The organism is Halorussus sp. AFM4 (genome assembly GCF_051194995.1).
Classification (GTDB): Archaea; Halobacteriota; Halobacteria; order Halobacteriales; family Haladaptataceae; genus Halorussus.
This window is the reverse complement of the sequence record NZ_JBNTJT010000002.1, coordinates 833,602-942,291: the sequence shown is the minus strand read 5'-3', so window position 1 is coordinate 942,291 and position 108,690 is coordinate 833,602. Positions and strand designations below refer to the sequence as shown.

The 108,690-nt window shown below is 67.9% G+C and carries 113 protein-coding genes and 3 tRNA genes (2 of these 116 cut by a window edge); 49 read left to right on the top strand and 67 right to left on the bottom strand.

The annotated features are described in order from the left end of the window. On the bottom strand, positions 1–676 hold the 5' portion of the coding sequence (gene mvaD / locus ACQUQF_RS12875; protein ID WP_435179425.1) for a phosphomevalonate decarboxylase MvaD. 308 nt of this gene lie to the left of the window's left edge; 676 of the gene's 984 nt are visible here — the first part of the coding sequence; the start codon lies at positions 674–676; its stop codon lies beyond the left edge, outside the window. Between the two features lie 165 nt (positions 677–841). Here mvaD and nth point away from each other — a divergent pair, with 165 nt between their 5' ends. Then, the gene (gene nth, locus ACQUQF_RS12870) at positions 842–1,531 is read left to right on the top strand and encodes an endonuclease III (protein ID WP_435179422.1); all 690 of its coding nucleotides are present in this window, start codon (positions 842–844) and stop codon (positions 1,529–1,531) included. Positions 1,532–1,580: 49 nt separating this feature from the next. Here nth and ACQUQF_RS12865 read toward each other — a convergent pair whose 3' ends face one another. After that, entirely contained in the window at positions 1,581–2,063 is a 483-nt protein-coding gene (locus tag ACQUQF_RS12865) for a DUF7321 family protein (protein ID WP_435179419.1), read from the bottom strand. A 129-nt stretch (positions 2,064–2,192) separates the two neighbouring features. Here ACQUQF_RS12865 and ACQUQF_RS12860 point away from each other — a divergent pair, with 129 nt between their 5' ends. From ACQUQF_RS12860 to ACQUQF_RS12825, 8 genes are all read left to right on the top strand, one after another. Further along, complete coding sequence (locus ACQUQF_RS12860; RefSeq protein ID WP_435179416.1) at positions 2,193–3,188, top strand: DUF7319 domain-containing protein; 996 nt, start codon at positions 2,193–2,195, stop codon at positions 3,186–3,188. A gap of 85 nt (positions 3,189–3,273) precedes the next feature. Further along, a complete protein-coding gene (locus ACQUQF_RS12855; protein ID WP_435179413.1) occupies positions 3,274–3,933 on the top strand; it encodes a plastocyanin/azurin family copper-binding protein in 660 nt (219 codons plus the stop codon). Between the two features lie 2 nt (positions 3,934–3,935). Next, complete coding sequence (locus ACQUQF_RS12850) at positions 3,936–4,322, top strand: DUF7318 family protein (protein WP_435179410.1); 387 nt, start codon at positions 3,936–3,938, stop codon at positions 4,320–4,322. Between the two features lie 2 nt (positions 4,323–4,324). Then, complete coding sequence (locus tag ACQUQF_RS12845) at positions 4,325–5,176, top strand: ubiquinol-cytochrome c reductase iron-sulfur subunit (protein WP_435179408.1); 852 nt, start codon at positions 4,325–4,327, stop codon at positions 5,174–5,176. Position 5,177: 1 nt separating this feature from the next. Beyond that, a complete protein-coding gene (locus ACQUQF_RS12840; RefSeq protein WP_435179405.1) occupies positions 5,178–5,981 on the top strand; it encodes a cytochrome b in 804 nt (267 codons plus the stop codon). Between the two features lie 3 nt (positions 5,982–5,984). Then, positions 5,985–6,764 (top strand): cytochrome bc complex cytochrome b subunit, encoded by a 780-nt coding sequence (locus ACQUQF_RS12835; protein WP_435179402.1) that lies wholly within the window; start codon positions 5,985–5,987, stop codon positions 6,762–6,764. Positions 6,765–6,787: 23 nt separating this feature from the next. Beyond that, complete coding sequence (locus ACQUQF_RS12830) at positions 6,788–7,102, top strand: DUF7315 family membrane protein (protein WP_435179400.1); 315 nt, start codon at positions 6,788–6,790, stop codon at positions 7,100–7,102. After that, positions 7,095–7,349 (top strand): DUF7314 family protein, encoded by a 255-nt coding sequence (locus ACQUQF_RS12825; RefSeq protein ID WP_435179397.1) that lies wholly within the window; start codon positions 7,095–7,097, stop codon positions 7,347–7,349. Before ACQUQF_RS12830 ends, ACQUQF_RS12825 begins: the two co-directional genes overlap by 8 nt. Positions 7,350–7,803: 454 nt before the next feature. On the opposite strand, the gene ACQUQF_RS12820 is transcribed toward ACQUQF_RS12825, so the two are convergent. From ACQUQF_RS12820 to ACQUQF_RS12805, 4 genes are all read right to left on the bottom strand, one after another. After that, positions 7,804–8,244 (bottom strand): DUF7313 family protein, encoded by a 441-nt coding sequence (locus ACQUQF_RS12820; RefSeq protein WP_435179394.1) that lies wholly within the window; start codon positions 8,242–8,244, stop codon positions 7,804–7,806. A gap of 132 nt (positions 8,245–8,376) precedes the next feature. Then, the gene (locus ACQUQF_RS12815; protein WP_435179392.1) at positions 8,377–9,132 is read right to left on the bottom strand and encodes an ATP-NAD kinase; all 756 of its coding nucleotides are present in this window, start codon (positions 9,130–9,132) and stop codon (positions 8,377–8,379) included. Between the two features lie 93 nt (positions 9,133–9,225). Further along, the gene (locus tag ACQUQF_RS12810) at positions 9,226–9,711 is read right to left on the bottom strand and encodes a hypothetical protein (RefSeq protein ID WP_435179390.1); all 486 of its coding nucleotides are present in this window, start codon (positions 9,709–9,711) and stop codon (positions 9,226–9,228) included. Between the two features lie 77 nt (positions 9,712–9,788). Further along, entirely contained in the window at positions 9,789–11,099 is a 1,311-nt protein-coding gene (locus ACQUQF_RS12805) for a M28 family peptidase (protein ID WP_435179388.1), read from the bottom strand. A gap of 209 nt (positions 11,100–11,308) precedes the next feature. On the opposite strand from ACQUQF_RS12805, the gene pdhA reads away from it, so the two are divergent. The 3 genes from pdhA (at position 11,309) to ACQUQF_RS12790 (ending at position 14,219) form a co-directional block, all read left to right on the top strand. After that, positions 11,309–12,379, top strand: a complete 1,071-nt coding sequence (gene pdhA / locus ACQUQF_RS12800) for a pyruvate dehydrogenase (acetyl-transferring) E1 component subunit alpha (RefSeq protein WP_435179386.1) — start codon at positions 11,309–11,311, stop codon at positions 12,377–12,379. A gap of 163 nt (positions 12,380–12,542) precedes the next feature. After that, on the top strand, positions 12,543–13,400 hold the full coding sequence (locus ACQUQF_RS12795) for a cytochrome c oxidase subunit 3 (protein ID WP_435179384.1): 858 nt from the start codon (positions 12,543–12,545) through the stop codon (positions 13,398–13,400). A gap of 60 nt (positions 13,401–13,460) precedes the next feature. Further along, entirely contained in the window at positions 13,461–14,219 is a 759-nt protein-coding gene (locus ACQUQF_RS12790) for a class I SAM-dependent methyltransferase (protein WP_435179382.1), read from the top strand. A gap of 238 nt (positions 14,220–14,457) precedes the next feature. Here ACQUQF_RS12790 and coxB read toward each other — a convergent pair whose 3' ends face one another. Further along, entirely contained in the window at positions 14,458–15,177 is a 720-nt protein-coding gene (gene coxB / locus ACQUQF_RS12785) for a cytochrome c oxidase subunit II (protein WP_435179380.1), read from the bottom strand. Positions 15,178–15,346: 169 nt separating this feature from the next. On the opposite strand from coxB, the gene cyoE reads away from it, so the two are divergent. The 5 genes from cyoE to ACQUQF_RS12760 all read left to right on the top strand — a co-directional run bounded on the left by cyoE (position 15,347) and on the right by ACQUQF_RS12760 (position 19,970). Then, the gene (cyoE, locus tag ACQUQF_RS12780) at positions 15,347–16,720 is read left to right on the top strand and encodes a heme o synthase (protein ID WP_435179530.1); all 1,374 of its coding nucleotides are present in this window, start codon (positions 15,347–15,349) and stop codon (positions 16,718–16,720) included. A gap of 35 nt (positions 16,721–16,755) precedes the next feature. After that, on the top strand, positions 16,756–17,427 hold the full coding sequence (locus tag ACQUQF_RS12775; protein ID WP_435179378.1) for a DUF7546 family protein: 672 nt from the start codon (positions 16,756–16,758) through the stop codon (positions 17,425–17,427). Between the two features lie 81 nt (positions 17,428–17,508). Further along, positions 17,509–18,138, top strand: coding sequence for an SHOCT domain-containing protein (locus ACQUQF_RS12770; protein WP_435179376.1), 630 nt, complete (start codon positions 17,509–17,511; stop codon positions 18,136–18,138). A 42-nt stretch (positions 18,139–18,180) separates the two neighbouring features. Further along, positions 18,181–19,173, top strand: coding sequence for an ABC transporter ATP-binding protein (locus ACQUQF_RS12765; protein ID WP_435179374.1), 993 nt, complete (start codon positions 18,181–18,183; stop codon positions 19,171–19,173). Next, positions 19,170–19,970, top strand: a complete 801-nt coding sequence (locus tag ACQUQF_RS12760) for an ABC transporter permease (protein ID WP_435179372.1) — start codon at positions 19,170–19,172, stop codon at positions 19,968–19,970. The genes ACQUQF_RS12765 and ACQUQF_RS12760 overlap by 4 nt, the downstream gene beginning before the upstream one ends. Before the next feature lie 315 nt (positions 19,971–20,285). Here the strand turns inward: ACQUQF_RS12760 and ACQUQF_RS12755 are convergent, their stop codons facing one another. Then, on the bottom strand, positions 20,286–20,906 hold the full coding sequence (locus ACQUQF_RS12755; protein ID WP_435179369.1) for a DUF420 domain-containing protein: 621 nt from the start codon (positions 20,904–20,906) through the stop codon (positions 20,286–20,288). A gap of 390 nt (positions 20,907–21,296) precedes the next feature. On the opposite strand from ACQUQF_RS12755, the gene ACQUQF_RS12750 reads away from it, so the two are divergent. Both ACQUQF_RS12750 and meaB read left to right on the top strand, forming a co-directional pair. Further along, positions 21,297–21,713 (top strand): cobalamin B12-binding domain-containing protein, encoded by a 417-nt coding sequence (locus ACQUQF_RS12750; RefSeq protein WP_435179366.1) that lies wholly within the window; start codon positions 21,297–21,299, stop codon positions 21,711–21,713. After that, positions 21,710–22,780, top strand: a complete 1,071-nt coding sequence (meaB, locus tag ACQUQF_RS12745) for a methylmalonyl Co-A mutase-associated GTPase MeaB (protein WP_435179364.1) — start codon at positions 21,710–21,712, stop codon at positions 22,778–22,780. The genes ACQUQF_RS12750 and meaB overlap by 4 nt, the downstream gene beginning before the upstream one ends. Before the next feature lie 143 nt (positions 22,781–22,923). Here meaB and ACQUQF_RS12740 read toward each other — a convergent pair whose 3' ends face one another. The 16 genes from ACQUQF_RS12740 to moaA form a co-directional block, all read right to left on the bottom strand. Further along, complete coding sequence (locus ACQUQF_RS12740) at positions 22,924–23,508, bottom strand: hypothetical protein (RefSeq protein ID WP_435179361.1); 585 nt, start codon at positions 23,506–23,508, stop codon at positions 22,924–22,926. Positions 23,509–23,702: 194 nt separating this feature from the next. Then, positions 23,703–24,527: a 30S ribosomal protein S2 gene (gene rpsB / locus ACQUQF_RS12735; RefSeq protein ID WP_435179358.1), complete on the bottom strand. Its 825-nt coding sequence runs from the start codon at positions 24,525–24,527 to the stop codon at positions 23,703–23,705. Continuing rightward, a complete protein-coding gene (gene eno / locus ACQUQF_RS12730) occupies positions 24,524–25,735 on the bottom strand; it encodes a phosphopyruvate hydratase (RefSeq protein WP_435179355.1) in 1,212 nt (403 codons plus the stop codon). The genes rpsB and eno overlap by 4 nt, the downstream gene beginning before the upstream one ends. Then, positions 25,732–25,911 carry a DNA-directed RNA polymerase subunit K gene (locus tag ACQUQF_RS12725; RefSeq protein WP_115795492.1) on the bottom strand — a complete coding sequence of 60 codons (180 nt, stop codon included), beginning with the start codon at positions 25,909–25,911 and terminating at the stop codon, positions 25,732–25,734. Before ACQUQF_RS12725 ends, eno begins: the two co-directional genes overlap by 4 nt. Then, positions 25,911–26,111 (bottom strand): DNA-directed RNA polymerase subunit N, encoded by a 201-nt coding sequence (locus tag ACQUQF_RS12720; protein WP_435179352.1) that lies wholly within the window; start codon positions 26,109–26,111, stop codon positions 25,911–25,913. The genes ACQUQF_RS12725 and ACQUQF_RS12720 overlap by 1 nt, the downstream gene beginning before the upstream one ends. 46 nt (positions 26,112–26,157) lie before the next feature. Continuing rightward, entirely contained in the window at positions 26,158–26,556 is a 399-nt protein-coding gene (locus tag ACQUQF_RS12715; protein WP_435179350.1) for a 30S ribosomal protein S9, read from the bottom strand. Then, positions 26,550–26,987 carry a 50S ribosomal protein L13 gene (locus ACQUQF_RS12710; protein WP_435179348.1) on the bottom strand — a complete coding sequence of 146 codons (438 nt, stop codon included), beginning with the start codon at positions 26,985–26,987 and terminating at the stop codon, positions 26,550–26,552. The genes ACQUQF_RS12715 and ACQUQF_RS12710 overlap by 7 nt, the downstream gene beginning before the upstream one ends. Then, a complete protein-coding gene (locus ACQUQF_RS12705) occupies positions 26,984–27,337 on the bottom strand; it encodes a 50S ribosomal protein L18e (protein WP_435179346.1) in 354 nt (117 codons plus the stop codon). The genes ACQUQF_RS12710 and ACQUQF_RS12705 overlap by 4 nt, the downstream gene beginning before the upstream one ends. A 33-nt stretch (positions 27,338–27,370) precedes the next feature. Then, positions 27,371–27,455: transfer RNA gene (locus tag ACQUQF_RS12700), tRNA-Leu, on the bottom strand. Positions 27,456–27,625: 170 nt separating this feature from the next. Next, a complete protein-coding gene (locus ACQUQF_RS12695) occupies positions 27,626–28,372 on the bottom strand; it encodes a DNA-directed RNA polymerase subunit D (RefSeq protein WP_435179344.1) in 747 nt (248 codons plus the stop codon). A gap of 3 nt (positions 28,373–28,375) precedes the next feature. Next, positions 28,376–28,768, bottom strand: coding sequence for a 30S ribosomal protein S11 (locus ACQUQF_RS12690; RefSeq protein WP_435179341.1), 393 nt, complete (start codon positions 28,766–28,768; stop codon positions 28,376–28,378). Continuing rightward, a complete protein-coding gene (locus ACQUQF_RS12685; RefSeq protein WP_435179338.1) occupies positions 28,765–29,289 on the bottom strand; it encodes a 30S ribosomal protein S4 in 525 nt (174 codons plus the stop codon). Before ACQUQF_RS12685 ends, ACQUQF_RS12690 begins: the two co-directional genes overlap by 4 nt. Continuing rightward, positions 29,289–29,804 carry a 30S ribosomal protein S13 gene (locus ACQUQF_RS12680; protein WP_435179336.1) on the bottom strand — a complete coding sequence of 172 codons (516 nt, stop codon included), beginning with the start codon at positions 29,802–29,804 and terminating at the stop codon, positions 29,289–29,291. Before ACQUQF_RS12680 ends, ACQUQF_RS12685 begins: the two co-directional genes overlap by 1 nt. 17 nt (positions 29,805–29,821) lie before the next feature. Continuing rightward, positions 29,822–29,906 (bottom strand) — tRNA-Ser (locus tag ACQUQF_RS12675). 155 nt (positions 29,907–30,061) lie between these two features. Then, positions 30,062–30,382 (bottom strand): hypothetical protein, encoded by a 321-nt coding sequence (locus ACQUQF_RS12670; RefSeq protein ID WP_435179333.1) that lies wholly within the window; start codon positions 30,380–30,382, stop codon positions 30,062–30,064. An 84-nt stretch (positions 30,383–30,466) separates the two neighbouring features. Then, the gene (gene moaA, locus ACQUQF_RS12665; protein ID WP_435179331.1) at positions 30,467–31,456 is read right to left on the bottom strand and encodes a GTP 3',8-cyclase MoaA; all 990 of its coding nucleotides are present in this window, start codon (positions 31,454–31,456) and stop codon (positions 30,467–30,469) included. Between the two features lie 170 nt (positions 31,457–31,626). Here moaA and ACQUQF_RS12660 point away from each other — a divergent pair, with 170 nt between their 5' ends. Together ACQUQF_RS12660 and ACQUQF_RS12655 are read left to right on the top strand one after the other, a co-directional pair. Continuing rightward, positions 31,627–32,661 carry an Mrp/NBP35 family ATP-binding protein gene (locus ACQUQF_RS12660; protein ID WP_435179329.1) on the top strand — a complete coding sequence of 345 codons (1,035 nt, stop codon included), beginning with the start codon at positions 31,627–31,629 and terminating at the stop codon, positions 32,659–32,661. 3 nt (positions 32,662–32,664) lie between these two features. Next, entirely contained in the window at positions 32,665–32,877 is a 213-nt protein-coding gene (locus tag ACQUQF_RS12655; protein ID WP_435179533.1) for a hypothetical protein, read from the top strand. Between the two features lie 6 nt (positions 32,878–32,883). Here ACQUQF_RS12655 and ACQUQF_RS12650 read toward each other — a convergent pair whose 3' ends face one another. Then, entirely contained in the window at positions 32,884–33,801 is a 918-nt protein-coding gene (locus ACQUQF_RS12650; protein ID WP_435179327.1) for a hypothetical protein, read from the bottom strand. 43 nt (positions 33,802–33,844) lie between these two features. After that, on the bottom strand, positions 33,845–37,264 hold the full coding sequence (locus tag ACQUQF_RS12645; RefSeq protein WP_435179324.1) for a PKD domain-containing protein: 3,420 nt from the start codon (positions 37,262–37,264) through the stop codon (positions 33,845–33,847). A gap of 237 nt (positions 37,265–37,501) precedes the next feature. On the opposite strand from ACQUQF_RS12645, the gene ACQUQF_RS12640 reads away from it, so the two are divergent. Both ACQUQF_RS12640 and ACQUQF_RS12635 read left to right on the top strand, forming a co-directional pair. Further along, a complete protein-coding gene (locus ACQUQF_RS12640) occupies positions 37,502–39,406 on the top strand; it encodes a 2-oxoacid:acceptor oxidoreductase subunit alpha (RefSeq protein ID WP_435179322.1) in 1,905 nt (634 codons plus the stop codon). Between the two features lies 1 nt (position 39,407). Then, the gene (locus tag ACQUQF_RS12635; RefSeq protein ID WP_435179320.1) at positions 39,408–40,343 is read left to right on the top strand and encodes a thiamine pyrophosphate-dependent enzyme; all 936 of its coding nucleotides are present in this window, start codon (positions 39,408–39,410) and stop codon (positions 40,341–40,343) included. Here ACQUQF_RS12635 and ACQUQF_RS12630 read toward each other — a convergent pair. Then, positions 40,316–40,696 carry a hypothetical protein gene (locus ACQUQF_RS12630; protein WP_435179318.1) on the bottom strand — a complete coding sequence of 127 codons (381 nt, stop codon included), beginning with the start codon at positions 40,694–40,696 and terminating at the stop codon, positions 40,316–40,318. The two genes, ACQUQF_RS12635 and ACQUQF_RS12630, sit on opposite strands and share 28 nt — an antisense overlap. A gap of 337 nt (positions 40,697–41,033) precedes the next feature. Between ACQUQF_RS12630 and lrpA1 the strand changes: the two genes are divergently transcribed. Beyond that, complete coding sequence (gene lrpA1 / locus ACQUQF_RS12625) at positions 41,034–41,462, top strand: HTH-type transcriptional regulator LrpA1 (RefSeq protein ID WP_435179316.1); 429 nt, start codon at positions 41,034–41,036, stop codon at positions 41,460–41,462. Between the two features lie 243 nt (positions 41,463–41,705). Here the strand turns inward: lrpA1 and ACQUQF_RS12620 are convergent, their stop codons facing one another. After that, complete coding sequence (locus ACQUQF_RS12620; protein ID WP_435179314.1) at positions 41,706–42,863, bottom strand: pyridoxal phosphate-dependent aminotransferase; 1,158 nt, start codon at positions 42,861–42,863, stop codon at positions 41,706–41,708. Positions 42,864–42,976: 113 nt separating this feature from the next. On the opposite strand from ACQUQF_RS12620, the gene ACQUQF_RS12615 reads away from it, so the two are divergent. Beyond that, the gene (locus ACQUQF_RS12615) at positions 42,977–43,522 is read left to right on the top strand and encodes an SRPBCC family protein (protein WP_435179312.1); all 546 of its coding nucleotides are present in this window, start codon (positions 42,977–42,979) and stop codon (positions 43,520–43,522) included. Here ACQUQF_RS12615 and ACQUQF_RS12610 read toward each other — a convergent pair. From ACQUQF_RS12610 to ACQUQF_RS12595, 4 genes are all read right to left on the bottom strand, one after another. Further along, positions 43,493–44,734: a tripartite tricarboxylate transporter permease gene (locus tag ACQUQF_RS12610; protein WP_435179310.1), complete on the bottom strand. Its 1,242-nt coding sequence runs from the start codon at positions 44,732–44,734 to the stop codon at positions 43,493–43,495. The two genes, ACQUQF_RS12615 and ACQUQF_RS12610, sit on opposite strands and share 30 nt — an antisense overlap. A gap of 136 nt (positions 44,735–44,870) precedes the next feature. Further along, positions 44,871–45,215 (bottom strand): 50S ribosomal protein P1, encoded by a 345-nt coding sequence (gene rpl12p / locus ACQUQF_RS12605; protein WP_435179308.1) that lies wholly within the window; start codon positions 45,213–45,215, stop codon positions 44,871–44,873. A 24-nt stretch (positions 45,216–45,239) separates the two neighbouring features. Continuing rightward, positions 45,240–46,286, bottom strand: a complete 1,047-nt coding sequence (locus ACQUQF_RS12600) for a 50S ribosomal protein L10 (RefSeq protein WP_435179306.1) — start codon at positions 46,284–46,286, stop codon at positions 45,240–45,242. Between the two features lies 1 nt (position 46,287). Next, positions 46,288–46,926, bottom strand: a complete 639-nt coding sequence (locus ACQUQF_RS12595; protein WP_435179304.1) for a 50S ribosomal protein L1 — start codon at positions 46,924–46,926, stop codon at positions 46,288–46,290. Positions 46,927–47,104: 178 nt separating this feature from the next. Between ACQUQF_RS12595 and ACQUQF_RS12590 the strand changes: the two genes are divergently transcribed. Continuing rightward, the gene (locus tag ACQUQF_RS12590; RefSeq protein ID WP_435179302.1) at positions 47,105–47,827 is read left to right on the top strand and encodes a hypothetical protein; all 723 of its coding nucleotides are present in this window, start codon (positions 47,105–47,107) and stop codon (positions 47,825–47,827) included. A 38-nt stretch (positions 47,828–47,865) separates the two neighbouring features. Here the strand turns inward: ACQUQF_RS12590 and ACQUQF_RS12585 are convergent, their stop codons facing one another. After that, a complete protein-coding gene (locus ACQUQF_RS12585) occupies positions 47,866–48,954 on the bottom strand; it encodes a pyridoxal-phosphate-dependent aminotransferase family protein (RefSeq protein WP_435179300.1) in 1,089 nt (362 codons plus the stop codon). A gap of 387 nt (positions 48,955–49,341) precedes the next feature. Between ACQUQF_RS12585 and ACQUQF_RS12580 the strand changes: the two genes are divergently transcribed. Further along, a complete protein-coding gene (locus ACQUQF_RS12580) occupies positions 49,342–51,957 on the top strand; it encodes a methyl-accepting chemotaxis protein (RefSeq protein WP_435179298.1) in 2,616 nt (871 codons plus the stop codon). A gap of 12 nt (positions 51,958–51,969) precedes the next feature. On the opposite strand, the gene ACQUQF_RS12575 is transcribed toward ACQUQF_RS12580, so the two are convergent. Beyond that, positions 51,970–52,905: a glycosyltransferase family 2 protein gene (locus tag ACQUQF_RS12575; protein ID WP_435179296.1), complete on the bottom strand. Its 936-nt coding sequence runs from the start codon at positions 52,903–52,905 to the stop codon at positions 51,970–51,972. A gap of 90 nt (positions 52,906–52,995) precedes the next feature. Here ACQUQF_RS12575 and ACQUQF_RS12570 point away from each other — a divergent pair, with 90 nt between their 5' ends. Continuing rightward, on the top strand, positions 52,996–54,480 hold the full coding sequence (locus ACQUQF_RS12570) for a sulfatase-like hydrolase/transferase (protein WP_435179294.1): 1,485 nt from the start codon (positions 52,996–52,998) through the stop codon (positions 54,478–54,480). 209 nt (positions 54,481–54,689) lie between these two features. Continuing rightward, complete coding sequence (locus ACQUQF_RS12565; RefSeq protein WP_435179292.1) at positions 54,690–55,820, top strand: glycosyltransferase family 4 protein; 1,131 nt, start codon at positions 54,690–54,692, stop codon at positions 55,818–55,820. A gap of 30 nt (positions 55,821–55,850) precedes the next feature. On the opposite strand, the gene ACQUQF_RS12560 is transcribed toward ACQUQF_RS12565, so the two are convergent. Further along, entirely contained in the window at positions 55,851–56,894 is a 1,044-nt protein-coding gene (locus tag ACQUQF_RS12560; protein WP_435179290.1) for a YihY/virulence factor BrkB family protein, read from the bottom strand. A gap of 140 nt (positions 56,895–57,034) precedes the next feature. After that, positions 57,035–57,385: a hypothetical protein gene (locus ACQUQF_RS12555; RefSeq protein ID WP_435179288.1), complete on the bottom strand. Its 351-nt coding sequence runs from the start codon at positions 57,383–57,385 to the stop codon at positions 57,035–57,037. A gap of 309 nt (positions 57,386–57,694) precedes the next feature. Between ACQUQF_RS12555 and ACQUQF_RS12550 the strand changes: the two genes are divergently transcribed. Together ACQUQF_RS12550 and ACQUQF_RS12545 are read left to right on the top strand one after the other, a co-directional pair. Then, on the top strand, positions 57,695–58,774 hold the full coding sequence (locus ACQUQF_RS12550; RefSeq protein ID WP_435179286.1) for a Gfo/Idh/MocA family protein: 1,080 nt from the start codon (positions 57,695–57,697) through the stop codon (positions 58,772–58,774). Positions 58,775–58,878: 104 nt separating this feature from the next. After that, positions 58,879–59,208 carry a HalOD1 output domain-containing protein gene (locus tag ACQUQF_RS12545; RefSeq protein ID WP_435179284.1) on the top strand — a complete coding sequence of 110 codons (330 nt, stop codon included), beginning with the start codon at positions 58,879–58,881 and terminating at the stop codon, positions 59,206–59,208. Between the two features lie 40 nt (positions 59,209–59,248). Here the strand turns inward: ACQUQF_RS12545 and ACQUQF_RS12540 are convergent, their stop codons facing one another. The 5 genes from ACQUQF_RS12540 to ACQUQF_RS12520 form a co-directional block, all read right to left on the bottom strand. Further along, positions 59,249–60,472 carry a glycosyltransferase family 4 protein gene (locus ACQUQF_RS12540; RefSeq protein ID WP_435179282.1) on the bottom strand — a complete coding sequence of 408 codons (1,224 nt, stop codon included), beginning with the start codon at positions 60,470–60,472 and terminating at the stop codon, positions 59,249–59,251. Position 60,473: 1 nt separating this feature from the next. Next, positions 60,474–61,817, bottom strand: coding sequence for a glycosyltransferase family 4 protein (locus ACQUQF_RS12535; protein ID WP_435179280.1), 1,344 nt, complete (start codon positions 61,815–61,817; stop codon positions 60,474–60,476). Positions 61,818–61,820: 3 nt separating this feature from the next. After that, positions 61,821–63,176 carry an inositol-3-phosphate synthase gene (locus tag ACQUQF_RS12530; protein ID WP_435179278.1) on the bottom strand — a complete coding sequence of 452 codons (1,356 nt, stop codon included), beginning with the start codon at positions 63,174–63,176 and terminating at the stop codon, positions 61,821–61,823. Positions 63,177–63,377: 201 nt separating this feature from the next. Continuing rightward, positions 63,378–64,337, bottom strand: coding sequence for a TIGR03885 family FMN-dependent LLM class oxidoreductase (locus ACQUQF_RS12525; RefSeq protein ID WP_435179276.1), 960 nt, complete (start codon positions 64,335–64,337; stop codon positions 63,378–63,380). A 3-nt stretch (positions 64,338–64,340) separates the two neighbouring features. Continuing rightward, positions 64,341–64,709, bottom strand: a complete 369-nt coding sequence (locus ACQUQF_RS12520; RefSeq protein WP_435179274.1) for a sensory rhodopsin transducer — start codon at positions 64,707–64,709, stop codon at positions 64,341–64,343. Between the two features lie 114 nt (positions 64,710–64,823). Between ACQUQF_RS12520 and ACQUQF_RS12515 the strand changes: the two genes are divergently transcribed. From ACQUQF_RS12515 to ACQUQF_RS12500, 4 genes are all read left to right on the top strand, one after another. After that, positions 64,824–66,497: an alpha-amylase family protein gene (locus ACQUQF_RS12515; protein WP_435179272.1), complete on the top strand. Its 1,674-nt coding sequence runs from the start codon at positions 64,824–64,826 to the stop codon at positions 66,495–66,497. Between the two features lie 129 nt (positions 66,498–66,626). Beyond that, positions 66,627–66,926, top strand: a complete 300-nt coding sequence (locus tag ACQUQF_RS12510) for a hypothetical protein (protein WP_435179270.1) — start codon at positions 66,627–66,629, stop codon at positions 66,924–66,926. Between the two features lie 49 nt (positions 66,927–66,975). Beyond that, positions 66,976–67,350 (top strand): hypothetical protein, encoded by a 375-nt coding sequence (locus ACQUQF_RS12505; RefSeq protein ID WP_435179268.1) that lies wholly within the window; start codon positions 66,976–66,978, stop codon positions 67,348–67,350. 169 nt (positions 67,351–67,519) lie between these two features. Then, a complete protein-coding gene (locus ACQUQF_RS12500; protein ID WP_435179267.1) occupies positions 67,520–68,146 on the top strand; it encodes a class I SAM-dependent methyltransferase in 627 nt (208 codons plus the stop codon). Between the two features lie 103 nt (positions 68,147–68,249). Here ACQUQF_RS12500 and ACQUQF_RS12495 read toward each other — a convergent pair whose 3' ends face one another. The 16 genes from ACQUQF_RS12495 to ACQUQF_RS12420 all read right to left on the bottom strand — a co-directional run bounded on the left by ACQUQF_RS12495 (position 68,250) and on the right by ACQUQF_RS12420 (position 85,374). Further along, on the bottom strand, positions 68,250–69,011 hold the full coding sequence (locus ACQUQF_RS12495) for a ZIP family metal transporter (protein WP_435179265.1): 762 nt from the start codon (positions 69,009–69,011) through the stop codon (positions 68,250–68,252). Between the two features lie 96 nt (positions 69,012–69,107). Then, complete coding sequence (locus tag ACQUQF_RS12490) at positions 69,108–70,181, bottom strand: hypothetical protein (protein ID WP_435179263.1); 1,074 nt, start codon at positions 70,179–70,181, stop codon at positions 69,108–69,110. Positions 70,182–70,283: 102 nt separating this feature from the next. After that, positions 70,284–71,267 carry a cation diffusion facilitator family transporter gene (locus ACQUQF_RS12485; RefSeq protein WP_435179261.1) on the bottom strand — a complete coding sequence of 328 codons (984 nt, stop codon included), beginning with the start codon at positions 71,265–71,267 and terminating at the stop codon, positions 70,284–70,286. A gap of 44 nt (positions 71,268–71,311) precedes the next feature. Beyond that, complete coding sequence (locus ACQUQF_RS12480; protein WP_435179259.1) at positions 71,312–72,619, bottom strand: glycosyltransferase family 4 protein; 1,308 nt, start codon at positions 72,617–72,619, stop codon at positions 71,312–71,314. Next, complete coding sequence (locus ACQUQF_RS12475; protein ID WP_435179257.1) at positions 72,616–74,127, bottom strand: sulfatase; 1,512 nt, start codon at positions 74,125–74,127, stop codon at positions 72,616–72,618. Before ACQUQF_RS12475 ends, ACQUQF_RS12480 begins: the two co-directional genes overlap by 4 nt. Positions 74,128–74,573: 446 nt before the next feature. Further along, positions 74,574–75,563 (bottom strand): glycosyltransferase family 2 protein, encoded by a 990-nt coding sequence (locus ACQUQF_RS12470; RefSeq protein ID WP_435179255.1) that lies wholly within the window; start codon positions 75,561–75,563, stop codon positions 74,574–74,576. A 4-nt stretch (positions 75,564–75,567) separates the two neighbouring features. After that, positions 75,568–76,875: an erythromycin esterase family protein gene (locus ACQUQF_RS12465; RefSeq protein ID WP_435179252.1), complete on the bottom strand. Its 1,308-nt coding sequence runs from the start codon at positions 76,873–76,875 to the stop codon at positions 75,568–75,570. Between the two features lie 6 nt (positions 76,876–76,881). After that, complete coding sequence (locus ACQUQF_RS12460; protein WP_435179250.1) at positions 76,882–77,166, bottom strand: hypothetical protein; 285 nt, start codon at positions 77,164–77,166, stop codon at positions 76,882–76,884. Between the two features lie 117 nt (positions 77,167–77,283). After that, positions 77,284–77,808, bottom strand: a complete 525-nt coding sequence (locus ACQUQF_RS12455) for a hypothetical protein (protein ID WP_435179248.1) — start codon at positions 77,806–77,808, stop codon at positions 77,284–77,286. Positions 77,809–77,911: 103 nt separating this feature from the next. Then, positions 77,912–78,988, bottom strand: coding sequence for a LeuA family protein (locus ACQUQF_RS12450; protein ID WP_435179246.1), 1,077 nt, complete (start codon positions 78,986–78,988; stop codon positions 77,912–77,914). Next, the gene (locus tag ACQUQF_RS12445; protein ID WP_435179244.1) at positions 78,985–80,286 is read right to left on the bottom strand and encodes a CaiB/BaiF CoA transferase family protein; all 1,302 of its coding nucleotides are present in this window, start codon (positions 80,284–80,286) and stop codon (positions 78,985–78,987) included. The genes ACQUQF_RS12450 and ACQUQF_RS12445 overlap by 4 nt, the downstream gene beginning before the upstream one ends. Positions 80,287–80,293: 7 nt before the next feature. Further along, positions 80,294–81,430: an ABC transporter ATP-binding protein gene (locus tag ACQUQF_RS12440; protein WP_435179242.1), complete on the bottom strand. Its 1,137-nt coding sequence runs from the start codon at positions 81,428–81,430 to the stop codon at positions 80,294–80,296. Then, entirely contained in the window at positions 81,430–82,332 is a 903-nt protein-coding gene (locus tag ACQUQF_RS12435; RefSeq protein ID WP_435179240.1) for a carbohydrate ABC transporter permease, read from the bottom strand. Before ACQUQF_RS12435 ends, ACQUQF_RS12440 begins: the two co-directional genes overlap by 1 nt. Beyond that, positions 82,332–83,243 (bottom strand): carbohydrate ABC transporter permease, encoded by a 912-nt coding sequence (locus tag ACQUQF_RS12430; RefSeq protein WP_435179238.1) that lies wholly within the window; start codon positions 83,241–83,243, stop codon positions 82,332–82,334. Before ACQUQF_RS12430 ends, ACQUQF_RS12435 begins: the two co-directional genes overlap by 1 nt. A 25-nt stretch (positions 83,244–83,268) precedes the next feature. Then, the gene (locus ACQUQF_RS12425; protein WP_435179236.1) at positions 83,269–84,621 is read right to left on the bottom strand and encodes an ABC transporter substrate-binding protein; all 1,353 of its coding nucleotides are present in this window, start codon (positions 84,619–84,621) and stop codon (positions 83,269–83,271) included. 72 nt (positions 84,622–84,693) lie between these two features. Further along, a complete protein-coding gene (locus ACQUQF_RS12420; protein WP_435179233.1) occupies positions 84,694–85,374 on the bottom strand; it encodes a helix-turn-helix domain-containing protein in 681 nt (226 codons plus the stop codon). A 191-nt stretch (positions 85,375–85,565) separates the two neighbouring features. On the opposite strand from ACQUQF_RS12420, the gene ACQUQF_RS12415 reads away from it, so the two are divergent. Further along, complete coding sequence (locus ACQUQF_RS12415; RefSeq protein WP_435179231.1) at positions 85,566–86,831, top strand: DUF7282 domain-containing protein; 1,266 nt, start codon at positions 85,566–85,568, stop codon at positions 86,829–86,831. Between the two features lie 66 nt (positions 86,832–86,897). On the opposite strand, the gene ACQUQF_RS12410 is transcribed toward ACQUQF_RS12415, so the two are convergent. The 3 genes from ACQUQF_RS12410 to ACQUQF_RS12400 form a co-directional block, all read right to left on the bottom strand. Next, positions 86,898–87,197 carry a hypothetical protein gene (locus ACQUQF_RS12410; protein WP_435179228.1) on the bottom strand — a complete coding sequence of 100 codons (300 nt, stop codon included), beginning with the start codon at positions 87,195–87,197 and terminating at the stop codon, positions 86,898–86,900. A 107-nt stretch (positions 87,198–87,304) separates the two neighbouring features. Beyond that, on the bottom strand, positions 87,305–89,407 hold the full coding sequence (locus tag ACQUQF_RS12405) for a heavy metal translocating P-type ATPase (RefSeq protein ID WP_435179226.1): 2,103 nt from the start codon (positions 89,405–89,407) through the stop codon (positions 87,305–87,307). 50 nt (positions 89,408–89,457) lie between these two features. Next, entirely contained in the window at positions 89,458–90,372 is a 915-nt protein-coding gene (locus ACQUQF_RS12400; RefSeq protein WP_435179224.1) for a diacylglycerol/lipid kinase family protein, read from the bottom strand. A 204-nt stretch (positions 90,373–90,576) separates the two neighbouring features. Between ACQUQF_RS12400 and ACQUQF_RS12395 the strand changes: the two genes are divergently transcribed. The 3 genes from ACQUQF_RS12395 to ACQUQF_RS12385 all read left to right on the top strand — a co-directional run bounded on the left by ACQUQF_RS12395 (position 90,577) and on the right by ACQUQF_RS12385 (position 93,162). Beyond that, entirely contained in the window at positions 90,577–91,629 is a 1,053-nt protein-coding gene (locus tag ACQUQF_RS12395; protein WP_435179222.1) for a pentapeptide repeat-containing protein, read from the top strand. 28 nt (positions 91,630–91,657) lie between these two features. Next, on the top strand, positions 91,658–92,410 hold the full coding sequence (locus tag ACQUQF_RS12390; RefSeq protein WP_435179529.1) for an SDR family NAD(P)-dependent oxidoreductase: 753 nt from the start codon (positions 91,658–91,660) through the stop codon (positions 92,408–92,410). A gap of 188 nt (positions 92,411–92,598) precedes the next feature. Next, positions 92,599–93,162 (top strand): dihydrofolate reductase family protein, encoded by a 564-nt coding sequence (locus ACQUQF_RS12385; protein ID WP_435179220.1) that lies wholly within the window; start codon positions 92,599–92,601, stop codon positions 93,160–93,162. 35 nt (positions 93,163–93,197) lie between these two features. On the opposite strand, the gene ACQUQF_RS12380 is transcribed toward ACQUQF_RS12385, so the two are convergent. Then, a tRNA-Arg gene (locus ACQUQF_RS12380) sits at positions 93,198–93,272 on the bottom strand. Positions 93,273–93,491: 219 nt separating this feature from the next. Continuing rightward, complete coding sequence (locus ACQUQF_RS12375; RefSeq protein ID WP_435179218.1) at positions 93,492–94,370, bottom strand: hypothetical protein; 879 nt, start codon at positions 94,368–94,370, stop codon at positions 93,492–93,494. 112 nt (positions 94,371–94,482) lie between these two features. Between ACQUQF_RS12375 and ACQUQF_RS12370 the strand changes: the two genes are divergently transcribed. The 4 genes from ACQUQF_RS12370 (at position 94,483) to ACQUQF_RS12355 (ending at position 98,440) form a co-directional block, all read left to right on the top strand. Then, positions 94,483–94,857 carry a hypothetical protein gene (locus ACQUQF_RS12370; RefSeq protein WP_435179216.1) on the top strand — a complete coding sequence of 125 codons (375 nt, stop codon included), beginning with the start codon at positions 94,483–94,485 and terminating at the stop codon, positions 94,855–94,857. A 1,024-nt stretch (positions 94,858–95,881) separates the two neighbouring features. Beyond that, positions 95,882–96,937 carry a hypothetical protein gene (locus ACQUQF_RS12365; protein ID WP_435179214.1) on the top strand — a complete coding sequence of 352 codons (1,056 nt, stop codon included), beginning with the start codon at positions 95,882–95,884 and terminating at the stop codon, positions 96,935–96,937. A gap of 189 nt (positions 96,938–97,126) precedes the next feature. Continuing rightward, positions 97,127–97,873 carry a hypothetical protein gene (locus ACQUQF_RS12360; protein WP_435179212.1) on the top strand — a complete coding sequence of 249 codons (747 nt, stop codon included), beginning with the start codon at positions 97,127–97,129 and terminating at the stop codon, positions 97,871–97,873. A gap of 183 nt (positions 97,874–98,056) precedes the next feature. After that, positions 98,057–98,440: a hypothetical protein gene (locus tag ACQUQF_RS12355; protein ID WP_435179211.1), complete on the top strand. Its 384-nt coding sequence runs from the start codon at positions 98,057–98,059 to the stop codon at positions 98,438–98,440. A 647-nt stretch (positions 98,441–99,087) separates the two neighbouring features. Here the strand turns inward: ACQUQF_RS12355 and ACQUQF_RS12350 are convergent. Continuing rightward, on the bottom strand, positions 99,088–99,312 hold the full coding sequence (locus ACQUQF_RS12350) for a sigma factor-like helix-turn-helix DNA-binding protein (protein WP_435179210.1): 225 nt from the start codon (positions 99,310–99,312) through the stop codon (positions 99,088–99,090). A gap of 167 nt (positions 99,313–99,479) precedes the next feature. Here ACQUQF_RS12350 and ACQUQF_RS12345 point away from each other — a divergent pair, with 167 nt between their 5' ends. After that, a complete protein-coding gene (locus ACQUQF_RS12345) occupies positions 99,480–99,923 on the top strand; it encodes a hypothetical protein (protein WP_435179207.1) in 444 nt (147 codons plus the stop codon). Positions 99,924–99,947: 24 nt separating this feature from the next. Here ACQUQF_RS12345 and ACQUQF_RS12340 read toward each other — a convergent pair whose 3' ends face one another. From ACQUQF_RS12340 to ACQUQF_RS12330, 3 genes are all read right to left on the bottom strand, one after another. Next, the gene (locus ACQUQF_RS12340; protein WP_435179205.1) at positions 99,948–101,069 is read right to left on the bottom strand and encodes a tyrosine-type recombinase/integrase; all 1,122 of its coding nucleotides are present in this window, start codon (positions 101,067–101,069) and stop codon (positions 99,948–99,950) included. Positions 101,070–101,358: 289 nt separating this feature from the next. Continuing rightward, positions 101,359–101,532 carry a hypothetical protein gene (locus ACQUQF_RS12335; RefSeq protein ID WP_435179203.1) on the bottom strand — a complete coding sequence of 58 codons (174 nt, stop codon included), beginning with the start codon at positions 101,530–101,532 and terminating at the stop codon, positions 101,359–101,361. Positions 101,533–101,676: 144 nt separating this feature from the next. Beyond that, positions 101,677–103,002 (bottom strand): heptaprenylglyceryl phosphate synthase, encoded by a 1,326-nt coding sequence (locus tag ACQUQF_RS12330; protein WP_435179201.1) that lies wholly within the window; start codon positions 103,000–103,002, stop codon positions 101,677–101,679. Between the two features lie 114 nt (positions 103,003–103,116). Here ACQUQF_RS12330 and ACQUQF_RS12325 point away from each other — a divergent pair, with 114 nt between their 5' ends. The 4 genes from ACQUQF_RS12325 to ACQUQF_RS12310 all read left to right on the top strand — a co-directional run bounded on the left by ACQUQF_RS12325 (position 103,117) and on the right by ACQUQF_RS12310 (position 107,003). Further along, on the top strand, positions 103,117–104,232 hold the full coding sequence (locus ACQUQF_RS12325) for a hypothetical protein (RefSeq protein ID WP_435179199.1): 1,116 nt from the start codon (positions 103,117–103,119) through the stop codon (positions 104,230–104,232). 144 nt (positions 104,233–104,376) lie between these two features. Beyond that, a complete protein-coding gene (locus tag ACQUQF_RS12320; RefSeq protein ID WP_435179197.1) occupies positions 104,377–105,033 on the top strand; it encodes an RAD55 family ATPase in 657 nt (218 codons plus the stop codon). A 76-nt stretch (positions 105,034–105,109) separates the two neighbouring features. After that, on the top strand, positions 105,110–106,378 hold the full coding sequence (locus tag ACQUQF_RS12315; protein ID WP_435179195.1) for an OFA family MFS transporter: 1,269 nt from the start codon (positions 105,110–105,112) through the stop codon (positions 106,376–106,378). A gap of 394 nt (positions 106,379–106,772) precedes the next feature. Then, complete coding sequence (locus ACQUQF_RS12310) at positions 106,773–107,003, top strand: hypothetical protein (protein ID WP_435179193.1); 231 nt, start codon at positions 106,773–106,775, stop codon at positions 107,001–107,003. Between the two features lie 194 nt (positions 107,004–107,197). Here ACQUQF_RS12310 and ACQUQF_RS12305 read toward each other — a convergent pair whose 3' ends face one another. After that, positions 107,198–107,587, bottom strand: coding sequence for a hypothetical protein (locus tag ACQUQF_RS12305; protein WP_435179191.1), 390 nt, complete (start codon positions 107,585–107,587; stop codon positions 107,198–107,200). 165 nt (positions 107,588–107,752) lie between these two features. Here ACQUQF_RS12305 and ACQUQF_RS12300 point away from each other — a divergent pair, with 165 nt between their 5' ends. Further along, positions 107,753–108,690 carry the 5' portion of a type II/IV secretion system ATPase subunit gene (locus ACQUQF_RS12300; RefSeq protein ID WP_435179189.1) on the top strand. The gene runs 721 nt beyond the window's last position, so 938 of the gene's 1,659 nt are visible here — the first part of the coding sequence; it begins with the start codon at positions 107,753–107,755; its stop codon lies beyond the right edge, outside the window.

The following is a 108,690-nucleotide window of genomic DNA, read 5'->3' as shown; positions in this document are numbered from 1 at the left end:
GGAAGTCGCCCTCGCGGAGCGCGTCGCGCACCTCCGCGAGCTGCTCGTGGATGTGGGCGAGCCGGGCCTCGAACATGTGGCTGTCGGCGGCCTCGCGGTGGGCGTGCTCGGTCTCCTTGTACGCGGGCACCAGCCCCGCTACGATGCGGAGGTCGTCTTCCAGCGGGCTGTCGAGGCGCTCGGAGCGGCAGTCCTCGTCGTTGAGGCCGGTGTGGAGGTCCGAGAACCCGCCGGTGACCGCGCGGGCCGCCGACGATGACCCCCGGCGCGCGACGGTCGAGATCTCGGGCCGGGAGAGCTCGAGGTCGGCGGCCTCGCAGAGCGCGGTCGCGGCCGCGGCGAACCCCGACGACGAGGAGCCCAGCCCCACGTTCGACGGGAAGGAGTTCTCGCTCTCCAGCCGGACGGGGTGCTCGGCGTGGTCGGCGTCGGCCAGTTCGCGCACGCGCGACACGACGTTCATAACTCGGTCGGCCTCGTGGTCCGCCAGCTCCTCGCCGTCCACGACGAACGTGTCCGAGTCGAGGTCGGGGTCGAACTCGACGGTGGTCCTCGTGTGGCTCGGCGCGGTGCAGACGCTGATGGAGTCGTGGTACGGGAGCCGCAGCTCCTCGTCGCGCATCCCGTGGTACTTGACCAGGCCCTGGATCGGGTGGGCCTTCGCGGTCGCCTTCATGCGTGGAACGCGGCGGTTCGGGCCGATAAAACTCCCGGTACCGCCCCACCGTCGCGGGACGGCGGGTGCGGGTCCCGTTCGCTGCGGCGCCGTCGGCCGCCACCGCCGACGACCGCGGCGACCGAAGCCGAATGGCTCAAACCCCTGCCACTCCACGGTTCGGGCATGGGAGACCCACTCGACACGCGGCAGGCGCAGGCCGAGACGGTCATCGACCGGCTCTCCGAGGAGTACCCCGACGCCACCATCTCGCTCAACTTCTCGAACCGGCTCGAACTCCTCGTCGCGGTGATGCTGTCGGCCCAGTGCACCGACGAGCGCGTGAACCAGGAGACCGAGCACCTCTTCGAGAAGTACGAGACGGTCGAGGACTACGCGAACGCCGACGTCGACGAACTCTCCGAGGACATCGGCTCCATCACCTACCACAACAGCAAGGCCGACTACATCAAGTCCTCGGCCCAGACGATGCTGGAGGAGCACGACGGCGAGGTGCCCGACACGATGGAGGGGCTGACCGACCTGAAGGGCGTCGGCCGCAAGACCGCCAACGTCGTCCTCCAGCACGGCCACGACATCGTCGAGGGAATCGTGGTCGACACCCACGTCCAGCGGCTCTCCCGACGGCTCGGCATCACCGAGGAGGAGCGCCCCGAGGCCATCGAGGAGGACCTGTTCGACGTGGTCCCGAAGGAGCACTGGCAGCAGTACACCCACCTCATGATCAGCCACGGCCGGGCGACCTGCACCGCGCGCAACCCCGACTGCGACGACTGCGTGGTCGAGGACCTCTGCCCGTCCTCGAAACTCGACCACGAGGTCGACCTCGCCAGCGGCGAGCCGTGGGACGCCTGACCGCCGGGCGACCCAGCAGATTCACGCGTCGGCCGGTGCGGGACGACACTCAGTACAGCACGTACCGCAGGAAGAACCGCACCATCCCGATGACCCACGCCAGCAGCCAGAACAGCACGTAGCCGGCGACCCCGACGCGGAGCCGGCCGCGCCACGCGCCCATGTTCTCGTGGAGGTCGTCGATCTCCACGTCGCGGTCGGCGTCGGCGTACAGGTCGTGGCGGTACTTGACCTGGAAGATCCGGACGATGCCCGTCAGCGCGACGATGAGCATCGCGTACGCCTGCAGGCCCAGGAAGGCGTGGAGGGCGGCGAACCCGCCGAGCTGGTCGAGGAACCGCGGCGCCATCCAGGTCACCACCGGGACCGTCGTGAGCAGCAGCCCCACCGTGATGAACTTGAGGTGGTGGAGCAGCACGGCCCAGGTCACCACCTCCTGGTCGAGGATGTACCACGCGCCGTAGAGGTAGAACGGCAGGCTGGCGGTGACGACCAGGGCGACCGCGGCCGCGACCAGGGTCTCGCTCGCCATGCGCGGCGGTTGGGAGCGCGGTGTGTTAAGGCGTCCGGAAGCGCCGCGGCCGCGATCCGGCCGGTGACGACCGCCGGTCGCGAACGAACGTCGGGGCGCTTATACCGCTACGACTCTGACTTTCGAGCCATGACCGACGCCTCGGACGACCGGGCGGGCGACTCGGCCGGGGACGGCGCGGCGGCCCCGGACGACGCCGAGACGCGAGACGGGGACGGCCCGGAACCGCGCGACCCGGCGGCGCCCGCCGGCGCAGACCGCGGCGAGCCCCCGGCCGACGCGGACCGCGAGCGACCCTCCCCCGAGGAGGTCGAGGAGAAGTACGACTTCGAGAACTTCGGCCCCCGCGACATGGCCGAGATGAGCTACGAGGAGTGGGAGGTCGCGTTCGACCACGACTCGTGGATCACCGGCGACGCCCTGCTCGACCGGGTGGAGGCCGACCTCAAGAGCCGGGTCGCCGACCGCGACGTGTTCGCGGTGGTCGAGCGCATCGAGCGGGACGGGGAGTCACAGCTGCTCGCGTACTCCGACGAGGGGTACGCCGTGGTCTACCCCGACGGCTCCGTCGAGGGAAGCGGCACCGTGCTCCGGGACGTAAAGCCCTCGGTCGCGCTGTCGTCGATGGAGAGCTACGAGGTGCCCGAGATGCCCGAGGGCGACGTGCTCCCCGACCCCGCCGAGGTGCCGGAGGGCTCGGGCAAGCTCGGCAACCAGCTGATGCAGGTGGTCGCCGGGGTCCACGTGCTCGCCGGAATCGCGCTGTTCGCGGCGTGGATCGCGATGGGGCTGCCCCTGGTGGCCGCGGTGGCCGCGTTCGGCTTCGCCATCTTCGGCGTGTTCGTCTTCCTGCTGGTGGCCAACGCCCGGCTCTCCGACCGGTTCCGGGCCGAGGAGTACCGCAACCGGCTCCGGGCGGTCGGCCTCGAGGACGACGAGCGCCCCGAGTTCCTGCCCGGCGAGGGCGGCGACGCCGCGCCGGGCGACGCGGTCGAGTCGTCGCCGGGCGAAGACGACGACGCGTTCCCGGACGAGGGCGGCGAATCGCTCTCCGGCGACGGGGGCGGCCGGTCGGGCGGGGCGGCCGGCACCGGGGTCTCGTCGGCGTCCGACGGCCGGAAGTAGGCCGATTATCGGCGCGTCGGCCGCCCAGACCCCGTTACGGCAGCATCGGTGGCTTTAAGCGATTCCTGTCCTGACTTTCATCCGTATGAAGAGGCGGGACTTTCTGACGGCAGCAACCGGTGTTGCGGGCGGCGCCGGGGCGGGCACAGCGGCCGCCGCGGCCCAGGAGACGACGACCACGTCGTCCGGCAACGCCACTGCCTCCGGAAACACGACCACGACCGCCGCCAACGGGACGACCACGAGCGGAGGCGCGTCCGGCGGCGGCGGTCCCACGAAAGAGGTGATAGTCGGTCCCGGCGGGAGCCTGGTGTTCGAGCCCGCCGAGATCACGATCGCGCCAGGGACGACGGTGAAGTGGGTCTGGGAGTCGGACAACCACAACGTGGTCCCCGAGAGCCAGCCCGAAGGGGCGAACTGGGAGGGGACGCCGGGTGCGCCCAGCAAGACGTACAACACGGGTTACGAGTACTCCCACACCTTCGAGACCACCGGGACCTACGAGTACTTCTGCCAGCCCCACAAGACCGCCGGCATGGTCGGCACCGTCGTCGTCCAGGAGGGCGGCGCCCAGACCGGCGGCGGTGGCGGCGGGGGCGAGGCGAACCCCGAGCACATGGGCGTCCCGTTCCAGGCCCACTTCGTCGGCCTGGCGACGCTGCTGATGATGGTGGTCTCGCTCATCTACACGTTCTTCCTCCTGAAGTACGGCGAATCACCCCACGCGAGCGGGAGTAACAGGTAACCATGTCATCGACAGGCTCAACCTACGGCGACATCCACCGCTACGAACCGGCCCGCGAGAGCACGGCAGCGGCCATCGCCATCGTCCTGCTGACGGTGGTGGAGGTCGTGTTCGTCGGACTGTTCACCTACGGACTGGTGAGCGGCTGGGGGTACAGCGAGATCGGCAACATGTACCTCGGGTTCGTGCTCGCGATCATCTTCATCGACCTCGCGTTCATCCTCCTGCTGTACCGCAAGGAGTTCCTCCCGGACGTGATGATCGTCAAAAAGCGCCGTCGCAAGTGGGAGGACCTCTACGTCCGCGAGGAGCAGCAGTACGGCACCGAGACCCTCGGTGACGCGTGGGACCAGGTCAAGCGCGCAGTCTACCCGTATTACAAGCGATAACCATGTCCGCAGAAGACGACAAGTACCCAGACAGCACAGGTCGACGCCGCTTCGTCAAGGGCGTCGTCGGCAGCGCATCGCTGGCAGGCGTCGGGACGGCAGCCGCGGCCGGCATCAACTCCGCCACCTCGCCCACGGGCGCCGGCGGCGGTATCCGGCAGTTCATGGCGATGGAGAACACCGCGGGGCCCGCCCCGCGCGGCATGCCCCAGATCCCGGTCGAGATCGACTCGGAGGGGTACCTCAAGGGCGTCTGGCCCGAGGTGAAGACGGTCACCCAGCAGGGCCGCGAGGTCAAGGTCGCCGAGATGGAGCTCGGCGGGGTGACCTACTCCAGCGAGTGGTTCCAGTACTGCGGCGTCCAGACCTACCCCGGCGTCCAGCCCGAGGCCGACCAGGACAACTACTTCCGCTACAGCGGGAACGCGAAGTTCGAGTGGCAGAACGAGGAGGTCGAGGAAGGCGCCAAGATCCACGTCGACGACTTCTCGGACTACGAGACCTGGGGCAACGGCATCGGCAAGGCGGGCCTCGGCAAGCCCGCACAAGGGACCTGGCGCTCCCAGGACGTCCCGCCCAGCGGCACGATGCCGGTCCAGGTCATCCGCAGCACGCGGATCGAGGAGATGGCCAAGGACAACGAGTGGCTCAAGGCGAGCACCCAGGAGGGGTTCATCGCCAACCTGAACAAATGCACGCACTTTTGTTGCGTGCCGTCGTTCAAGGGACTGGCGGGGTCGAAGGTGGCGAACGCACAGGACAAGATCTACTGCCAGTGCCACCAGTCGGTGTACGACCCGTTCAGCATCGTGAAGAAATCGTTCGTCGCGCTCCCGCGTCCGGAGGACGACTAACATGAGCATCGAACGCAAAGACGAGTACGACCACGGCGAGTGGATGCAGGAGAAGGAGCTCACGCCGGTAGAGACGACGTTCCTCACGACGCTCATCTGGCTGGACAAGCGCTTCCGCATCGTCGACTACCTCGAGATCCTCGAGACCCTGTACTACAGGGTCAACATGCAGATGCCGAAGAGCCACACCGAGCAGTACAACCTCGACAACAAGTTCTGGTACTGGTACCCGCTGTACGCGCTCGGTAGCTTCTCGACCATCGCCTACGTCGTCGCCGCGCTGAGCGGCGCGCTGCTCGGGTTCTACTACGCGCCCGGGACGGTGTCGGCGTCGGGCGAGGCGTCGCTGGCGTACAACCAGCTGGCGTTCATCATGACCGAGCTGAACTTCGGGTTCATGCTCCGGTCCATCCACCGGTGGGCCGCCCAGGTGATGGTCGCGGCGGTGTTCCTCCACATGCTCCGGGTGTACTTCACCGGGGCGTACAAGGAGCCCCGCGAGCTCAACTGGATCCTCGGCATCATCCTCATCAGCCTGACGATGGTGTTCGGGTACTCGGGCTACCTGCTGACCTGGGACCAGCTGGCGTTCTGGGCCAGCCAGATCGGCGTCGAGATGAGCCTCTCGATCCCGCTCATCGGCGAGTGGGTCGCCCAGCTGGTGTTCGGCGGGTTCAGTCCCGGCGCCGCGACGCTCCAGCGGATGTACATCATGCACGTGTTCCTGCTCCCGTTCGTGGTCACGACCCTCATCGCGGTCCACATCGCGATCGTCTGGATCCAGGGCATCGCGGAACCCCACTAAACCATGTCAGACGAACAAGCCAAAACCGACGGCAGCGGCGACGCACAGACGGATGGCGGCGGGACCGGCATCGTTCCGCCGGACGACGAGACCCCGACGTGGCGCGAGCGCAAGGAGCGCACCCAGGGGCTCTCGCGGCTCACCTACGAGTACTTCGAGCGCGCCCGGCGCGAGGACCAGGACCTCCGCCAGGAGTCCAGCTACGTCGAGCGCGACGTGCTGGCGTTCCCGGTGTGGCCCCACGAGATGATCCGCAACCTCTCGCTGACGAGCTTCTTCGTCGGCATGATCATCTTCCTGGCGGCGACGCTGCCGCCGCACCTCGGCGCGCCCGCCGACCCGAGCTCGACCCCGGCGGTCATCCTGCCGGACTGGTACCTCTACTGGTCGTTCGGCCTGCTGAAGCTCGGCCCGCTCAACCCCGAGCTGGCGATCCTGGGCGGCGAGAAGCTGATGTCCGACCGCGCGTACGGCGTCGTCGCCAACATCGTCGTGGTCGGGTTCATCGCCATCGTCCCGTTCCTGAACAAGGGCAGCGCCCGGCGGCCGGTCGAGCAGCCGTTCTGGGCCGCGGTCGGGATGGCCGGCTTCATCTTCGCGTGGACCATCAGCCTGGTGTCCATCAAGAACCTCGTCCCCATCAACGCCCACCTGCTGTTCGACCTGGCGTTCCTCCTGCCCGTCGTCGGGGCGACCATCACGTACGCGGTGCTCCGGTCGATGCGCGAGGGGTACATGTTCGACCTCAACCGGCGGTACTACCGGCTCCGGCCGCCGAAGTGACGCCGTAGCGACTCTCCCTTCTCATGGACTCGAGTACCGACGACACCGACGGGGAGTCCGGCGCCCGCGAGGTCGTGGTGCCGCTCCAGCTCTACAAGATCGTGACGGTGTTCTCGACCATGTTCGCCGTGGCGTTCGTCGTCGGCGGGTTCATCGTCCTCGACACCGCGACCCAGCGCGCGACGCTCTCGCTGTCGGAGATCGACCTGCCGCTGGCGATCCTCGGCGTGGCGATGATCGCCGCCGGCGCGACGGTGTACGCCTTCGCGACCCGGTTCCGCGCCGAGGGAATGGGAAAACCTAAAGACGGCTCCGACGAACCTTCGAACAATGGCTGACGAATTCATCAAGGGACTGGCGATCGCGACGGGCGGCGGCCTGCTCTGGATGGTGCTGTCGGGCTGGTACACCACGCCCGGCTTCGAGGAGGCCCAGCTCTGGGGCGAGATCCCCGGCAACCTCGACACCTACGGCCAGGTGTCCATCGCGCTCCGCGAGGTGCTCGCCTGGTTCATCATCCTCGGCGTCCTGGCGTTCTGGGTCGTCATCCCCGCGATCGAGCAGCTCCGCAGCGCCCGGTCGTAGACCGACGCCGCGTCGCGATTGCGGCCACAGCCGTTCCCTTCTGCGGTTCTCGTCCCGCGGCGATAGTCACCGATCCGTTCCCGGACCCCGAGCCGTCGGCTCGGGCCCATCGGGTCGTCGCGACGGTCCGGAGCTCTCCCGTCTCGTCCGCCGAGCCCGACTGCCGTTCGCCTCCGGTACGACGGCCGGCGACATCATCCCCGCGGAGCGGGCCTCCTGCCGGAAGTGCGTCCTTCGGCTACTGGCCGCCTGCGACAGCCCGCGACGCGTCGCGCCGTCGCGGTGACGCCGTCGAGACGCCGTGTGACGACCCCGGTTGGGCAGCGCGAACGGGGAGGCCCACCGTCGCGGGTCCCGCTGACGCGGCGTCAGAAGCAGCGACTGCTGTGGTAGTTTCGCTGTGAACGCGACCGCGAGCGGAATCGGAGAATCGAGAGCGGAGCGACGACCGGGTTCAGATGACCGCGTTCCACCACTGGTCGACGAGGAAGAACAGGCTGATGTAGCTCGCGTAGAGCAGCACCACGAACGACGCGGTTATCGACCCCTTGGGGCTGGTGAGCTCCTCGTCGCGCCGGAGCTCGACCTCCTTGGCCTCGAACTCGAAGAAGTCGGTGATGAACAGTCCGAGGACCAGCGTCGAGAGCACCATGCCGGCGTGGTGGTGGAGCGTCAGGAAGTAGAACGACCCGAGCACGAGGAGGACGTTCGACAGCTCGTGGAGCCAGTTGCGGTCGAGCTGTTCCTCGTGGTCCTCGCTCCGCGCCTGCTTGCGGTAGTCCCGGTACGCCCACCAGCGCGTGCCCATGTTGACCAACACGAGCGCGAACACCACGTACTCTATGGGGCCCGCGAGGATCGCGTCGACCGGACCGAACAGTGACAGCGGTTCCATACACGATAATCGGAAAGGCGACGTATTATATCCTTTCCATTGGCGCTCTCGCCACCGCCTCCGCGCCCTCTTGGCCGGGGGACCGCTCGGCCGAAAGCGACTCGCGAGAGGCCGCGTCGCGCCCGTCGACGGTTACCGCTCGAAGAACGGCGGGCTCTCGGCGACGCGAACGAGGTCGAGCCGGCCGTCCTCGCGGACCGCGACCGGCGTGTGCGGCGGCACCTCGCGGACCGCCTCGTCGTCGAGCAGCAGCGACACCGCGCCCTCGTCGCGCTCGACCGTGAGTTCGACCGGCCGGTCGGTCGACACCACCCAGTGGTCGACGTTCACCGCGAACGGCGCGACCGGGACGACCCCGACCACGCCCGACGCGGGTTCGAGCAGCGGGCCGCCGGCGCTCCGGCCGTAGCCGTGGCTGCCGGTCGGCGTCGAGACCACCACGCCGTCGGCGCGGAACCGCCCGACCCGCTCGTTCCTGGACCGGACGGCGTACTCCGAGATGCGGGCGGGTTCGGTCGTCACCAGCATCGCGTCGGCCAGCGCGCGCCCGGCGCGCTCCCCGCCGACCGAGACCCCCAGGACCGCCCGGGGCTCGGTCTCGAACTCGCCCGCGACCAGGGCGTCGATCGCTGGCCCGGGGTCGGCGCCGTCGGTCGCGGCGTCCGCGGCGATGCCGCCGTAGCCGGGCCCGGCGTCGACGGGCAGGACCGGCGCGTCGACGCCCGCCCGGACCAGCGCCAGCAGGGCCGACTCGCCGACCGCGACGACCGCGTCGGGGTCGGCCGCCGCCACCTCGGTCGCGGGACCCTCGGCGACCGCGGCGTCGGTCGCGACCGCCTCGCGGACGCGGTCGGCGAGCGCGCCCTCGCCAACGATTCCGAGCGTCATCCCGGTTCGGCCTCCTCGGCGTTCGCGCTACCCATTGGTACCACCTTGCGCCGCCACCCGTGAAAAGGATACGGAGTCGGCGCGGGCGGGGGCTCAGCAGGGCGAGACCTCGTCGCCGTCGACCCGCCGGACCGCGTCGGCGGTGACGACGTAGCGCGCGGTCGACGCGAGGTCGGCCTCCGTCCGGTCGGTCGAGTAGGAGTAGGGGTGGTGGACCTCGACGCGGACCCCGTCGGCGGTCCGGTCGGTGACCGTCGCGCGCTCGCTCGACGTCGTCGGGGTCGTCCCCCAATTTTGCAGGCAGGACGCCTCGCGGAGCCGGTCCTTCAGGTACCGCTCCTCGGCGGCGAGCGCACGTTTCTTCGCCTCGGCGTCGGAGACCACGCCGGCCGGAATCGGCGTCGGATCGGCGGTCGTCGCGTTCGGACCGGTGCCGCCCGACGCGACTTCGGTCGCGGTCGCCGGCCCCGAGTCGTCGGTCGGGTCCGCGGGGAGGCTTCCGAGACAGCCGGCCGCGCCGACGCCGAGACCGGTCGCGCAGCACGCGAGCACGGTCCTTCGGGAGTACGTGGAGGGCATCGGCCGCCGGTTCTCGGGTCGCCGGTAAGTGTCTTCTGTCGAGAGAACAGGGAGGGATGCGGTCCGGCGCGCCGCGACTACTCGTCGTAGGGCCAGTCGCCGATGATCTTCATCCCCTCGGCCTGGTCCTCGGCCTCGAGTGCGGCCGCGATCTCCTCGGGGTCCTTGTGGTCGACCGCGAACTCGTCGCTCGCGAGCCGGACCGTCAGCTCCGTGAGCAGGACGGCCTGCTCGCGGAGGTCCCGGACCTCGAGCTTGTCGAGCGTGTCGGCGTAGGTGTGGCCCCACCCGCGGCCCTCGTCGCCGGTCTCGCTCATGACGTGGTAGCCCGGCACGCCCCACTGGACGTAGGGCCAGTGGTCGCTGTGGGGCCCCTGCTCGGGGATGGTCGTCACCGGGTGACCGAGGTCGTCGGCGACCGCTTCGGCCGCCTCGTCGAGCGCGTCGAAGCCGTGGGTGTAGAACGAGAGCGTCCGGCCCCGGACCACGCCGTCGTTGTTCACGATGGCCTTGATTGCGTCCCTGTCGCGCTCCTCGGCGTCGCGGCCCGACCCGACCAGCCCGACCTCCTCGGCGCCGTACGCGATGAAGTGGACCCTCGTGTCGAGTTCGTCCTCGCGGGCGGCCAGCGCCTTCGCCATCTCGACGACCATCGCCGTGCCGGCCCCGTTGTCCATCGCGCCCTCGGCGATGTCGTGGGCGTCGACGTGGCTGGTCACCAGCACCTCCTCGTCGGTGTCCGGCCCGAGTTCGGCGTGGACGTTCTGGCTGGTCGCGTCGTGGACGTCCGCCTCGACCGCCACCTCGATCTCTTCGCCCTCCCAGCGGCGCGCGAGTCGGGCGCCGACCTCCTTGCTGACGCCCACCGCCGGGACGTCGCCGATGGGGTCCTCGTCGGTGCCGACGCTGCCCGTCGGCGGGAGACACCCCTCGACGTGGTTCCGGAAGACGAACCCGGCCGCGCCGGCCTCGACGGCGTGGTAGTACTTCTCCCGGCGGTGGACGAACCGGTCGTAGTAGTCGGGGACGTTCGAGGCGGCCATCACCACCTTCCCGTCGAGGTCCGCGTCCTCGAAGTCCTCGGGCAGGCCGTGGCCGAGGTCCACGAGTTCGCCCGCCGCCGCCTCGGCCGGACTCCGCGGGAGCGCGATGCAGTCCTGGACCGTGCCGCCGGCCCGGACCGCGCTGTCGCCGCGACTCCAGCCCTGCACGTCGAACTCCGCCAGCCGGACGTTCCGGGCGCCGACGCGGTCGAGCGCGTCGCGGACCAGTTCCGCGGCCTCGCGCTCGCCCTCGCTGCCGGCCATCCGGTCGCCGACGTCGACGAGCGATTCGAGGAGGTTCCACCCGGCGTCGCTCGTGAACGTCTCGCCGATCCACTGTGTCATACCACCGCATGAACTCGGCGACGGCGTAAGTTTTTCGAATCGAAAAGGTCCGGCGATTCGTCACTCGAACCGGGGTCCCGCCGACGAGTCGTAGAAGATTCCGGGAGCGTCTTTTAAAGACGGCGAACAGTCTACGACATTTTGGACCCCCAACAATACTTTATAACGATGGAGGCACATTTTGCCATAGACGGTCGGTGATCGACGACATGGCAATACAGGCACCCGACGTGACCCGCGTGGTCGAACCGGACGGTACCGTCGACGAGCGAACGGTCCCGGACCTCACAGAGTCGGCGGCGACCGACCTCTACCGGCTCCAGGTACTCGCTCGGACCTTCGACGAGAAGGCCGTAAAGCTCCACCGCCAGGGCCGCATCGGGACGTACGCGCCCCTCCAGGGCCAGGAGGCCGCCCAGGTCGGCGCGGCCTTCGCGCTCTCGGCGGACGACTACTGCTTCCCGACGTACCGGGACCACGCGATGTACCTCACGCGGGGCCTCGAACTCGAGGACGTGCTCGTCTACCTGCTCGGCGAGGGCAACTACGTGGACCGCGAGGACCCGGAGGGCCTCCGGACGTTCCCGCCGACCATCCCCATCGCGACCCAGCTCCCCCACGCGGTCGGCACAAGCATGGCGGCCGACTACCGGGGCGACGACTGCGCGAGCCTCGTCAGCTTCGGCGACGGCGCGACCAGCGAGGGCGACTTCCACGAGGGGATGAACGTCGCCGGCGTCTTCGACGCCCCCACGGTGTTCTTCTGTCAGAACAACCAGTGGGCCATCTCGGTCCCCCGCGAGCGCCAGACCGCCTCCGCGACCATCGCCCAGAAGGCCGACGCGTACGGCTTCGAGGGCGTCCGCGTCGACGGCAACGACGTGCTGGCGGTGTACGGCGCGGTCCGTGACGCCCTCGACGCCGCGAAGGCCGGCGAGGGGCCGCGGCTCATCGAGGCGGTCACCTACCGGCGGGGCGCCCACACCACCACCGACGACCCCTCGAAGTACCGCGACGACGACGAGGTCGAGGAGTGGCAGCGCAGGGATCCGCTCGAGCGCACCCGCGACTACCTCGAAGCGGCCCACGACTGGTCCGACGACGACGAGCGGGAGCTCCGGGAGTGGGCTGACGATCGGGTCGCCGAGGCGGTCGTGAACGTCGAGGACCGCACCGGCACGGACGTCGACGACATCTTCGAGCACGTCTACGCCCGGACACCCGAAACGCTGCGGCGCCAGCGCCGGCGGGTCGTCGACGAGCCGGAGGTCGACCGGTAGGAACGGTTGTCCGGTAGTCGGCGGAGAGCGAGCGGTCGGCGCTGGCGAGCGAGGAATCGGCACCGGCGGGCGAGCAGTCGATACCGGCGCCGCGTCGCGGGGTCGCGTCGCCACGCGGACGCGTTCAGGTGGCTTTTTACTATTCGACCCGCAAGGTCCGGGTATGACAGTAGCGGACGACTCAACGGAAGAGCACGGCCACCACCTGCCGGCCGTCGAGGACTGGCCGCGCGGGTTCGGCGAGGCGAGCTGGTGGCCCTTCGTCACCGCGCTGGGCGGCGCGGGCATCTACGTCGGGGCCGCCCTGTTCCTGCTCGGGCGGGGCCAGCAGCCCGTCGTGAACCCCATCTACGGGCCGGTGACGTTCGTCGGGGCCGTCACCCTGTTCCTGGTGGGACTGTACGGGTGGACCTACCACGCGTTCGTCAAGGCGTTCTGGTCGAGCGAGGGCCACGGCGGCAGCGCGCTCAAGTGGGGGATGGTACTGTTCCTCGGCTCCGAACTGGCGACGTTCGGCGCCGGGTTCGCCTACTACTTCTGGATCCGGCTCGAGGCGTGGCCGCCGTCGGGGGCCGAGCTCCCCCACCTGCTGGGGTCGCTGGTGCTCATCAACACCGCGCTGCTGGTGCTGTCCAGCATCACGCTCCACTGGGCCCACGTCGAGCTCCGGAAGAACAACCGCCGGAACTTCCTCGTCGGACTCGCGGCGACGCTGGTGCTGGGCATCGTCTTCATCGGCGGCCAGATCCTGGAGTACTACGAGTTCATCCAGCACGAGGGCTTCACGCTCGCGTCGGGCATCTTCGGCAGCGCCTTCTACGCGCTGACCGGCCTCCACGGCCTCCACGTCTCGATGGGCGCGGTGCTGCTCGGTATCGTGTTCGTCCGCGCGCTGTACGGGCAGTACACCGCCGACCGCGAGCTTTCGGTCACGACGGTCTCGATGTACTGGCACTTCGTCGACGCGGTCTGGATCTTCCTCGTCGTCGTGCTGTACGCCGGCGCCCAGATCACGGTCTGAACCGCCGAACCGCGGCCTCCACTCGGGGCTTTTTCTGCGCCCGGCCCGTCGGACCGACCGATGGGGCCGAACTACAACTTCGGTGCGTACCACTGGCGCCGCCGCTTCCGCCGCATCGCCGCGGCGCTCGCGCTCGCGGCGGCGAGCCTCCTCCTGTGGCGCCGCGGTCGCCGCGGTCGCCCGGTCGCCGCCCTTCTGGCACTCGCGGCCGCGATCCGTGGCTACGGCCCGGTGAAGCGACTCCTCTCGCCGCCGCCGTGGGCCCTGGAGCGGGATAAGTACGACGCGCTGGGCCGGGCGCTCCCCCTCGCCGACGCCGACCTCGTCGTCGACGTGGGCTGTGGCACCGGCCGCTCGCTGGTCGGACTCGCCCCGTGGCTCCCCGACGACTGCACCGTTGTCGGGCTCGACGTGTTCGACTCCCGGATCATCCTCGGCAACGGGCCCGCCCTCGCCCGCCGGAACGCGGCGCGGGCCGGCCTCGACGTCGCGGCCGTGGCGGGCGACGCGAGCGGGCTCCCCCTCGGCGACGACAGCGCGGACGCGGTCACGGCCTGCCGCGTCCTCCACGACCTCCCGCGGGCCGACGCCGAGCACGCGCTGGCCGAGGCCCGCCGCGCGTGTCGGCCCGACGGCCGGCTCGGCGTCCTGGAGCTCCCGCTGACCCACGGCGTCGACGCCGACCCGGTGAGCTACTGGACCCGGCTGGTCGGGGACGCGGGGTTCGACGTCCGGCGGGCCGAGCCCATCGCCCGCGACGGCGGCGAGACCGAGTACGTGGTCGTGGTCGCCGAACCCGACCCGACGGCCGACGGATAGCTCGCTCGCAGACTGTCGACGGAGGCGGCTCGCTCGACCGGAACCGAGAGTCCCGGTTGCGGAGCGAGGGACGCCGACCGAGTCGCGTTGCGGAGCGCGATTCGGGTGGAAGGGGAGACCGTCCTCGGAGGCCGCGGCGGGGAGCGGAGTTCGGACGGAAGAGCGGACTCCGAGCGAGTTCGCTGGGACCGACCGAGAGAAAAGGAAGCGGCGTCGAGCGGGACGGAGCGGACGTCCGTCAGCTCGAACTGTTGCCCTGCTGCTCGTCGAGCCAGTCCTGGTACTCCTCCTGGGTCACGACCTGGACCTCGCCGAGCATCTTCGAGTGGCCCACGCCGCAGTACTCCGCACAGTAGAGCTGGTAGGTGCCGAGGCTGGTGGGCTTGGTCTTGATGGTGTTGTGGGTGCCGGGGACGGCGTCCTGCTTCAGCCCGAGCTCGGGCACGTGGAGGGCGTGCAGCCAGTCCTTCGACGTCACGTGGAGGTAGACGTTCTTCCCCCGCGGCAGGACCAGCGTCCCGGTCGTCGAGACGTTGGCGTCCTCGTAGTTGTAGTTCCAGAGGTACTTCTGGCCGACGACCTCGACCTCGACGGCCTCCTCGCTCGGCGAGTAGGCCTCCTCGGGCTTCGCGACGTACTCGTTGGCCATCACGCCGTAGGAGGCGTACCCGACGACCAGCAGGACCAGCGCGGTGGCGATGGTCCACGAGATCTCGAGCCGTCGGTTCTCCTTGGTCGGCTTGGGATCGTCGTTCTTCCGGTACTTCCACACCGTGTAGACGAGGATGCCCTCGACCAGCACCGTGATGGGTATCGCCATGTACAGCAGCTGGGTGTTCAGCGACTGTATCAGCGCCTCCGTGGTGGAGTCGTACCCCTGCGCGAGCGCCGGGTCGGCGAACAGGGCGAGCCCCGCGATCCCCAGTAGCGTTGCGAACGCTGTCCGCTTTGAACTCATGCTGGTGGGAATTTGGGACGAGACTCATAAATACCTACTGACTTCCCGATTCGGGTGCCGGGGACGACGGGCCGCCCGCCCCGCGATTCGGTTCTTCTAAATACGACGAGTCCCCACAACTGACTAGGAGATTCGCGTGACCGGACACACGTCTCGGCGGTTCGTCACGATGCTCGCCGCCACGGCGCTGGGCGTCTACCTGCTGGTGGTGGTCGGCGCGACCACGGCGCTGACCGACGCCGCGGCCGCCTGCCCGACGTGGCCCGCGTGCAACGGTCGCTGGCTGGTCCCGCTCGACCGGCCCATGCTCGCGGTCGCGTGGGGCCACCGGGTCGCCGCGCTGGTCGTCGGGCTCGCGCTCGCGGTCACCACCGGGCTCGCGTGGACGACCGGCGCCGACCGCCGGGTCCGGGCCGCGCTCACGTCGTCGTCGGTGCTCTACCCGGCGCAGGTCGCGCTCGGCGCGTTCGCCGCGACCGCCGCCACGCCAGCGCTGCTGTCGGCCGTCCACCTCGTCGGCGGCATGGCCATCTTCGGCGGCATCGTCGTGGCGCTGGCGTGGACGCTCGAACCCGAGACGTTCGACGAGCCGGCCGGCATCGCCGACCCCGAGGAGGTCCCCGACGCCGCGGAACCGACCCCCGCGGCGACTGCCGACCGGCCCGACGGCCCGCTGGCCCGGGCGAAGCGGACCGCGTTCGCCTACTTCCGGCTGATGAAGCCCCGGCTGATGTGGCTGCTCTGCCTCGTCGCCTCCGCCGGGATGGCGCTGGCGGCCGGGCCGGCCCTGGAGGTCGAGACGGTGCTGGCCACCCTCACGGGCGGCGTGCTCTCGATCGGCGCCTCTGGGACGTTCAACCACGTCCTCGAACGCGACGTCGACAGGAAGATGAACCGGACCGCCGACCGGCCCGCCGCGACCGACCGGATCCCGGTCCGGAACGCGGTCGCCTTCGGCCTCGCGCTGGCCGCGCTCTCGCTGGTCGCGTTCCTGACGGTGAACGTGCTGGCGGCCGCGCTCGGGATGTTCGCCATCCTGTTCTACAGCGTCATCTACACGCTGGTGCTCAAGCCAAACACCGTCCAGAACACGGTCATCGGCGGGTTCGCCGGCGCGCTGCCCGCGCTCATCGGCGGGGCCGCGGTCACGGGCGAGATCGGCCTGCCGGCGGTCGTGCTGGCCGGGGTCATCTTCCTGTGGACGCCCGCCCACTTCTACAACCTCGCGCTGGCGTACAAGGACGACTACGCCCGCGGGGGCTTCCCGATGATGCCCGTGGTCCGGGGCGAGGCCGTCACCCGCAAGCACATCCTGCTGTACCTCGGCGCGACCCTGCTGGCGGCGGGCCTGCTGTCGGCGGTCACCTCGCTCGGCCTGCTGTACGCCGGGACGAGCGTCGCCTTCGGCGGCGTGTTCCTCTGGACGGTCGTCCGGCTCCACCGCGAGCGGACCGAGCGGGCCGCGTTCCGGTCGTTCCACGCCTCGAACGCCTACCTCGGCGCGCTGCTGCTGGCGATCGTCGCCGACGCGCTGGTGTTCTGACCCCCACAGGAGCCCTCCAACGCCCGATCCAGACCATGACACGAACGCTCGGCTTCGACGTCGGTCGACTCCGCCCGAGCCGCGGCGCCCTGCTGTGGGGCGGGCTGCTGATCAACACCGAGCTCATCCTGACGTTCGCGTACCTGCTGCTCGCGGACGTGACCGTGACCGAGTGGCGCTACCTCGTCTTCCCGTTCGTCTGGCTCAACGTCAGCGCGTGGGCGCTGGTCCGGACCGACCCCGACGCCCGGTCGCGGCGGGACCGCTACGTCGCGGCGGCCATCGCGGTCGGCTACTTCGCGCTGCTGACATACGTCGGCGGTCTGATCTCGCTCGGCGGCCACCACGCGCTGGGCTGGCGGGTCGCGTGGCTCCCGCCGGGCTGGGGCCCGGCGCTGCTGTACACCGGGTCGGCGGTCGAGCTCTCGCTGATGCCGTACAAGCTCGTGGGCTATCTGACCCTGGCGTACCTGGTCTACGACACGGTGCTCGAGACCGCGGGGTCGGCGGTGTCGGGGCTGCTCGGCCTGGTCTCGTGCGTCAGCTGCACCTGGCCGGTCGTCGCCTCGCTGGCGGCCGGCCTCGCCGGGAGCGGCACCGCGGTCGCGGCCGCGGCCAGCGAGTGGTCCTACACCCTCGGGACGGCCGCGTTCGTCCTCACGGTCGCGCTGCTGCGGTGGCGCCCCTCCTTCGGCCGGTGGTTCTGACCGCCGCCCGGCCGGGATTATTTTTCCTGATAACGTCGGACAACTATAATTGGCTCGGCGTCAGACGTTCGTCTGACGACCATGTCCTCGCCCGGCGACGACGCTAGACGGTTCGCCGCGATGCTGGCCGACCGCGCCGACCACCCGTCGGTCACGGCCGACCGGCTGGCGGGCGCGGCCGACGGCGTCGCGGACCTCGAATCGGCGCTCGTCACCCACCTCGCGGACGGCGAGCGCCCGAAGTTCTGCTTCGAGGCCGCCCCGGAGGGCGTCGGCCTCGGCGACCCCGAGGCCACAGTCGACCCCGAGCGCGGCGGCGTCTACCTGTTCACCGACCTGCGGGTGTACCTCCAGCTGGGCGTCGACGACGCCGGCGACAAGTCGCTGAGCCTCCCGTACGGTGACATCGACGGCGTCGATCACCGCGACGGGCCGCAGCGCCACCGCATCGACCTGTCGGTCGACGACGCGGCGTACCACCTCTGGATTCCCGGCCGGTTCGACGCCGACGGCGTGGCCCGGGCCGCCGAGTACGCGACCTACCGCCGGACGGCCGAGAATCCCGACACCGGCGGCGTCGACGGCCCGGAGGCCGACCACCAGACCGTCGGGGAGCGGCTCCGCCGGCTCGGCGACGCCCACTCGCGGGGGCTCATCTCCACCGAGGAGTTCGAGCGCCGGAAGCAGCGCCTCAAGGAGTACGACGAGTAGCGAATCGAACGGCTTACCAGCCGACCGCCACAATCTCCGCCCATGAGCGAGGTACTCGTCGCCGAGGACCTCCGGAAGACCTACGGCGACGCGACGGCGCTCGACGGCGTCTCGCTGTCGGTCGGCGAGGGCGAGGTGTTCGCGCTCATCGGGCCGAACGGTGCCGGCAAGACCACGCTGGTCCGGTCGCTGACCGGGACGACCGACCCGGACGCCGGGACGGTGTCGGTGTTCGGCACCGACCCGGCGTCGGTCGACCGCCAGCGGCTCGGCCTGCTCCCCCAGTCGTTCGACCCGCCCGAGCGGCTCACCGCGCGCGAACTGGTCGAGTACTACGCCGGCCTCTACGACGAGGCCCGCGACCCGGAGGCGGTGCTCGCGGAGGTCGGGATGGACGGCGACGACGGGACCTGGTACGAGAACCTCTCGGGCGGCCAGCGCCGCCGGACCTGCGTCGGCACCGCCCTGGTCAACGATCCGGACCTGCTCTTCCTCGACGAGCCCACCACCGGCATCGACCCCGCGGGCCGGCGGGCGCTCTGGACCCTGATCGAGGACCTGGCCGACCGCGGGACCACGGTGTTCCTCACCACCCACTACATGGAGGAGGCCCAGCGGCTCGCCGACCGGGTGGCGCTGCTGGCCGACGGCGAGGTCACGGCGGTCGGCACGCCCGCGAACCTCGTGGCCGAGCACGGCGGCCGGACCCGGGTCGAGGTCGAGACCGGGGGCGACGGAGCCGCCGCGGTCGAGGCGCTCGCCGGCACCGACTTCGAGGCCGAGGCGACCGACGAGGGGCTGGTCGTCGCGGGCGTCGCCCCCGAGGACATCGGCGGCGTGGTCGAGGCCCTGAACGAGGCGGGGGTCGCCTACGAGTCGCTGACCTGGACGGAGCCCGACCTCGAGGACGCGTTCCTCCGGCTGACCGGCCGGTCGGTCGCGGGCGGCACGGACGCCGCGGTCGGCCGGGAGAGCGACCTCGACGGCCGGCCCGAAAGCGAGGAGGACGCCGCCCTCGCGGGAGGTGAGCGATGACCGCCGCGGGACGGGTCCGGGCGGAGGCCAGCGCGGCGTGGCGGTCGTTCACCCGCCGCCGGACCGCGGTGTTCTTCACGTTCTTCTTTCCGGTCATCCTCATCCTCATCTTCGCGGTGCTGGTCCAGACCAACCCCGGCGGGGGCGGGCTGTTCGCCCAGCCGCCGGGCTACTACCTGCCGGGCTACCTCGCGGTCGTGGTGCTGTTCACGCCGCTGTCGCGGGTCGGCTCGGAGGTGGCGCGCCACCGCGAGGGCAACCGGTTCGAGAAGCTGGCGACCACGCCGCTGGGCCGGGCCGAGTGGCTGCTGGCCCACACGCTGGTCAACGTCGCCATCATCGGCATCGCGGGGCTGCTCATCCTCGGGCTGATGGCGCTGGTCACCGGCACCGCGAGCCTCGCGCTCGGCCCTGCGACCCTCGCGCTCGTCGCGGCGTTCGTCGCGTTCGCTGTCGCGCTGTTCTGCGGCTTCGGCGCGGTGCTCGGCGGGCTGGCCGACTCCCAGGACGGGGTCATCGCCGCGAGCAACACCGTCGCGCTCCCCCTGCTGTTCCTCTCGGACACCTTCGTCTCGCCGGGGCTGCTGCCGGCGTGGTTCCGGCCCGCGATGAACCTCTCGCCGCTGACCTACTTCGCCCGGGGCGTCCGGGACCTGACCTACCGGCCCGGCGCTGTCGGTGCCGACGCATCGAGCGTCGGGTCGCTCGCGGGCTGGGAGGCCAATCTCGCGGTGCTGGTGGTCCTCACGCTCGTCTTCTTCGCGGCCGGGGCGTACGCGATTCCGCGGACGGACTGAGCGGAGTCGGTCGACTGGGTGTCCTCGGTGTCGTCCTTGCGCGCCCGATCTGATTTCCTACCATCGGCGCGCGCTGGCGTCTCGGCGAGCGGAGCGAGCCGAGGCCCGTGGGAGCTTCGCTCTCACGGTGGACTCCTCGTGAGTCCGCCGAGATGCGCGAGGGACGGGCGAACGCAGTGAGCGAAGGGAGCGAGAAGCGCAGGCGGCTGGGGAGGTGTGAGGCCGTCGCGGTTGCGGTGCTGTGCGGGACAGATGTGACGGCAGTAGCTAGCTCCTTCGAATCAGTCGTTTTCTGAATCGCGTTGACCGCACTCTCTACCGACGCAGTCCGACCACGATGGGAGCCATCGCCGCCATGTACTCGTCGACCCCGTAGACGTGGTTGAGCATCAGGTACGTCACGATGCCGAGCGCGAGGCTCAGACTCCACGCGCCGGCCGCCCACCGGCCCACCTTCGCGTGGCCGGTGTCCCGGAGCTCGGCGGGCGTGTGGGTCAGCCCGAGCACGACGGCGTGGAGCACCACGGGGACCGCGACCACCGACAGCACGATGTGGATCGCCAGCATCACGAGGTAGGCGTAGTAGACCGGCCCGGTCACGGCGATCGACTTCTCGCCGCCCCCGCCGACCTTCACGAGGTACAGCACCAGGAACACCATGATGAGCGAGAACGCGGTCAGCATCGCGGCGCGGTGCTTGCGGACCTCGCCGGCGCGGATCCAGCGCCACCCGGCCAGCAGCGAGGCGAGCGCGACGGTGTTCACGACCGCGATGGCGTGGCTCAGCAGGTCCACGGTCGGGCGTTCGAGCTCCGGATAGATGGGGAGGAGCCCGGCGAACGTCCCGAGCACGAGCACGTACCCCAGGATCGAGAGGACCGCGGTCGCGGCGCGCGGGTTGTCCTTCACCCGGCGCTTCGCGGTTGTGGTCGCCATGTCCGGTCGTTGGGACTATCGACTCAAGTGTATTGCTGTCCGCCGTCGAACGTTTGAGGCGACGGACTGGTAAGCGTACCTTATCCCCTGATTCTCCGGTACAGTTGAGAAAAAGACGAGAACGCGAAGCTAGCTACTGCCGTCACCTGTGAGTTACCGCACTGCACCGCGACCGCATGCCTCACTCCTCCCCAACCGCCTGCGTGTCTCACTCGCGTCGTTCGCTCCGATGCTCGTCGCTCGCACGTGCCGAGGCGGAAGGGTCGTGGCGCGCGACCGAAGAGCGACCCGTCGCCGTCCCCGATTTCCCAACCAAGGTTTCACGAACCCAAACGAACTTTCACCACGGTTTCCGTAACTGTCAAAGTCGAACGTGTCGAACGCACGGGTATGAGCGCAGACCAGGAACAGCAGTCGATCCGCTGTCTCGTCGCCAAGGTCGGTCTCGACGGCCACGACCGGGGCGCCCACGTCATCGCCCGGGCGTTCCGGGACGCCGGGTTCGAGGTCATCTACTCGGGCCTGCACAACGCCCCCGACGAGATCGTGCAGGCGGCCGTCCAGGAGGACGTCAACGTCCTGGGCATCTCCATCCTCTCGGGCGCGCACAACACGCTGGTCCCCAAGATCATCGACGGCCTGAAGGAGTACGACGCGTTCGAGGACACCCTCGTGCTGGTCGGCGGGGTCGTCCCCGACGACGACAAGGCCGAGCTCAAGGAGATGGGGGTCGCCGAGGTGTTCGGCCCCGGCACGCCGATGGAGGAGACCATCGAGTTCGTCCGGGAGAACGCCCCGAAGCGATGAGTGCCGAGCACGAGCACGCCGGCCTCGTCGAGGAGCTGCTGGCGGGCAAGCACCGGGCGCTCGCCCGGGTCATCACCAAGATCGAGAACCGCGCGCCGGGCTACCGCGACCTGGTCGCCCAGCTCCACGACCACACCGGCGGCGCCGAGGTCATCGGCATCACGGGCAGCCCCGGCGCCGGCAAGTCCACCCTCGTGGACAAGATGGCCGACTACTACCGCGAGCGGGGCGAGACCGTCGGCGTCATCGCGGTCGACCCCTCCTCGCCGTTCACCGGCGGTGCGGTGCTGGGCGACCGCATCCGGATGGCGAGCAACGTCGGCGACATGGACGTGTTCTTCCGGTCGATGAGCGCGCGGGGGAGCCTCGGCGGGCTCTCGACCGCGACCACGGACGCGGTGAAGGCGCTGGACGCGTTCGGCAAGGACAAGATCATCATCGAGACGGTCGGCGCGGGCCAGAACGAGATCGACATCGTGAAGTCGGCCGACACGGTCGCGGTGCTGGTCCCGCCGGGCAGCGGCGACGACGTCCAGATGCTCAAGGCCGGCATCCTGGAGATCGGCGACGTGTTCGTCGTCAACAAGGCCGACCTCGACGGCGCCGACCGCACGGTCCAGGAGCTCCGGGAGATGGTCCACATGCAGAACGACCACACCGCCGGGCTCGCGACCGGCCACCACGGCACGAGCGAGCTCCCCGAGCGAGGCGACGACGACAACGGGGCCGACGCCGAGAGCGAGGACGAGGGCTGGGAACCCCGGATCGTCGAGACGATCGCCGAGACCGGCGAGGGCGTCGAGGAGCTGGTCGAGACGCTGGCCGACCACCGCGCCCACCTCGAATCGTCGGGGATGCTCGCCGAGAAGGAGCGGATGCGCTACGCGGAGGAGATCCGCAACCTGCTCCGCGAGGACGTGGGCGAACTGCTGGAGTCCGAGATCGAGCGCCACGGCGGGATGGACGACCTGGTCGAGCGCGTCAGGAAGCGCGAGACCGACCCCTACACCGTGGCCGACGAGATCGTCGCTCCCATCGAGGAGTGTCTCGACGAGGCCGACCGGTAGGTCCGCGATCCCGCCCGCCGCGACGCCGGGCCGTCGGTCCCGGCGGCGGACACGAACCGTGCCGGCGAAACGGGACGACGGACGCCGGGCCGGTCGGCTGACGCCGACTCAGGCAGACGGCGGGCGCGCTCCGGCGTCCGGTCTCAGAAGAGGAACTCCTGGAACTCCTCCTGGCTGTCGAGGCCCTCGCCCGAGAAGATGTGGTTCTCCGCGTCCTCCTCGAGCGGGCTCGCCAGCAGCGAGACGATGTTGTCGGTCTCCTCGTACAGCGAGTACTCGTTCTGGGTCTCGTACACCTGCGGCTGGCGGAAGCCGTCGTCGTCGGTGTCGTCCGGGTCGACGTAGTACCCGCGCTGGGAGTCGTACTCGGCGGTGAGTTCGGCCTGCTCGATGATGAACATCGGGACGCGCTCGCCCGTGTTCAGGTACGCCACCATGTGGGTGTTGTAGCCGTTGAGCGACGTGCCAAGGTTCGCGGGCACGTTGGGCGTCCACTCGATGACGTCCGAGACGATGACGAACTGCGCCCCCGGGTGGAAGTTCGTCTGGAACGTCGCGACCTTGAACAGCTCGTCGTCGACGTTGATGTTCTCGTCGTCCCCGTCCTGTCCGGCCGCGGTCCCGGCCGCGGCCAGCCCCGCGCCGACGGTCGCGACCGCCCCGCGCCGCAGGAACCGCCGCCTGGACCCGGCGTCGAGTAGTCGGCTGGCGATGCTGTCGTCGGTCATCGGTCCCCCCGCATGGTCGGACGGTGCGCCGCCGGACGCAAAAGTCGCGTGGCCGGCGACCGGACCGGGCGCGGCGACGCCTCGCGCGAACGGCCTGGGCGGGTCAGTCTCGCCAGTGCCGGTTCAGGTTCGGGGGAGAATGCGCCGCTACCTGCAATTCGGAACGACGGAAAACGAAAACTCGAAACCGGCGTCTAAATCTCGCTCTCGAAGTCGTCGAGCGAGTAGGTCGGCTCGGCGCCGCGGCGGTCGAGCGTCTCGTTGGCGAGCAGCCAGTAGACGACCGACAGCGCCTTGCGGCCCTTGTTGTTCGTGGGGACCACGAGGTCGACGTTGCTGGTGTTGTTGTTGGAGTCGCACATCGCGATGACCGGGATGCCCACCGTGATTGCCTCGGTGACCGCCTGGGCGTCGCCGATGGGGTCGGTCACGACCACGACGTCGGGCTCGATGTAGCCGTCGTACTTGGGGTTGGTGAGCGTCCCGGGGATGAACCGGCCGGTCCGGGCGCGCGCGCCGACCGCCTCCGCGAACTTCTCGGCGGGGAAGCGGCCGTACTGGCGCGAGCTGGTCACCAGGATCTGCTCGGGGTCGTAGTTGGCCAGGAAGTCGGCGGCCGTCCGGATGCGCTGGTCGGTCTTCGAGACGTCGAGGACGTACAGCCCGTCGGTCCGGACGCGGTGGATGAACCGCTCCATGTCCTGGGTCTTCTGCTGGGTCCCGATGTGGACGCCGGCGCCGAGGTAGTCCTCGACGGGGATGAGGAGGTCGGCCTCCTCCTGGTTCTCCATGACGTCCTCGTCGAGCGCCGGTCCGGCGTCGGCCTCGTCCTCGGTCTCCTCGTCGGCCTCCGCGGCCGCCTCGGTCGTCTGTTCGTCGTCGGCCTCCGCCGCCACGTCCTCGTCGGGCTGTTCGGCCGGCTCCGCGCCGCCCGCGCCCTCGGGTTCGGGGTCGATCTCCGATTCCGCGGCGTCGAGGCCTTCCTCGTCTTCTACCTGTTCGGGGTCGTTCTCGCTCATAATCTGGATACGTTCTGCTCGATGCGGATGAGTTCGTTCAGCTTGGCGGTTCGCTCGCCGCCGACCGCGCCCGTCTTGATGTACGGGGCACCGGTCGCCACGGCGAGGTGTGCGATGGTGGTGTCCTCGGTCTCCCCGCTCCGGTGGGAGATGACCGGCTCGTAGCCGTTCTCGACCGCGAGCTCCACGGCGTCGACCGCGTCCGACAGCGTGCCGATCTGGTTGGGCTTGACGAGGATGGAGTTGGCCGCACCCCGCTCGATGCCCGTCTCCAGCCGGTCGACGTTGGTAACGAACAGGTCGTCGCCGCAGATCAGCGTCCGGTCGCCGACCCTCTCGGTCAGCTCCGCGAAGCCCTCGTAGTCGTTCTCGTCGAGCGGGTCCTCGACGTACGCGAGGTCGTACTCGTCGACGAGGTCCGCGATGTACGCGATCTGCTCGTCGGTCGACCGGGTCGTCTCGCGGTAGACGTACTCCTCGTCGTCGGCGTCGTACAGCTCCGAGGCGGCCACGTCGAGCCCGAACTTCACGTCGAAGCCGAACCCGTCGGCCACGGTGTCGGTCGCCTCCGCGACGATCTCGAACGCCTCCTCGTCGTCGATGGAGGGCGCCCACGCGCCCTCGTCGCCCTTGCCGGCGGCGACGTCGCGCTCGGCGAGCAGGTCGTGGACAGCCTGGTGGACCGCCGCGTTGGCGAACACCGCGTCCTGGACGCTGGGCGCGCCGACGGGCACGGCCAGGAACTCCTGGATCGCGGTCGCGTCCGCGGCGTGCTCGCCGCCGCCGACCACGTTGCCCAGCGGCGTGGGGAACTCCTCGCCCCGGAAGGCGCCGCCGAGGTGCTGGTACAGCGGCGCGCCGAGCACGTCGGCCGCGGCCTTCGCGGCGGCCATGCTGACGGCGACCGCGCTGTTGGCGCCGATCTCCGAGAAGTCGTCGGTACCGTCGGCGGCCCGGAGGGTGCGGTCGACGTCGCGCTGGTCGCCGACGTAGACCTTGCCCTCGAGCCGGGGGACGGCGTGTTCGCGGGCGCTGGCGATGGCCTCGCTCGGGTCGAGTTCGATGGCCTCGTACTCGCCGGTCGAGGCGCCGCTCGGCGCGGCCGCCCGGCCGAAGCCGCCGCTCTCGGTGACGACGTCGGCCTCGACCGTGCGGTTGCCCCGGGAGTCGAGGATCTGGCGGAGCCGGACCTCGCTGACGAGCGTCATCGCTCACCCCGACGCACCGTGAACGGCAGGACGCCGGCGTCGTACTCGTCGGCCGCGATGAGGATCGGCTCGGTCTGGTCGGTGTCGGTCAGCACGGGCGCGCCGTACGACACCTGCAGGGCGCGGGCCCCGATGATGCGAGCCTTCTCGTAGCGGGAGTAGCGTTGCTGAGCCATTACTGGTAGGGAGCGACGATGTCGACGAGGTCCTTGTGCGACACGAGCATCCGGCGGCAGCACTGTCGCTCGACGCCGAGTTCGTCGAGGACCTTCTGGGGGTCCTCGTCGCCCTCCTTCGTCGCCGACCGTGCCTTGAACTCCTCCCAGTACTCCCCGACGACCATGCCGCACGTGAAGCAGCGGACGGGTACCATCATGGGTTAACGTGGCCTCCTTCGGACCGCGGGTTTCCTGTCATGGTGATCACCGGTAGGACTTCTGGTAGCGGGCGCGAGCGCCGGGGCCGCCCCACTTCTTGGGCTCGGAGCGCCGGGAGTCGTTGACCAGCAGCGACCGGTCGAACTCGATGAACGCGTCCCGGAGCTCGGCGTCGTTGGTGTACTGGACGAGCCCGCGCGCGATGGCGGTGCGGACCGCGTCGGCCTGGCCGCTGATGCCGCCGCCCTGGACGTCGACCTCGACGTCGACGTTCTCGCGCTCGTCCTCGCCGGCGACGCGGAACGGCTCGAGCATCTTGAGCCGGGCCATCTCCGGTTCGACCAGCTCGACTGGCTGGGAGTTGATGCGCACGCGGCCCTCGCCCTCCGTGACGGTGGCGCGGGCGATGGCCGTCTTCTTCTTGCCGCTCGTGTTGGTTACCATGTGACGTTAGCACCCAGGTTCTCGCTGACTTCGCCCAGCTGGACGAAGCGGATGTTCGACAGCCGGTCCAGCGACGTGCCCTCGAGGACCTCGCCGTCCTCGTCGAAGGGGTTGCCGACGTAGACGCGGACGTTCTCGAACGCCTCGCGGCCGCGGTCCTGCTTGTACGGGACCATGCCGCGGATGGAGCGCTTGAGGATCATGTCCGGCCGCTTGGGGTAGTACGGACCGCTGTCCGACCCCAGTTCGGCGCGCTTCTCGTAGGTCGACATGACGTCCTCCTCGCTGCCGGTGATGACCGCGCCCTCGGCGTTGATGACCGCCACGCGCTCGCCGTCGAGCGCGCGCTGTGCGACCTTGCTGGCCACGCGACCGAGGATGCAGTCGCGGGCGTCGACGACGACGTCGGCGTCGAATTCTGCGAGACTCATCGGATCACCCGCACGTTGGAACCGTCTGGATTCTGTTCGATAGCCTGTTCGAGCTCGAGCGCCTCACCGTCGGCCTGCTCGATCTTGGTCTCCGCGCTGGACGAGAAGTCCACGGCGGCGACCGTGACGTTCTTCTGCAGGACCCCGCTCCCGAGAACCTTGCCGGGCACGATGACGGTCTCGTCCTCCTCGGCGTACCGCTCGATGCGGCCGAGGTTGACTTCCGCGTGGGTGCTCCGGGGCTTCTCGAGGCGGTCCGCGACAGTGCTCCACACGTCGGCGTCCGAGTCGCGGGACACCGACTTGAGGTCGGCGATGAGACTGGTAAGCCTCGGATTCGTCTTGCTCATACTACTTCCTCCTGATGAAATCGAGAACTGGAGTGCAGGGAGCAGGATTTGAACCTGCGGACTCCTACGAGACAGCGCCCTGAACGCTGCGCCGTTGGCCTGACTTGGCTATCCCTGCACGTCTGAGAACACACGTGCAGCCCGTCGCGGGCATCAGTGTGTAGTGGGTGGCCCTTCAAACCAGTTTCGGTCTGACTCGGACCGGGACGCCCCGTCGTCGCCGCGGAGTCCTGCGACTTTCCGGGAGCGTCGAACGCCGAAACGCGGTCTGAAGTGCCCTGCATTGGTCTAAAGCTGTACTGCTTCCTCGAGCTCGGCCGCGCGGTCGCCGATGGAGGCGGCGGCCTCGGTCACGAGCTCGTCGATGGTCAGCGACCCGTCGGTCTCGACGTGGAAGACGAACGCGTTGTCCACGTCGTGGACCTCGACCTCCTTGCCGGGGTACCGGTTGGTGAGGTCGTGGTCGAACTCCGAGGTGGGGATCAGCTCCCCGTCCTCCTCGATGACGCCGCGGAGGATGTTGGCCTCCTCCTCGTCGTACTCGTCGCGGTCGCCGACGACCTCCACGCGCTGGAGGTGGCGGTAGCCGACCGCCACGCCGCCCTGGTGCTTGGCGTGGTCCTTCCCCGTCGAGAGGACGGCGTCGGCCTCGAGCTCGAGGCGCTGGTCGTCCTTGAGGTCGATGATGGGGACGTTGTCGTCTGCCGGCTGGACCATCCCGTCGGAGCTCACGAGGTCGCCCGAGTAGGCGGTCCCCGGACCCGACACGTCGAGGCTGAGGGTGACGGTGTCGCCCTCCTCGAACTCGCCCAGCGGCGTAGTGAGCGGGACCAGGCCCAGCCGCAGGGCGATCTGCTCGTCGAACATCACCGACGAGTTCTCCACCATCCGCACCGTGTCGATGGAGAGCGTCGGCACGTCGGCGACGATGGCCCGCCGGATGCCGTTGGCGAACGCCGGGGTCGCGCCGCGCACGAGGAACCGGGCCTCCCGGTCCCCGCGTTCGACGAACTCAACCTCGTATGCTTCCGTCATGGGTTAGAATCCGCTCTTGCCCTTGGGGGCGCGGGTGCCGTCGTGCGGGATGGGGGTCACGTCCTCGATGCGACCGATCTCGAGGCCGGCGCGGGCCAGCGCCCGGATGGTCGCCTGGGCGCCCGGTCCGGGGTTCTGCTGGAGGTTCCCGCCGGGGCCCCGCACGCGGACGTGGACGCCCTCGATGCCGGCGGCCTTGACCTCCTCGGCGACCGTCTCGGCCATCTGCATCGCGGCGTACGGCGAGGACTCGTCGCGGTTCTGCTTGACGACGGTCCCGCCGGACGACTTCGCGATGGTCTCGGCGCCGGTCAGGTCGGTGACCGTGATGATGGTGTTGTTGAACGATGCGTGCACGTGGGCGACGCCCCACTTGTCGTCCTGAGTTTCGCTCATTCGTTACCCTCCGCTCGCTCGGGGTGGAGTTCGTCCGCCAGCGGGCTGTTCTCGTCGAACTCGACGGTGCTCTCCTCGGCCACCTCGACCTTGTAGGACGGCGCCTGGACGCGCTGGCCGTCGACGGTGACGTGGCCGTGGACGACGAACTGGCGCGCCTGGTTGGGCGTGTTGCCCAGGCCCTTCCGGTAGGCGACGGTCTGGAGCCGGCGCTCCAGCACGTCGGTCACCTCGAGCAGCAGGACGTCGTCGAGCTCGTCGCCGTCGTCGAGGACGCCGATGCGCTGGAGGTGGGAGACGAACTCCTCGCCCTCCTCGGCCTCGGACTCGCCCTGCGCGCGCTGGGCGAGCAGGTTCCGGGCCTCGCGGCGGTAGCCCCGCAGCTGGGACTGTGCCCGCCAGAGCTCCTCCTTGTTCTGGAGGCCGTAGCGGTCGACCAGGCTGCGCTCCTCGGAGATGCGCTCGCCCTGGTAGGGGTGGTTGGGCGTCTCGTAGAACTTGGTGTTCTCGCCGAGCGCCATTACTCCTCACCACCCTCTTCTTCGCCTTCGGCGGCCTGCTCCTCCTTGATCTCCTCGACGTTGACGCCGATGGTGCCCTCGGTGCGGCCCGTCGATCGGGTCCGCTGGCCGCGGACCTTCTGGCCGCGCTTGTGGCGGACGCCCTTGTACGAGTCGATCATCTTCATCCGGTTGATGTCCTGCCGACGGGTCATGTTCAGGTCGTTGCCCGTCTGGTGGGTCGTCTCGCCGGAGAAGTACTCGTTGCGGTGGTTCGCGAGCCATTCCGGGACCTCGTCGCCGAAGCTCTCGACCGCCTCGACGACGGTCTCGATCTCGTCGTCGTCGAGTCGGCCGAACGTCGCCGTGCGGTCCACGCCGGTCTGCTCGGCGATGATGCGCGCCGCTCGGCGACCGATCCCGTTCAGCTCTGTCAGGGACCGCTCGACGGACTTCGTCCCATCGAGGTCTGTCTGCCCGATGCGGACGAAGTATCGGAGGTCCTCGTCTTCCTCCTGTGGTTCTTCCGTGCTCATGGTTGGATACTGGAAAGCGTCGAGGGAGGGATTTGAACCCTCGAGGCTTGACGCCACAGAGTTAGCAACCCTGCGCCGTGGGCCAGACTAGGCTACCTCGACACGCGTGCATTCACTGTCGCCCTTCCGGACTCGGGACCCGACGCCCCTACAGGTTTGCGAGTAAACGTACCGGTGGCGGGTATATAAATACAACGAATCGCCGCCTCCCTGCGGCCGCGTCTCAACCCCCGCGATGGGTGGCGGATTCGACAGCGTCAGGACGCGCCCCAGTCCCAGTCCTCCTCGTCGCCGACCCGGAGCCGTTCGACCGTGCCGCGGTCCTCCCAGTCCTCGTTCTCCGCGGCGTCGGCGTGCCGCACCGTCAGGTCGCTCCACCCGCCGTCGTACTCGGCCGAGAGCTCCCACCGCTCGGTGGTCCCGCCCTCGGGCCGGACCTCGACCCGGAGCGACTCCTCGGGCACGTAGTCGATGGGACTCGCGGGCCCTTCGAAGGTAGTGCCGTCCGAGAGTTCGACCCGAACGGTGTCGTTCTGCTCGGCATTGGCGAGTCGCTCGACCGCTTCGGTCCCGCTCATGGGTGGGGTTTCGCCGGAGTCGCGGTTAAGCGTGCGGGCCGGTTCCGTTGCGACCGAGCGGTGGCGGTCGTGACAGAAGCGAGGTCAGGCCTCGACACCGCCGACGTACTTGTCGTTGATCTCCCACTCGCCGTCCTCGCCCCGCACCATGTACTCGCCGTAGTAGGGCACCCGGTTCGCCACGGTCTCGCGGAACGTCTCCCTGATCTCGTCTCTGGTCATCTCGCCCATCGGTCGGAGGTCGTCGTTGCGGTTCAGACACCCCTTCAGGTATCCCTCGTGCGTGACGCGCACGCGATGGCAGTTCGCGCAGAACTGCGGGTTCTCGACGGGGTCGACGATCTCGACCATTCCGCTCGACTCGTCGTCGGCGGTGCCCCCGACCCAGTACCGGTTGCGGTTGTGCATGTCGCGGGTCTCGACCTCGTCGGCGATGTCGGCGAGCCAATCGTGGACGCGCTGGATGTCGATGTTCCACTCGGGCCTGCCGGTGAGTTCGGGCATGTACTGGATGAGCTGGAGCTGGAGCCCCTCGTTCTCGGCGACGTGCTCGACCATCTCCTCGACGTAGCCCGCGGTGTGCTCGAACACGACCATGTTGAGCTTCACGGGGTCGAGGCCGGCGTCGACCGCGGCGTGGACGCCCTCGATGACCTTGTCGTAGGCGCCGCTCTGGGTCACCTCCGCGAACGCCTGCGGGTCGAGGGCGTCCTGCGAGACGTTGACCCGCTCCAGGCCGGCGTCGACCAGGTCCTCGGCGCGACCCGGCAGGAAGGTGCCGTTGGTCGTGAGCGACACCTCCATCTCGTCGGGCGTTCGCCGGATGATCTCCTCCAGGTCGTCCCGGAGCATCGGCTCGCCGCCCGTGAACTTCACCTTCTCCACGTCGAACTCCCGGGCGACCTCGAGGAAGCGGACGACCTCGTCGGCGGTCATCTCGTCGTCCTGGGGGTCCATCGGCCCCCGGGTGTCTCCCAGCCCCTCGTTGTGGCAGTAGACGCAGTCGAAGTTGCACCGGTCGGTGAGCGAGACCCGCACGCCGGAGACCTCGCGCCCGAAGTCGTCCTCCAACATCACTCGTGAACGTTTCGCGCGGGAGTCCTTAAAATCGCTGTCGACACCGCCGGTCTCGTAACCGTTCTTGGTTACGCCTCCGCCGAAAACGCGGCTTTCTCGCGGCGCGAACCCTAGAGGCCACCCGAGAGTTGACAAGGCTTATCGACGCCTCGGCACGTACCTCCGGTATGGACGACTCAGAGGTACGCGAGCTGCTCCGCGAGGTCGAGGACCCCGACCTCGGGGACGACATCGTCTCGCTCGGACTCGTCAACGACGTGTCGGTCGAGGACGACACCGCCAGCATCTCGCTGGCGCTGGGCGCGCCCTACTCGCCCCACGAGACCCAGATCGCCGACCGCGTCCGGGAGGTCCTCTCGGACCACGGCCTGGAGGCCGACCTCTCGGCGCACGTGGACGACGGCATCAGCGCCGACGAGCAGGTGCTCCCGAACGTCGAGAACATCATCGCGGTCGCCTCCGGCAAGGGCGGCGTCGGCAAGTCCACAGTCGCGGTCAACATCGCGGCCGGCCTCTCGCAGCTCGGCGCCCGGGTCGGGCTGTTCGACGCCGACGTCTACGGCCCGAACGTCCCGCGGATGGTCGACGCCGACGACGTCCCGAGGGCCACCGAGGACGAGACGATGATTCCGCCCGAGCAGTTCGGCGTGAAGCTGATGAGCATGGCGTTCCTCGTCGGCGAGGACGACCCGGTCATCTGGCGCGGCCCGATGGTCCACAAGGTGCTAACCCAGCTCTGGGAGGACGTCGAGTGGGGCCACCTCGACTACATGGTCGTCGACCTCCCGCCAGGCACCGGCGACGCCCAGCTCACGCTCCTCCAGAGCGTCCCGGTCACCGGCGCGGTCATCGTCACGACGCCCCAGGAGGTGGCCATCGACGACGCTCGCAAGGGCCTCCGGATGTTCGGCAAGCACGACACGGCGGTCCTCGGCATCGCCGAGAACATGTCCACCTTCAAGTGTCCGGACTGCGGCTCGGAGCACGACATCTTCGGCCGGGGCGGCGGCGCGAGGTTCGCCGAGGAGAACGACATGCCGTTCCTCGGCTCCATCCCCATCGACCCGACGGTCCGGACCGGCGGCGACGAGGGCCGACCCATCGTGCTCGACGAGGACAGCGACACCGGCGACGCCTTCCGGGTGCTGACCGAGAACGTCGCCAACAACGTCGGGATTATCAAGCGCCGCCAGCAACGCTGAACCATGTCGCACGATCAGGGTTCCTACGGGCCGGACATGGAACGGGCCGAGACGCTGCGGGAGATCGCCGAGGACGTCCGCGGCGAAAGCTCCGAGAGCAAAATGGTCGCCGCGATGCTCTACCGCGTCAGCGACCTCTACGACCCCGACGAGGAGACCTCGCCGCGCGACATCTACGTCAACATGCGGGAGATCATCCGGACGAAGGAGTCGTAGGACGTTCTACCGGAGCTTCCTGAAGGCTGTGAACCCGACGACGAACGCGAGGCCGACGTACGCCAGCGGAACGTCACCGACCTCGTGTCCGCCGCTGATCTTCTCACCGAAGCTTCGGGCGTAGCTGTCGTTGTGGTACTGGTAGTTGTTGCTCATCCACGTCGGTCGGACGGGTTCGTACGACGTGTTCCACACCTGGGTATCCTCTCCGGCCTGCCCGGCGAACTCGACCTGATCCATGGCGCCCTCCTTCGTCGTCAGATTACCGGTGTACAGTCGCGCTTCGCCGGCTATCTTCGACCCGCGTTCGTCGAGGAGTTCGACGGTGATGGTCCGCGTGTCTCCGGGCCGGACCGACGCCGGGTACAGGCTCCCGTCGGTGTCGACCGTGTGGACGAAGAGTTTCGTACTGTATATCTGGTCGGAGGGATTGACGAGGGTCACCTTGGCGACCGCCGATGGTTCGCCCTTGACCCTGCCGTTCGTCACCTCGACGTTCGCGATGTGGGGTCTGGGTACGACATCGGGGTTGGTGGAGTTTATATGTCGCGTGAAGTTGAACTGCGTGGAGTTTCCGTACGTCGCGAAGGTGACGGTGTGGTTGACTTGGTTGACGTTGAGTCCAGAAGTTATAGATATTTTCTGGGTATGACTTTCGTTCTGGTCTAATCGGATATTAGAATTGTAGACTCGTCTATTGTCCACTACCACATTATATCCACTTCTTTTGTGTGATTGGTCCTTGTTAACTGCTTTCACAAGCAGTGTGTTATTGGTAGTTCTAAAATCAAGTGTATAAACGACTCCTGCCGGATCATTCACCGTTCTATTACCTTCACCTGTAGACGCACAACTATTCGTTGAGGTGATGGCCAAAACAGCACCAGTAACAATAAGCAATAAAACAACCTTTCTTCCGATCATGTCAATATGTTATATGCCACAAGAGAAACTTAAATTTTTGTTGTTAGATATCGCATGTAGAGTTGTGCTTGCAGGAGTTCTCTCCTTGGTTAATACCTTGTAGATTTAACTGTATCTCCTGACGATCCACTGCACCGTTATAGGTAAACACCTCAGTTTGTTCGGGAATACGTTTCATCGTCCACTCGCCGGTTCGCGGATTGAAATATCTTTCTACGAGAACACCACTAACTGTGCCGGAGGTTCTAACGACGTTTTCTGCGTTCTCGTAGTTCGGTGCTTCAAACTGATCAACCTCCGTCTTGTTGAGGACCCAGATGGTCTTGTTCCGCGCCCGTCCGAGCCGTACTCCGTCGTTGGAATTGGCCTTCCGAATCGCAGACATTCGATCGTCTGTCGTAGAGGCTACTTTCCACTCGTACTTTGCCGGACTCACTTGCTTTTGCCGTTCTGCTTCGTACAGCGTGACGAGGCTCGTATGTCTGTTCTTCTCGGCGATTTCATACTGCGTCTTTTGCGTTTCCTCCTCAACTTTTACACGTCTCGTCTTCCCCGTGAAGTGATGATGCGGGTCGGTCGGGAAGGGCGACCAGTACGTCTTCGTTTGTGTGACTGTGTAGGTGTACGTTTCCGTGGTCGGGTAGCGGTACGTTTCGTATGTTTCGTACGTGTACGTCTCCGTGACCTCAGTACACGCGAACGTTCCATGACACCGGGTCACGGTGTGCGTTCCGGTGTGAGTAACGGTCACCGTTCTCGTCTCCCAGTCGGTCCTCGTGTCCGTCTTCTCGACCTCTTGTTCGTACTCGTACTGCTTATCGGTTCGATATTTGGCGGGATCTACAACCTGACGGGTGTCCCCCGTGAACTCCCCGTTCCACAGGTTGGAATCGCGCCATTTCGATTGGACGCTATCGCGCCAATGCGTCTCGGTTTCTGTTCTGGTGACCTCTCGAAGGTTCGTCCCGGATGCAGTCCACTCTGAGGCGAGGAAGATGTCTCTAATACGCTTCGACGAGAAGTTTCTCGTCACAGTCTCGTACTTCGCGTCCTGTACTTGAACTCGTCTCTCGAGAACGAATTCGGGTTTGTATTCTCTCTCTTCTAGGTCGTATCCCTGAGAGATGTACCTATCGCGCTCCTCTCTAGACTCAACGGTGACTTTACGAGTTCGTTTCTTCTCGATGTGGTAGGTCAAGTCCGTCACGGTGGGGTCTGACCAGTAATGCCCATCCTTGACCAACACACTCACGGCAGGGAACGATACTTCGCTCTCTTTGCGCCGATTCTCCTTGTTGTACACGGTAACGGTAGGACGTTGCTCAACGAGTGCTGATGCCGGAATCTCGACGATTCCGACGTAGCGTCGAGCGTACTCCGTCGGTTCTGAATGCTCACTGTCGGGTGCCTTGACCGTCTCCCACTTCACCACGTCTGCCTTCGGCAGCGACGTCGAAATACCGATTTGGAGGTCGTCGTAGTAAGTTTGCTTTGAGAGATGGTATGCGTCTGTCTTGACTCGTAGGCGTACTTCATCACCGGGATAATACGGCCCTTCAGTCACAACCTCCTTTGACGATATTTCCGGAATAAAGTAATTCAGGAAGTCGAAGTTACGCTTCGTTTGTAAATCGTATCCGTCCTCGATGATACTTGCTGCTCTCTCGTATGCACGGAATTTTGCGGTCGTATTATCCGGTTTCGTCGGAGTTGCACCGTACTTCCAGATGTACTTGAGATCCGTCTTGTCGGGATCGAACGAACTGCTTGCATTTACGAGAATTCCGTGGTCTCTTGTGATGTATTCCTTTGTACCGTCGTTAATAACATCTAAACGGAGTTCCGGTTTACTAGGTGTTACTTGAAAACTACTGATATTAGAACCATCCCAGTCTACTTGTTCAAATTTTGTGTCAAATACCATCCTTGGATGATAGTGCTTTGGAATTTGTCCACCCCAGGAAGAGTAGACAATGAGTTGAGATTTCTGCTCAGAGAATTTCTTCTCTTGGCTTAATTTTATCAGATTTTTAGAACTATGTCGTAAATTAACGGTGGCATTCCCCTTGTCGACCCCATTCAGATCAATCTTCAGGACGTGATGCGCCTTGTACCGACTCGGGTCGATGCGCTCGTGATACGAATCGACAGGCCCGTTGACGAACTCCGACCGGACGATCTCCGGTTCTTTCACCGGCTCGATGTACCTGCTCGTTCGGGTCGTCTGTCCGCGTTCGTCGATTGCGACGACGGTCACGCGGTACCGCTTTCCGGGCGTGAAATCGTAGTGCCAGAACGACAGCAACTGCCTGGCTCCGGTCCGGGAGCGATACTGCTGGCGAGCCCTCGACTCGGTCGTCGCCACCGTCTCTCCAGCGACCTCGACGCGGACCAGTTCGAGGTTCTCGTAGCCGTCGGATCCGCCGACGGTCCCCGAAATCGAGCCGAACCGTTCGAGTGACTCGACGGACACGTTCGGCGCCGGGTCCGCGACGACGGTGGTACTGCCGTCGGCGAACGTCGCGACGTTCTGGGAGCCGTCGACGTACGTGACCACGGCGTAGAGTTCGTGTTCGCCCGGCTCCCAGCTCCGGCGAAGGGTGGTTCCCGTGCCGATTCGAGTCGAGGTGTTGCGCCACGTGACGGATCGGACGCTGGCCGACGACACGTCCAGGCGAACGTCGTACCGACCCTGAAGCGGTCTCGTTCCCGTCACAACCGTATCGCCGTCGACGACTGGCGCGGCGCGCTCGGCGATGGCAGTGGACGAGTTCGGGTCCCGCTCACGCCACGTCGGCGGCGTATCCGGTTCGGGGGTGACCGAGATGCCGAGCGATGCCGTGTCCGACTGACCGTCGACGTCGTAGACGGTCGCAGTGATCGTCCTCTCGCCTGCGGTGGGAAACCGCCTCGCCACCGTGTCGGACCGCTGATCTGCCGAGAGCGTGTGGTTGGCGAACGGCGTGCCGTCGACGGTCCAGACGACGTAGTCCAGCGCGGCGGCCCCGGCGTCGAGGTCCGCCGTGAGGTTCACCGTCGACCCGGCGGTCGGTCGGGTCGGTCCTGAGAGAGAAATTGAGGGGTCCGTCCCGGGGGATACCACGACGTAGAGCGTGTCTGAACTTTCCGCACCGTTGTCGTCCGTGACTGTGAGCGTGACGCGGTACCGGCCCGTCTCGGTCGGCGTGAACCGTGTGCGAGCGCAGTCGGGGCAGTCGGGCGTGATCTCGTTCCCGTCCGGCGTCCGTATCGACCACCTGTAGTGTCGGATGCGTCCGTCCGGGTCGCGTGAACCCGTACCGTCGAGGAGGACGGTCGCGCCCTTCGTCACGTCCTGGTCGAGTCCCGCGTCTGCGAGCGGTGCCTCGTTCGCGAACGCGGTGTCAGTTCGCGGCAACGCCGCGGTTCCAGTGGCTACCGAGACGAATACTACCAGCAGAGCCGCCGATATCCATTTCAGCATGCGAATACTTTCTACCCTCATGGCTTATAAAATACATGTTTGAAGTAAGATAATGTAAAGAGGAACCGAGACAGAATTCGGCCGACGAAGCGGGCGTCGCAAGAGGTGGAAAACCAGTAAGAAACCCGCCATTACCGCCGATTCCTCATGAACAATCCTTGCTAATCTATAGCAAAGGCTTTACTGATTCACTCACCTATCTTGACCTACTGGCCCAAACGGCCGTGAGCTACGAATATGACTGACGACGAACTTATCTGGCGAATCGCGGGCGGTTCCGGAGACGGGATCGACTCGACGAGCCAGAACTTCGCCAAGGCGCTGATGCGCTCTGGCCTGAACGTCTTCACGCACCGCCACTATCCGTCGCGCATCCGGGGCGGTCACACGTACGTGGAGATTCGGGCCAAGGACGAGCCGGTAAAGTCCCGAGGAGACAACTACAACTTCCTGCTCGCGCTGGGCGACAGCTTCGCCCGGAACCCCCAGGAGGAGGCCTACTACGGCAACGAGGAGATCAAGCCGCTGTCGGAGAACCTCGACGAGCTCCGCGAGGGCGGCGTCATCGTCTACGACGCCGGGCTGCTCGACACCGACGAGATCGAGAACTTCGACCAGCGCGTCGAGGAGAACGACTGGCACGTGTACGACCTCGACCTGCGCGGCCTCGCCAAGGAGCACGGCCGCGAGGTCATGCGTAACACCGCCGGCGTCGGCGCGACCGCGGCGCTGCTCGACATGGAGCTCGAGCACATCGAGGGCCTGATGGAGGACGCCATGAGCGGCGACGTGCTGGAGGCCAACCTCCAGATCCTCCGGGAGGCCTACGAGTCGGTGAACGAGGACTACGAGCACACCCACGACCTCCGCGCCCCGACCGGCAGCCACGACGAGGAGCCGGTGCTGGTCTCGGGCTCGCACGGCATCTCGTACGGCGCGCTCGACGAGGGCTGTCGGTTCATCTCGGGCTACCCGATGACCCCGTGGACCGACGTGTTCACTATCATGACCCAGCACCTGCCGGAGATGGGCGGCATCTCCGAGCAGGTCGAGGACGAGATCGCGGCGGCGTCGCTGGCGATCGGCGCGAGCCACGCCGGCGCGAAGGCGATGTCCGGCTCGTCGGGCGGCGGGTTCGCGCTGATGTCCGAACCGCTCGGCCTCGCCGAGATCACCGAGACGCCCATCGTGCTCGTCGAGGCGATGCGGGCCGGCCCCTCGACCGGGATGCCGACCAAGCCCGAGCAGGGCGACTTAGAGCACGTCCTGTACACGAGCCAGGGCGACTCGAACCGCGTCGTGTTCGCGCCGGGCGACCCGGCGGAGTGCTACGAGCAGACCCGCAAGGCGTTCGAGATCGCGTACAACTACCAGATCCCGGCCATCGTCCTCTACGACCAGAAGCTCTCGGGCGGCCACCAGACCGTCCCGGAGGGCGTCTTCGACGAGGAGCCCAACCCCGACCTCGGCAGCGTCGTGACCGAGCAGGACCTCGAGGACGCGGTCCAGGAGGCCGGCCGGTTCAAGCGGTACATGTACGACGACGAGGAGGGCAGCGGCTTCGGCGGCGTCAGCCGCCGGTCGCTCCCCGGCCAGAAGGGCGGGAACTTCCTCGCGTCGGGCAACGAGCACAACGAGGTCGGCCACATCAGCGAGGACCCCGACAACCGCACCATCCAGATGAACCGCCGGATGGCCAAGCTCGACGCCATCCGCGAGGAGCTCGACGAGAACTCGGACCACCAGCCGGTCTACGGCCCCGAGGACGCCGAGTACGGCATCCTCAGCTTCGGGTCGACCAAGGGCGTCGTCGAGGAAGCGGTCGACCAGCTCAACGAGTCGGGTCACTCGGTCAAGTCGATGAACGTCAGCGACATCATGCCGTTCCCCAAGGACGAGGTGACCGCGTTCCTCGAGGACGTCGACGAGGCGCTCGTCGTCGAGATGAACGCGTCGGCCCAGTTCCGCCGGCACGTCCAGGGCCAGCTCGGCCGCTTCGGCGAGAAGCTGTACAGCCTGCTCAAGTACGACGGCAACCCCTTCGAGCCCCGGGAGGTCGTCTCCGGCTTCGAGAGCCGGCTCGGCGGGGAGGCCGACCTGAGCCAGTACAACGTCCGCATCGAGTCCGCGACGGGTGATTAACATGAGTGCATTCAACGCAATCGGCGAGGAGCGCGAAATCGACAGAGACGAGTTCACCCCCGAGATCGAACCCCAGGCGACGTGGTGTCCGGGCTGCGGCGATTTCGGCGTCCTGAAGGCGCTGAAGCAGGCGATGCCCGAAGTCGGTCGCAACCCCGAGGAGACCCTGCTGGTCACGGGCATCGGCTGCTCCGGGAAGCTCTCGAGCTACTTCCGGAGCTACGGGTTCCACTCCATCCACGGCCGGGCCCTGCCGGTCGCCCGCGCCGCCAAGATGGCCAACCCCGACCTCGAGGTCATCGCGGCGGGCGGCGACGGCGACGGCTACGGCATCGGCGGGAACCACTTCATGCACACCGCCCGCGAGAACCACGACATGACCTACATCGTCTTCGACAACGAGATCTTCGGGCTGACGAAGGGCCAGACGTCCCCGACCAGCCCGAAGGGCCACAAGTCGAAGACCCAGCCCCACGGCAGCGCCAAGCAGCCCGTGCGACCGCTGTCGCTGGCGCTGACCTCCGGGGCCTCGTACGTCGCCCGGACCGCGGCGGTCAACCCCAACCAGGCCAAGGAGATCCTCGCGGAGGCGATGGAGCACGACGGGTTCGCCCACGTCGACTTCCTGACCCAGTGTCCGACCTGGAACAAGGACGCCAAGCAGTACGTCCCGTACATCGACGTGCAGGACAGCGACGACTACGACTTCGACATCACCGACCGCGGCGAGGCGTCGGAGATGATGCAGGAGGCCGAGAACGCCCTCTACGAGGGGACGGTCCTCACGGGTCGATTCTACCAGGACACCGACCGGCCGTCCTACCAGCAGGAGAAGCAGGCCACGGGCGACATGCCCGAGGAGCCGCTGGCCGAGCGGTACTTCGACGAGGACTACGAGTGGGAGCGCAGCTACGACCTGCTCGACCGCCACAAGTAAGCCGCGTTCGGCGGCCCGGCCGTTTCATCGCTTTTTCGCGCTACTGACCAGCGGACCACTCCCTCTCGTCGGGAGCGTAGCCTCCAGCCCCTTTCCTTCCGTCCTCGCTCCGACGAGGTTCGGTTCACCCTCTCTCTTCGTCGTCTTCTCCGGCCTTCCTCCGCCTTCTCCGCTTTCGCCTCCGCCTGTTCAACTTTCTCCGCTTTCGCCTCCGCCTGCTCAACCTTTTCCACTTTCCTCTCCGCCTGCTCAACCCTCTTCACCTTCGCCGCCCTCTCCTCCTTCTCCGCCCTCTCCACCTTCTCCACCTTCTCCACCTTCGCCACCCTCCCCGCCTTCTCCGCCTTCGCCACCTTCTCCGCCCTCGCCGCCACCGCCGGGCAACCCGCACCCGGCGAGGGCAGTGGCGACTCCGGCGAGCGAGACCTGCAGGAATCGACGTCGCGAGCGTCGTGCCATACCGCGGAGACGGTCCGCCGTGCCGAAAAGGGTGGACATCGTTCCACCGCGACGACGGCCACCGTCCCACCGCGTTCGACCGGTTGCAGTCGTCGGCCCGTCGTAACGGGTCGTTCCGCGTTCCGTCGACGCGACGGGCCGTCCCAGCCCGGTCGAACGCGCGTTCGGTCGGAACGCAAACCGTTTTCCCATTCGGAAGGTATTTTTTCCCGTATCCGAAATACACTGGTAATGAGCACGCAGTCCACGGAGGACCGGATCCTGTCGGTCCTCGAGGAGGACGCCCAGGCGTCCTACGCCGAGATCGCCGAACGGGCGAACGTCTCGAAGCCCACGGTCCGCAAGTACATCGAGAAGCTCGAGGACGAGGGGGTCATCGTGGGGTACTCCGCCGAGATCGACCCGAAGAAGCTCTCCAGCAAGTCCATCGCGCTGGTCGGCATCGACGTCGCCAGCGAGGAGTACGTCGACGCGACCCGCGAACTCAAGGAGCTCGACGAGGTCGAGACCCTCTACTCCTCGTCGGGCGACCACATGCTCATGGCCGAGGTCCGGGCGGCCGACGGCGACGCCGTCGGCGAGGTCATCAGCGAGAAAATCCTGGACGTCGAGGGCGTGACCGCGGCCCACCCGTCGTTCCTCCAGGAGCGCCTGAAGTAACTCGCGGGTTCAGGGACGCCGTACCGTGACGGGAGTCGTTCGCTCGGTTCCCGAGCCCCGCGGTTGTAACTCGAAGCGGCGGAGAACCGGACCGGCGACGGAGACGGCGACGAGGACTGCGTACGCCGACACCGACGAAGCGGACTGCGACGCGTCGCTGTTGTTCTGGGCCACGTGACATCGACGCCAGCCGAGACCAGACGCCCAATCGGCTGTCCCGGTCTCGACTCCCGGTTCGCGGTCTCAGTCCGCCGGCGAGAGCTCGACGCTCGCGAGCGCGCGCTGGATGCGCTCGGACGCCTCGGCCAGCCGCTCGGCGCTGTTGGCGTACGACACCCGCAGGCACTCCTCGGCGTTCGTCCCGAAGTCCGGACCGGGGGTCATCGCCACGCCCGCCTCCTCGAGGAAGAAGTCCGCGGCGTCGAACGCGTCGCCGGGCAGGTCGCTCACGTCGATCAGCAGGTAGTACGCGCCGCCGGGCGTGTACCCCATGCTCAGCCCCCAGTCCTCGACCTCGCTCACGAGGTAGTCCCGGCGCTCGCGGTAGGTGTCCCGGACCTCGTCGAGGAAGTCCGCGCCCGACTCCAGCGCCGCGACGCCGCCCGACTGGACGAAGTTGGGCGCACAGATGAGGGTGTTCTGGGCGATTCGGTTGACGTGGCCGACGTAGTCGGGCGGCGCGACCATCCAGCCGAGCCGCCAGCCGGTCATGGCGAACCGCTTCGAGAAGCCGTCGAGCACGAAGGCGTCGTCGGTGAACTCCAGCACCGAGCGGTCCTCACCCTCGTAGGTCAGCCCGTGGTACACCTCGTCGGCGACCACGGTGGCGTCGTTCTCGCCGGCCAGGTCGACCAGTTCCTCGAGCGTCGACCCCTCCAGCACCGCGCCGGTCGGGTTCGCGGGCGAGTTGAGCAGCAGCGCCTCGGTCTCCGGGCTCAGGACGCGGTCGAACTCGCTCACCCGCGGCCGGAACCCCTCGTCGGCCGACAGCGGGACCGTCGAGATGCGCCCGCCGGTCTGGCGGACGAAGTTGGGGTAGCAGGCGTAGTACGGGTCGGTCAGCACCACCTCGTCGCCGGGGTCGATCAGCGTCGAGAACGCCAGCAGCAGCGCGGGCGACGACCCGGAGGTGACGACGATGCGCTCGGGGTCGACGTCCACGCCGTAGCGCCGGTCGTAGTAGGCCGCGATGGCCCGCCGGAGCTCCGGCTTGCCCCGCGAGGAGGTGTAGCCCGTCTCGCCTGCGCGGAGCGCCGCGACTGCCGCCTCGGTGACCGCTGCCGGGGTGTCGAAGTCGGGTTCGCCCACCTCGAGGTGCACCACGTCGTCCATGCGGTTGGCCCGTTCGAGCACGTCCATCGCGGCGAACGGGGTCGTCCGAGTCGCGCGCTCCGAAACCATGTGGAATGGGAAGACGGTGCGGGAATATAAACCCTCGATGTGACAGTCAGTATTTGCCGGACGCCCCTGTCGCCGCCCCGGGAGTTTTGTCTCCGGTGGCACTACTTTCGACCGTGCCTACCTACCAGCGCGAGGTCCGGGTCGACGTGCCGCTCGACGACGTCTGGGAGTTCCACTCCCGGATCGGGGGACTGGAGGCGCTCACGCCCGACTGGATGCGCCTCCGAGTCGAGCGCGTCTGCGGGCCGGACGGCGAGGAGCGCGACGCCGACGCGAAACTGGAGGCGGGGTCCGAGATCGACATGTCGATGCGGCCGTTCGGCGTCGGGCCCCGCCAGCGGTGGACGTCGCGCATCGTCCGAAGCGAGGTCGACGAAGGTACCGCCGTCTTCGAGGACGTGATGAACGACGGCCCGTTCCCCGCGTGGCGTCACTCCCACCAGTTCTACGCCGTCGACGAGCGCACCACCCTCGTCCGCGATCGCGTGGAGTACGAACTCCCGATCGTCGGCGGCCTGCTCGGCCAGCTCGGCCGGTTAGGATTCGAGCCGATGTTCCGCGACCGCCACCGCCGGACGAAGCGGATTCTCGAAACCGACGGCCCGACCGACCGGCGAGCCGCCGAGGGCTCACGCGCCGACGATCAGCGGCCCGAGTAACACCCCCATCAGGTGGACCCGGCGCGCCCCGTACCGCGCCGGCACCAGCCCGACCAGCGTCGCCACCCCGAAGACGGCGATCCCGACGCCGCCGGCGAACAGCCAGCTCAATCCGGCCAGCAGGGCGAGCACGCTCGCCGAGAGGCGAACCTGGTCGATCGCGCCCGCCGCCCGGAGGTAGCGGTCGCCCACGCCGAGCACCAGCAGGAACCCCGCCACTCCGGCGACGCCGGCGGCGGCGAGCAGCAGCGGGAGGTTGACGGGGGCGTTCGCCTCCCGGAGCGCGACCATGACGCCGGTCCGGGGCGCGCCGAGCGCCGCGAGCGCGAACAGCGCGAAGACGGTGTTGGCGGTGTTGACCCCGCTGGTGGTCACCACGAACCCGCGGGCGCCGGTCGACCCCGGGACGACCGCCAGCGCCAGCACCGCCGCGACGGCGGCCGAGACGCCCGGGAGGTAGCCCACGACCGCGCCAGCGACGCTGCCGGTCAGCGCCGTGACGGCGACCGACCGCCGGGAGGTCGCGATCTCGGCGTCGGCCTGCTCGGGGACGCCCGACCCGGCGCAGGCCTCGACCAGGACCGGTGCGCCGAACAGGCCGGCGAACAGCGGCGTGAGCATCCCGCCCGCGTCGAGCGGTGCGGCGGGCGTGAGGTCGAGGGTCGCGTACCCCAGCGTCGCGCTCCCGAGGAAGGCGGCCCCGCCGCCCAGCGTCGCCCGGAGCGACCCCTCGGTCAGCAGCAGGAAGGCGACGACAGCGCCGAGGACGACCGGGAGGTGGGCCCGCACCGCGGGGTAGGCGGCGGTCATCGCGCGGGTGACCGGCACCGCCAGCGGGACCGCGAACGCGACCGCGAGTCCGCTGCCCAGCGCCGAGAGCCGGACCGCCTCCCGGCCGCGGCCGGCGACAACGAGGCGGTGGCCCGGCAGCGCGGTGGCGGCCATCGCGGCGTCGGGCACCCCGAGCGCCAGCGCCGGCACCGCGTCGAGGAACGAGTGGACCACGCCGGCGGCCAGCATCGCCGCGCCGACGAGTCGCGGCGGGCCCGGCACCGCGGGTGCGACCGACGCCAGCATGAGCGCGAGGTTGTTGACGTGGAGGCCCGGCGTCAGCCCGCTGAGCGCGCCGAGCGCGACGCCGCCGAGGACGAACGCCAGCGCCGCGGCCGACGCTCCGACTTCGAGTCCGACTCGGACGCCGAGTGCCTCCATCGGGGCACTCTCGTCCCGCTTTCCGGTTTAAAGGTTCGTGCGCATAGCCAGAGGGTCCGCGGGCTTCCACGTCACAGCGCGGCCGCTACCCGGTAGCGCGCGAAAGAAAAATCCGGTTCGGGGGCGTGGAGCCGACTCAGCCGAAGAGCTCGCCGAGGCCCTCGCCGCTGGCCTCGTCCTCTTCGTCTTCCTCTTCTTCCTCGGCGGCCTCTTCCTCTTCGGCCTCCTCGTCGCCGCCTTCCTCGCCACCGGCAGCGCCGCCCTCGGCGGCAGCGCCGCCCGCGGCGGCACCGCCGGCGGGCACGGCAGCGGCCTGCTCGACGGCCTCGTCGATGTCGACGTCCTCGAGCGCGGCGACGAGCGCCTTGACGCGGGACTCCTCGACGTCGACGCCGGCGGCGTCGAGCACGTTGGTGAGGTTCTCCTCGTTGATCTCTTCGCCCGATTCGTTCAGGATGAGTGCAGCGTAAACGTATTCCATTGTTGTAGTCTGAAGGTTCGTTGGTTATCCGAACATCACGCCGAGACCCTCGCCGCCCGCGGAGTCGTCGTCATCGTCGTCCTCCTCGTCGGCGTCGGCCTCGTCGGCGTCGGATTCGGTTTCTTCGTCGCTCGATTCGTCCTGGCTCTCGGCCTCGGCGCCCGCCGCGGGCGCCTCGACGTCGGCGAGCTCGTCAGGCAGCGCCTCCTCGTCGTCGATCTGCGCGGCGAGCGCGCGGAGCTGGGCGTCGGCCTTGGACACGAGGTCCGGCACGACGTCCGGGCTCTCGATCTCGGCCTGCAGCCCGAGGCTCTTGGCCTCGCCGGTCGCCTTCTGGACGAGCGTCGGCGTGGTCTGAGCCGTCGGGAAGACCGCGTTGACCGAGAGGTTCCGGGCGCGGGCCGCCGCGGCCTCGACGTCGGCGCGGTACTCCTCGACGTCGATGGCAAGCTCGTCGGCCTCGAACAGCACGCCGTCGGAGTAGACCGCCTCGAGGTCCAGGCCCACTTCCTTGGGCTCCATGCCGAGCTCCGAGAGGACGTTGGCCACGTCGTCGGAGACCTCCTCGCCCTCCTCGACGACGAGGCTGTCCTCGGTGACGTGGATCGACCCCTCCATGATGCGGGCCGCCGCACCGATGGACTGGAGCTCGCCCACGAACGGGCCCGGGTCGACGCCCGTGTCGCCCTCGGGGATGACGATGTCGTTGGGCGCGACCTCGCCGGCGCCGATGGGCGCCGGGCTCTTGGACTCCTCGAGCTGCTTGTACAGCCCGAAGGGGTTGTCGTTGGTGCCGATGAGTCCGACCTCGCCGGCCACGTACTCCTTGAGCTCCTCCACGCCCTCGTCGACCTCGTCGAGGGCCCGGTTGAGCAGCGTGTTCCGGCTGATCCGGAGCTCGGCGCTGCCGTGGAGGTTGCGCCGCATCGTCTGGAGCTGGCGCGACGGGATGCCCGTCACGTTGACGATGCCGACGCTGCTGTACCCCTCGATGAGGTCGACGATGTCGTCGACCTCCTCGCGCTTCCACTGGGGGATGGTCTCGGTCTTGCGTTCGGCTTCGGCTGACATCTTAGGCTACCTCCACGGCCGGGCCCATCGTCGTCTTGACGTAGACGTTGTCGATGTTGAGCGGCCCCTTCTCGAGGTTCGCTTCGAGCCGGCGGAGGATGACGTCGATGTTGTCCGAGATCTCCTCCGCGGACATGTCCTCCGCGCCGACGCGGGTGTGGAAGGTGCGCCGGTCGCCGCTCCGGAGCTGGACCGTGTTCTTCATCCGGTTGACGGTCTCGACGACGTCGTCGTCGGGCTGGAGCGGTTCGGGCATCTTCCCCCGCGGCCCGAGGATGGTCCCCAGGTACCGACCGATGTCTTGCATCAGCGACGCTTCGGCGATGAAGAAGTCGGTCTCGTCGGCGAGGTCCTTCGCCCGGTCGTCGTCGTCGCCGAGGTCTTCGAGGTCGTCGCCGTCGAAGACCTCGTCGGCCACGTCTTCGGCGCGGAGGGCGGTCTCGCCCTCCGCGAACACGACGATCTGGGTCTCCTGGCCGGTGCCGGACGGGAGAACCACGCTCTCGTCGACGCGGTTTGACGGTTCGTTCAAATCGAGGTCGCGCAGGTTAATCGCGAGGTCCACCGTTTCGCGGAAGTTCCGCTCGGGTGCATCCTCGAGTGCGCGAGAGACTGCTTGCTCTATCTCCTGATCTGCCATTGTTCACCTCCGTAGTACGCAGGACGCTCCTACGGGTCAGTGAAACAGGCGTAGCCTGTCTCGTTCCGAGAGAATGGTCATGCGAAACTTAAACCCGTCGAAGCAACGTCGTCCCCGGGCCCGAGACTCCCGCGTGCACGGCCGTAACGAGTTAGATAGGCGGCCCCCAACCCACGCCGTGGCCGAGACCGTCCTCGTCGCCCTCTCGCTCGCGCTCGCGGTCGTCCACCTGTTCGCCGGCCGGCTCGGCCTCCGCGCTGTCCCGCGGAGCTACTGGCTCTCCGGGGCGGGCGGCGTCTCGGTGGCCTACGTGTTCGTCCACGTCCTGCCGGAGCTCGGCGAGCGCCAGCGCGCCTTCGAGGCCGGCGCGGTCGGGCTCCTCGAGCACCACGTCTACCTGCTCGCGCTGGCCGGGTTCGCCGCCTTCTACGGGCTCGAACGGCTCGCGAGTCGGTCGGAGAGCCCCGAGACGGTCGGCGGCGAGCGGACCGAGACCTCCGCGGGCGTCTTCTGGCTCCACGTCGGCTCGTTCACGGCCTACAACCTGCTCATCGGCTACCTGCTGGTCCATCGCGAGGAGTCGGGGCCGGCGAGCCTCGCGCTCTTCGCGGTCGCGATGGGCCTGCACTTCGTGGTCAACGACCACGGGCTCCGGGAGCACCACCGCGACGCCTACGACGACACCGGCCGGTGGCTGCTCGCGGGCGGCGTCGTCGCCGGCACGGTCGTCGGCGTCGCGACCGCGGTGACCCCGGCCGCGGTGTCGGCGCTGTTCGCGTTCCTCGCCGGCGGCGTGATCCTCAACGTCGTCAAGGAGGAGCTCCCCGAGGAGCGCGAGAGCAACTTCTGGGCGTTCGGCGCCGGCGCCGCGGCGTACGCGGCGGTCCTGCTGCTGATTTGACGGCGTACCGCGCGGAAGAGCGGACCGGCAGCGCCCCGTCAGTCGAGGACCGCGGCCAGCGCGTCCATCGTGCGCTCGACGCGCTCGGGGTCGGCGTTGTAGCCCATGTGACCCACGCGGAGCACGTCGTCGGCCAGGTCGCCGAGTCCCGTCGAGAGGATCACGTCCCGCTCGTCGGCGAGCCGCCGCTGGAGGTCGCCGGCCCGGCCCTCGACCGCGAACGCGGTCACGGTCGGCGAGCACAGCGCCTCGTCGGCGGCGAACGGCTCCAGTCCGAGGTCGCGGCCGCGCTCGCGGCACTCCTCGGCAACCGACGCGTGGCGGTCGTACACCGACTCCAGCCCCTCGTCGAGCAGGCGGTCGAGCGACGCGTCCAGCGCGAAGAGGTTCGTGACCGAGTGGGTGTACGGCAGGTGGGGCGGCGAGTCCTCGGGAATCTCGACGTCCTGCCACGGTCCGAGGCTGGTGTAGAAGGTGTCCTGCTCGGTCGCCTCGACCTTCTCCCACGCCCGGTCGCTGACCGACAGCGTGGTCAGCCCCGGCGGCGAACTGAAGCACTTCTGGGAGGCGCCCAGACAGACGTCGATGCGGTCGGTCGGCACCGGAGTCCCGCCGAGCGACGAGACGGCGTCGACGACGGTCAGCACGCCCGCGTCCTGCAGCACTCCGAGCACCTCGTCGAGGTCGTTCAGGACGCCGGTGGGCGTCTCGCAGTGGACCATCGTGGCGACCTCGAAGTCCCCGTCTTCGACGCGTTTCTTCACCGCATCGACGTCGAACCCAGCGTCGGCGGGCGCGTCGTGGACGGTCGGCTCGCCGTCGTGCATCTCGACGAAGTCGGCGAACCCCTCGCCGAAGATGCCGTTGGCCAGGCACAGCACCTCGTCGCCGGGCGCGACCAGCGAAGCGACGGCGGCTTCCAGGCCGAGCATCCCCTCGCCGCTCAGCACCAGCACGTCGTCGTCGGTGTCGTAGACCCGCGCCAGTTTGTCGAGCAGGCTCCGGTAGAACGACGAGAACTCCGCCTCCACGTCGGGGTTGACGATGGGGCGGCTCGTCGCCTCCCGGACCTCGGGCGGGACGGCGGTCGGGCCGGGCGTCATCAGCAGTTCGTCGCGGTCTTCCATGGGTCGGGGTTCGGGGCCGACCCTCTAAACTGGTCGTGGTCCTGCGCCGCCACCGTCGAGTGAGCGAGGTGAGAGTTATCGAGGTACCAAGTGAGATATGTATAGAGGGCGAAGTATAGAGAGTGAAGTATCGAGAGAGTGAGGACCCGCGGTTCGGAACCTGCCACCGCTACACGGCGTACGGATAGAGTCAAGTATTAGACGTAGTTCCGGAACTGTCACTGCGCCCCCACCGATCCGCCGACCGCGACGCGATGGCCGGCAGTTCTCAGAGAAGTTCAGAGAGAGCGCCAGTTCCTGGCGAAAGGGACAGAATTGCCGCGTGAATCAGATGATTGAATCGGCAATCAGATTTATACCGAGGGTCTCGGAATGGTGAATACATAAATGGCCGATGAAAATAAAGGAGCGTCGACAGACGACGGAGCGTCGGCGGGACGGTCTCTGTGGAGCAGATTCGTCGCCGCGGTGACGCCGGCCCCGATCCGGCAGCGCTACGCGGTGAAGTTCACGGTCTCGATACTGCTGGTCGTGCTCGTCGTCGGGGCGGCGGGAGCGGTCACCTACGTCGACGCCAGGGAGATGGCCCGCGAGGAGGCGACCGCCGAAGTCGAGTCGACGGTTCGGCTCCAGGCCGACTCGCTGAGCGACTGGATCGCCGGGCTCCGGACCCAGACCCGGACGCTGTCGGCCCGGTCGTCGCTGGCGGCCGGCAACCGGACCGAGCAGCGCCGCCGGCTGGCCGCGGCGATGAACCGCTCTTCGAACGGGGTGCGGGCGATGTACCTGGTCGACACCGAGCGGGGCGTCGTCGCGGCGAGCACCCGCCGGACCGTCGAGGGCTGGTCGCTCGACCGCGTGGAGATGCCCTGGTCGAACGCGTCGGTGGCGGCGTCGTTCGACGGCGACGACGACGTCTGGACCTCCCACGCCTACGTCTCGAAGACCACGACGTGGACCGACGAGGACTCCCCGTGGTACACCGACGACCACGAGTACATGGCGGTCGCGAGCCCGGTCGCCGGCAGCGACGACACGTACCTGGTCGTCGCGGGCGGCATCGACGACCGGGTCCGCCGGCTCCACCAGCCGGCGACCAACCAGACGACCTGGATCGTCAACGAGGAGGGCCAGACCGTGCTGGAGAGCGGAGTGACGAACGTCTCCTCGGCGGGCCTGCTGGCCGACGGGGCGGGCGGAATCGCAGACGCCGGCGCCGCCGACGACGGCGATGGGACCGACCGTTCGGCGGTCAGCGTCCGGCAGCGGAACGGCTACGTGGTGGCCTACTCGCCGATCGAGGGCTCGAACTGGGTCGCGGCGACCGCGATACGCGAGCGGGAGGCGTTCGCGCTGAGCTCCGCGGTCGGCCGGAACATCGGCCTGCTCGTCGGCGCGTGCCTGGTCTCGCTGCTCGGCGTCGGCCTCGTCCTCGGCCGGCGGACCGTCCGCCCGCTGACCGACCTCCGCGAGCGGAGCCGGCGGATGGAGCAGGGCGACCTCGACGTGGCCCTCGAGACCAACCGGGAGGACGAGTTCGGTCGGCTCTACCGGGCGTTCGACGCCATGCGCGACGAGCTCCGCGACCAGATACGGACGACCGAGCGGCTCAACGACCACCTCGAGCGCAAGGCCGACGACTACCGCGAGGTGATGGAGGCGTGCGCCGACGGCGACCTCACCCGGCGGATGGACCCCGAGAGCGACAGCGAGGCGATGACCGCCATCGCCGAGTCGTTCAACGCGATGTTGGCCGACACCGAGGCCACGATGGCCGACCTGGCGGCGTTCGCCGACGAGGTCGCCGAGGCCAGCGAGGTCGTGACCGCCTCCTCCGAGGAGGTGTACGCGGCCAGCGAGCAGGTCACCGAGTCCGTCCAGGAGATCTCGGACGGCGCCGACGACCAGAACGACCGGCTCCAGACCGTCGGCGACGAGCTCGGCAGCCTGTCGGCGACCACCGAGGAGATCGCGGCCTCCTCCGACCAGGTCGCGTCCGTCGCGGCCGAGACCGCCGAGACCGGCCGGGAGGGCCGCGAGGCCGCCCAGGACGCGATCCGCGGGCTCGCCGAGATCGAGGCCGAGTCCGACGAGGCGGTCGCCGAGATCGAGCGCCTCGAGGACGAGGTGGCCGAGGTCGACGAGCTCGTCGAGTTCATCCGGGAGATCGCCACCCAGACCAACATGCTCGCGCTGAACGCCAGCATCGAGGTCTCGCGGTCGGGCACCGACGGCGGCAACCCCGAGGGGTTCGCGGCGGTCGCGAACAAGATCAAGGACCTCGCCGAGGAGGCCAAGATCGCCGCCGAGGACGTCGAGGACCGCCTCGACCGCATCAAGACCCAGACCGAGCGCACCGGCGCGGAGGTCCAGTCGGCCAGCGACCAGATCGCCGAGCACACCGACTCCATCGCCAGCGCGGTGGAGGCGCTCGGGGAGATCGCCGACTACGTCGAGGAGACCAACACCGGCGTCCAGAGCATCAGCGAGGCCACCGAGCGCCAGGCCGAGGCGACCGAGGAGGTCGTCTCGATGTTCGACGAGGTGGCGGCAATCAGCGAGTCGACGACCGAGGAGGCCTCGAACGTCGCGGCGGCCGCCGAGGAGCAGACAACCGCGCTCACCGCGGTCTCGCGGTCGGCCAGCGACCTGACTGCCCGGGCCGAGCGGCTGTCGGCGGCGCTCGACCGCTTCGAGACCGAGGTCGAGGGCGACGGGACGCTCGGCCGGGACGGCGACCTCACCGGCGAGGTCGCGTCCCCGGCCGAACTCGGCGTCTCCGACGACGTCGCCGCGGAGGACGGTCCCGCGGCCGAGAGCGACGTGGACACGGACGACGACCACGAGAACGACGGTGGAAGTGCGGATGTGGACGAGACCAACGGCGTGAGCGAGTCAGAGGCTGACAACACCGCCGAAGCCGACGACGCGGACGAATCGGAGGCCTCCGGCGGCGCTGATAACTCGGAAGGCCGCCGCGTCGAGTCGCCCGACCGGACGTAACCCGTCGCGAGGTCAGCCGAACCGGTCGACCGCCGCCATCCCCGGCCGACCGAACACCGCCGCGAGCGCGTCCCGGACGTACTCGCCGCGGTCCTCGGGCGTCAGAACGGCCGCCCGGGCGAGCGAGGCGACCGCGGCCGCCGACCAGCGCTTCTCTTCCAGGTGCTTGCGGCCCTGCCGATAGTAGGTCTGACGGACCGCGGTGCGCCAGACCTCGTCGGGGAACTCGTCGTAGAGGTCGGCGTACCTCTCGACGAGGCGCTTGCGCCCCTCGACGTGAGCCCACGACGACGACAGCGGGTCGTCGGGCTTGCCGCGCTCGACCAGCACCCGGTCGACGTAGTCGAAGTCGGTCCGGCGCGCCAGTTCGATCTTCATCCCGGAGTCGTCGGCGCCGTGGCGGTTGCCCAGCGGGAGCAGTTCGGCCAGCACGTCGGCGTCGACGAGCATCGTCGACGGGATGGCCGGGAACGTGTCGATGCGGAGCGCGCGTTCCAGGGCGTCGCCCCGGAGCGGGTCGTCCGGTCGAATCTCGCCCCACTCCTCGTCGCGAAGTCCGCAGTAGACGACGCCGACGCGCTCGGCACTGTCCAGTCGCGACACCTGCGCGGCGAGCTTCTCGGGCAGGAGCCGGTCGTCGTCGTCGAGGAACTGGACGTACGCACCGGTCGCCCGCTCGGCGCCGATGCTCCGGGCGGCCTGGGGCCCCTCGTCGCGGTCCTGGGCGACGTAGGTCACGTCGAGCGCGCCACCTTCGTCGCCCGTGGACGCCTCGTCATCGAACGCCTCGACGACCGGCCGGGCGCGGGCCTCCCCCGAGCCGTCCACGACGACGACCTCTATCGGTCGGTACGTCTGGGCGGCGACGCTGTCGAGCGCCTCGCGGAGTCGGTCGTTGCGGTAGTAGGTCGGCACGACGACCGAGACGGTCTCCTCGTCCTGTGCCATCGGACTCCCCCGGCGGATGTTTGGCCGAGCGCGACTAAACGGCTGTGCCACCAGTTCTTTGCCGGTCTCCGTCGTGCGTCCGGGGGAGACATGGACTGGACGACCGACGCGCTCGCGGCGCTCGACAGGGCGGCCGACGCGGGCCTCGACGCCGACGCGCGGCTGGCCGACCGGTACCGAGAGAGACGGGCCGACCGCGAGTTCCGGTCGCGGTCGCTCCCCACAGAGCGCCGCGGCGAGGGGGCCCCGGACCACGTGGTCGTGGTCGCCGTGGACGCGCTCCGGGCGGACGCGGTGGACGAGTTCCGCTCCGGCGCCCCGCGAGATACAGACGCGACCCTGCTCGACGCGCCGACGCCGTTCCTCGACTCGCTTGCGGGGACGACCGCGGTCGCGCCGTCGACGTGGACCTTCCCGTCGGTCACCTCGCTGGTCACCGGGCGGTACCCCAGCGACCACGGCGCGGTCCGGCAGACCGACGACTTCGCCGACTCGGTCGCGGACGTCATCGGCCTCCCGCCGACCGGCGACGCGACGGGCATCGCCGAGCGCTTCGCCGGCGCGGGCTACGACACCTACGGCGGGTTCGGCATGCTCGTGCCATTCCTCGCGCTCGGCGGGCGGTTCCGGACCCACCGCCTCCGGGCCGACGCCTCCGCCGACGAGGTGCTCGGCGACCACCTCTCGTGGCTCGGCGAGCGCCGCGACCGACCGACGTTCTCGTATCTCCACCTCGCGGACCTCCACGAGCCCGTCGACCCGCCGGCCGACTACTGGCGCGCCCACGACGTCGACCCCTCGATTCCGGACGTCCGGTCGTGGCGGTACGAGGACGTGACCGAGACCACGCCCGCGGTCGCCCGCTACCGCGAGCACCGCCGCCGGCTCTACCGCGCGGCGGTCGAGTACGTGGACAACCGCCTCGCGGCCTACCACCGCCGGCTCACCGACCTGCTGGGCGACGTCGCGCTCGTGGCGGTCGGCGACCACGGCGAGGGGTTCTGGGAGCGCGCGGCCCACGCCGCCCGCCACTTCGGCGACTCCCGGCCGGCCTACTGCGTGGGCCATGGCGGCGCCCCCTACGAGGCGCTGACCCGGGTCCCGCTCCGCGTCGCGGGCCTCGACGGGCTCTCGGCGCTCGACGCCGGGTCGTCTTCGACCCGGGACGCCCCGGTCTCGCTGGTCGACGTCGCGCCGACGCTCGCCGACGCCGTGGGGTTCGACCCCGGAACCGCGGACTCGGACGACCGCGCGGCCGGCGGCGTCTCCCTGTTCGGCGACGTCCCGGAGGACCGCATCGCGCTGGTCGAGAGCGGGCGCTACGGCTACGAGAAGAAGGCCGCCTACTCGCGGGGGTACAAGCTGGTCGTCTCGCGCGGCGACGACTACGCGGCGGGGTTCTCGGTCCCCGACGAGGAACCGGTCGATCTACCGCCCGACGTCGAGTCCGACCTCCGCGACGCGCTCCCGGCGTTCCCCGGCGAGGACGGGAGCGAGACAGTCCCCGGACAGGAGCCCGACGACTCCCCCAGTCGCTCGGTCGAGCGTCGACTGGCCGACCTGGGCTACCGGTGAGGTCCCAGCCCGCGAAAGCTGACCGACCGATCCACCGTCGGGGACTTTCCGAGCGTTCGCCGTCCGATCGGTACTGACGATTCACACTGCCATCGAGGTTCCTACCTGTCGGCCCACACGTTTACTTTCCGCCGGGTCGTGTTTTCCGTGGAATCGCGCCCCGAGCAGGGGAGGACCGAACCATCCGAGACATCTCCGACGACGAACACATGGCACGGATAGCAGTCGCGCACACGGACCTGACGGCGAAGGGCGGCGGCGAGGGCGTCTGCATGAACGTCCTCGAGGCCCTGCAGGACGACCACGACGTCACCCTGCTCACGCTGACCGACCCCGACCTCCGGGAGCTCAACGACTACTTCCGGACCGACGTCCGCGACGTGCGGGTCCGGACACCCCCGCTCGTCGAGTCGTTCCTCGACTGGCTCGACGACCCGCGGTACAACCTCCGGAACGCGCTGCTCAATCGGTTCGTCGCCCGCGAGCGCGACCGGTTCGACCTGGCCGTCGGCACCGACAACGAGCTCGGGGTCGCCGGCCCGCTGGTCCAGTACGTCCACACCCCGCGGTTCGCCCGGCTGGTCGTCTCCAAGCGGGTCGGCGAGGACGGGTTCGTCGACCACGCCTACGACCGCTTCTCCTGGCTGGTCGGCGGGTTCGACCCCGACCGCGTCCGGGAGAGCACGGTCCTGGCGAACTCGGGGTGGATCGCCGACGTGTTCCAGGACGCCTACGGCGCCCGCCCCGAGGTCGTCCACCCGCCGGTCGACACCCGCGGGTTCGCCGAGCGGGACCGCCCCTTCGACGAGCGCGAGCCCGGGTTCGTCACCGTCGGCCGGCTGGCGCGGTACAAGAACGTCCTCGAGAACGTCGAGATCGTCGACCGGGTCCGCGACCGGGGCCACGACGTCCACCTCCACCTGGTCGGGCCGGGCTACGACGATGAGTACACCCGCGAGGTGGAGCGGGCCGCCGCCGAGCGCGACTACGTCCGCGTCGAGGGCGAAGTCTCCCGCGAGGAACTGGTCGACATCGTGACCACCCACCGGTACGGCCTCCACGGCAAGCGCCACGAGCACTTCGGGATGGCGGTCGCCGAACTCGTCGCGGGCGGGACGGTCCCGTTCGTCCCGGACAACGGCGGCCAGCGCGAGATCGTCGGCAGCGACCGGCTGACCTACAGCACGACCGACGAGGCCGTCGAGCGCATCGACCGCGTGCTGTCGGACCCCGAGGAGGCCCGCGAGCTCCGACGCGGAACGGCAGAGATCGAGCGACGGTACGGCCGCGAGCGGTTCCACCGCGAGATCCGGGAGATCGCGGACAGGGAGCTGTCGTGACGTGGACGAAGTGGTAGCGCGAGAAGTCCGTTAGCGTCGCTCGCGGTCCGCGTCCGTCTCCGCAGCGGCCGGTTCGTCCGGCCGAGACGACCTGTCGCTCTCGTCCGTCGAGTCGCCCTCGCCGTCCGCGACCTCCTCGGCCCGGTCGCGGAGCGCCCGCCGCAGCTCGGCCGCCGGAACGTCCGCGGTGCGGGCCTCCTCGACCAGCCCGTCGAGCCGTCGAGCGAAGCTGTCGGCGTCGGTGACCTGCCGGCCGAACTGGCGCTTCGACCGCCGGGCGGCCGCCCGCCGCCCGTCGCGGCCCGCCAGCGTGGCGTTGACCGACGCGCCGGCGAGCAGCACCAGGCTGCCGACGTAGAGCCACGTCACCAGCAACAGCAGCGTGCCGACCAGCCCGTAGACGTCGGGCTTGTTCGTGAACGCGACGTAGAGGTGGAACAGCCGCTCCAGGGCGGCCCAGCCCAGCGCCGCGACGACCACGCCCGGCGCGGCCTCCCGGACCGACACGCCCGTGTCGGGGAACACCGTGAATATCGGGACGAACGCGACCGCCAGCCCCAGGATCGCGACCAGGTCGGCCAGCGACTCGGCGAACGGGACGGTCGGCGGGATCCGGACGACCGTCCCGAACAGCACCGCGCCGACCGCGATGGCCGCGAGCGTGCCGAGCACCACGACCGCGTCCCGGAGCTGGGCCGGCAGCGAGTTGTCCCGGGCGGTGTCGTAGATCTCCGCGAACGCCGCGTCCATCGCCCGGAATATCCTGGAGGTCCCCCACAGGAGGACGGCGACGCCGACCACCGACAGCCCGGCGTCGCCGGTCGCGTTCCGGAGCGCGTCGAGGACGATGCGCCGACCCGTCGCCGGGAGGAACGACCGGGTCAGCCCGAGCGCGGTGTCGACGAGCTCCGCGCTCCCGAACGTCGAGACGACCAGCACCAGCAGGAACAGGATCGGGAGCATCGAGACCAGCGCGTGGTACGCGATGCTGGCGGCCATGAACGCGACGTCCTCCCGGCGCATCTCCAGGACGACCGCGCGCGCCACGGATCCGATCCGGCCGAGTCGTCCCATCCCCGCGGCGGTACGGCGTCGACGCGGATAAATGGGGGAAGCCGTCTCGACTGTCCCGCACGCTCTACCCCGGCCGTCGAATCCGGCTCCGGCCGCGTCCGATTCCGAGGCCCGGCCGCGTCGATTCCCGCGGCCCGGCCCTACGACCGCTCTATCTGCCAGTAGAGGTAGCGGTGCGCGAACGACTCGAAGTTGTCGTGGCCGCAGCTCCGGCACTCGAAGCCGGCCACCTCGTCGACGCCGACCGGGAAGACGTACCCGCAGTCGTTGTCGCACTCCCGGCCCCGCTCGCGGTCGGCGAACTCGGTCAGCAGGCTGTCGCGGTGGGTCTCGAGGTGGGTCGCGCCGCGGTCCCGTACCGCCTCGACGGTCTCGCTCAGGAACGCCTCGTCGCAGAACTCGCAGTCGAACTCGAAGGCGGGGGACGGGTCGGTCCTCTCCGGTTCGTGCGCGTTTCGGTCGCCGTCTTTCCGTCTCGTTGGGTCGGTCATGATAGTACGGAGGAGCGTGAACCCTGTGATGCACCCCGCGCGACAACGACCGGTCGCGCGAACCGAGACGCCGCGCTGCAGGAACCGGAGACGCCGACCGCACCCTGGAACGCGACCCCGTCCGACAGTGACGGGCCTGCACCCGGCAGCGGGCGCACAGTGCGTACTCTCTCGCCTCGTTACTACCGGACAGACGCCCAAAAGGTTCTTGGCTCCCTCGGTTCTCTCCGCGAGGGAGTCGTTGCGGCCCGCTCGCCGCCGGCGGAGGCCACAACCCCTTTTCGGCTCTCCGTCGTCTCTCCGTCGGCCATGGTGCTGCGGACCGCGGTCGTGGGAGCGGGTATCGTCTCCGAGAACAACCACCTGCCGGCGGTGAGCCGCAACCCCCGGACCCGGCTGGTCGCGGTGTGCGACCGCGACGAGTCGGCGCTCCGGGGCGCGGTCGGCGAGTACGGCGGGCGGGCCTACACCGACGCCGAGGCGATGCTCGACGGGAAGGCCCTCGACTGGGTCCACGTCGCCACGCCGGTCCAGAGCCACCGCGAACTGGCCGGCGCGGCCATCGAGCGCGGGGTCCCGGTCACCGTCCAGAAGCCAGCGACGACCACCCGGGAGGAGCTCGACGACCTCCGCGAACTCGCCCGCGACAACGGAGTCCCGGTCTCGGTCGTCCACAACTGGCTGTTCTACCCGGTGATCCGGGAGCTCCGCCGGCGGCTCGCGGCGGGCGAGTTCGGCGAGGTGCGGGCGGTCGAGGCGACCTTCACCGGCGAGGGCCGGCCCGACGACACCTACCGGGGCGAGTGGGTGTACGACCTGCCGGGCGGCGACGTCGAGGAGGGGATGCCACACCCGCTCTATCTGACGCTGGCGCTCGGGGGCGTCCCCCGCGACGCCGACGCCGTGGACGTCCGGACCCGGACGGTCCGGGAGTACGACGGGTTCGACTACGACGGGACCGCGCTCCAGTGGGTCACCGGCGAGGACGTGCTCTGCTCGGTCACGTTCGTCGGCGGGTCCGCGCCGAACGAGCAGATACGGGTCTACGGCACCGAGCAGTCCGCGACGGTCGACATCTCGACCAACACCATCGACGCCCACGACGCCGACGAGGGGCCGTTCCACCTCCTGGGCGAGCAGCTCGGCCGGAGCGCGACCACCGCCGGCAACGTCGCCCGCGGGGCGGCCGACACTCTCCGGGAGTACGGCCTCGACCGGGTCGAGGAGCGGTTCGACCGCCACCGCGAGGAGAGCGTCGACGGCCACTACTACCTGTTCGACGAGGCCGCGAAGGCGCTCGAACGCGGCGAGCAGCCGCCGGTCCCGCTGGCCCACAGCAAGTGGGTGCTCGAACTGATGGAGCAGGTCCGCGAGGACGCCCGGGAGTGAGTGGGCCCGCGACCCCGATGGGACCCCGCCGATGGGGCTCCGTCTGGCGCGCGTCTGACGGCCGTCTGATAGGGGTTTATTCCCCATACGGCCCACTATCTCGTATGGCAATTCGGACCTCCACTCCGCTCGAACGCGAGTCGCCGCCGGTCGCAGAGCGCCGCCACCCGACCGGCGCCGACGACCCCCTGAGCCGGACGGTGTACGGGGCGCTCGCCGACGCCGAGGGCGTCGACCCGACCGACCTCGACTTCGAGCTGTACCGCGACGTGGACGTCGACGCGCTCGACGCGCTCTTCCGGCACGCCTCCGACCGCGGCTCCCCGGCCGCCGGCCCCGGCGCCCGCGAGGGCTGGTCGTTCTCGTTCGGCGTCGGCGACTACCGGGTCGCCGTCGAGAGCGACGGTCGGGTCGCCGTCTACGAGACGGCCTGACGGGACGACCCGACGGGACCGGTTCCGGAGAGAACCGAGTTCACTTCCTGCTGTCCAGACCCAGGTTGGCTTCGAGCTCCGCGGCCGCCGCGTCGAGCGCGTACACCTGCTCGATCCGCCGGCGGGCCTTCCGGCCCAGCCTGGCCCGGCGCTCGGGGTCGGCGAGCAGGTCGACCGCCCGGTCGGCGAACCCGGCCCAGTCGTCGGCCACCGCCACCTCCGCGCCGGGCCGGGCGTCGACGCCCTCGAACCCCGCGGCGGTCGCGACCACCGGCGCGCCCCACGCCATCGACTCCAGCACCTTGAGCCGGGTCCCGCCGCCGATCCGGAGCGGCGCGACCACCGCGGCGGCGTCCCGGACCGCCTGACCCAGGTCCTCGACCTCGCCGACGAACTCGACGCCGGGAGCCTCGCCCGTCGCCCGGACCGACTCGGGCGCGTCCCGGCCCGCGACCAGGAGGCGGGCGTCGTCGCGCGCCGCCCGAATCCGCGGCCACGCGGCGTCGACGAACGTCGTGACCGCGTCCTCGTTGGGGAACCAGCCGTACGAGCCGAAGAACAGCAGGTCGGTGGCGTCCGCGCGGGGGCGAGACGGGACCTCGTAGTCCTCGGGGTCGAGCCCGACGTGCTGGGTGAGCACCGGCGTCTCGACGCCGGCGTCGACGAGCTCGGCGCGGTCCTCCGACCCCAGCACCAGCACGCGGTCCGAGGCCGCGTACACCGCCAGCTCCTCACGGCGGAGCCGCGGCGTCTCCAGTGCGAGCTCGACCCCGGTCTCGAGGTCCGGCGCGAGCCCGCGGTACCGGCGGTGGACCGCGAACTCCACGACGTGGGCGTTCGTGACCAGCGTCGTCCCGGCGCCCGCGGCCGCCCGGCGGACCCCGGCGTCGCGGAACACCTGCCCGATGTAGGGATGCTCCGCGAGCGCCGCGTCCGGTTCGAGGTCCCGGATGCGCTCGCGGGCCGCCCGGGTCAGCGAGGGCGACCCGAACATCGCCATCACGTCCGACCGGTCCGCCACGTAGTGCCGGAGCTTCCGGAGCCGGGCCGGGAGGTCGCTCTTCGCCCGGGGGACGAGCCGGACCGAGTCGGCGTACTCGGTCAGCGCCGCCGCGCGCTCCCGCTCGGTTTCCGTTCCGTAGGCCACCAGGTGGACGTCGTGGCCGCGCTCGGCCAGCCCCCGGGCGAACCCGTGGGTGACGATCCGGTCGCCGGCGTTCGGCGGGTGGGGCGGCTCGCGGGCCAGCACCAGCACGCTCGCCACGTCACGCCCTCCGCCCGACGCAGTCGGCGTACAGGTCGGCCAGCGCCCCGGCGTGGTCGTCGAGCCGCGTCGGCTCGGACACCCCCTCGCGCAGGTCGGCCACGAGGTCCGGGTTCCGGGCGAGTCGCCGGAGCCGGTCGGCCAGCGCGTCGGCGTCGCCGACGGGGAACGTCAGGCCGTCCTCGCCGTCGGTCACGAGCTCGGCCATCCCGCCGACGTCGGCGGTCACGACCGGGACGCCCGACGCGAACGCCTCCTGGACGACGAGGGGGCTGTTCTCGTACCACACCGACGGCAGCACCAGCACGTCCATCTCCCGGTAGGGGTCCGGCCGGTCGGCGTACCACCCGCGGAACGCCGTCGACTCGCCCGCGCGGTCGGCCAGCCGGGCGTGGTACGGCTCGGTCTCGGGGTCGAACGCCCCGAAGACCCGGAGGTCGGCGCTCTCCACCTGCTCGGCGGCCGCCACGAGCAGGTGGACGCCCTTGCGCTCGGTGATTCGGCCGGCGTAGCCGACCCGGAGCGGCGTCTCGGGGTCGAAGCCCGCGTCCGCGAACCGGTCGACCCGGATGCCGTTGCGGCGGTGCTCGACGGTCGCGCCCGGCGGGGCGTACCGCGCGAACGTCTCCCGGAGGAACGCCGAGGGGGCGACGAGCCGGTCGGTGGCCGCCAGCGCATCCCGGAGGGTACCCCATCGGCGTGCGACCCGGTCGACGGCGTCCGACCCGTCGGCTTCGCCGACGCTGATTCCGCCGTCCGAGGCCCTGGCGACCGCCTCGCTGTCGGCGGTCCCGTCCGGGTCGGCGCCGGCTCGCCCGGCGTCGGCCCTCGCCCGGCGGTAGCAGTCGGTGCACTTCGCGACCGACTCCGGCCCGGTGCAGCGCCGATCGGCCGGGCGGTAGAGCTGCTCGCGGTGGCAGACCGTCCAGAAGTCGTGGAGCGTGGCGACGCAGGCGACGCCGCGTGCCGCGCAGAGCGCCGGGATCGTCGCCGAGAGGTGCTTGAAGTGCTGGAGGTGGACCGCGTCGGGCTCCCAGTCGGCGAGGACGTCGCGGAACCGGTCGTCGACCGCCGGCCGGGCCACCGCGTCGAGCGGGCGGCCGCCGACCGCGGGCGCCGACTCGCCGTCGGGGCTCGGCAGGTCGAAGGTGTCGACGTCGGGCGCCTCCGACTCGTCGCCGGCGTCGCCCGACTCGACCTCGAAGCGCTCGTCGGCGCCCCTGGCCGCGGCGACCGCGACCTCGTGGCCCCGTCGGGCCAGCGCCGCGGCGAGGTCGCGGGTGTAGAGCTCGGTCCCGCCGTAGGCGGCCGGCGGCAGGGCGTGGGCGACCTGGAGGACGCGCATCGGTCAGTCCGTGTCGGGCGCGACGTCCGTCCGGTCCGGGTCGCCGTCCCTGCCGTCGCCGTCGGCGCGGACGCTCTCGGCGGGCAGGTCCGCGCCCTCGTCGTCGCCGGCCCGGTCGCCGGCGTCGTCCGAGCCCCCGCCGGTCGGGTCCACGGGGTCGTCCGGGTCGGCGTGCTCCCGGACGTACGCCGCCAGCAGGTCGAACTGCGCGGAGAGGTCGTGCTCCTCGACCCCGAGCGGCGCCTTGAAGAACGACGCGAGGTGCGTCTGGACGCCCGCCTCGCCGGCCTCGTCGGCGTGGACCAGCAGGCGGGCGAGGTCGAGCACGAGCGGGGCGGCCAGCGCGGAGTCCGAGCCCTCCCAGGTGAACTGCATCTTCATCTCGGTGTTCAGGAAGCCCTCGAAGTGGATGTAGTCCCAGGCGGTCTTCCAGTCGCCCAGCGACGGCGTGTAGTCGATCCGCACCCGGTTGTGCTCGATGTCCGGCAGGATGCCCTCGAGGATGTCGCCCTTGCTCTCGAGTTTCCCCTGCTTGTTCCGGTCGTCCTCGAGCACCTGCCCGTCGGTGTTGCCCAGCACGTTGTGGCCCTCCCACGACATCACGTGGAGGTTCCGGCCGGCGAACATCGGCGCCAGCGCGGCCTTCGTCAGCGACTCGCCGGTCTTGCCGTCGTCGCCCGCGTGCGGGACGCCCTCCTCGCGGGCCATCTCGCGGAGCCCCGCCAGCGAGGCGCCCGTGCTCGGCGTGAAGTTGGCGTACGGGACCCCCTCGGCGAACGCGGCGTAGGCGTACAGCGAACTCGCCGGCAGGTCGGTGTCGCCCGACTCGACGGCCGACTCGACCGCCTCCCGGGTGTCGAACCGCTCCGGGCTCTCCACGCCGGGTTCGGTCGAGGCCACGTTGACCACCACGACCGCGTCGAGGTCCTCCTCGCGCCGGAACGCCCGGAGGTCCTCCCGGAGCGCCTCGACCACCTCGGCCGGGCTCCGGTCGGCCTCCAGCGGCTCGGCGTCGGCGAGGTCGCCGATGCGCTCGCCGGCGTTGAGCGTCGTCCCGACCCGCACCCGGTCGTCGATGGCCCGCAGGTCGTCGGCCACCGCGTCGACCACCTCCTGGCTCGGCGCGTCGTTGCGCTCGGCGAGCCGCCGGGCCGACCCGAGCACGTCGCCCTCCCGGACGTCGTGGCCGCCGAAGGCGAACGACTCGACCGCCGGCAGGTCGAGGGCCGAACACGGCTCGCGGGCGGTCACGAGCCCCGTGTCGTCGGTCTCGCCCCGGGCCAGCGCCCGGGCGCCCACCATCGCCGTGGTGGCGATGTTGCCCCGGGCGCCGACCAGCCAGACGCCGACGTCGGTCACGCCGGACCACCCCGGCGAGACGGCTTGCTGTTCGCGCTGTGCACCCTCCGCGAAACGTTGGCTCCGTTCATGGTTCCCCCAGTTCGGTTCCCTCGCGGCGTCAGCCGCGCCCTTTCCTCCGTCGGCGGAGATTCCTTGATAAACGTGTTTCAACGCTACGTCACGAGTCCAGATAAACACGCTGGCCGAGTCACGGCCTCCCTACTCGATTTCGGGAAGCACGTGTTCGCCGAACGACTCGACGAACCGCTCCTGGTCGCGGTTGACGTTGTGGAGGAACACCGTCTCGACGTCGAGCGACAGGTCCTGCCGGAGCCACTCGACGTGGTCGTCGAGGTCGGCCGACACCCGGACGTTCTCCTGCACCTGCTCCTCGGTGACGGTCTCGCCGGCCGCGTCGAACTGCTCGGTGGTCCGCAGCTCCTCGGTCACCGGCCCGGGGACGCAGTTGGTCCGCCACTGGTCGTAGGCGCCGTCGAGCGCGGCCTGCTCGTCGTCGGCGTACGACAGCTGGACCTTGAGGTACACCGGCTTGTCGGGCGCCTGCTCGCGGAACGCCTCGACCCGGCGCTGCAGCCGGTCGTGGTCCGTCGTCGCGATGGTGACCATCCCGTCGGCCCACTCGCCCAGCCACCGGGCGGTCGACTCGGACAGCGCCGCGCCGATCAGCGGCGGCGCGGTGTCCGGCAGCGAGTGCAGCGTCGCCTCCTCGACGGTGACCCGGCCGTCGTGGGTGACGGTCTCGCCGTCCCACAGCCGGCGCATCACGTCGGCGCACTCCCGGAGCCGGGCGTTGCGGTCCTCCTTCGCCGGCCACGTCTCGCCCGTGATGTGCTCGTTCAGGAGCTCGCCGCTCCCGACCGACAGCCAGAACCGCCCGGGGTACATCGCCCGGAGCGTGGCCGCGGCCTGTGCGACCACCGCGGGATGGTAGCGGTACCCCGGGGCGTTGACGGTGCCGAACGTCAGGTCGGTCGCCTCCATCGCGGCGCCGAGCCACGACCAGACGAAGCCGGCCTCGCCCTGGCGCTCGCTCCACGGGTGGAAGTGGTCGGAGGCGAGCACCTCGGTGAAGCCGGCCTCCTCCGCGCGCCGGACGTGCTCCACGAGGTCGCCGGGCGCGAACTGCTCGTGGGAGGCGTGGTAGCCGAAGTCGGTCATGGGCTACTCCGCCCCGTACGGGACCGTGGTCAGCAGCGCGTTCTCGGCCTGCCGGGAGTCGAGCCGGGTGTGCTGGCAGACGACCGGGACGTCGGACTCGATGGTGCTGGCGAACGGCGTCCCCTTCGGGACGGGTTCGGGGTCCTCGAGGTTATTGAACCGGACGTGCTTCGTGCGCTCGGCCGGCACCGTCACCTCGTAGGGGCCGACCGGCTCGCGGTCGGTGAAGTAGACGGTGATCTCGACGTGCGCGTCCTCGTCGTTCGTGTTCAGGATGCAGACGGTCTCGTGGCTGGTCATCTCGGGCTCCGGGCCGTGACTCCCTTCCGGGATGTACCCCTCCGCGATGGCCCAGCGTTGCTCTCCGGTCACGGGACTCACCTCCGACCGAGTTCGACGCACGGCAGGATAAAGGCCGCGGCGGGGGTCGACCCGCAGGTCCGCCGAAGCTAACTTCGCGCTCGGTTCCGTAGCCCCACGGAAGCGATGAGAGCGAGCGACCACTGGTACAAGAACAGCGTCGTGTACGCGGTCGACGTCGCTCGGTTCGACGACGCCGACGGCGACGGCGTCGGCGACTTCGCCGGTCTCACCGACCGGCTGGACTACCTGTCGCGGCTGGGCGTCGACTGCGTCTGGCTCCTCCCGTTCTACCCGTCGCCCCACCGCGACAACGGCTACGACGTGGCGGACTACTACGGCGTCGACGACCGCTACGGCGACCTCGGGGACTTCGCCGAGTTCCTCAACGAGGCCGAGAGCCGGGGCGTCCGGGTGCTCGTCGACCTGGTGGCCAACCACACGTCGGACCAGCACCCGTGGTTCCGGAAGGCCCGCGAGGACCCCGACTCGAAGTACCGCGACTACTACGTCTGGACCGACGACCCCGAGTCGGCCGACGTCGACGCCGAGACCGTCTTCCCCGGCCAGGAGCAGAGCGTCTGGACGTACGATGAGGTCGCCGACGCCTACTACTTCCACCGGTTCTACGACTTCGAGCCCGGCCTCAACCTCGCGAACCCCGACGTCCGCGACGAGCTCCGCAACGTCATGGGCTACTGGCTCCGGCTGGGCGTCGACGGGTTCCGGCTCGACGCCGCCAGCCACATGGTCGAGGCCAAGGGGTTCGAGTCGACCCGGCCCGACGACCCCCACGGCGTCATCCGGAACTTCCGGCGGTTCGTCACCAAGCGCAACACCGACGCCGTCCTGCTGGGCGAGGTCGACGTCGCGCCGAAGGAACTCGGGGCGTACTTCGGCGACGGCGACCAGCTCACGATGCTGTTCAACTTCCTGCTCGACAACTACCTCTTCCTCGGGCTCGCGCGGGAGAACGCCGAGCCCGTCGTCGAGGGGCTGCGGCTGCTCCCGTCGGTCCCGACCGAGGGCCAGTGGGTCAACTTCCTGCGGAACCTCGACGAGCTCGACCTCGAACGCCTGACCGAGTCCGAGCGCGAGGACGTGTTCGAGGCGTTCGCGCCCGACGAGAACATGCGCATCTTCGGCCGGGGCATCCGACGGCGGCTCGCGCCGATGCTGGGCGGCGACGAGCGCCGGCTCCGGATGGCGTTCAGCCTGCTGTTCTCGATGCCCGGGACGCCGATGTTCGTCTACGGCGACGAGATCGGGATGGGCGAGGACCTCTCGCTGGACGGCCGGAGCGCGGTCCGGACCCCGATGCAGTGGTCGAACGCGCCGAACGCGGGCTTCTCGACCGCGCCGGCCGACGACCTCGTGGCTCCCGTCGTCGACGAGGGGCCGTTCGGCTACGAGTCGGTGAACGTGGCCGACCAGGAGTTCGACCCCGACTCGCTGTTCAACTGGGTCCAGCGGCTCGTCCACGTCCGGAAGGAGACCCCCGAGTTCGGGTGGGGCGACTTCGACCTGGTCGAGACCGAGGCGCCGGGCGTGCTGGTCCACCGGTGCGCGTCGGACGGCTCGACCGCGGTGGCGGTCCACAACCTCGCCGACGAGCCGACCGACGTCTCGTTCTCGCTGTCCGGGGACCACCGCCTCGTGGACGTGTTCGCGGACGGCGACTACGAGCCGCTCGAGGGCGCCCCCTACGAGTTCACGGTCGCGCCGTACGGCTACCGCTGGCTCCGGGTCCGGGACGCCGAGGCGACCCCCGAGAGCGGGTGGGAGCGGATCGGGATGTGAACGCGATCCGCCCGTCCTGGCAGGGCTCCGGCGCCGACCCGTCGTTCGGCGCCAGGGCGATTCTAACGGTCGTTCAGGAGGTGGCCAACATCATTATCCGCGACAACGGCCAACTGTACGTCGGGGGAAATGATGCAAGCGATCAGCATCGACGGTACGGTGATCGAGTGCGACAGCATCAAGGAACACAGCCAGGGCATCATCCTGAAGAAGAAGGAGCCCAAGCAGGCCGTGAAGGACGAGAGCAAGTCCCAGAAGAAACAGAAGAAAGAGCAGAAGGAGCAGAAAGAGCAGAAGGAGCAGAAGAAAAAGAAGAGCGGCGGCAGCCAGAGCCGGACCATCGGCTTCATCCCGTACAAGCGGTTGATGTACGTCGTCCCCGACGACATCAGCTACAACATCGAGGACTTCGAGGAAGTCCCGGTCTGAGAACGCCACACCGCACCGAGTCGCCGTCCGACAACGAGGGGAGATACAAATGCAAGCAGTCAGCATCGACGGAACGGTCATCGAGGCCGACCGCATCAAACTCAAGAAGGCCGGTATCGAGCTACAGAAACGGAAGCAGAAGTCGAAGAAGAAGAAATCGGGGGGCGGACAGTACAAGACCACCGGGTTCCTCCCGTACGACCACCTCATGTACGTCATTCCGGACGACGTCGTCCACAACGTCGACGACATCGAGGTCGACGAGTTCCCGGTGCAGTCGGCCGAACCCGAGACGATACCCGTCGACCACGGGGACTCCGAGGGGGAGGTCACGGTCGTGCTCGACGAGGACATGCCCGCGGAGGACCGCGAGCAGATAAAGCAGGAGCTCGAGGAGGCCGAGGAGCAGGCCCACTCGGAGTGATCCTCGTCTGAGCGCCGTCGAAACAGGTCCGCCGCTCGAACGGGCCTGTCCCGTTCGCCCCGGAGGTCGGGCCGCAAGCGCGGGTACCGCGCGTCGGTCGCGCCGGCGGTATCGCCGCGCTCCCGCGCCACCGGCGGCGAACGGCGTCTGCGTTTACTGGTGCACATCCATGGACTCGAACGAAGTCAGACAGGAGTGGGCGCAGCGCTCCGGGAAGTACTCGCCGGACTACTACGCCGACTACGGGCCGAGTCGGACGAGCGAGCTGCTCGGCTGGATCCTCGACTACTTCCTCGACCGCGACGCGGCCGTGCTGGAGGTCGGGTGCAGTTCGGGCCGCCACCTGGCGCACCTCCGCGAGCAGGGGTACGAGAACCTCCACGGCGTCGAGATCAACGAGGAGGCCCTCGACGTGATGGCCGAGACCTACCCCGACCTCGCCGCCGACGGGACCTTCCACGCCGAGGCGGTCGAGGACGTCGTCGAGGAGTTCGACGACGACCGGTTCGACGCGGTCTACACCGTCGAGACGCTGGAGCTGGTCCCGCCCGAGAGCGAGTGGGTCTTCGAGGAGCTGGCCCGCGTCGCCGACGACCTCCTGATCACCGTGGAGAACGAGGGCGAGGACGACCGGCGGACCGAGGAGATCCCGGTCGACTACGTCGACGGCGAGTTCCCGCTGTACTACCGGGCGTGGGACGACATCTTCGGCGAATTGGGGTTCACCGACATCTACTCGAAGCCGGCCGAGATGGACACGCTCCGGGTGTTCCGGCCCGCGGAATACTACTCGTGACGCTCCGGCGGCGGTCGGCGGACCGGGGGACGTCCGCGGCCGTCTCTCGCCCGTCCCGTTCCGGGCCCTTTGGGCCGAACGTAGACTGGCACCCGGGCGGCGACTACAGCAGGAACGTGCCGAGGAAGCCGACCGCGGTCGCCAGGGTGATGTACGGGCCGGCCTGCTCGTAGGCGTCGGGGTAGATCTCGCCGGCGAGCGACGACAGGATGGCGCCGCCCGCGAACGCCCGGACCGCGCCGAGCCAGAACTTCGGCAGCGGCGGCAGGAACCAGTAGCCGGCCATCACCGACGCGCCGACGAGGACGCCGGTCGCGACCCACGCCGCGAGGGTCACCAGCTTGCCGTGGTTCTGCTTCATGTTGTGGCCCGACATCATCGACTGGGAGCCGTTGGTCACCACGAGCGCGAACAGGAACGCCAGCGCGCCGTGGACCTGCCCGGTGAGCAGCGAGCCCATGGCCAGGTTCTCCGGGACGCCGTCGGTCGTCACGCTCGCCCACAGCCCCCAGCCGTTCTCCTTGGTCTCGTCGTCCATCGTCCGGTCGATGACGATGTCGAACCCACCGAACGCGAGCACACCGCCGACGAAGAACGCCGACGCGGCCCACTTGCCGATCTCGCGGACCGCCGGGTCGAACAGCTCGAAGGCCAGCGAGACGACCAGCGACCCGCCGCCGACCGCCAGCAGGATGGCCTGCCAGCGCTGCTCGGGGTCGACCCAGATGCCGATCGCCGACCCCACCGTCAGCGCGACCGCCGAGAACACCGCGTAGAACCACGGATTGGTGAGCAGTCCGCCGGAGGACCCCCCGGAGCCTGACGCCTGCGCGACGAGCGGAGCGACGTGCAACCCTACCGCCATGTCTGTGGGTCCATCTAGAGGGTTCCGACGTTTATCTACGACGGCCGGGACGGTGTATCGGCGGGTTCGGCGGCGCTGGACCCCGCGAACCGCCGACTACTCCTCCCAGTGGCCGCCCTCTCGCTCTGGGCTGAACGGGCTGACGAAGATGCCGGCCTTCGCGAGCATGCTGAGCCGGGCGGCGTAGCTGATCACGACGATCACCGGCACGAGGACGACGGTGAACGACGCGGTCTCGTACAGGAACAGGGTCGGCAGCCCCAGCAGCGTCCCCGAGAACGCCTTCGAGCCGATGAACCCGATCGAGAGGTGGGCGACGACGACCGCCGGCAGGCCCAGGTAGAGGATCGCCCGGCTGAAGTTGATGAACTCCCACTGGACGTACAGCGCCCGGAAGTACTCGCGGGCGACCGTGTAGAGCTTGAGCACCTCCAGCAGCCGGTCGAACGCCGCCGCCCCGTCGGCTGACAGCGACGCCTCGTGTCGCCGCCGGAGGTCCCGCATCGCGCGCATCTCCTCGGCGGTGGTGAAGTGCATCGCCGCGCCGACGAGTTCGACCGTCCCGAACTCCCGGTTCTCGAGGCTCGCCGCGACCCGGTCGGCCTTCCGGACCACCTCGTCGACCGACCGGTCGACGTCGCGGCGGACGGTCGCGTCCCCGTGCTCGGCCACGGTCTCCCGGAGCTGCTCGGCGCGCCGCCGGGTCGCCGCGACCAGCAGCTGGAGGTACTGGGCCGGGTCGTTCGGGGCCGACGGGGCGTCGGCCAGCTCCTGGGTCTCGGTCCGGTTGTCCAGCACGTCGTCGAGCCGCGAGCGCTGCTGGCCGACGGTCCCGAGCTCCGGGGACAGCACGAGCTGGTTGATCGAGAGCACGATGGTGATGACCGTGACGTCGATGGTCTGGAGCTCGACGTACCCCTTGGCGATGGAGGTTCCGCCCACCAGGTACTCCCGGGCCGACGGCGGGGCGAGCACGACGGCGACCACGACGGTCGCGAACACGGCCGCGGCGAGCAGTCCAACGACCGCCCACCGGTGGGCGTCCACGAGCAGCCAGAGCTCGGCCCTGCGGAGCCACCCGAGCGGCGACCCCGTGCTCTCGTGCCGGAGCGCGTCGCTCACGCGGCGGGTCGACCGTTCGTCCGGCGCTTCGTCGGTCTGCCGTGCCATCGTTCTGACCTCCGTGTCACTCCGGCGCGATCGGTTCCCGCCGCGCGCTCCCCCGGATCGCGGTTCGGCGACGGCCGGGCGTCCCGTCGCGGCGTCGGGCGCTCATCCGAGTTCGGGCCAGTCGCGGGTGGGTCCCCTGGTCTGGGGTTCGACGTACACCTCCGCGACCTTCTCGTTGGTCTCCCGGAGCTTCTCCTCGAGTCTCGCTATCTCCTCGTCCATCTCCTCGGCGGTCATCTCCTCGTCGACCGACACGTCCGCGGTCACCACTACCCGGTCCTGACCGAAGAACACCGTACGCAGGTCGCGGAGGTTCCCCACGCCGTCCCAGTCGTTGACGACGCGCTTCAGCTCCCGCTCGCTCTCGGCCGGGAGGCTCTCGCCCAGCAGCAGGCGCTTGTTCTCCCAGGCCAGCGCCACCGCGAACCCCATCAGCAGCAGCCCGATGAGCAGGGCCGCGATGCCGTCGTAGATGGGGTTGCCCGTGAACTGCGTGGCCAACAGGCCGGCCAGCGCGACGACGAGGCCGGCCAGCGCGACGCTGTCCTCGGTGAACGCGGTCAGCGTCGTCACCTCGCTGGTCTTCTTGAACGTCTCGACGAGCCCGTCCCAGTCGTGCTCGCGCGTGACTCGCCGTATCTCGCTGTGGGCCTTCATCCACGCCCAGCCCTCGAACCCGATGGCGCCCAGCAGCACGGCGTAGCTCACCCACACGCCCGGCACCGAGACGCCGACGAACGGGATGTTGGCGGTCCCGGCGGTCAGGTGGGCCTCGCCGGCCGTGATGGCGTGGTACCCCTCCCTGACGCTCATGAAGCCCGCGATGCCGAACAGCAGCACGCTCACCAGGAAGCTGTAGAAGAACTGGGCCTTCCCGTGGCCGAACGGGTGGCTCCGGTCGGCCTCCTTCTTGCCGAACCAGATGCCGACGAGCAGGAACACCTGGTTACCGGTGTCCGACACCGAGTGGTACGCCTCCGACAGCATCGCGGCGCTCCCGGTCAGCAGGAACGCGACGAACTTCAGCGCGGCGATGATACCGTTCGCGATGAGCGCCGCGATGACGACCCCTTTGCTCTCGGACATCGGGGTCACTAGCGGACGGACCGGAAAGAGTGTAATGGCGGGGTTCAGTCCCGGGACCGGCCGGCCGCCTTGACTCGGCCGGCGTCGGCTTCCCGGCCACTGTCGACGACCGACCCCAGGATCGCCAGGTACAACTCGACCTGCTCCTCCACCGTGAACTCCCGCCGGACCGTCCGCCGGCCGCGGGCGCCGAACCGGGCCGCCAGGTCGGGGTCGGCGAGCAACCGCCGGAGCGCCCCCGCGAGGTCGCCGACCTCGAAGGGGTCGACCACGAACCCGTCCTCGCCGTCGGTCACGAGCTCGTCGGCGCCGCCGAACCGCGAGGTCACGACGGGCGTGCCGGCCGCGAACGCTTCGAGGTTCAGCGTCGGGAACGGGTCGAGGTGGACCGACGGCGTGGCGACGACCGTCGCGGCCCGGAGCGCCCCCGACAGCCCGTCGCGGTCGAGCCACCCGGTCGCGACGATGCGGTCCCGAGCCCTTCCCCGCTCGCCCCCGGCGATCTCGCGCATCCTGGAGACGTACTCGTCGTCGCCGGTCACGACGAGCCGGGCCTCCGGCACCGCGGCGGCGACTTCGGCGAAGGCCCGCGCGAGGTGGGCGCCGCCCTTGTTGTAGCCGGTCCGACCGCCGAAGAGGACGACCGGCGCGTCGCCGAGGTCGTGCTCGGCCCGGAACGCCGCGGGGTCGCCCGCGTCGGCGACGGCGTCTGCGTCCACGCCGTTCCGGACGACCCGGTGGCAGGGGACGCCGTTGGCCCGGAGCGCGGTCCGGAGCGCGTCGCTGACCGCGACGCCGACCGCGACGTGCCGCCTGAGGGTCCGGCGGTTCGCCCGGTTTCGGACCGGGTTGTACCGGAGCCCCTCGCGCCGGAGCTGCTGCCACGGACTCACTCGATACGCCTCGTCGGGAACCGGCTCGTCGCCCGCGGGCGGGTCGTCGAGGTAGCCGGTCAGCTCGCCGTACGAGACCGTGCCGGCGTCGTGGTAGGTCTTGACCACCGGCGCGCGGTCGGCGGCCGCCCGGAGCGCGGCGTTCGAGAGGTAGTGGGCGTTGTGGGCGTGGACGACGTCGGGGGCGAAGGCGTCGAGCGCCCGGCCGAGCTTCCGGACCGTGAAGGGATTGTACAGCGTCAGGTACGGCAGAATCGCCCGGGGTTTCGGCGACCAGAGCTTCCGAACCCGCACGCCGCCGGCGGTCGCGCGCCCGGCGTCGCTCCGATCCGCAACTGCGGTCACGACCCCGACCTCGTGACCCCGGTCGCGGTACCCCTCGGCGAGCTGGGCCGCGATCTTCTGGGCGCCGCCGCGCTCCCACGGCGGGTAGCCGTCCGAGAGGACCGCGATCCTCATTCGAGGTAGCCCAGCTCACGGAGGTTCGATTCGACGTCGTCGGGGACCGCGGGGTCGGCGGGCGCCTCGTCGCGTCCGCCGCCCTCGAATCCCCCGTCGCCCTCCCCGGGGAGCGCCCGGTCGAGCGTCCGCCGGGTCTCCTCGGGCACGGCGTCGACCGCGACCGGCTCGGTCCCGTTCCCGTCCCAGTCGATCCGCCGGGCGCGGCGCTCGCCCCCGATCTCGTCGAGCTTCCAGTCGCCCGCGATGGCGGTCCGCCGGGTCCGGAAGAGCCGCTCGTCGGCGACCGCCTCGGGCGGGTGCGACCGGACGACGCCCTCGTACTCCGCGACGGCGGTGTCGGGGGTGTCGGCGGCGGCGTTTCCGTCGGCGGCCAGCAGCGAGCGCTCCTCGTCGTGGCCCAGGCCCGCCAGCGCCCGGACGGTCTCGGCGACGTAGTTGGTCTGGACGAGGTCCTCGCGGGTGCCGCCGTCGAACTCGCCGGGGAGCCGCGCGACGAGGGGAACCCGGAGCAGCGGGAACCCGACCGAGGTCTGGTGGTCGAGCAGCGTCCGGCCGTCGCCCTCCCCGAGGTGCTCGCCGTGGTCGGCGGTCAGGACGACCAGGGTGTCCTCGGCGAGGCCGTGGGCTTCGAGGCTGTCGAGGATGCGCCCGATCACGGCGTCGGCGTACTCGACCTCGTCGGCGTAGCGCCGCCGGAGGTAGTCGAGCTCGGCCGCCGAGAGCCGGCGGTCGCCCAGTCGAATCGCCCAGAGGTCGTCCATCAGGTCGTCGAGGTAGTCGAGCTCCTCGTCGTAGGTCGTGCAGCCCGGCGGCCGGACGTCGGTCCGGAACTCCTCGGGCACGTAGAACGGCAGGTGCGGGTCCATCAGGTGGGCGTACGCGAAGAACGGCTCCTCCCGGTCCGCGAAATCGGCGAAGCGCTCGTCGGCGATCCGGGCGGCGTCCTCGCTGGCCCGGACGTCGTCGAGCCACGCGTCCTCGGTCGCCTCGCGGTACTTGTACATCGCGGCGTTGGCCAGGCTGCGCGCCGGGTTCTCGGACCGGAGGGCGCGCCGGACGACCGTGGCGTACCACTCCGGTCCACGTGCCACTCCCGCCGAGAGCCGGCGGACGTCCGCGCCGCCGTCGAAGTGGCGGTGGTCGGGGCCGGTGAACTCCTCGACGCGGTGGAACCCCTCGCCCTGCGGGAGCCAGTCGCCGATCCAGGTCTTCGGCGAGAGGTGGAGACACCGGTAGCCGGTCGCCCGGAGGTCGGCGGTGACGGTCCGGCCGCGCCGCATCGCGAACTGCCGGGCGGTCGCCCCGTGCTCGTGGGGGTACTTCCCCGTCAACACGCTCGTCACGCTCGGCAGGGTCCACGGCGCGGGACTGACCGCCCGCCGGAAGTCGGTCCCCTCGGCTGCGAGCGCGTCGCAGTTGGGCGTCTCGGCCCTCGGCCCGCGGAGGTAGTCGAACCGACAGGCGTCGACGACGAGCAGGAGGACGTTGGGTTTCCGCTCCGCCATGGATTCGGTGTCGACGGCTTCTACCGTAACGCTGGGGGCCGATACGGGGAGACTAAAATTGGGCCACGAACAGGACGCTCCGACGCGTCGTCGAGTGTAACTTTAATCACTACGGGAACTTGGGGTGGTTTCGTCCTCGAAAGCCCCCGCGGGCTCGCGGGCCGCAGGTCCGTGGTCGTGTCCGGCGGCCCCTTTCATCCACCCCACGGCGCAGCGACCGCGAACCTCACACCTCCCCAACCTCCTCGTTCGCTTCGCTCACTCGTCCCTCGCGCGGTTCGGCGCGACACGATGTCGCGCCTGCACGCGCCAAGTCGAGGGTCCCACAGAGCGACGACCCGGTAATCAGTCCACCGTCGGTTGGATGAAAGAGGGCGGGGGTTTCGAGGATGAAAACACGCCGGTTCAGCTGAACCGTCACCTCGCGGGGTTTCCGTCTGGAGAAGTCACCTCAGTCGCGAGAGCCACTGCTCCGCCTCGTACACTGAATCCATCCCGACATCGAACACTCCCGGGGACCCCGGTAAGGAGAACAGTAACGCCGCAGCCGCGTTGGGCCGGAACTCCAGTTCCAGCGCCCGCCGCAGGTACGGCCGCCCCTCGTCCAGCCGTCCGGCCTCGCAGTAGGTCTTGCCCGCGTCGGCGAGGAACTGCGCCCGGGCCGCCGGCGGCAGGTCGTGCGACTCGAAGATGCGGTCGAGCGCGTCGGCGAGCCTGTCCGGGTCGCCCGAGACGTTCCCGGCCTCCGCGTCGGTGCCCTTCACCACCAGCGGGGCGTCGACGTACGCGAACTGCCAGTTCCGGGCGAGTCGCAGGCAGAGGTCCCAGTCCTCGAAGCAGTTCAACCGCTTGTCGAAGCCCCCGACCGACTCGAAGGCCTCGCGCCGGACCAGCAGGGTCGAGGTGTAGGTCGGCACGTCGAGCCGCCGGATCGCTTCGGTCGCGTCGCCCGAGACCCCGTCGCGGGTCCGGGGCTCGCCCTCGCGCTTCGTGACAGGAGTGTAGGCGACGCCGTACTCTGCGCCGGTATCGCTGTCGCGCCCCCCGTTCGCCTCGCGGAGCGCCCGGACCTGCCGCCGGAGCTTGTCGGAGTGCCAGCGGTCGTCGGAGTCGACGAACGCGACCAGGTCGCCGTCGGTCCGCCGGACTCCGGCGTTCCGGGCCGACGACACCCCCTCGGCGTCGTCCCGGCGGACCGACTCGTCGCGCCGGACGTACCGGAGGCGGTCGTCGTCGAACGAGGAGATCAGGTCGGGCGTGGCCTCGTCCTCGCCGTCGTCCACGACCAGGAGTTCGAGGTCGTCGTAGGTCTGGTCGAGGACGCTCCGCACGGCGTCGCCGAGGACGTCCGCGCGGTGGTACGTCGGCAGGACGACGCTGACGGTGGGTTCAGAAAGGGACGGCCGCGATCCTCGTGACGACCCTGCCGACGTCATCCCTCTACACGCCCCACGGGTACGCCTCGGGCTGCTCGCTGCGGTCGGCTTCGACGCCCAGCGGGTGGAGCGCGCTCGACGCCTCGACGTGGACGAACGAGTCGTAGCGCTCGGCCAGGTTCGTCGGGACGTAGTTGTACGACTCGCGGTCCGGGTCGTAGACCACGCCGATGGCGCGGTGGCCCCGGCGCTCGTCCAGTGCCGGCGCGTCCGTGTCGGCCAGCAGGCAGTCCTCGCCGGTCGCCCGGTGGAAGGCGTCGCCGACGCTCCCCTCGCGGGCCGGCGGGACGCCCATCTCCTCCATCGGGGCGTCCCACGACTCGCCGGCGATCACCTCGCCGCGGTGGGTGCCGAACCCGACGACGTGGCAGTCGCCTGGGTGGTTCTCTCGGGCGAGCTGGCCCAGGTTGTGCTTGCCCCGGGCCTCCATGTCGGTCGCGCGGGCGTCGCCGACGTGGGTGTTGTGCGCCCAGACGACCGCGGTGCCGCCGTGGTGGTCGGCCAGCCGGTCGAGCGTCGCCATCATGTGGTCGTCCCGGACGTTCCACGACTCGGCGCTGCCCTTCGTCATCGCCCGGTAGTACTCCTCGGCGTTCTTCGCCACGAGGGCGTTCTGCTCGGCGCTGAACCGCGCCTCGGGGTCGCCGTCGTACCGGGCGTGATCTCTCCGGAGGTCGGCCAGGATCTCGACCACCTCGTCCTCGCAGTCCTCGGGAGCGAGCCGGGTCGACCGGCCGTACTCCCGGGCGTCCTCGCCGTACGGCTCGAAGCACCGGTAGGCGTCGCGGGCGCGCTCGGCGGCCTCGGGGTCGTAGTCCTCCAGGTAGTCGATGACGGCCTCCATCGACTCGAACAGGCTGTACACGTCCAGCCCGTAGAAGCCGACCTGGTCGTCGTGCGCCCGGCCCTCGTTGTACTCCCGGAGGCGGTCGACGAACGCCGCGACCTCCCAGTTGGCCCACATCCAGGTCGGCCAGCGCTCGAACTCCGCCAGCGCGTCCGCGGCGCGCTCGTCGTCGCGCCGGCCGCGGACGTACCGGTTGACCTCGTAGCAGGCGGTCCAGTCGCCCTCCACCGCCACGAACGAGAGGTCGCCCCGCTCGGCGAGTTCGGCCGTGAGCCGGGCGCGCCACCGGTAGTACTCGGCGGTGCCGTGGCTGGCCTCGCCCAGCAGGACGAAGTCGGCGTCGCCGATCTCGTCGGCGAGCCGCGAGACCGCCTCCTCGTCGAGCGGTTCGGCCCGGTCCTCGATGGCGGCCGCGGCCCGGTCGACCCCCTCGGTCCGGGGGTTCGCGCGGTCTCGCGTCGCCACCGGGTATCAGTCCTCCCGGCTGACGAACTTGCTGAAGTAGCTGGTCTCCCCGTCGTCGGTCTCGTCCTGGTAGAGGAACGCGAGGTCGTTCTCCTCGAACGTCTCGAAGAACTCGTCCCAGGAGATGTCGTCGAGGTTCTCGTCGTCGTCGCCCTCGTCGGGGAAGTCGATGCGCAGCAGCCCGCTGTCCCCGTCCTCGGTGCCCTCGACGTAGGCGGGTTGCCCGTCGCGCTCCTCGACCCACTCGCGGATCTCGTCGTGGTCTGTCGTGGTCTGGCTCTCGTCGGACATGTTGCTCCCCGGAGCGACGTTGGTCCGTGATTTTCTTAGGCGTGATGGCCCCGAGACGCCGGCGCTGCGTCGCCTCTCCGCCGGTTTCGGCCACGAGGGCGTGTCCCGGAGGTCGAGTCACCCGTCGAGGCGCGCCTCGAGGTCGTAGGCGGAGACCGTGATCTCTGCCGGGTCGCGCTCCCGGGCGGTGGTCTCGCGGAGCCGGAGGCGGCCCCGGCCCGCGTCACCGACGGACGACTCGACCGTCGCGGTCCCGCCGACCGACAGGTCGTTGAACGCCCACCGGTCCACGGCGCCGTCGGCCGGTTTCGAGCCGTCCGCCGGGACGACGTCGGTGGTGTATCGAACGGCCGTGAATCTGTCCGAAAGCCGCTCGTGCAACTGCTCGGAGACCGCGATGGTCGCACCATCGACCGCCGCGCCGGCGACGTGGGCGTACTCGCCGTGGACCAGGCGGCTCTCGGACTCGAACGCGAGGAAGGCGACGGTCGTGTCGACGGGGTCGCCCACGTCCTGCGGCACCGCGACGGTGACGTCCTTCCGGGCCACGACGCCGGTCGTGGCGTCGGACGCCGAGCACCCCGCCAGGGCGCCGGCGGCCGTCGTTCCGAGCGCCGCGAGCAGGCGTCGTCTGGAGGGCATGTACCGACTCGAACGTGTGAACGTGACGGTAAAATCCTTGTCGTCGTTCTCGGCCCGATAGGTCTCCTTCCGGCCCTTCCGCGCCGACTCGCCTCCCGACGACTCAGTCGAGGTCCGCCGCGAGCGCGACCGCCTCGTCGAGGGTCAGCTCCCCGGTCTCGGCGTCGAGTCGGTCGAGCAGTCGCGCGACCCGGTCGTCGGTCGGCTCCCGGCCGGCCCGCTCCAGGAGGCGGCGGGCCGCCCCGCGGCCGGTGTCGCTCCCGAAGAGCAGCCGGCGCTCGCCGCCGAACCGGCCGGGGTCGAACGGCTCGAACGTGGCCGGGTCGTCGAGCATCGCCGCGGTGTGGAGCCCGGACTCGTGGGAGAACACCTCCGAGCCCAGCAGCGCCTTGCCCGGTTCGGCGTCCTCGTCGAGCGCGTCGAGCACCGCACGGGCGACCGGGAGCAGTCGACTCTCGTCTGCGGCGACCTCGAACGGCTCGTCGCCGACCGCGGCCGCGGCGACGACCTCCTCCAGCGCCGCGTTGCCCGCCCGTTCGCCGAGGCCGGCGACCGAGACGTCGGCCTTGCCGACGCCGAGCCGGGCGGCCGCCAGCGCGTTGGCGGTGCCGACGCCCAGGTCGTCGTGGAAGTGGACCCCGACGTCGGCCAGGTCCGCATCGAGCGATTCGAGGTGGTCGACGACGCCGGCCGGCGTCCGACTCCCGACGGTGTCGGCGACCGTGTAGCAGTCGGCGTCCACGGCGCCGAACAGGTCGCCGAGGTCGGCGGGGTCGGTCCGGAAGCCGTCCATCGCTGTGAAGTGGACCGTCGCGCCGCGGTCGCGCGCGAGGTCGGCGGCCTCGACCGCGACCGCCGTCATCGCCTCGCGGTCCTTCCCGAGGACGCGGTCGAGTTGCCGGTCGCTGGTCGGGGCGAACAGGTCGACCACGTCGACGCCGGCGTCTATCGCTGCCTCGACGTCGGAGGGGATCGCGCGGGCCAGGCCCGTAATCGCGGCCGAGAGGTCGACCCGGTCGCAGAACCCGGCGGTCCGGTCGTCGGCGACCGGGAAGCCCACCTGGAGGAAGTCGACGCCGAGCGCGTCGAGTTCGCGGGCGGCCGCGACCTTCTGGTCGACCGAGTAGCGGACGCCGGGGCGCTGCTCGCCCTCGCGCAGGGTCAGGTCCAGCAGCTTCACACGACGCCCTCCTCGCGGAGCCGCCGGATGCGCTCGCGGTCGTAGCCCAGCGCGCCCAGCACCGCGTCGGTGTCCTCGCCCAGCGCCGGCGGGTCGGTCGACTCGACCCGGTCGAAGCCGGTGGCCCGCGCCGGGAACCGCGGGACGCGGACGCGGCCGCCCTCGCCCTCGGTCGCTCGGACCTCGCTCATGGCGTTCGTCGCGTCGAGGTGCGGGTCCTCGCAGACGTCGGCGGTGTCGTTGACCGGCGCGACCGGGACGCCGGCCTCCTGGAGGCGTTCGACCAAATCGGCGGCCTCGTAGTCTGCACAGACCGTCTGGACCTCCGCTTTCAGCGCCTCGCGGTTGTCGAGCCGGTCGTCGAGCGCGGCGAACCGGTCGTCCTCGTGGAGGTCGACGCCGAGCGCCTCGCAGAACCGGCGCCACTGGCGGTCCGACGAGGGGCCGACGAACACCCACTCGTCGTCGGCCGACCGGAACACGTCGTAGGGCGCCCAGCTCGGGTGGCTGGCGCCCATCGGCTCGGGCACCTCGTCGTACGCCTGGGTGAAGGCGAGCCAGTAGCCCATCAGCGCCACGCTGCTCTCGAACAGCGGGACGGTGACGTGCTGGCCCTCGCCGGTCGCGTCGCGCTGGCGGACCGCCGCCAGAACAGTGAGCGCGCCGTACAGCGACGCCGCCATGTCGGCCACGCTGGTCCCGCTGCGGACCGGCGGGCTGTCGGAGTGACCGGTGACGCTCATCATGCCCGACAGCGCCTCGGCGACCGGGTCGAGCGCGGGGAACTGCTCGTACGGGCCGGGGTTGAACCCCTTGATGGAGCAGTAGATCAGCTCCTCGTTGACGACGCGGAGGTCGTCGTAGCCGACGCCGAGGCGGTCGGCGGTGCCGGCGGCGTAGTTCTCGACGAGCACGTCGGCCTCCTCGACGAGGTCCCGGAGCACGGTCCGGCCCTCCTCGGTCTTGAGGTCGGCGGTCACGCCGAGCTTGTTCCGGTTGACGTAGTTGAACGAGCTGTTGCCCACGGGGTTCGAGTCCCGGACGGCGTCGCCGCGCTCGGGGTGCTCGACCTTGATGACCTCGGCGCCGAGGTCGGCCAGCAGCATCGAGCAGAACGGGCCGGCGATGATGTGGCCGAGCTCGAGCACCGTCACGTCCGAGAGGGGCTGGCCCTCGGCGCCCGGCAGCAGGTCGGGGGCGACCCGGCCGCCGTCGGTCAGCGTTCTGCGGTCGTCGCCGGAGCCGGGTTCGTCTGCGGCCGGCTCGCTGTCCGCGGATCGGATGTCGTCGTCTGTCATGGTGGGGTCAGGAGTTGCGCTGGGGTCTGGGGGAGTCGTTCGCCAGTTCGTCGCCGTAGCAGACGGTCCGGCCGTCCTCGCCGAACACGTAGACGTCGGCGGCGTCGAAGCCGACCGTCAGCTCGTCGGCGTGCTCGACGTCGCCGAGGGTCGGGGAGACCACGTCGACGTCGGTGCCCCCGGGGGTCCGGCCGTGGACGACGAACTCGGTGCCGAGCTGCTCGACCACGTCGGCGACCACGGTGAACCGGTGGTCGCCGCCGTCCGGCGAGAGGTACTGGGGGCGGACGCCGAGCGAGACCGCCTCGCCCTCGCGACCGACGAAGCTCTCGGCCGGGGCCGGGACCTCGAAGCCCTCGCCGGCGAGCGCGTACCCCTCCTCGCGGGGCTCGACCGTCGCGGGCAGCACGTTGGTCGAGGGGGTGCCGATGAACCGGGCGACGTACTCCGAGACCGGCCGGTCGAACAGCTCGCCCGGGGGCGCGAACTGCTCCAGCCGGCCGTCGTTGAGCAGGACGACGTGGTCGCTCATCGTCATCGCCTCGGTCTGGTCGTGGGTGACGTACACCATCGTCGCGTCGAGCTCCTGGTGGAGCCGCTGGACCTCGACCCGGAGCTCGGCCTTGAGCTTGGCGTCGAGGTCGCTCATCGGCTCGTCGAGCAGCAGCACGTCGGGGTCCTGGACGAACGCCGAGCCGAGCGCGACCCGCTGCTGCTGGCCGCCCGACAGCTCCGCGGGCATCTTCTCGAGCTGCTCGGTGATCTGGAGCGTCTCGGCCGCCTCGTCGATGCGGCGGTTCCGCTCGTCCCTCGGGACGCCCTGGACCTTCAGCCCGTAGCCGATGTTCTCCCGGACGCTCATGTGGGGGTAGAGCGCGATCGACTGGAACACCATCGCGCAGTTGCGGTTCTGGGGCGAGAGGTCGGTGACGTCCTGCTCGCCGAACGACACCCGGCCGCTCGTGGGGGTCTCGAGGCCGGCGATCATCCGCAGCGTCGTCGTCTTCCCGCAGCCGGACGGGCCGACCAGCGTCGTGAACGACCCCTCGGGGATGGTGAGCGAGAGGTCGTCCACGGCGACGTGGACCGTGCCGGCGGAGCGATACTCCTTGTCGACCGAGTCGAGGTGGATTGGACGTGCCATTATTCGAGACCTCCGACGTTGAACCCCTGGAGCAGGTAGTTCTGGAGGAAGAGGGCGATGAGGAACGGCGGGATGCAGATCAAAAGCGACACCGCCATCGTCTCGCCCCAGCCGATGGTGACGCGGTCGAGGAACAGGCTCGCCCCGACCGTGATGGTGTACATCTCGTCGCTGCTCATCACGACGCGGGCCATGGTGAAGTCGTTCCACGCCACCGCGAACGCGAAGATGGCCGCCGAGATGTACCCCGGGCGCGCGACCGGCAGCACGACGTCCCAGAGGGTGCGCGTGCGGCTGGCCCCGCGGACCCACGCGGACTCCTCCAGAGCGATCGGGACCGTCTGGAAGTACTGCCACATGAGCCAGATGGTGAACGGCGCCGAGATGGCGGTCAGCGCCATCGCCAGCGCGAAGTAGCTGTTCAGCAGGCCGAGCGCGTAGAAGATGACGTACAGCGGGATGGCCAGCACGATGGGGCTGAACATGTACGCGAACAGCACCGCCCGCGCCGCCAGCGTCTTGCCGGTGAAGTCGAACCGGGTGAGCCCGTAGCCCGCCGCCACCGCCAGCGCGGTGGACATCACCGTCGAACTCGCGGTGACGATGAGGCTGTTGGTGAAGTACTGGACCGTGTTGGTCTCCTCGAACAGCACCGCGAAGTTCCGGAACGTCACCGAGTCGACCAGCAGGTTGACCTCGCCGCCCGCGAACACCTCGGCGGGCGACTGGACCGCGATGGCGACCATGATGTAGACCGGGACGGTCACGAACACGGCCACGACCAGCGCGGTGAGTACGACCGCGACGCGCTTGACCCGCTGCTGGACGTTCTGGGGGAGAATCGAGCCGGCGGCGCCCTCGCCGAGCCACGGCAGGCCGCCGGTGCGGTCGCCGAGCGACATCAGTGGGCCACCTCCTTCTCGGGCTCGAAGACCCGGAAGTAGACGACCGCCACGCCCGCAAGCAGGAAGAACATGATCCCCGCGAGGGCGGTCGCGGCGCCGAAGTCGACCGCGTCGAACGCGAACTCGTACACCCGGATCGGCAGGGTGGTCGTCGCGCCCAGCGGGCCGCCCCGGGTCGAGAGGTAGATGATGTCGAACTTGTTGAACATCCAGATGCCCCGCACGAGCAGGATGATGAGGATGGCCCCGCGGAGGTGGGGAACCGTGATGTCGCGGAACGCCTGCCAGGTCGAGGCGCCCTCGACCCGGGCCCGCTCGTAGAGGTTGGGGTCGATGGCCTGCAACCGGGCCAGCAGGATGAAGAAGGCGAACGAGCCGAACTTCCAGACGCTGGTCACGACCACCGCGGGCATCGCCCACTGCATGGTCGAGAAGAACGCGACGGGGTCCTCGAGCAGGCCCATCTGTATCAGCCACTGGTTGAGGACGCCGACGTTCGGGTCGAGGATGAACTTCCAGATGAAGATGACCACCAGCGTCGGCAGCAGGTACGGGAAGATCATCATCGTCCGGAGGACGCCGCCGCCGCGGATCTCCTGGTTGACCACGAGCGCGAGGCCCAGCCCCACCAGGAGGCTGAGGACCGTCGTCGAGACGGCGTACACGACGCTGTTCCACAGGAACCGCCAGAAGCCCTCGCTCGTCAGCACCGCGACGTAGTTCGACAGCCCCGCGAACGTCGCCGCGCCGGTCGGGTCGTTCAGCAGGCTCATCCAGAGCGCGTAGCCGATGGGGATGAGCCAGACCACGGTGAAGAACGCCGCGAACGGCAGGAACGTCGCGAGCAGCAGCAGCTGTCGCTCGTCGAGACTGGCGACCGAGGACCTGACCGATGTTGCCGTGCTCATAGAAGTGGCGTGAGAGCGGGACAGGTCAGCCCTGCAGCCCCCGGAGCTCCTCGGCGACCCAGTCGACGGTCTGCTCGGGCGACTTGCCGCCGACGAGCAGCTGGGCCGCCGACTGGCCGAACACCTGCTGGCCGTACGCGTCGGCCGCCACGATGTTGGGCTGGCCGCCCTCGCCGGTCGCGAGGACGGACGTGAACGCGTCCCAGTTGTTCCGGACCAGGTCCATCACCGGCTTGTGGTTCTGGATGGTCTCGTTGTTCTTGATGGCGTCGCTGTTCAGCATCTCCTTCGTCGGCGGGAACTGGAACAGCGGCGCCGACAGCACGAAGTCCATGAACTTGTCGGACTTGCTGAAGAACTCGACGAACCGCTTGGCGCCCTCGGTGGCGCTGCCGTGCTTCCAGACGACGTGGCCCTCCATGTACGCCCACCACTTGTCCTGCTGCTTGCCGTTCGGGACCGGGAACGCGGTCGGCGAGAGCTTCTCGACCAGGTCGGGCCGGTTCGACGCGATGGTCAGGATGGGGAGGCCGCCGACGCTCATGATGGCGGCGGCGTTCTCCTGCTGGAGCGCGGCGATGGCGTCGCCCCACTCCCACCCCGAGCCGTTCGGGGAGTACTGGTTCATCTGCTGGACCCACTGGTAGGTCTCGACCGCCCGCTTGCGGTTCTGGCCCTTGTCGATGGTGACCTCGATGTCGTCGGAGGGGCCGCCGTAGATGTTGACATCGTTCTGCCAGTGGTACTGGGTCATCTGGGTGTCGGCGTTGTTGGTCTGGCCCGACTGGACCACGTAGCCGTTGATGCCCTCCTGCTCGGTGATGCGCTTCGCCTCCGACTGCCACTTCTCCCACGTCGTGGGATTCCCGTCGTAGAGGTCGTTGCGGTACCAGCCCATCAGGGGCTCGACCATCGTCGCCGCGAAGTACGACTCACCGCCGACGTTGACCGGGTCGGGGAGGCCGGTCCCCTGGACCGCGCCGCTTATCGGCGCCAGGTTGCCGTTCTGCTGGTAGCGGTAGGCGTCGGTCGAGGTGTCGAAGACGATGTCCGGCGGGTTGCCCGCCGCCTTCATCTTCTGGAGCTGCTCGTCGGTCGAGGTCCCCTTGGAGGTGTACGTGACGTCCACCTTGTAGTCGTGCTCGCTCTCGAACTCGGAGATGATCTGGTCGATGACCTGCTTGGAGTCGCCCCGGTCCGAGAGGTACTTGATCGTCTTCGACTGGGCGCCGCCCCCGTTCATCGACCCCGCCGTCTCGCCGTTCTTGCCGTTCGACTCGCCGCCGCCGTCCCCGCCGGTGCAGCCCGCCGCTCCGACCAGGGTGACCGCCCCGGCCGACTGGATGAACCGCCGTCGGGTAGGTGTCTCGGAACCCATGAGAGAATATACCACGTTCACGGGGGGAAGGTCTTCACCCCTTCACTCGTTGGCTCTTTAAGTGCCACTCCCTCAGTCGTCGCCGCTGACCGGCGATTCGCCGAGGAGCGCGGCCCCGTCGTCGCCGCCCGCGGCGCCGCCGGTCGCCCGGTCGAGCGCGTTCCGCAGCAGCGTGCGCTCGGCCTTCCGGAGGTGTTCGAGGAAGGTGGTGTGGCTGATGTCGAGTTCGGCGGCCAGCGTCTCGGCGTCGGCCTCGCGGGGCCACTCGTAGTAGCCGCCCTCCAGCGCGGTCCGGACCACCTCGGCCTGCCGGTCCGAGAGCAGCCCCTCGGAGGCGCGGTAGGGGGTGAGCTGGGCGAGGTGGACCGAGCCGATCTCCCGGAGCTCCTCGACGATGTTGCGGAGGTCCTCGCGCCTGAACACCACGATGTCGAACACGCGCTGACTCCCGCTGACCCTGTCCCACCACTGCAGCATCCCGTGGTTGCGCCGGATGACGGGCAGCGCCCCGCACGAGCGCTTGGTGAGCTTGATGTGGGTGTCGTCGACGCGCTCGACGTGCTTGACCTGCTCGGCCTCCTCGAACGCCGCGAGGAACTCCTCGACCTTGTCGCCGGCGTCGACGACGAAGTTGATGTGCTCGTCGTCGACCACCTCCTCGTGGTTGGCGGTGAACGAGGTGTTCCACCGGCTGGTGACCTCGCTCAGGACGCAGTCGGTCTGGAGGTCCAGGTAGAGCTTCGCCCGAAACATTTGGTAGCGGTTGGCAAGATACCCGTATGAATCTTTGGTGTGTGTTCGGCGGCCCGGCGCCGGCAGGAAAGGGTAATCGCGCGACCACGTCCGCAGACCCGGTCCGCGCAGTCACCGGGACGCGCACCGTCCGAATCAGTCCCCTTATGAGTTAAAGCTATAGCATTTGAATGTGAGCGGCCGACCACACGATGGCACAGAGACGCAGTACGCCGACCCCGACGGTCCTCGCCGTCCTCGCGGTACTGGCGGTCACCGCGGCCGCCCCCGCCGCAGTGGCCGGTTCCGACAGCACCGATCGAGTCGACGCGGAGACGAGAGTCAGCAGTGCGAACAGCTACGCGCTGGACGGGGACGCAGCGACCGAGACGTCGCTGACGTTCCGGAACCAGACCACCGGGGGAACGGTCGTCGCCGTCGCGCGGGCGACCCTGTCCGACGGCGGGTTCGTCGTCCTCCACGACCGCCGGTTCCTGTCGGGGACGGTGCTCGACAGCGTCGCCGGCGTCACGGGGTACCTCCCGGCCGGCGCTCACCGGGACGTCGAGGTCGAACTGCGGGACCCGATTTCGGCGTCGCAGTCGCTCGTCGCCGTCGCCCACCGCGACACCGACGGCGACCGGGTCTACGACTTCGAGGCGTCCGGCGGCCGGACCGACGGCGTCTACGCGGTCGACAGCCGGGTCGTCGCGGACGACGCGTCCGTCACCGTCGAGTCGACGACCGCTGCCACGACTACAGCGACCGCGGGACCGACGACCGAACTGCCTGCCACGACCGAGCGACCGACCACGACGACCGCTCTTCCGGTGACGAGCACGCCGCGAGAGACGGCGACCGCCTCGCCGACGACCGGCGACACCCCCGTGACGACCGTCGTCCCGACCGCGCGACCGCCGGCCGACACGTCGACGCCCGCGACGACCGGGAGGGTCACCGTGACGCCCGCCGCGACGACCGGGAGGGTCACCGCGACGCCCTCGCCGACGGCGACCGACGACTGGACGACCGTCGCGGTGACCACCGAGCACTCGGCCGGAGTCGGGTCCGCGCCCGGCGCCGATTCGGAGTCGGCGTCCGGGGCCGGAGCCTCGTCCGGGGCGGGCGCCGGCTCCGACGTCACTGGCGGAGCGACGGATGTGGACCCCGATGCCGGCTCGAACGCCGGCACCGGAGGCGGTGACGCCACCGCGGGAGACCGAGAGGGCGGCACAGATGTCGGACTCGATTCGACCGTAACCGACCGCGGTGCTCCGGCCGACGCTGACGGTGCGACGGACGATAGCGACGCCTCGCAGACGCCGGCCGGGACCGCGGAGGGGACCGCGGCGGAGTCTGGCGAGACGGCGGCCGGCGCGGACCGACCGTCGAGCGAGGCGTCGGAGCCCGGGTTCACCGGGCCGGTCGCGGTCGTCGCGCTGGCTCTCGCCGTCGCACTCGCCGGGCGCAGGGGGTGATCGCGCCCTCCCGGTCGACTCGCGTCGTCCGGGACGGCCACCCGAAGAACGGCGGGACCGACGGAACTACGGCCCCGCGCCGGAGCTCTCGGGCGTCTCGTCCAGCAGCTCCGCCGCGCGGTCGCGCAGCGACTCGGGCAGGTCGGCGTCCTCGGACAGTCGCCGGAGCGTCTCGCTACACGGCGGGTGGGCCAGGCCGTCCAGGGCCCGCTCGCGATACCGGTCCGCGACGTCGCCGTCCCGGACGATCTCGGCGAGTCGGTCGCACTCGTTGGCGGTCTCGAGGTCGCCGATCGCGCTCTCGCGAGCGTCGTCGTCGCTCGATTCGTCGAGGGCGATCTCGACGTTTTCCTCGGGCGTGCTCATGCCGGACGGAGGTTCGACCTCCACGCCGTTATCCTTGCGGGCCGACGCGGTTCGGGGGCGGTACGTCGCCGACCCGGAGTCGGTCCGGCGCGGACGGCGGCCACCGGTCACCCAGATACCGACAGGTCGATTCCGCGGAGTCGCCGGGCGTTCACCGCGACGATGACGGTCGACAGCGACATGAACACCGCGCCGACGGCCGGCGAGAGGACGACCCCGAACGGGGCGAGGACGCCGGCGGCCAGCGGGAGCGCGACGACGTTGTACCCCGTCGCCCAGGCGATGTTCTCCTGCATCTTCCGGTAGCTGGCCCTCGACAGCGTGACGAGTCGCACGACGTCGAGCGGGTCGTTCTCGACCAGGACGACGTCGCCCGACTCGATGGCGACGTCGGTCCCGGAGCCGATGGCGATGCCGACGTCAGCCCGGGCCAGGGCGGGCGCGTCGTTCACCCCGTCGCCGACCATCGCGACCTTCCTGCCCTGCGCCTGGAGCTCGGCGATCTTCTCGTCCTTGTCCTCGGGGAGGACCTCGGCGAAGTAGACCTCGATCCCGAGTTCCGCGGCCACCGCCCGGGCGACGTCCTCGGAATCGCCGGTGAGCATCGCCACCTCGATGCCCATCGCGCGGAGCGCGTCGACCGCCCGGCGGCTCTCCTCGCGGACGACGTCGGCCAGCGCGAACGCGCCCACGACGTCGCCCTCGACCACGACGTAGACGACCGACCGGCCGCGGGAGCCGGCGGCGTCGGCGAACTCCGCGACGGTCGCCGGCGGGGCCAGGTCGAGCGACCGCAGCAGGTTCGGCCCGCCGACGTACACCTCCCGGCCCTCGACGTCGCCGCGGACGCCCCGGCCCTTCAGCGCCTCGAAGCTCGATGCCCGCGGCGGTGCGACCCCGATCTCCGCGGCGCGCTCCCGGAGGGCGCGGGCGACGAAGTGCTCGGAGTCGGCCTCGACGGCCGCGGCCAGCGCGAGCGCCTCGTCGCCGGTCCAGCCGTCGACCGTCGCCGCGTCGACGACGCCGTGCTCGCCCTTCGTGAGCGTGCCCGTCTTGTCGAAGACGACGGTGTCGAGGCGCCGGGCCTCCTCCATCGCGATGCGGTCCCGGACGAGCATCCCGTTCCGGGCCGCGGTCGAGGTGTTGATGGCCACGACCAGCGGGACCGCCAGCCCGAGCGCGTGGGGGCAGGCGATGACCAGCACGGTGACAACGCGCTCGACGACCGCGAGCTCGAAGCCGACGACCGCCAGCCAGCCGACCGCGGTGAGCGCGGCGACGGCCAGCGCGACGTAGAACAGCCAGCCCGCCGCCCGGTCGGCCAGCACCTGGGTTCGGGACCTGCTGCGCTGGGCCTCTGCGACCAGCCGCACGATGCCGGCCAGCGCGGTCTCGTCGCCGGTCGCGGTCACCCGCACCCGGAGGCTGCCGTCGCCGCTGTTGACGGTCCCGCCGACGACCCGATCGCCGGGGGTCTTGTCGACGGGCCGGGACTCGCCGGTGACCATCGACTCGTCGGCCGCCGAGTCGCCCGCCACGACCTCGCCGTCCGCCGGGACGCTCGCGCCCGGCCGGACGAGGACCACGTCTCCGGTTTCGAGGGCGCCGACGGACACCTCCTCGGTGGTCCCGTCGTCGCGGACGCGCTCGGCGGTGTCGGGCATCAGCTTCGCGAGCTCGTCGAGCGCGCCGGCGGCCCGCCGGACGCTGCGCATCTCCACCCAGTGGCCCAGCAGCATCACGTCGACGAGCGTCACCAGCTCCCAGAAGAAGCTGGTCGTGTCCGGGACGACCAGCGAGACCAGGCTGTAGCCGAACGCGACGGTGATCGCGAGCGAGATGAGCAGCATCATCCCGGGTTCGCGGTTGGCGAGCTCGGTCCGGGCCATCCGGAGGAAGGGCACGCCGCCGTAGGCGAACACCACCACGGCGAGGACCGGCGTCACGTAGTCGCTGCCCGGGAACTCGAACGCGGTGTAGCCGAGGACGTCCTGGACGAACGGGCTGAAGTAGAGGACCGGGATCGAGAGCGCCAGCGACACCCAGAACCGCCGCCGGAACAGCTCCTCGTGGCCGGTGTGGTCGGTGTGCTTGTTGTGGGCGGTCTCGTCGACCGCCGGCTCCTCGTGGACGTGGGCGGTCTCGACGGTCCGCTCGCCGTCGGCGTGCTCCTCGTGGTCGACGTGGTGGTCGTGCGGTCGTTGGCTCATGGTCGTTGCGGGATGGTGGTCGGGTGGGCGTCCTCGGTCGAGGGTCGCAGTCACTCCGGCGACGGGTCGTAGGTCTCGCCGACGGGCATCCGGAGGGTCCGGGGCCGGACGGTCAGCGAGAGCGAGTCGGCCGTCAGTATCTCGCCGTCGAGGCTGAACGTCGCCGGCTCGTCGCCGGCGACCGACACCGTCAGCGACGGCGCCTTCAGCCGGGCGACCGACGGCGACTCCTGGCCGAACAGCCGCTCGACGACCCGGTCGCCCATCAGGTCGATCGCCGGTCGGTCCTCGACGATCGCGACGTCGAACCGGCCGTCCTCGACGTTCGCCTGGGGCCGGCCGCGGGTCGGGAACCGCCGGCCGTTGCCGATCAGGACCAGGACGGCGTCGCCCTCCCAGACGGGCCGGCCCCCGTCGCGCGCGCCGACCCGGACGTCGAGGTCGAGCCCCTCGAACGACGAGAGCGTCCGGAGCGTCGTGAGCACGTAGGCGAGGACGCCGTACCGGTTCTTGAGTTCGGGCGTCGTCTCGGCGCTCGCCTCCGCGGTGAGGCCGGCGATGCACGAGTTGACGAACGGCCGGTCGCCGGCCATCCCGAGGTCGAGCCGCCGGCGCTCGCCGTCCGCGAGCACCTCGAACGCCGACTCGACGTCGGTCACGCCGACGTTGTCGGCGAAGTCGTTGCCCGTCCCGACCGGGACGACGCCCACCGTCACGTCGTCGAAGGCGTCCTCGGCGTCGACGCCCCGGAGGACCTCGTTCAGCGTCCCGTCGCCGCCCGCCGCCGCGACGAGCGACGCGCCCGACCCGACGGCGTCGCGGGCGTACGAGACGGCGTCGCCCTCCTCCCGGGTCTCCCGGACGGCGTAGCCGTGCTCGGCGGCGAGCGATCGGACCCTGTCGGCGTGTTCGCCGGTGCCGCTCACCGGATTGAGGACGACGACCCCGTCCGTTTCGTCGGTCATGGAAGTCTCTCCCGGGACGTAACGCGGGGCGGGAAGTTCCGTGTTGTGGGCGCAGCGGGCGTCCGGTTCGGACGGGACGGCCGTGTTGCGGGCGCGGCGGGGTCCGGTCGGTGCGACAGCGGTCGGTCGGTGCGGCGGTCCCCGAGCGCTGCCCCGGACCACGAAAGGCGGCAGTATATGAAACGTGGCCGCCAAGACGGGAGGATGAGCACTGCGGAATCCGACCGCTGCGGGTATCGGCTCGAGATCGGACTGGACGACCAGGACATCGCGGCCGGGCCCTGCGACCGGCCCGTCTGGGAGGACCGCGACCGGTGTCTCTGGCACGCGCCGGTCGACGGGAAGACCAGAGAGCAGCTCGAACGGGCCGACCCCGCCGGGCTGGACACCGTCCACGGCGCCTACCTCCGGGAGGCGTCGCTCGCCAACGCGGACTGGTTCGCCGGGGCGTCGCTGGTCGGGGCCGACCTGACCGGCGCCGACGCGAAGGGCGCCGACTTCTCGGACGCCGACCTGACGCTGGCGACGCTGACCGACCTGAGCGCCATCGGCGCCGACTTCTCCGACGCGAACCTCGAGGGGGCGATCCTGACGAACGCCGACGTCCGCCGGGCGACGCTCGAGGGCGCCCGGCTCCACGAGACGGTGCTGACCGACATGCACATCGGCGGCGGGACGAAGATGGGGCGGGTCGCGATCTACGATCAGGAGGACGCGCCGCCGGACCTGATTGACGAACAGCCCCTGGAGGCGGCGGCGTGGGTGTACCGCCAGCTCCAGGCGCTGTACGAGGAGAACGCGCTGCCCGAGCTCGCCCGCCGGAGCTACCACATGGAACGGGACGCCCGGCGGCGGCTCGCGTGGCGCGAGCGGGACTTCGTGGCGGCGACCAAGTGGGAGCTGTCGCGGTGGGTGATGCAGTACGGGAGCAGTCCGTACCGGGTGCTGTTCGCGTCGCTCGTCGTGATCGTCGTCTGCGCGCTGCTGTTCCCGCTGACCGGCGGCATCCAGGAGACCCAGGCGGGCGAGACGATCACCTACGCCATCCAGAACCCCGAGGACGCCCCCTGGTGGTGGCTCGGGGACGTGCTGTTCAAGAGCCTCTACTTCAGCGTCGTCACGTTCGCCACGCTCGGCCTGGGCGACATCCAGCCCATCGGCCCGTTCGCCCGGTTCCTGGCCGGCCTGGAGTCGATCCTGGGGTCGCTGCTGGCGGCGCTGCTCGTGTTCGTGCTCGCCCGGCTCGTGACGTGGTGACGGGCCGGCGTGAGGACGAGTCGTCGTCATCACCGGCGTCAACGAGGGGATCGGCTACGGGATGCTCCGCGCGCTTCTCGAAGACGGGTACCGGGTCGCCGGGCTCGACGTCGACGGGGAGCACCTGCGACCGCTCCAGCGAGCACACCCGGAGCGGGTACGGTCCGTCGAGTGCGACGTGACCTCGGACGACGACGTCGAGGCCACGGTCGCGGCGATCATCGACGACTGGGCCCGGGTAGACGTCCTCGTCAACAACGCCGCGATGCTGAACTTCGGGTGCTTCGTGGACCAGACCCTCGCGGACGCGAAACGGGTTTTCGGGGTGAACTACTTCGGTTACGTGCGGACGATCCGGGCCGTCCTGCTCCACGTGAGAGCGCGGAACGCGGGGATCGTCCACAACGTGAGCTCCGGCGTCGGTCGGGTCGGCGACCCGGGGCTCTCGGGGCACCTCGCCACGAAGGGCGCGATCGAGTCGCTCACGCGTCCGCTGCGGCTCGAACTCCGGCGCGAGAACGTAACGCGTACGATAATGCACCCCCGTCTGGCGAGGAGTCGGTCGGCGACGGCGCTCGGCTATCCGGAGTCGCAGCTGGCCGACCTGGAGTACGTGGGCCGAAAGCTGGCCGGGAAGATCGAATCGACCCGCCCCGTCATCTACACCGACTGGGTCACGGGGATCGGACTGTCCCTGGCCCAGCGGTTTCCGTACCTCGTCGGGAGAACCACCGAGCGGTTCCTGGACGAGCGCGGGGCGGCCGCGGAACCGGGGTGCTGACCTGTCCGTCGTTCTCGTCTCCTTCGGTTCGGTTGCGGGACGTATCGCACGTCACGTCCGCTGGGTACGGAGTGGTGGACCGGAGCGACGGTCGGAACGCGTTCCGGTTCGATACCGGCCCTCTGAGATCGGCGCGGACGACCGCGTCAGTTTAGCCCATCGAGAGCTACGACAGACACAGACCGCCAGTGAAGACCCAGTACTACACGGCGACGAGTATCGACGGGTATCTCGCGGACGAGGACGACTCCCTCGACTGGCTCCTCCAGTTCGGAGAGATCGAGGGCGTGGACGACGAGTACTCCCGATTCGTAGACCGGGTCGGTGCCCTGGCCATGGGCGCGACGACCTACGAGTGGCTCGTCGAGCACGAGAACCTGCTGGCGCACCCCGAGAAGTGGCCGTACGAGGCCCCGGCGTGGGTGTTCAGTACCCGGGAGTTACCCGCGGTCGAGGGGGCGGACATCCACTTCGTCCGGGGGGACGTCGCGCCCGTCCACGCGGACATGGTGGACGCCGCGGACGGCGAGAACGTCTGGCTCGGCGGTGGCGGCGACCTCGTGGGACAGTTCCACGATCGCGGTCTGCTCGACGAGATCATCCTCAGCGTCGCCCCCGTCACGCTCGCGTCTGGCGCACCGCTCCTACCGCGTCGGATCACCGACCCGCCTCTGGAACTGGTTGACGTGGAGAAGCAGGGGGACGTGTTCGCGGTTCTGACCTACGAGGTGCAACAGTCCACCGAGAGCTGATCGGGACAACTCCGCGTTCAGAGAGCCAGAATCCATGGGCGCTGCAGGATTTGAACCCGCGACAGCTTGGTCCGAAGCCAAGTACTCTGTCCAGACTGAGCTAAGCGCCCGCACTCGGTCGTACTGGCCCGGCCGGTTTAAACGCCGCGGTTTCGGCCGAGCGCATTAGGCGGTATGACACCAATTGACTGGTGTAAGCCCAATCCCATTGCTGGCAGTTCTCTGCCTCCACACAACCACTGAACGTACCTCATGCAATAAAACTCTGGCTTTCAAGCACGGGGCTTACTAAGACTGTACTAACGGCTCACATGCGTATAAGAGGTGTATTAGTTTTCAGCGCCATCATTTAGCATATGCCAGACTTCATTGATTGTTCCTACAACCATGAAAAGTGTAATTGCTGCTTCGTAGGCGGTCGGCGACTCATCTAAATGAATGACTTCATCTCGCTTTTCTTTAAGATAGTATAAATTAGAAAGGATACTTGGAACACTGCTTAACTGTTGAAGGATAGTACCGTTGGAATCATTTTCATCAACATACATTTCCATCAGTTCATCAAGAACCCGGCCCCATGTACCGCGATCCAATTCCTCGTCCGTTTCACTTTCATACAGTTTCTGAAGGTAGTGTTCGACTGCTCTGAGGGACACCATCACAGTAGAGGTTGGACAATTCATTGGGAGGGCACGGCAAGCTTCAATAATATCTCGGCGTGGTGCCTCGTCCATAGCGTTCCAAACTTCAGTTGCAAACAACTGGTCTGGTCGTTCCATTAGAAGTTCGAAGTCTAGCAACCATGAATTGGGTATGGGAATTCGTCGCTCGTTTTCAATCTTCTCGTAGATTAACTCAAACCACGAACGAGCATGTCGAGTAAGCTCATTACCAAGTTCATCATCAATCTGGGTCTGGGTAGAAGAACCTTCATACTCACTAATCAGTTCATCTCTAAAGACTGTAATTTGATCGGCAATTGTGACTGCTGTACTTGTCGCTCTCAGTCTGTTTTCGATTTCCCCCAATGAGTTTAGAATATAGTTTTGGTTTATTTCACCTATGGCATAGTTCTCTTCACCAGCCACTTGAAGGTAGGAAAGATGTCCACCAATTACCAAACAATCAGCTAGCGTCAAGTCCCTTACCTTCTCTCCATCTGTTGACGGCGAACTTACGTTCTCATCATCTGGTTCTTCATTTCCCATATTTCAGCGCTATTACTCCCATATGATAATTGTTTGGAAGAGATTCTGCTTTCAACGTATATGATATACTCTAATCGAAAAACATACTGCGTACTACCTAATACGGATGAACATGATAGACGTCTTATCAACTATTCCAACGCCGGTATGGTTCTTTGTTGCATTCTTCATCCTAGTCATTGGATCAACGGACGACGTTGACATCATAGGACTGAAAGGTCTCGTTCCAGAGCAGAACCATGACACGGGACTTTCCTCAACTATACAGAATCTTTCTGCGTTACTGACCTTCACGGTCGTGTCCTTCGTTGAAGGATCTCTATTTCTAGTCCGAGGTGCCATTAAACTCGTGGTGACCTTATTACAGAGAGTCTTCAAATTCCTCGCTGAACATAGTGATGAAATCGTTAGTACAAGTATAAATCTCATCAGCATCAGTTTTAACGTCGTTACTGTTCCTCTCAAAGCGATTTGGAGACGTGTTTGAACGTACTCCTCTGCTAGAAAGTTCGATTTGAGAATGGGGACTTTATTATGGACCTTTCTCACGGTCTGTACAAGACCATTAGCAAATGTCCGTAACCGCAGTAGAGTTTCGATGGAGTGGGTGGCCAAGTGTTCCGTCTTCGACTCCACGGGACCACCACCCACTCCATCGACCGCATCACGAGGTAGTTGTGAGCAAACACCCTCTGATTCACGACCTTAACCTCATAGTTATCAAATGAACTTTAGACATTACATACATTGTTCCCAAAAATGTAGTAGGAAATAAAATCTCCGGTAGTACCATGAGCATAGATTTCACTTCCATGCCTTTGCCGTATGGTGGTTACCAGAAAATCTCTGTAGTACCACTTGGGAAGATTGCTATGATGATATGCCTCGGTGGTACCAAGATCCTCTTTCTCGCGGTTCACCTTGATGAATGTCCCACCCCCGTGACACCCACCCGTCATCATTACGTCAGTTAGGTAACATCCATACTCCACTGGTGGGGGTCGATGAAGGTTCGCCTCACGGTGTTGCGGTTTTCACGGTCATATATGGAGATCTCCAATGGCACAGTTTTGAGTCCCAGATATAAATTCCAGTGATATAATGGGGATTTTCGGCCAATATTATTGGCAGTAATCACTTATAGGATATTTATTCAGTTTATTACCCTCTATCTCATATACTGTTACATGGAGAGGTTGGTCATAGAGATTCATGTCCAATGAGCTTCGTGAGTGTCTATCGGCGTTCAAGCCGATTTCTTAGATGTAATAGTTATAGAAATGAAAGAAAATAATCTCCAAATCCATGAGTGACGAAAAGGCGTACCACAAGCGAAAGACTACGATTGCTATCTCTCCGTTTGAGCGTGATCTTCTCGACAAAGTTGCATTCAAACGATGGGGTACCAAGGATATTCCCTATGGTGAGACAGTCCAGCAGCTTTGTGAAGAAGAGTTAGAACGTCTCTAAGAGCTGTTGTAGTTCTCAAATTTATTCTAAGAAATTTTGTTATGAATACTGCTATTAGTTCCAATAATGTTATCGGTGATGGAAATATCGGTGGGGAAGACCATCGTGAGAGAGAATGGCGCTCAGACCGCCCTATCGCCAACTACGATGGTGCAACTCTCCGAGAGGAATGTGTCAATGAAGATGGTAAGGCAAAGTCGTGGGGGAAGGCAGTGATGGAACTGAAGCAGTACAAGCAAGATAAAGACGATGTTAAACAAGTCTTCAAAAATAAGCGTGGTGAGTCATTCACCTCAAGTGCCTCTAGCCGATTCCATAACGACTACGCTCGTCGGCAGTACGGTCGTATCCTCACTGCTGAAGAGAACATCCTTGAGTCCTACAACAATCCACATACGGCTTTGATTAGCCTCACGGGGAGTCCGTTCAATGAGATCAGTGGTTGGAGAGCGCCATGTGATTACCTCAATGATCTCTTAGAGTCGTGGGGGAATGTCACTGGTGCTCTTAGGCGCTCGATGGACGACCGACGTTGGAGCTATGTGGCTGTAGTAGGAGCGTCAAAGAACGGGTATGCACACATCCACATCGGCGTATATGTTGATGGGAGTGTATCCATCGACGACTTTGAGAATGCTATCGATGCTCACTGTCGTAATTCTCCAGTGGCTAAGAAGAGCCATCATCCCTACGAGGAGGCTATCAAGGTCAAGCGTGTGACTGAGAAGGCCCGTGGGTCCGAGAGCACCATGGAGAGTGGTCTGAGTACGGGAATGGGCAAGTACATTGCCTCTCATCTACCAGCCCTTGAAGAGGATATTGAGGATGCTGAGAGGCATGTGAGGCAACATGCGGCTGTGCTATGGGCTTCGGAAACGAGGCATCTCCGTATGTCTAAGTCCTTTAGCCATATGTATAATAATGGTGATAGCTCCGATGGAGTTTCACCCGACTCTGATTGGGAGTACATCGGAGTAGAGATTGACGGAGAAGTGTATGATGTTGAGGCCGATGACCGTGGTGGTGGCAGTAGGATGGTGGAGATCGAGAGCCGTGGTTACGACGAAGACCCAGTACCGTGGGCCGAAGTAGACTAGGCTATGCTCTATACTAACTCTCGTTTCTCCAATTACCGTGAAGACGTATGGTGATTAGAGGACAGATGGTTACGACCGTTTGGCGGCAAGACCGTAATTTTGGTCGTTTTTAGATAGTTATCTTTGTGTACTGTCTGGCTTTGCGCGCGCGTAGCGGAATAATCTAACTAGGTTAATAAACGTATATCTATGGCCTACAATTACGATTTCGATTACGACGAGATTGCTGAGGTACCGCTCTGTGATTCGACTGATTCGGTTCGAGACGGGCTTGAGGGATGTACTTGGGATACAGCTCTGGGTCAGTTCACTCGGTGGCAAGAGAATTGTTCTAATGGCTCTCCGTTAGTCGAGGATTGGAGTGAGCCGTCAGTCCAGTCGTTTACCGGTGAGAACGATAGTGTGCTCTTGGAGAAGGTCAAGTCTCTCCGAGAAGGGCTGCGTAAGGAACACCACGTTCTCTGGACCTACGTGATCACTCTGAATGGCCGTCCGTCTGATGAAGGTGGATGGCTTCCTCCAGCGGACTTCACTGAGGAGCTACTGTCGAGTTGGCCGAAGGTCCGTGATTCAATGTACGCTATCTGCGAGGGTAGTGAATACGAGTACGTCCGTGTCTTAGACGCCAGTGAGACGGCTCACCCTCATGTTCATCTAATTATCCTTTCGTCAGAAGAGTTGGATGCTAACCGCTTTGAGAACTGTTTTGAGGCTCACGTTGCTCACTGTGATGTGGCTTATGGGGAAGACCATATCCCCGATCGCTCTATTCGGTATGGTCGTTCTCTTGAAATCGATAAGAAGCTGCGGGATAACCTTGAGTGCTTCTTAGAGAATCGTCGTGGGAACGACCGTGAGATGCTGTTCAATACACTTCTCTGGTCGATGGACGTGGATAGGTTTGATTTCTCTAAGGGGGCTGAAGACTACTTCTGATACTAATGCTGATGATCTCAACCTCTGGCATCGGGGTTTGTGGGAGGCTTTTGACGATGCTTCTACCGTCGTGTGTCACAGCCACGATGGGGTTGGCTCACCCCCGATAGTGAGCCACGGATAGCCGTGGAGGACGTTCCTCTACGGCTTTGAGTTTTCAATAACATTAATTTCAATATTAACATGAGTACGGAAGTCAACATCAATGGAGAGTCGTATGATGGTATCGACCTTGAGATTGTAGGTGCTAGTGACGAGATTCGTCCGTCTATCGTCACTGAAGTGTCTCAAGTATGGTCTGAAGGGCTGAAGATACCTTTCTACGAACCTCACCACAGTCTTACCACCGACGTTGGAGATCACTGGAAGATTCGTGGAGCAATCAAGAAGACCGAGAAAATCCCGTTGGAGGAAATCACTGATGGTGGTACAGTCTCAATTCTCCACGAGAGGATGGGTGAGAAGTACAGTGTCGAGCAGCTACGGTATCCAGACGATTATGTGAACATCAATAATTCGATGTACCACATATTTGAATTGACCGTCACCGAGATCGACTCGGAGTAGTCGGGTAACCCCACTCGGCTTTCCTTATACTAACTCACGTTTTGTTAAAATTGCTGGAAGTGAGTGTGATGATAATGTTGTGGAGTAGTATCACATGAACGTGGATATTCATACTCCTTCGAGAAACTGAAGATCATTATCTATGCACCAACGTGAACAAGTAATTAGATACTGACGAAGGTTTTAATAGGATTGAAATCTGTACCATAATTATAGGAACGACAGTGAGTAAAGAGGGACGTGATTGAGTCCGTTTGACTGGTTGTCCTAGTTAGAGACACGACTTAGACGTCCTTAGAAAGATGGACGTGAAATAAAAAGGGTCCTTAAGGGGGTCTCCAACACTGTCGTTAGTTAATGGGAGTACCTCATTCGTGAACCGTTCCTTGGGAAGGACTGTTTGCTTATCGAGAAGTGCATCCGTGAATGTCTGTAGCTTGCCTACTGTGTTTCGACAAGACCGTATTCTCCGATGGCGAAAGCCGTGATCGTAGGGTCTTGACGAAAGAGGATTGTCTTTTCATACACCCTCGTGATTTCGTCCCGCTCTGCTCGTCCCCTTGTGGGACAAAGAGCGGGACAATTCTTTTTTACTAGTGATTTGGTCAGATACCTTCTCTCTGTTGTCACGGCAATAGAAATACCTTCTATGGACGTTCTTGGCTACCTCTCAAAGTGATGTCAATCTCAAACAGTGGCTTGATGTGCTTAATGAAGGTCTCTTCATCTCCGTGCTCTTCAGCTTCCCTCTTGACATTCCCAAGATATCGATTTACAGTACCCTTAGTGCATCCGACTTCTTCAGCGATATCCCGCTGAGACTTATTCAGTGCTCTCTTCATCACGATCCTAGCCTTATCCTCGTCAGACAAACCTCGTGACATAACTGTGGCAAATCCACCATAGTAACACTTCTACTTCACACTTTCTCTACACCAATCAAGTATTAGAAAAACACACTAATTCGGATATCCAGTACAGTCGATATCTCATATTCCATCAATGTTATGAGTGCTGGTTGACAATGTTCTCCATACAAATGGTAAAAGAGGACTTGGAGAAAGCGAAGTCTGAGAGTAAGACCGACAACCAACATAATCCACACGTAAAACTGCAAGTCCAATGTGAACCAAATACAGAGAAACAAAAGAGAATCGTAGAAACTCTTTGTCGGTATGTCTCTGAGATCTCCTATGATGGTGATCTCGGTGCATTCACTAACGAGCTTGTTGATACTGTTTTTGACGAGTTAAGAACATCTGACATTAATACGCAGAAAGCCTATGTATGGCAAGTGTTTGGCCAATTTATTCATGTGAAGGTAGAGGAAGTCGGAGAAACAAGCGTAGGTGAAGATGAGGATATAGTTGATGTTATTCGTGATTTGGATGAAAGTGAATTTGAGTGGTTCAAGCGGGGTATAGATGCCACTGATGAGGAATACCTCGCTTTTTGTAAAGGGCATTGGTTCTCAAAAAAATAACTGAGAGGGTAGCGACTTGGATTACTAACCCATTCGATTCAGTGCATCACGTCGGTCTTCGACTGGTGCTTGGTCATACTTCATCGTAGTCTGGACTGAGGTGTGACGTAGCTGGGCTTGTGCTGCTGCAAGGCCCTCTTCTCGGGTCATATACGTACCTACAGAATGGCGAATAGAGTACCATGAGATACTTCGATTGTCTGTAGAAAGCCCAGAGAGGTCACACAGTTGTTCGAGTAGGTACTTAAGTGAATGACTCTGGTATGGATTTCCTTCTCTTGTCAGCCAAACTGAGTCCGTCTCAGCGTACTTCTGGTACAACTGTCGCTCCTCTAACCAACGTTCCAACATTTCAGCAGTACGCTGTTGGAGACTTACCGTCCAGTGTTCATTGTTCTTCGCAGCTTGGTCAGCGGGAACACGCAAAACGGCGTTGTCAGTATCAATCCATTGAACTTGTGCTCGTTTTACCTCAATAGGACGGAGACCAGCATCCAGTGACGTCCATACCAACGAGGGTATCTTGAAGCCATTAGCCCGTTCAAAATCACTCTTTGTGATCTCAGACATGGGTTTGCGGAAACGTCTTGCCAAGTATCGTTTCCACTTCTTTCGACCCTTTGGAGAAAGAGAGTTGTAATGGGGAACACTCCCGTATTCCAAGGCTACTTCACGTATCTGTTGACGTTCTTCTCGACTTAGGAAGTCACGGGGTTGTGTGGCTCCGCGACTATTACTGATTGATAGCTGTGGTTCCCATTTGTCTTCGTCGTATTCCCATGATCGCCATTGGAATAGCATTTTGAGGGTCTTTTGGATGTTCGTCTTGTAGCTCGCACTTCTATCTCCATAGACCAACTCCCTCATGTAGGCGTCAGCATCGTCGTGAGTAACATCAGTAGTATAACCACTCTCACTCCATTTCCACCGATAGAACTTGTCACAGTCGTCAGCACGGCGTCGTGCTGTATGGTAGGCGTATCCCTCAGCAGAAGAAGGATCTTTGCCCAGATTTAGCATCCATCGAATCAACTTCTCTCGGTGATCACGGTAGTCTATGAGTTGCCGTTGGTTGAGTACCTCCTTTGCTTGTTCTGTGATAAGGGAGATACCTTTTACTTCTGTGGTCAAATCGCCATCAGTCATAGAGGGTACACCCCTCATAAGAATGACTGTTAGTCAGATTCGCTGTACACCGTAGGGGTGACGGATTTCGGTGAATCTGGATAGCCTTGCACATGGGTTTGTCTTGCCATTGTGAAGGCCAGAAAACTACCAGCAGTGGACTGGATGGACGATTGTTTGAACCCGCGACAGCTTGGTCCGAAGCCAAGTACTCTGTCCAGACTGAGCTAAGCGCCCGCACTCGGTCGTACTGGCCCGGCCGGTTTAAACGCCGCGGTTTCGGCCGAGATCCGCGAGCCGTCCCGGAGCCTCACCCGGAGACGACGCCGTCCCAGTCGATGCGGTCGATGGTGCAACCGCCGCAGTCGGGACACGTCTGCCGGTCGAGCGTGAACGTGGCGCCGCAGGTCTTGCACTCGTAGGTCCCGTCCGACTCCCCGCCGGTCGCGCCGACCACGCGTGCGATCTTATCGGTGAGACTCATGCGTATCGTACCGCCACGGAGAAGCGTTTCTACGAACTCGGTTAAGACGTTTTCCATTCTTCGAGACGCGAAACGAACGGAGCGCGCCTGAAACGTCGGAAAACGCCCGCTTGTAGCGCACCGAAAACGCGGGGCTGTCGGTCGCTACCGCGCGGACGGCGAGAGCGCCAGGTGGTCGGTCGCGGCGTCGGCCGGCCCGGCCGCGTCCGCGGCGGCGCCCCGGTCGGCGACCAGCGCGCGGAGGTACCGCCGAATCAGGGCGGCGTCCGCCGACCCCAGTTCGTCGAAGACGTCGGGACCGAGCGCGCGCCGGAGGTCCAGCCCGGCGGTCGAGCCGTCCGCCGCCGCGGCCTTCCGGCGCCCGGTATCGCCGCGGTCGGGCACGTCGGCACCCTCCCGCAGGTCGACCAGGTCGCGCAGGCGGAGCCACGTCCGGACGGTGGCGGCGAGGTAGCGTTCGGCCCGCCGCTCCGGGTCGGGGACCCACGGAATCGTCGCGAGGTACCCCGCGGCGGCCGAGTCGGCGACGGCGACGTTCTCGCGGACCCACTCCCGGACCGCAGACGCCGAGGCGTCCGGGGCCACCTCGCCGACGGCCCGCTCGCAGAGCGCGGCCTCCTCGTCGGCCACCCGGTGGAAGGCGTCGCCGACGACGACCGCGTCGGCCCCGGCGTCGAGCATCGCCTCGGCCCGCTCCCGGGAGTCGAGCCCGCCGCCGTACCAGAGCCGCGACCACGACAGCCCGTCGGCGACGGCCGCGAGTTCCTCGGCGGCCGCCTCGCCGCCGTAGGTGCCCGAGTACTCGAGGTAGACCAGTTCGCTCCCGAGGTGGCGCTCGGCCGCCATGGCCCGCTGCTTGGCCTCGCGGGGCGACAGCACGTCGGCGGCGGCGACGTTGGCCTCGCGGGCCGCCGCGCTGTCGGGGTTCTGGACGACGTAGGCCTCGAACACCGCGTCGGCCAGCAGCCACGAGGTGGCCAGGTCGGCGAGCCGGTCGGCGGCGAACCCGGGGAGCCACGGGAGCGCGTCGTCGAGCAGGTCGGGCACCAGCTCCTCGCGGACGTACTCGATGCCCGCGCCGAGCTGGCCGACCAGCGACTCCGAGTCGCCGTTCAGCACCTCCGGGATGGCCAGCAGGTCGGCCCGCTCGCGGGTCCGCGGCGTGACGTGGCGGGGCCCGCTGGGCTCGTGGAACACCGGCACCGACGCGGGCGCGAGCAGCTCGAACGTCTGCTCGGTGTTGCGGGCGGTGACGTCGGCCGAGCCGCCGACCGACACCGCGTCGGTGTGCCGGAGGTAGAGGGGGTACAGCAGCGGGAGCTTCTTCGCGTCCTCGGGGTCGACCTTGGTGACGTGGGTCCAGTCAGTCGGGACCGGGTTGGAGTCGACGGGCAGCACGGTCCGCGCGGCCAGCGAGGCGCCCCGGCCCGCCCGACCGAGCAGGCGCGCGGCGCCGTCGAGACTCGTCATACACGCCCACACGCTCATCTCAGTCAGTTAAAACGCTCGCTTCCGGGGGCGAGCCCCCGCCCGGCGGCCGGTTCCACAACCCTGATATACCGCCGCGGGAGACTCTCGGACCACATGGGTAGCGTTCGGTCACGGATTCCGGCGGCGGCGCGGGCGATGGCGACCCACCTCGCCGAGACCCGCGACCCGCGGGTGATCGCGATGGTGTTGCTCCGCAACGAGGCGGAGGCCGAGATCGAGTCGATGACCGAGCGCCTCTTCCTGAGCGTCGAGCGGAAGCTCCAGCGCGCCAGGGAGGCCGGCGAGCTGGAGCCGGTCCCCGGCGCCGAGGACGAGCACGCCAGGTTCGCGTACGACACGCGGCTCGTCCTGCCGGCGATGCTGACGCTCGGGCGCATCCACGTCGAGGCCGGCGACGTGCCGCTGCTGCGGGTCGGCTCGGACGTCGACTACGACTTCATCGCGCGCGGGCGAGAGACGACCCGGAACGTCGTCCGGGCGCTGCTCGACGGTGACATGCGCGACGCCATCAACGACGACGAGTACGAGGACTTCGACACCAACCTCCGGCCCCGCGAACGGGTGGCCGAGCTCGCCCAGCGGCGCCTCCAGGAGGGCGTCGAGGCCTGGTTCGAGGCCGAGGAGACCCCCGACGCGGTCCGCGAGGCCTACGAGCACGCGGTCGGCCTCTCGGAGCGCCACCAGGAGGCCGACGAGCAGTTCCGGGAGCTGCTCGACCGGTTCCACGCCGCCGACGGGGCCGACGAGCGCGAGGCGGTCGCCGACGCCATCCGGGAACGGTACAAGTTCGCCGACGCCGAGGGCGCCGCCATGTTCGAGGGAGCGACCGACCTCCCGTACTTCGCGACCCAGTACGCCCGGGTCGGGGTCCTCTACGAGGACATGCTCAACATGTACGAGGCCGACCTCGGCGTCGACCTGGGCGAGGGGTTCAAGCGCGCCATCGTGCTGATGGTGCTGGGCGCGCAGGTCGGCCTCGACGACACCGACGACTACCCCGAGGACCGGCGGACCCAGCTCACGCCGGTGACCGCCGAGCTCAACCTCGCCGAGAACCGGGCGGCGGGGGTCTCCCGGGTCCGGCGCATCGTCGAGGCGTACCTCGACCGGGCCGACGACTGCGCCGACCCCGGCGACCACCTCACCCGCATCGCGGTCGAGTACATCCGCCAGCAGTCGCTCGACCGCATCGAGGCGCTCGGGCCCTGAACCGGCGCGGGAGCCGGTTCCGTCGCACCCATCGGATAGTAATCAAAAAGAATATAAGCGGAAGCGGATACGTTACTGCCAGACATACCGGGGAGGGACAGGCCGTCGTCCGTCCCCGGCCCCGCTGCACCGAACTGAACTGCCATGTACGGACTGGGTGAGGTCTGTCCGGGGGTCGAGGTCGAGCCGGGGACGAACCTCCTGGTGACCGGGCCGCCGATGACGGGCAAACGAACGCTCGCGCTGGAGATTCTCGCGCACGGGGGACGGCGCGGCGACGGCTCCATCGTCGTCACGACCAAGGACGGCGGCGAGGACGTCCGCGAGCGCCTCCGCGAGCGGGTCGGCGACGGGGAGTCCGGTCCGGTCGGCATCGTGGACTGCGTCTCCAGACAGCAGGGGACGGCCCCCGCCGACACCGACGAGATCACCTACGCCTCCTCGCCCGAGGACATGACCGGCATCGGCATCCAGCTCTCGGAGTTCCTCCGGGCGTTCTACGAGCGCGCCGGCGTCGAGCGCAACCGCATCCTGCTCCACTCGCTGTCGACGCTGCTGATGTACTCGAACCTCCAGACCGTCTTCCGGTTCCTCCACGTCTTCACCGGTCGGGTCCAGAGCGCCGACGCGCTGGGCGTCTTCGTCATCGACGGCACCGCCCACGAGCGCCAGACGATGAGCACCCTCAAGCAGCTGTTCGACGGCCAGATACAGGTGCGGGCGGGCGACGACGGTGCATCCGAGCTCCGGCTCCGCGGCGTCGGCACCGACTCCGACTGGCGACCGTTCTCGCCGGACTGACTGCCGGCGATCGGCCGCCAGCTGGCGGACTGCCGAAAACGCAACGCTGATTGGAGGGGGCCATCACCTCCAAGCAATGACAGCGCCGTCGCAGTCCGACACCGACTACGCCGCCCGGGCGCGGGACGTGCTGGGGTTCTCGCGGTGGTGGCAGGTCGCGGCCGCCGCGGTGATGATGGGGCTGATCAGCCCGTACCAGTACGTCTGGTCGTCGATCGAGTCGCCCATCGCGCGGTCGCTCGGGCTCGACCCGACCGCGCTCGGGTTCGTGTTCACGCTGTTCGTCGTCTTCCAGGCCGGCTCGCAGTTCCCGGTCGGCTGGTACCGCGACCGACACGGGCCCCGCGAGCTGACCCTGCTGGCGGGCGTGCTGGCCGGCGGCGGCTACCTCGGACTCGCGTACGCCACCGAGCTCTGGCAGCTCTACGTCCTCTACTCGCTGGGCGCGGTCGGCGTCGGCATCGTCTACACCGTCGCGGTCAACACCGCCCTGAAGTGGTTCCCCGACCGGCGCGGGCTCACCACCGGGCTCGGGACGATGGCGTTCGCCGGCGGCAGCGCGCTGTTCGTCCCCTACGTCCGGGCGAACGCGACCGTCGGCGGCTACCCCGACGTCCTCCGCAACATGGGGCTGCTCATCGGGGTCGGGATTCTCGTCGGCGCGCTGGTGCTGCGGGACCCGCCGACCGGGTGGGCCGGGACCGTCGACGGCGCCACCGACGACGCGGTCGCAGAGGGGGACGACGCGACCGCCACCGGCCGCCAGTACACCTCCCGCGAGATGGTCCGGACCTGGCAGTTCTGGCTGATGTACGTCATGTTCGTCTGCGTCTCCGGGGCGGGACTCATGCTCACCGCGAAGGTGGTGTCGTTCGCCCAGAACGTCGGGCTGACCGCGCTGACCGCCACCGCCGGCGCGACGGTGCTCCCCATCGCGGGCGGGGTCGGCCGGCTCGTGGTCGGCGACCTCTCCGACCGGGTGGACCGCGAGCGCGCGATGGCGGTCTCGTTCACCCTCTGCGGGCTCGGGCTGTTCGCGGTGGTCTGGTCGGGCGCGGTCGACAGCTCGCTGGGCTTCCTGGCCGCGGTGGTGCTGGCGACGTTCTTCTGGAGCCCCCAGTACACCCTGTTCCCGAGCGTGGTCGGCGACTACTACGGCCAGCGCCACTCCTCGGCCAACTACGCCCTGCTGTACTCCGGCAAGATGTGGGGCGGCGTCTTCGGCGGCGGGGTCGCGGGCTGGCTGGTGACCCGGACGGGCTGGTCGACCGCGTTCGCGCTCGGCGGCGGGCTCGCGGTCCTGGCGGGGATCGGCGCGCTGGTCCTCCGGGAGCCGTCGGCGTAGCGCCGCCCGCGCCTTCGTTCTCGACCCCGGCTGAGCCGCCTCCCCGCCGTCCGTGCGGTTCGACCGAGCCTCGTTCGATTCCGACTGTCCCCCGCTCCGCTTCGACCGTCTCTCGTTCTACGTCGCCTCGCTGTCTCACCCGTGAGCGCCGACTCCGTCAGCCCCCGATTCGACGTCGCTCGGCGATCGCGCGGTGATAACCGAGAGGAATTTCTGGGTCCCTCTGAGCCCCGCTTTTGAGGAACTTTCAGTTGTTTTCCGCCCGAAAACGGTCTGGTGGCGTATCTATAAGTTATGGGAATCCAATTCGCTACATAAGATTCGCCTATCAGTATTGACTCGCACAACTACGGGAAAGAATTATATACCTACCCCGCATATTCTGTAATGGATTATGACTGGGTACTACGACCTCATCCTCGGACTGATTCCGCTCTCGCTGATCGGTGTGACCGCTGTGCTGAGCGCCGTCGGCGTCTCGATGACCGCCGCCGTGCCGCTGGCAGCGAGCATTCCCGTCGCGCTCATCGGTCACGCGCTGTTCGTGAACAGTCCCGTCGACGATACCCAGTCCGCGACGGAGACTGTCGACTCCTCGTCCGCGTCCTTCGAGGCCGCGGACTGAGGCCGTAACTGCTCTCCGCTGCGGCGTCTTCGACCTCTCTTCTTCCGCGTCTCCTGTTTCTCCTCCGCCGTTCTCTCGACGTACTCCTCGCTCTCTGTCGTCGAACTGCTTCGATACCGAGTCCGCAGCGCGCCGGTGGACTCCCAGCGTCGACCGCGACGTGGGATCGACGGCGGGCTACCGTCGGAACGTCGCTACCCCGGTCCGCTCTCTCCCGCCTGGCTCTGGTCCTGCCCGCGTTCGCTGCTCCCGCCGCCGCCGACCTGTTCTCGGATCGCTCGCCGTCGACGCTCCGGGAGTTCGCCGGCCAGGTCCGCCTCGGTCTGGTCGGGCAGTTCCGCCCCGGCGAGCAGCAGGCGGTACCGCAGTTCTGGCCGCGAGGTCAGCGTGCCGGTACTCGGGGTGGTGTCTGATTTGAGTTCGTTGACGAGCTGCCGAACGTCCTCGGAGCTGGCGATTCCGGTGAGCGCGTCCGCGATCAGGTCCGGGTCGGCGTGCTCCGGCGACGCGGCCACAGCCTCGACCACCTCGTACGCGGACATGATCCAGTTCCGGGCGTCGGTTCCGTCTGGGGCCTCGGGCATACACGATCCACCGGGGACAAGCACCACGGACGCCGCCTTAACGGTTGTCGCGGGAGGCGGGGCGTCGCCTGGCCTCCCCGACGGCCGACCGGTGATTTAAGTACCACCGCTGTGATGTGAGGGCTGAACCGACGCGGGCGGCCGGGCCGCCCGACGCGACCCACCATGTCCGAGTCACCCCTGTCCGAGTGGACCGACGACGTCCGAATCCGCGTCCGGGAGTTCCAGCGCACGCTCCGGCGGACCGCGGAGGTGCTCCGGGGGTCGTCGATCTCGGCCGACGAGTACGACCCCGCCGAGCACGGGCCGCTGGTCACCTTCTCCGGCCTCGACGGCTACGAGGAGGTCGACCGCTACTGGGTCGACGCGCCGTTCGCCTTCGTCGCCATCAACTACGACGACGCCGAGAACGAGCACCGCTACCACGTGGTCGAACCCGAGCTCGACGACCTGGAGGCCGAGCTGCTCGACCGGCTGCTCACCGACATCCGAAACTCGCTCATCCACCGCCGGGGCACCCGGGCCGACACCGACGACGCCGCCACCGCCGAGGCCGTCCTGAAGGAGGAGCTGCGCGAACTGCTCTCGACCTACGGCGTCGAGGTCGACGCGGCGTCGTTCTACCGGCTGTTCTACTACCTCTTCCGGACGTTCCGCGGGTTCGGCAGGCTCGACCCGCTGCTGGCCGACCCCCACATCGAGGACGTCTCCTGCGACGGCTACGACGTCCCGCTGTTCGTCTACCACGATGAGTACACCGACATCGAGACCAACGTCGTCTACGACGAGCGGGAGCTCGACAACCTCGTGGTCCGGCTGGCCCAGCAGTCGGGCCGCCACGTCAGCATCGGCGACCCGGTGGTCGAGACCACGCTGCCCGACGGCTCCCGGGCCGAGCTCGCGCTGGGCGAGGAGGTCACCCCGCGGGGGTCGGCGTTCACCATCCGGAAGTACGCCGACGAGCCGTTCACGCCCGTCGACCTTGTGGAGTACGGCACCTTCAGCCTCGACCAGATGGCGTACCTCTGGCTGGCCATCGAGTCGAACAAGTCGCTCATCTTCGCGGGGGGCACCGCCTCGGGCAAGACCACCTCGATGAACGC

Excerpts from the sequence above, each read along its gene's own strand:
- ACQUQF_RS12760 (WP_435179372.1), top strand. The coding sequence starts at position 19,170 with ATGACCGCCGCGGGACGGGTCCGGGCGGAGGCCAGCGCGGCGTGGCGG.
- ACQUQF_RS12575 (WP_435179296.1), bottom strand. The coding sequence starts at position 52,905 with ATGGCACAGGACGAGGAGACCGTCTCGGTCGTCGTGCCGACCTACTAC.
- ACQUQF_RS12440 (WP_435179242.1), bottom strand. The coding sequence starts at position 81,430 with ATGGCACGTCCAATCCACCTCGACTCGGTCGACAAGGAGTATCGCTCC.
- ACQUQF_RS12330 (WP_435179201.1), bottom strand. The coding sequence starts at position 103,002 with ATGACGAGTCTCGACGGCGCCGCGCGCCTGCTCGGTCGGGCGGGCCGG.
- ACQUQF_RS12655 (WP_435179533.1), top strand. The coding sequence starts at position 32,665 with ATGTCGCACGATCAGGGTTCCTACGGGCCGGACATGGAACGGGCCGAG.
- ACQUQF_RS12375 (WP_435179218.1), bottom strand. The coding sequence starts at position 94,370 with ATGGGAAATGAAGAACCAGATGATGAGAACGTAAGTTCGCCGTCAACA.
- ACQUQF_RS12545 (WP_435179284.1), top strand. The coding sequence starts at position 58,879 with ATGGCAATTCGGACCTCCACTCCGCTCGAACGCGAGTCGCCGCCGGTC.
- ACQUQF_RS12775 (WP_435179378.1), top strand. The coding sequence starts at position 16,756 with ATGACACGAACGCTCGGCTTCGACGTCGGTCGACTCCGCCCGAGCCGC.
- ACQUQF_RS12505 (WP_435179268.1), top strand. The coding sequence starts at position 66,976 with ATGCAAGCAGTCAGCATCGACGGAACGGTCATCGAGGCCGACCGCATC.
- ACQUQF_RS12820 (WP_435179394.1), bottom strand. The coding sequence starts at position 8,244 with ATGGAACCGCTGTCACTGTTCGGTCCGGTCGACGCGATCCTCGCGGGC.
- ACQUQF_RS12845 (WP_435179408.1), top strand. The coding sequence starts at position 4,325 with ATGTCCGCAGAAGACGACAAGTACCCAGACAGCACAGGTCGACGCCGC.
- ACQUQF_RS12740 (WP_435179361.1), bottom strand. The coding sequence starts at position 23,508 with ATGACCGACGACAGCATCGCCAGCCGACTACTCGACGCCGGGTCCAGG.
- ACQUQF_RS12755 (WP_435179369.1), bottom strand. The coding sequence starts at position 20,906 with ATGGCGACCACAACCGCGAAGCGCCGGGTGAAGGACAACCCGCGCGCC.
- ACQUQF_RS12770 (WP_435179376.1), top strand. The coding sequence starts at position 17,509 with ATGTCCTCGCCCGGCGACGACGCTAGACGGTTCGCCGCGATGCTGGCC.
- ACQUQF_RS12510 (WP_435179270.1), top strand. The coding sequence starts at position 66,627 with ATGATGCAAGCGATCAGCATCGACGGTACGGTGATCGAGTGCGACAGC.
- ACQUQF_RS12550 (WP_435179286.1), top strand. The coding sequence starts at position 57,695 with ATGGTGCTGCGGACCGCGGTCGTGGGAGCGGGTATCGTCTCCGAGAAC.
- ACQUQF_RS12850 (WP_435179410.1), top strand. The coding sequence starts at position 3,936 with ATGTCATCGACAGGCTCAACCTACGGCGACATCCACCGCTACGAACCG.
- ACQUQF_RS12470 (WP_435179255.1), bottom strand. The coding sequence starts at position 75,563 with ATGACGTCGGCAGGGTCGTCACGAGGATCGCGGCCGTCCCTTTCTGAA.
- ACQUQF_RS12805 (WP_435179388.1), bottom strand. The coding sequence starts at position 11,099 with ATGACACAGTGGATCGGCGAGACGTTCACGAGCGACGCCGGGTGGAAC.
- ACQUQF_RS12525 (WP_435179276.1), bottom strand. The coding sequence starts at position 64,337 with ATGACCGACTTCGGCTACCACGCCTCCCACGAGCAGTTCGCGCCCGGC.
- ACQUQF_RS12715 (WP_435179350.1), bottom strand. The coding sequence starts at position 26,556 with ATGGTAACCAACACGAGCGGCAAGAAGAAGACGGCCATCGCCCGCGCC.
- ACQUQF_RS12825 (WP_435179397.1), top strand. The coding sequence starts at position 7,095 with ATGGCTGACGAATTCATCAAGGGACTGGCGATCGCGACGGGCGGCGGC.
- ACQUQF_RS12855 (WP_435179413.1), top strand. The coding sequence starts at position 3,274 with ATGAAGAGGCGGGACTTTCTGACGGCAGCAACCGGTGTTGCGGGCGGC.
- eno (WP_435179355.1), bottom strand. The coding sequence starts at position 25,735 with ATGACGCTCGTCAGCGAGGTCCGGCTCCGCCAGATCCTCGACTCCCGG.
- ACQUQF_RS12795 (WP_435179384.1), top strand. The coding sequence starts at position 12,543 with ATGACAGTAGCGGACGACTCAACGGAAGAGCACGGCCACCACCTGCCG.
- ACQUQF_RS12415 (WP_435179231.1), top strand. The coding sequence starts at position 85,566 with ATGGCACAGAGACGCAGTACGCCGACCCCGACGGTCCTCGCCGTCCTC.
- ACQUQF_RS12555 (WP_435179288.1), bottom strand. The coding sequence starts at position 57,385 with ATGACCGACCCAACGAGACGGAAAGACGGCGACCGAAACGCGCACGAA.
- pdhA (WP_435179386.1), top strand. The coding sequence starts at position 11,309 with ATGGCAATACAGGCACCCGACGTGACCCGCGTGGTCGAACCGGACGGT.
- ACQUQF_RS12515 (WP_435179272.1), top strand. The coding sequence starts at position 64,824 with ATGAGAGCGAGCGACCACTGGTACAAGAACAGCGTCGTGTACGCGGTC.
- ACQUQF_RS12435 (WP_435179240.1), bottom strand. The coding sequence starts at position 82,332 with ATGTCGCTCGGCGACCGCACCGGCGGCCTGCCGTGGCTCGGCGAGGGC.
- ACQUQF_RS12860 (WP_435179416.1), top strand. The coding sequence starts at position 2,193 with ATGACCGACGCCTCGGACGACCGGGCGGGCGACTCGGCCGGGGACGGC.
- ACQUQF_RS12685 (WP_435179338.1), bottom strand. The coding sequence starts at position 29,289 with ATGGCGCTCGGCGAGAACACCAAGTTCTACGAGACGCCCAACCACCCC.
- ACQUQF_RS12560 (WP_435179290.1), bottom strand. The coding sequence starts at position 56,894 with ATGGGACGACTCGGCCGGATCGGATCCGTGGCGCGCGCGGTCGTCCTG.
- ACQUQF_RS12490 (WP_435179263.1), bottom strand. The coding sequence starts at position 70,181 with ATGGCACGGCAGACCGACGAAGCGCCGGACGAACGGTCGACCCGCCGC.
- coxB (WP_435179380.1), bottom strand. The coding sequence starts at position 15,177 with ATGAGTTCAAAGCGGACAGCGTTCGCAACGCTACTGGGGATCGCGGGG.
- ACQUQF_RS12840 (WP_435179405.1), top strand. The coding sequence starts at position 5,178 with ATGAGCATCGAACGCAAAGACGAGTACGACCACGGCGAGTGGATGCAG.
- ACQUQF_RS12325 (WP_435179199.1), top strand. The coding sequence starts at position 103,117 with ATGGGTAGCGTTCGGTCACGGATTCCGGCGGCGGCGCGGGCGATGGCG.
- ACQUQF_RS12335 (WP_435179203.1), bottom strand. The coding sequence starts at position 101,532 with ATGAGTCTCACCGATAAGATCGCACGCGTGGTCGGCGCGACCGGCGGG.
- rpsB (WP_435179358.1), bottom strand. The coding sequence starts at position 24,527 with ATGAGCGAGAACGACCCCGAACAGGTAGAAGACGAGGAAGGCCTCGAC.
- ACQUQF_RS12585 (WP_435179300.1), bottom strand. The coding sequence starts at position 48,954 with ATGGAAGACCGCGACGAACTGCTGATGACGCCCGGCCCGACCGCCGTC.
- ACQUQF_RS12360 (WP_435179212.1), top strand. The coding sequence starts at position 97,127 with ATGGCCTACAATTACGATTTCGATTACGACGAGATTGCTGAGGTACCG.
- ACQUQF_RS12725 (WP_115795492.1), bottom strand. The coding sequence starts at position 25,911 with ATGGCTCAGCAACGCTACTCCCGCTACGAGAAGGCTCGCATCATCGGG.
- ACQUQF_RS12310 (WP_435179193.1), top strand. The coding sequence starts at position 106,773 with ATGACTGGGTACTACGACCTCATCCTCGGACTGATTCCGCTCTCGCTG.
- ACQUQF_RS12790 (WP_435179382.1), top strand. The coding sequence starts at position 13,461 with ATGGGGCCGAACTACAACTTCGGTGCGTACCACTGGCGCCGCCGCTTC.
- ACQUQF_RS12395 (WP_435179222.1), top strand. The coding sequence starts at position 90,577 with ATGAGCACTGCGGAATCCGACCGCTGCGGGTATCGGCTCGAGATCGGA.
- ACQUQF_RS12345 (WP_435179207.1), top strand. The coding sequence starts at position 99,480 with ATGGTAAAAGAGGACTTGGAGAAAGCGAAGTCTGAGAGTAAGACCGAC.
- ACQUQF_RS12610 (WP_435179310.1), bottom strand. The coding sequence starts at position 44,734 with ATGGAGGCACTCGGCGTCCGAGTCGGACTCGAAGTCGGAGCGTCGGCC.
- ACQUQF_RS12425 (WP_435179236.1), bottom strand. The coding sequence starts at position 84,621 with ATGGGTTCCGAGACACCTACCCGACGGCGGTTCATCCAGTCGGCCGGG.
- ACQUQF_RS12495 (WP_435179265.1), bottom strand. The coding sequence starts at position 69,011 with ATGGCGGTAGGGTTGCACGTCGCTCCGCTCGTCGCGCAGGCGTCAGGC.
- ACQUQF_RS12635 (WP_435179320.1), top strand. The coding sequence starts at position 39,408 with ATGAGTGCATTCAACGCAATCGGCGAGGAGCGCGAAATCGACAGAGAC.
- ACQUQF_RS12595 (WP_435179304.1), bottom strand. The coding sequence starts at position 46,926 with ATGGCAGATCAGGAGATAGAGCAAGCAGTCTCTCGCGCACTCGAGGAT.
- meaB (WP_435179364.1), top strand. The coding sequence starts at position 21,710 with ATGAGTGCCGAGCACGAGCACGCCGGCCTCGTCGAGGAGCTGCTGGCG.
- ACQUQF_RS12865 (WP_435179419.1), bottom strand. The coding sequence starts at position 2,063 with ATGGCGAGCGAGACCCTGGTCGCGGCCGCGGTCGCCCTGGTCGTCACC.
- ACQUQF_RS12660 (WP_435179329.1), top strand. The coding sequence starts at position 31,627 with ATGGACGACTCAGAGGTACGCGAGCTGCTCCGCGAGGTCGAGGACCCC.
- ACQUQF_RS12835 (WP_435179402.1), top strand. The coding sequence starts at position 5,985 with ATGTCAGACGAACAAGCCAAAACCGACGGCAGCGGCGACGCACAGACG.
- ACQUQF_RS12305 (WP_435179191.1), bottom strand. The coding sequence starts at position 107,587 with ATGCCCGAGGCCCCAGACGGAACCGACGCCCGGAACTGGATCATGTCC.
- ACQUQF_RS12460 (WP_435179250.1), bottom strand. The coding sequence starts at position 77,166 with ATGTCCGACGAGAGCCAGACCACGACAGACCACGACGAGATCCGCGAG.
- ACQUQF_RS12705 (WP_435179346.1), bottom strand. The coding sequence starts at position 27,337 with ATGAGCAAGACGAATCCGAGGCTTACCAGTCTCATCGCCGACCTCAAG.
- ACQUQF_RS12750 (WP_435179366.1), top strand. The coding sequence starts at position 21,297 with ATGAGCGCAGACCAGGAACAGCAGTCGATCCGCTGTCTCGTCGCCAAG.
- nth (WP_435179422.1), top strand. The coding sequence starts at position 842 with ATGGGAGACCCACTCGACACGCGGCAGGCGCAGGCCGAGACGGTCATC.
- ACQUQF_RS12485 (WP_435179261.1), bottom strand. The coding sequence starts at position 71,267 with ATGTCCGAGAGCAAAGGGGTCGTCATCGCGGCGCTCATCGCGAACGGT.
- ACQUQF_RS12500 (WP_435179267.1), top strand. The coding sequence starts at position 67,520 with ATGGACTCGAACGAAGTCAGACAGGAGTGGGCGCAGCGCTCCGGGAAG.
- ACQUQF_RS12365 (WP_435179214.1), top strand. The coding sequence starts at position 95,882 with ATGAATACTGCTATTAGTTCCAATAATGTTATCGGTGATGGAAATATC.
- ACQUQF_RS12670 (WP_435179333.1), bottom strand. The coding sequence starts at position 30,382 with ATGAGCGGGACCGAAGCGGTCGAGCGACTCGCCAATGCCGAGCAGAAC.
- ACQUQF_RS12810 (WP_435179390.1), bottom strand. The coding sequence starts at position 9,711 with ATGCCCTCCACGTACTCCCGAAGGACCGTGCTCGCGTGCTGCGCGACC.
- ACQUQF_RS12600 (WP_435179306.1), bottom strand. The coding sequence starts at position 46,286 with ATGTCAGCCGAAGCCGAACGCAAGACCGAGACCATCCCCCAGTGGAAG.
- ACQUQF_RS12650 (WP_435179327.1), bottom strand. The coding sequence starts at position 33,801 with ATGATCGGAAGAAAGGTTGTTTTATTGCTTATTGTTACTGGTGCTGTT.
- ACQUQF_RS12620 (WP_435179314.1), bottom strand. The coding sequence starts at position 42,863 with ATGGTTTCGGAGCGCGCGACTCGGACGACCCCGTTCGCCGCGATGGAC.
- ACQUQF_RS12815 (WP_435179392.1), bottom strand. The coding sequence starts at position 9,132 with ATGACGCTCGGAATCGTTGGCGAGGGCGCGCTCGCCGACCGCGTCCGC.
- ACQUQF_RS12480 (WP_435179259.1), bottom strand. The coding sequence starts at position 72,619 with ATGAGGATCGCGGTCCTCTCGGACGGCTACCCGCCGTGGGAGCGCGGC.
- ACQUQF_RS12445 (WP_435179244.1), bottom strand. The coding sequence starts at position 80,286 with ATGACAGACGACGACATCCGATCCGCGGACAGCGAGCCGGCCGCAGAC.
- ACQUQF_RS12320 (WP_435179197.1), top strand. The coding sequence starts at position 104,377 with ATGTACGGACTGGGTGAGGTCTGTCCGGGGGTCGAGGTCGAGCCGGGG.
- ACQUQF_RS12410 (WP_435179228.1), bottom strand. The coding sequence starts at position 87,197 with ATGAGCACGCCCGAGGAAAACGTCGAGATCGCCCTCGACGAATCGAGC.
- ACQUQF_RS12355 (WP_435179211.1), top strand. The coding sequence starts at position 98,057 with ATGAGTACGGAAGTCAACATCAATGGAGAGTCGTATGATGGTATCGAC.
- ACQUQF_RS12765 (WP_435179374.1), top strand. The coding sequence starts at position 18,181 with ATGAGCGAGGTACTCGTCGCCGAGGACCTCCGGAAGACCTACGGCGAC.
- ACQUQF_RS12405 (WP_435179226.1), bottom strand. The coding sequence starts at position 89,407 with ATGAGCCAACGACCGCACGACCACCACGTCGACCACGAGGAGCACGCC.
- ACQUQF_RS12680 (WP_435179336.1), bottom strand. The coding sequence starts at position 29,804 with ATGAGCACGGAAGAACCACAGGAGGAAGACGAGGACCTCCGATACTTC.
- moaA (WP_435179331.1), bottom strand. The coding sequence starts at position 31,456 with ATGTTGGAGGACGACTTCGGGCGCGAGGTCTCCGGCGTGCGGGTCTCG.
- ACQUQF_RS12400 (WP_435179224.1), bottom strand. The coding sequence starts at position 90,372 with ATGACCGACGAAACGGACGGGGTCGTCGTCCTCAATCCGGTGAGCGGC.
- ACQUQF_RS12315 (WP_435179195.1), top strand. The coding sequence starts at position 105,110 with ATGACAGCGCCGTCGCAGTCCGACACCGACTACGCCGCCCGGGCGCGG.
- ACQUQF_RS12580 (WP_435179298.1), top strand. The coding sequence starts at position 49,342 with ATGGCCGATGAAAATAAAGGAGCGTCGACAGACGACGGAGCGTCGGCG.
- ACQUQF_RS12340 (WP_435179205.1), bottom strand. The coding sequence starts at position 101,069 with ATGACTGATGGCGATTTGACCACAGAAGTAAAAGGTATCTCCCTTATC.
- ACQUQF_RS12535 (WP_435179280.1), bottom strand. The coding sequence starts at position 61,817 with ATGCGCGTCCTCCAGGTCGCCCACGCCCTGCCGCCGGCCGCCTACGGC.
- ACQUQF_RS12420 (WP_435179233.1), bottom strand. The coding sequence starts at position 85,374 with ATGTTTCGGGCGAAGCTCTACCTGGACCTCCAGACCGACTGCGTCCTG.
- cyoE (WP_435179530.1), top strand. The coding sequence starts at position 15,347 with ATGCTCGCCGCCACGGCGCTGGGCGTCTACCTGCTGGTGGTGGTCGGC.
- ACQUQF_RS12455 (WP_435179248.1), bottom strand. The coding sequence starts at position 77,808 with ATGCCCTCCAGACGACGCCTGCTCGCGGCGCTCGGAACGACGGCCGCC.
- ACQUQF_RS12720 (WP_435179352.1), bottom strand. The coding sequence starts at position 26,111 with ATGATGGTACCCGTCCGCTGCTTCACGTGCGGCATGGTCGTCGGGGAG.
- lrpA1 (WP_435179316.1), top strand. The coding sequence starts at position 41,034 with ATGAGCACGCAGTCCACGGAGGACCGGATCCTGTCGGTCCTCGAGGAG.
- ACQUQF_RS12830 (WP_435179400.1), top strand. The coding sequence starts at position 6,788 with ATGGACTCGAGTACCGACGACACCGACGGGGAGTCCGGCGCCCGCGAG.
- ACQUQF_RS12475 (WP_435179257.1), bottom strand. The coding sequence starts at position 74,127 with ATGGCGGAGCGGAAACCCAACGTCCTCCTGCTCGTCGTCGACGCCTGT.
- ACQUQF_RS12565 (WP_435179292.1), top strand. The coding sequence starts at position 54,690 with ATGGCACGGATAGCAGTCGCGCACACGGACCTGACGGCGAAGGGCGGC.
- ACQUQF_RS12570 (WP_435179294.1), top strand. The coding sequence starts at position 52,996 with ATGGACTGGACGACCGACGCGCTCGCGGCGCTCGACAGGGCGGCCGAC.
- ACQUQF_RS12695 (WP_435179344.1), bottom strand. The coding sequence starts at position 28,372 with ATGACGGAAGCATACGAGGTTGAGTTCGTCGAACGCGGGGACCGGGAG.
- ACQUQF_RS12645 (WP_435179324.1), bottom strand. The coding sequence starts at position 37,264 with ATGCTGAAATGGATATCGGCGGCTCTGCTGGTAGTATTCGTCTCGGTA.
- rpl12p (WP_435179308.1), bottom strand. The coding sequence starts at position 45,215 with ATGGAATACGTTTACGCTGCACTCATCCTGAACGAATCGGGCGAAGAG.
- ACQUQF_RS12640 (WP_435179322.1), top strand. The coding sequence starts at position 37,502 with ATGACTGACGACGAACTTATCTGGCGAATCGCGGGCGGTTCCGGAGAC.
- ACQUQF_RS12690 (WP_435179341.1), bottom strand. The coding sequence starts at position 28,768 with ATGAGCGAAACTCAGGACGACAAGTGGGGCGTCGCCCACGTGCACGCA.
- ACQUQF_RS12710 (WP_435179348.1), bottom strand. The coding sequence starts at position 26,987 with ATGAGTCTCGCAGAATTCGACGCCGACGTCGTCGTCGACGCCCGCGAC.
- ACQUQF_RS12430 (WP_435179238.1), bottom strand. The coding sequence starts at position 83,243 with ATGAGCACGGCAACATCGGTCAGGTCCTCGGTCGCCAGTCTCGACGAG.
- ACQUQF_RS12370 (WP_435179216.1), top strand. The coding sequence starts at position 94,483 with ATGATAGACGTCTTATCAACTATTCCAACGCCGGTATGGTTCTTTGTT.